The sequence below is a fragment of the Streptomyces sp. NPDC048353 genome, assembly GCF_055587165.1.
Genome location: NZ_JBVJGU010000003.1, coordinates 1 through 115,343, shown reverse-complemented (window position 1 = coordinate 115,343; position 115,343 = coordinate 1). Strand labels below are relative to the sequence as shown.

Genomic DNA, 115,343 nt, shown 5'->3' with positions numbered 1-115,343 from the left:
CGCTGATCGGGGCGGACGACGACCTCCTCAAGCCGCTGCGGCAACTCGCCGAGATGGGCGTGGACATCGCCCTCGACGACTTCGGCACGGGCTACTCCAACCTGGCCAATCTGCGCCGCCTCCCGGTGAGCGTCCTCAAGCTCGACCGCTCCTTCACCCGGGGCATGCAGCAGCACCCCGCCGATCCGGTCGACCTCAAGATCGTGGAGGGCATCGTCTCGCTGGCCCACAGCCTCGAACTGGCCGTCACCGTCGAGGGCGTGGAGACGGGCGCACAGGCCCAGCAACTGCGCGAACTCGGCTGCGACACCGCCCAGGGCTGGTACTACGCCCGCCCCGGCGCCCCCGACCGCATCCACGCCCTGCTCCTCGCGGACGCGGTGTAGCGACCCCCGGGGAGCGGGGGCCTCACCCGGTGCAGGGCCCCTCGGGGCGGGGCTCACGGCGGGGCCGGGCCTCACGCGGTCCTCAGGTGGGCCTCACTGAGCGCGGGCGCACGCGGGGCGCGGACTCATGTGATGCGCGGCCTCACGCCGAGCGGAGGAGGAACCGCTGCAGCTCCCGGGCTGCCCGGGGCGGGGCCACGTCGCTCCGGTGCGCCAGCGCGATCGTCCGGCGCAGACCGGGGCGGGCCAGGGGCGTGACCAGCAGGTCGCCACCCGCCCGCGCCGCGACCATCGCCGGCACCACCGCGACCCCCAGGCCCGCCCGTACGAAACCGAGCACCGCGTCCATCTCGCCGCCCTCCACCGTGAACGAGGGCTCGAAACCCTCCGCCCGGCACGCCGCCACCGTCAGCTCCCGCAGGTCGTAGCCGTGCCGGAACATCACCATCGGGCGATCGCGCAGATCCGCGATCCGCACCGGTCGCCGCGGCGCCGGCGCGCCCGCCGAGGAGACCACCACCAGATCCTCGCGGAGCAGCTCCACCGTCGTCAGCGCCGGCGACGGACTCGGCAGCGGCAGCACCACCAGCGCCAGGTCGAGCGCGCCGCGCGCCAGCTCCCGTACGAGATCGTGCGAGCCGCCCTCCTCGATCAGGAGCCGGATCCCCGGGTGGGCGTCGTGGAAGGCCCGCAGCACGTCCGGCAGCAGCCCCGTGCACAGGCTCGGCGTCGCCCCGAGCCGCACCCGCCCGCGCCGTAGCTGCGCCAGCTCCTGCACCTCGTGCCGGGCCGTGTCGGTGTCGGCGAGGATTCGCCGGGCCAGCGGCAGCAGCGCCTCGCCGGCGTCGGTCAGCGTGATGTTCCCGCGCGCCCGGCTGAACAGCTCCGCTCCCAGCTCCTGCTCCAGCGCCTTGATCTGCTGGGACAGCGAGGGCTGGGAGACGTGCACCCGCTCCGCGGCGCGGGTGAAGTGACGGGTCTCGGCCACGGCCACGAAGTAGAGGAGCTGCTGGAACTGCATAGGCCCAGCCTATCGAGATGAGCCGAACCATGTCTTGGACCTCTCGGGCTCTTCGCCCCTAGCGTCGACTCCATGGCTCTGGCAACGAAGACGAAGGACCGGGGGACCGGCCGTCCCCCCTCCCCGACGCGCTCGACCGGCTTCTGGGCGTCGACCCTCGGCAAGAAGACGGTCATGGCCGTCAGCGGCCTGCTCATGCTCGGCTACCTCGTCGCCCACGTCATGGGCAACCTGAAAGTCTTCTTCGGCCCCGAGGAGTTCAACGCGTACGGCCACTGGCTGCGCACCATGGGCGCCCCCGTCCTGCACCACTCCTGGGCCCTGTGGCTCGTGCGGATCGTGCTCCTGGCCGCCGTCGTCGCCCACGCCGTCTCCGCATACCAGCTCAGCAGGCGTGACATCCGGGCCCGCCCCACCGCCTACGTCCACCGGCGCAAGCGCTCCTCCTACGCCACCCGGACCATGCGCTGGGGCGGCGTGATCGTCGCCCTCTTCATCGTCTGGCACATCCTGGACCTGACCACCGGCACCGCGCACCCGGGCGGCTTCCAGGAAGGACACCCGTACCAGAACGTCGTGGACACCTTCTCCACCTGGTACGGCAACACCATCTACATCGTCGCCATGCTCGCCGTCGGACTCCACGTCCGCCACGGCTTCTGGAGCGCGGCCCAGACCCTCGGCGTCGGCAACGCACGCCGCGAACGGGGCCTGAAGGCCGCCGCCAACGGGCTCGCCCTCGCCCTCACCCTGGGCTTCGTCTCCGTCCCCGTCGCCGTCATGACCGGAGTGGTGAGCTGACATGAGCTTCCTCGACTACACGGTGGGCGCGCCCGCCGTCGACCACAAGGCCCCCGCGGGGCCCGTCGCCGAGCGCTGGGACACCCGGCGCTTCCAGGCCAGGCTGGTCAACCCCGCCAACCGGCGCAAGCACACCGTCATCGTCGTCGGCACCGGCCTCGCCGGCGGCTCCGCCGGTGCCACCCTCGCCGAACAGGGCTACCACGTCGTCCAGTTCTGCTACCAGGACTCCCCGCGCCGCGCCCACTCCATCGCCGCCCAGGGCGGCATCAACGCCGCCAAGAACTACCGCAACGACGGCGACTCCGTGCACCGCCTCTTCTACGACACCGTGAAGGGCGGCGACTTCCGGGCCCGCGAGTCCAACGTCCACCGCCTCGCCCAGATCTCCGTCGAGATCATCGACCAGTGCGTCGCCCAGGGCGTCCCCTTCGCCCGCGAGTACGGCGGACTCCTCGACACCCGCTCCTTCGGCGGCGTCCAGGTCTCCCGTACGTTCTACGCCCGCGGGCAGACGGGCCAGCAGCTCCTCCTCGGCGCGTACCAGGCGCTCTCCCGGCAGATCGCCGCGGGCAACGTCGAACTGCACGCCCGTACCGAGATGCTGGACCTGATCGTGGTCGACGGACGGGCGCGCGGCATCGTCGCCCGCGACCTGGTCACCGGCCGGATCTCCACCCACTACGCCGACGCGGTGGTCCTGGCCAGCGGCGGCTACGGCAACGTCTTCTACCTCTCGACCAACGCGATGAACTCCAACGCCACCGCCATCTGGCGGGCCCACCGGCGCGGAGCCCACTTCGCCAACCCCTGCTTCACCCAGATCCACCCCACCTGCATCCCGCGCACCGGCGACCACCAGTCCAAGCTGACGCTGATGAGCGAGTCGCTGCGCAACGACGGCCGCATCTGGGTCCCCAAGGCGCAGGGCGACACCCGCCCGGCCGCCGAGATCCCCGAGGACGAGCGCGACTACTACCTGGAGCGGATCTACCCCTCCTTCGGCAACCTCGTGCCGCGGGACATCGCCTCCCGCGCCGCCAAGAACGTCTGCGACGAGGGCCGAGGTGTCGGCCCCGGCGGACAGGGCGTCTACCTCGACTTCGCCGACGCCATCCGGCGGATGGGGCGCAAGGCCGTCGAGGAGAAGTACGGCAACCTCTTCGACATGTACGCGCGGATCACCGCCGAGAACCCCTACGAGGTGCCGATGCGGATCTACCCCGCCGTGCACTACACGATGGGCGGCCTCTGGGTCGACTACGACCTCCAGACCACCGTCCCCGGCCTCTTCGCCATCGGCGAGGCCAACTTCTCCGACCACGGCGCCAACCGGCTCGGCGCCTCCGCGCTCATGCAGGGCCTCGCCGACGGATACTTCGTCCTGCCCTCCACGATCAACGACTACCTCGCCCGCCACCCGTCGGCCGCGCCGCTCGACGACGCGCATCCGGTGGTGCGCGAGGTGCTCGCCGAGACCGAGGACCGGCTGAACCTGCTGCTGGCCGTGGACGGCGACCGGACCCCCGACTCCTTCCACCGCGAACTGGGCGAACTGATGTGGGAGTTCTGCGGCATGGCCCGCACGGACGAGGGCCTGCGCACCGCGCTCGACCGCATCCCCGGCATCCGCGAGGAGTTCTGGCGCCGCATCAAGGTCCCGGGCACCGGCGAGGAGTTCAACCAGTCGCTGGAGAAGGCCAACCGGATCGTCGACTATCTGGAACTCGCCGAGCTGATGTGCCTCGACGCGCTGCACCGCGCCGAGTCCTGCGGCGGGCACTTCCGCGAGGAGTCCCAGACGCCGGAGGGCGAGGCCGCCCGGCGCGACGAGGCGTTCTCGTACGCCGCGGCCTGGGAGTTCACCGGAACCGGCGACGCCCCCGTCCTGCACAAGGAAGACCTCGTCTTCGAGTACGTCCACCCCACCCAGCGGAGCTACGCATGAAGCTCACCCTGCGCATCTGGCGCCAGAAGAACGCCGACGCCGACGGCGCCATGTCCACCTACGAGGTGGACGGCATCTCCTCGGACATGTCCTTCCTGGAAATGCTCGACACCCTCAACGAACAGCTCATCCTGGGCGGCGAGGACCCCGTCGCCTTCGACCACGACTGCCGCGAGGGCATCTGCGGCGCGTGCAGCCTCGTCATCAACGGCGACGCGCACGGTCCCGAGCGCACCACCGCATGCCAGCTCCACATGCGGTCCTTCCGCGACGGCGACACCATCGACATCGAGCCCTGGCGCGCCGCCGCCTTCCCGGTCGTCAAGGACCTGGTGGTCGACCGGTCCGCCTTCGACCGCGTCATCCAGGCCGGCGGTTATGTCAGCGTCCCCACCGGCGCGGCGCCCGAGGCCCACGCGACGCCGGTCCCCAAGGCCGACGCCGACTTCGCCTTCGAGCACGCCGAGTGCATCGGCTGCGGCGCGTGCGTGGCGGCCTGCCCCAACGGCTCGGCGATGCTCTTCACCTCGGCCAAGGTCAACCACCTGAACGTCCTGCCGCAGGGCGCTCCCGAGCGCGAGACACGGGTCCTCGACATGGTGGCCCAGATGGACGCGGAGGGCTTCGGCGGTTGCACGCTGACGGGGGAGTGCGCGACGGCCTGCCCCAAGGGCATCCCGCTGCCGTCCATCGCGGCGATGAACAAGGAGTGGCTGCGGGCGCGGCGCAAGGCCGCCCGCCGGTAGACCCCGGCGGCGGACGCGGGGGCGGCCCGCCCGGGGACGGGGTGTCAGTCGCGGGGGAGCAGGTGCCCCAGCGGCCCGAGGTCGAGGTTCAGGTCCTCCAGCGTGAAGCCGTGCTCCTCGCACAGCTCGGCCAGCCGGTCGTGCAGCGCCATGAGAGTGGCGCCCAGCTCCTCCTCCTGCTCGTCGGTGAGGTCCCCGGCGTCGACACGGCGCAGCGCCTGGCGCTCGATCAGCTGACGCAGCAGCTCCACGAGGGTCAGGACGAGTTTCAGGAGGTCCTCCTCCACGGTCTCCCGGTCGGTGGTGAGCCGGTGCGCGGGGCGCGACCGCCCGCCGTGTGCCGGAGGAGGGGCCTGGACGAGCCGGAACGCCTGGGACATGGCGTCGCCGACGGCGCGCAGGCGCGGGGGCGCGTCCGCCTCGGGCGGCACCCGCGGGCGGCCCCGCTCCGAGGGCTCGCCGCTCATGGCGGTCCTCCGTCCTGCGAAGGCGCGGCGATCCCCGTCTCGGAATCGACGGAGACGATGAGCGCCCGCAGCGAGATCCGTACGAGGTCGATGTCCGCGATCGACAGGACGATGTCGCCGGTGACGACCACCCCGCCGCTGAGCAGCCGGTCGAGGAGGTCGATGAGGGCGACCTGACGCTCGGGAAGCGGGTCGCCGCGCTCGGTGAGGCTCATGGCGCCGTCCGGCGGATGTCGGGCCGCGCCGGGGGCTCGGCGGGTCCCGCCGGCCCGGGGGCGGTCGGGCCGGTGGGGGTGTCCGGGGCGTCGCGCTCGTCCGGGGCCTCTTCCGCCTCGTCGGGCGGGGTGACGAACGAGTAGGGGGCCCACGGCCCCGTGACGTCGACGCGGACCCCCGTGAAGTCCCGGGCCGCGTCGGTGACGGCGGCGCGGAACGTCTCGGCCAGGTCGTCGGGTACGAGATAGGCGTCGTTCAGGACGTTCTCCTCGGGGCCGGTCAGCGCCCCGCTCTGGGCGGCGTGGCGCACCCGCTGGGAGGCGTGGCGCGCCGCCGCGGCCTCGATCGCCTCGGCCGCGAGCCGTGCCTGCGCGTGGACGGCCTCCTGCGCGTGGCGATGGGCCTTGCGGCGCTGCAGGTACGCCTTGCCCGGGGAGAGGGCCGCCTCCGGGGCCGGTTCCGCCCCGGGCCCGGCCGGGTCGGACCGTACGAGGTACATCTTCACGCCGAACTCCGTCTGCGCCTCAAGCCGGGCCAGCCGTTCGGCGAAGGCGGCGCGCCGGCGGACGAGCGCCTCGCGGGCCCGCGCGTCATCCTCGTAGACGGTGGCCAGGCGCAGGGGCAGGACGGTGGCGTGACCGGCGAGTGTCTGTACGACGTCGTGGTGAGCCCGTGCGACGCTCTCCAGCCAGTCCAGATCCTCGAAGTGGTCCTTCAGCGCGGCCTCGTCGAAGTCGCGGCGGGGTACGGCGCTGACGACGAACGCGAGACCCGGCGGGCCGTCCCCCGCTCCGGCGTCGGCGGACGGTTCCGGCTCGTCGAGGTACCGGACGGGGGAGCCGAGGACCCCGGCGATGCCGGCGAGGGCCTCGTGCGGCGCCTGGGCCCGCGGGACGACGGCGTACACGTAGGTGAGGACGTCCTCGGCGGCGCTGGTCATGAGCGGCCCCGCCGTCCGGTGGAACCGCCCGTCTCACCGTCCGGACGGTCGTTCGGCAGGTCGTGCAGCGCGCCGCCGATCGCGCGGCCGCCGGGTTCGGCCTCGTCGACGGGGCGGTCGCGCCGGAGCGCGTCCAGCTCGGCGCGGAGACGGCGGTTCTCCTGCTCCAGCGGGCTGCCGGTGTGGCGGCTGGAGAGCGACGGGTCGTGTTCCCACCAGTCGATGCCCATCTCCTTCGCCTTGTCCACGGAGGCGATCAGGATCCGGAGTTTGATCGTGAGGAGTTCGATGTCGAGCAGGTTGATGCGGATGTCGCCGGCGATCACGATGCCCTTGTCCAGCACCCGCTCCAGGATGTCGGCGAGGCTGGACGAGGTGTTCTGGCCGTACGGCGCGGCGGCACGGGACGGGGCGGAGCCCAGTCGGCTCGGCAGGGGATCGGTCACGGTGGCCACTCACTTCCCGGTCAAGGCAGTCGCTGCCGGAACTCTTCGATCTCCGCCAGACGGTCCAGCAGCTCGTCCTCCCGGCGGTCGAACGTCTCCTCGTCGATCTCCCCTTCCACCAGCATGCGTTCCAGCTCCGCGAGTTCGCGCCAGATCGGAGCGGGGTCGTAGTACTGGTCCTCGGCCTCGTCGACCACCCGCTGCGCGGCCCACATGACGGCGCGCACCGGCTCGACGGGCAGGGTCAACAAGCGGCCCAGAAGTCCCATGGCGGTCCTTCCTCCTTCCGGAAGCGGCTCGGATGCGGTCCCGGTCCCGGTCTGCGGCTCGGTCCGTGGTCTCGGTGGGTGGTCTCGGTCCGTGGTCACGTCACGAAGCTGTAGGGGGGCAGGGGACCGCTGAAGCGGAGGTCCACCCCGCCGTCGATCTCGCGGGCCAGGTTCGACTCGGCCTTCAGCAGGTCGTCCTTGCGCTCGTCGGGAACCAGCAGCGACAGATTGAGGAAGGCGCTCGCCGACGGCGGGCGGGAGACGTGCTCGCGGGCGAACGGGAGCAACGCCTGGACCAGCCCGTCGGCCAGGGTCTGCTGGCGCACCTCGACCTCGCGGGCGACGAGCTCTCCCAGGGTCATCGGCAGGTGCGGATCCGGATCACCGGAGCGGATCCGGTCGTTGAGATCCCGGGCCTCCGGCGAGTCCTCGAGGATCTGGCGCAGGAGGGGCTCCTCATCCGCCTGAGACGCCCTCACATGGTGCTCGGCACAGCCCTCGACCCGGGCGAGCGCGTCGAGGTAGGCGCCGGTGTTCTCCTCCAGGGCCCGGAGCACGGCATCCTCGTCCGGCGCGATGTATCCGAACTGCAACGGCAGGATGGCGCCGTCCGCCATCAGACGCTCCTGGACCTCCTGGTGCGCGGACAGGTCACGCCGCTTGGGGCGGATGTCCTCGGAGATCTCCCCGACGATCGCGCTGAGTTCACCATAGGTGACGCTCCGCAGCGGCGAGGGTTCGGCGCCCACTCCGGTGAGACCGTCCAGGCGCAGGGAGTGGCCCTTGCCGGCGATCGAGTACACGTACAGCGCCATCGGTCACTCCTTCTCTCGTCGTACCGGCCGCCTCGCCGGGCGCCGCTTGCGGGGAGGGGCCGACTCCTCGGCCTCTTCCTCCTCGTCGGGCTCCCGCGCCTTGGACGACCCTCCGGTCAGGGAGTCGCTGACGGCTTCGACGGCTCCGCTGAGCGCGCCCTTGGACTTGCCCTTGGCGCCGCCTTCCATCATGTTGCCGACGACCTCGGGCAGTTGGGCCGGTGCCTTGCGTCCGGCTTCGAGGTCGAGCCGGTTGCAGGCCTCGGCGAAGCGCAGATAGGTGTCGACGCTCGCGACGACGATCCGTATGTCGATCTTGAGGATCTCGATGCCCACGAGCGAGACGCGGATGAAGACGTCGATGACCAGACCGCGGTCGAGAATGAGTTCCAGGACGTCGTAGAGGCTGCTGGAGCCGCCTCCGCCCCTGGATACGGTGTTGCCGCTCTGCGGCACCATGGTCATGGCGCCTCCTTCCGCGGCCGAACCCTGGCTCAGGCCGGCCGGTCGATCGTTCCTCGGCTGTAGCGGCGGGTGCGTTCGTAGGAGATCAGTTCGCCCTCTTCGTCCAGGGCGACCCGGTAGCTGGCCATGACGCTGGTGCTGTCCGGGACGCGCTCCAGCTCCATCACCTCCACCTGCGCCTCCCACCCCTGGTCGGTCGGCTTGAGCGAGGAGACCGAGTCGGGGGGCCGGCCGAGCAGCTCCGAGAGCTGCACGGCCGCCGAGCGCATGGCCGAAGCGGCGTTCGGGACGCCCGAGCGGCGTCCTGGGGAAGCGCGCCGCGGTGGCTTCCTGCGCTGCTCGTCGGTGTCGTCGTCGCCGCGCGGGGGGACCCGCCGGGAGCGACCCGGTTCTGCTGCGGCCATATGCCCTCCCATGGGGAGACAGCCCGTTACGTCCTAGAATGTCACCTATTGGGGGCATAAGTCTTGTAGGGGGGGTAGCCGCTGAGAGACGGCAGCCCGAGCGGGACCGCTTCGTCGCTCCTGCGCGAAACACCCCCGGTCCGCCGGTTCGGACGCTCCGGCAGGCGGAGCGAGAATGCCCGCCGACGCCCTGGTGAAGGGGATGAGCTCATGCAGGACATGAACAAGATCGCGCTCGCGGCCGCGGTGGCTGGGGGTTACCTCCTCGGGAGGACCAAGAAAGGCAAGCTGGCCTTCTCCGCGGCGACGTACCTCGCCGGCCGCCGCTTCGGACTGGATCCGAGCCAGCTGATGAAGGAGGGCCTCTCCAGGGTCAAGGAGATGCCGCAGTTCGCCGACCTCGGCGACCAGCTGCGCGGCGAAGCACTCGAAGCGGGCAAGAAGGCGCTGACCGCCGCGGCCAACCGCAAGCTCACCGACCTTGCCGACTCGCTGCACGAGCGCACCCTCGAACTGTCCCAGGGCGGCGGGGGCCGTGAAGAGGACGAGGAGGAGGAAGAGCCGTACGAGGACGAGGAGGCGGAGGAGGAGTACGCCGACGAGGACGAGGACGAGGGTGGAAACGCGCCCCCGGAGAACGAAGAAGACGAGGAAGAGGACGAAGAGGAAGAGGACGAAGAGGAGGGGGAGCCGGAAGCCGAGGAGGAAGAGCCCGAAGAGGAAGAGGAAGAGCCGGAAGAGGAAGAGGAAGAGCCGGAGGAAGAAGAGGAAGAGGCTCCTCCGCCTCGTCGGCGCACCCCTTCGTCCTCACGTGGCGGTACGGGCAAGTCGGCCGCGGGCTCGTCTCGTTCGGCGGGCCGAGGCTCCGGTCCCTCCCGCGAGTCGGCCGCCAAGAAGGCGCCGGCGAAGAAGACGGCGGCGAAGAAGGCACCGGCCAAGAAGGCGCCCGCCAGGTCCGCCCCGTCGAAGCCCGCCGCGAAGAAGGCACCCGCCAAGAAGGCCCCGGCGAAGAAGACGGCGGCGAAGAAGGCCCCCGCCAAGAAGGCGCCGGCGAAGCAGACGGCGGCGAAGAAGGCCCCCGCGAAGAAGGCGCCCGCGAAGAAGGCGCCGGCCAAGAAGACCACGGGCCGGGCTCCGGCTCGCAAGACCGCCGCCAAGAAGTCGGCGGCCCGCAAGCCGTCCGGACGGAGGTAGGCCATGGCTACGTCAGACCGTGACGGCGGCAAGGGATCGTCGGGCCTGGATCAGCTGCTCGGCGAACTGACCGGCTTTCTCTCCGCCCAGGCGGACCAGTTGGCCGGCAAGGCGACCGACAAACTCGGGGATCTCACGGACCAGCTCACCGACGTGGCCGAGAACGGAGGGAAGCTCTCGGACGTCGCCGGAATCGGCGGCCGCATCCTGAAGGGCGACTCACCGCTGAAGGCCATGGCGGGCCAGAAGCTCGGCAGCCTGAAGGACAGCGTGACCGGGCTCTTCGGCAAGGACGGCGGGAAGGGCAAGGGTAAGAGCCGCAAGAGCGGCGGCAAGGCCATGAACATCATCGAGGTGCTCGACATCGGCCTGCCGCTGCGGACGGTGTACGACTTCTGGACGGAGTACGAGAAGTTCAGCAGCTTCGCCAAGGGTGTCCGCGACGCCTCGCGCGACGACGACACCGCCAGCTCGTGGAAGGTGAAGGTCGGTCCTTCCACCCGAAGCTGGAAGGCGACCACGCAGGAGCAGATTCCCGACGACCGCATCGTGTGGACCTCCGAGGGGGCCAAGGGGACCACGCGCGGTTGCGTCTCGTTCCACGAACTCGCGCCGTCGCTGACCCGCGTCGTCCTCGTCGTCGAGTACCTCCCCTCCGGCTTCTTCGAGAAGACCGGCAACATCTGGCGCGCGCAGGGCCGCCGCCTTCGTCTGGACTTCAAGAACTTCCAGCGGTTCGTCTCCCTGACCACCGACGAGCCCGAGGGCTGGCGCGGCGAGATCCGGGACGGCGAGGTCGTCCGGAGTCACGAGGACGCGATCGAGGAGGAGGAACAGGAACAGGGCGAGGAGGAAGAGGGCGAGGAAGACGAGTACCCGGACGAAGAGGCCGACGGGTACGAGGACGCCGACGAGGATGCGGAGGAGTACGACGAGGAGGGCGAGGAGGACGAAGAGCCCGAGGAGGGCGAGGAGGACGAGGAAGGCGGGTACGAGGACGAGGACGAGGAGGAGGAGTACGACGAGGAGGAGCCCGAGGAGGACGAAGAGCCCGAGGAGGAGCCCGCCCCGCGGCGCCGCAGGCGCACGTGAGGGCACCCGGCCGCCGACCGGCGGTGCGCGACGGAGGGCCGGCAGTGGATGCCGGCCCTCCGTCGCGCCCTGAACGCCGAAACAGCCTTACGCGTCGTGATGTCGGCCGCGTCGTGATCGTCGCCCGGGCTCCCCGCGCCCGGTGGACGGGCGCGGTCCTTCAGTGCTTGAGCGTGTCCTTGGCCTTGGAAGCGGCCTGCTTGGCGTCGCCGGCCATCTGCTCGCGGCGGCCCTTCATCTCCAGGGTCTCGTTCCCGACCGCCTTGCCCGTCGCCTCCTTCGCCTTGCCCTTGGTGGTCTTCGCGGCGTTCTTCGCCTTCTTGCCTGCGCCCATCTCTCTCACCTCTCCACCACGTCACCCCGTGCGTGTCCTACCGCGCCCCTACCCCGAGCGGCTATAAGCATGCCTTTCAGGCGAAACGGTCAAAAGGTCGCCACGGGTGGGGTCGGTCGCCGGGGCCCGCCCCGCTTCAGGGGGCGAGTCGGGCCGCCAGATAGCGGGCGGTCCGGCTCGCGTCGGCCCGCGCCACCTCGGCGGGCGGCCCCTCCGCCACGATCCGGCCGCCCTCGTCGCCGCCACCCGGCCCCATGTCGATCACCCAGTCCGCCGTGGCCACCACGTCCATGTCGTGCTCCACCACCACGACCGTGTGGCCGGCGTCGACGAGGCCGTGGAGCTGACGCATCAGGACCTCGACGTCGGCCGGATGGAGGCCGGTCGTCGGCTCGTCCAGGACGTAGAGGGTGTGACCCCGGCGGGGGCGCTGCAGCTCCGCCGCGAGTTTGATGCGCTGCGCCTCGCCACCGGACAGCTCGGTCGCGGGCTGGCCGAGTCGCAGATAGCCGAGGCCGACGTCGAGCAGGGTCCGCAGGCTCCGCTCCGCTGCGGGGGCCCCCGCGAAGAACCCGGCGGCGGACTCGACCGTCAGGTCGAGCACCTCCGCGATGGTGAGCCCGCGCAGCCGGACCTCCAGGGTCTCCGGGCGGTAGCGCGCCCCTTGGCAGTCAGGACAGGGCGCGTACGTACTCGGCAGGAACAGCAGCTCGACCGAGACGAAGCCCTCGCCCTGGCAGGTCTCGCACCGCCCCCCGGGCACGTTGAAGGAGAACCTGCCCACCTTGTACCCCCGTCGGCGGGCTTCCTCGGTGTCGGCGAAGAGCTTGCGTACGACGTCGAACAGGCCCGTGTAGGTGGCGAGGTTCGAGCGGGGCGTCCGGCCGATCGGCTTCTGATCGACCGTCACCATGCGGCCCACGCCGGGGATGTCCTCCGACAGCGCGCCCACCAGCGTCGACTTCCCCGATCCCGAGACCCCCGTGACCGCCGTCAGCGCGCCGACCGGGAAGGCCGCCTCCAGGCCGGTGAGGTTGTGCCGGGTGACCGGCCCCGTCCGCAGCGTCCCGCGCGGCTCCCGGACCGCCCGCTCGGGCACCGGGGCGCGGTCGAACAGGAAGCGGCGCGTCATCGACTCCTCCACCCGCGCCAGCTCCCGCGGGGGCCCGCAGTGCAGGACCCTGCCGCCGTGGACACCGGCCCCCGGGCCGACGTCCACGAGCCAGTCGGCATGCCGTACGACGTCGAGATGGTGCTCGACCACGAAGACGGAGTTGCCGGCCGCCTTGAGCCGGTCGAGGACCACGAGCAGCGCTTCGGTGTCGGCGGGGTGGAGGCCCGCCGAAGGCTCGTCGAGGACGTACACCACGCCGAAGAGACCGGAGCGCAACTGTGTGGCGAGGCGCAGCCGTTGGAGTTCGCCGTTGGAGAGGGAGGGGGCGGTGCGGTCCAGGCTCAGATAGCCCAGGCCCAGCTCGGTCACCGTACGGATCCGCGCACGCAGGTCCGCGACGAGAACCCGCGCGGCCCCGCCTCCGACGTCCGGCCGGTGCGCGTCCGCCGCGCCGGGTCCGGTCCCGTGTGCGGGGTCGGGTCCGGTTTCGTGTTCGGGGTCGGCTCCGGTCTCGGGGTCCGTCGGGTCGGCCAGGAGCGCCGCCAGGGCGGTGAGCGGCAGGGAGGCCAGCTCGGCGATCGTCCGGCCCGCGAAGGTCACCGCGAGCGCCTCCGGCCGCAGCCTGCTCCCTCCGCACACCGGACAGGGCGCGGCGCTCAGGAACCGCTCCGCCTTGGCCCGCAGCGTGGGACTCTTCGAGTCGGCGAAGGTGTGCATCACATAGCGCCGCGCACTCATGTACGTCCCCTGGTACGGACGTTGGATGCGCCCCGCCTCCCGTACCGGATGGACCGTGACGACCGGCTGCTCGTCCGTGAAGAGGATCCACTCCCGGTCCTCGGCGGGCAGCTCCCGCCACGGCCGGTCGATGTCGTGGCCAAGGGCGTCCAGCACGTCGCGCAGGTTCTTGCCCTGCCAGGCCCCCGGCCAGGCGGCGATCGCCCCCTCCCGGATCGACAGCCCGGGGTCGGGCACCAGCAGCTCCTCGCCGGTGCGGTGGATCAGACCGAGCCCGTGGCACTCGGGGCACGCCCCGACGGCGGTGTTCGGCGAGAACGCGTCGGAGTCCAGGCGCGCGGCCCCCGGCGGGTAGCTGCCCGCCCGGGAGAACAGCATCCGCAGCGAGTTCGACAGGGTGGTGACCGTGCCGACGGAGGACCGGGCGTTCGGCGAGGAACGGCGCTGCTCCAGCGAGACGGCGGGCGGAAGACCGGTGATCTCGCCCACCTTCGGCGCGCCCACCTGGTGGATCAGCCGCCGGGCGTAGGGGGCGACCGACTCGAAGTAGCGGCGCTGGGCCTCGGCGTAGATCGTCCCGAACGCGAGCGAGGACTTGCCGGAGCCGGACACACCCGTGAAGACCGCGATCGCGTCACGCGGGATGTCGACATCGACCCCGGCGAGGTTGTGCTCCCGAGCCCCTCGGACACGGACGTACGGATCGGGCGCGGAGCCGGTCGCGGCTTCGGACGGGTCGGACATCCTTCGATCCTAAAGCGTGTCCCGCGAGTCCCGCCTGAGGTGCGGCACCCCGCGCACGGCGGTGACCTCAAGCGTCCGTCCTGGTCAGACCCGCCAGCCGGGCCAGTCGGCGGTACGAGTCGTGCAGCGCCCCGCGGTCGTACGTACTGGTCGTCACCAGCACCTCCTGAGCGCCGCTCTCCTTCACCGCCCGCTCCAGCTCCTCCCGGACCTGCTCCTCCGTGCCGTGGACGTGCCCCGCGAGCCCGGACTCGAAGAAACCGCGCTGCTTCTCGGTCATCGCCAGCTCCTCGATCCGCTCCACCGGCGCGAGCGGGGGGAAGGCGCCCCGGGTCCGGGAGTACGCCCCCGACCAGGCCTCGGGGACCAGCAGCCGCCGGGCCTCCTCCTCGGTCCCCGCCACCGCGACCGTACCCGCGACGACCACGTACGGTTCGTCGGCCCACGGCGAGGGGCGGAAGGCGGCCCGGTAGGCGTCGATCGCTGTCAACAGCCGCTCCCGGCCGCGCAGGTCGCCGATGACCAGGGGCAACCCCGCGGCGGCGGCGATCGAGGCGCCCTCACCGGTCGCCAGGACGTACGGCGGGACCCTCAGGCCCTCGGCGGGCCGGGCGTGCACCTGGGGGTGCGCGGTCTGGGCCCCCGTGAACCAGCCGAGGAGTTCCTCCAGCTGCGCGGCGAACCGGTCGGCGTCCTCCTTGTCCCGGCCAAGCGCCCGCCGGATCCCGTCCGTGAAACCGACCGAACGGCCGAGCCCCATGTCGATCCGGCCCGGGAAGAGCGCCTCCAGGACGCCGAACTGCTCCGCGACGACCATCGGCTGGTGGTTGGGGAGCATCACCCCGCCGGTCCCGACCCGGATGGCCGAGGTCGCACCGGCCACGGCGGCGGCCAGCACGGTCGGCGCCGAGCCCGCCACACCCGGCACGCTGTGGTGCTCCGACACCCAGAAGCGGTGGTAGCCGAGCGCTTCCGCCTCCCGCGCGAGGCGCACGGTGGCGCGCAGCGCCTCGGCGCCGTCCTCGCCCTCCCTGGTCCGAGAGCGGTCGAGAACGGAGAAGCGCACACCGTCGAGCGAAGAGGTCACGCCCCCTTCAACGCATCGGCGCCCCGGGGATTCCCACGGCCGCCTTCCGTCGCCCCCCGCGGGACTTTCCGTACTCGGCCTAGGGTGGTGCCGTGACAGGTAACACCAGGCCCCTGGCCGTCTTCGACCTCGACAACACGCTTGCGGGCACGGCTCACCGCCAGCACTTCCTCGAGCGCCGGCCCCGCGACTGGGCGGGCTTCTTCGCGGCCGCGCCCGAGGACCCGCCGCTGGCGGAGGGCGTGGCGCTGTGCCGTGAGGCCGCGGAGGAGTGCGAGATCGTCTATCTCACCGGGCGCCCCGAGCGCTGCCGCAAGGACACCGTCGCCTGGCTGGCCGCGCAGGAGCTGCCGGAGGGCCGGATCCACATGCGTCGCGACCAGGACCGGCGCCCGGCACGCCTCACCAAGCTGGAGATCCTGCGCCGGCTTGGCCGCGACCGCGAGGTCCGCATGCTCGTGGACGACGACGAACTGGTCTGCGAGGCGGCCGAACGGGCCGGTTTCCGCGTCGTACGCGCCCGCTGGGCGGACCCGTCCACGGCCCTGAAGGACGCCCAGGAGAGGGAAGGCCGTACCTGAGCCCCCGGGGCGCCCGTACGGGCGCGGGCCCGGGCCCGGGAGGGACCCATGCGCCGTCACACGGGGGCCGGGTACGCGACGGGACCGCCCCCGTCACACCCGGCCCGCCCTCTCGCGCTCCGCGCCGTCAGGCGCTCTCGCCCTCCTCCAGGCGGAAGCCGACCTTCAGGCCGACCTGGTAGTGCTCGATCGCGCCGTCCACGATGTGGCCGCGGACCTGCGTCACCTCGAACCAGTCGAGGGCCCGCAGCGTCTGCGAGGCGCGCTCGATGCCGTTGCGGATGGCCTGGTCGACCCCCTCCGGGGAGGTGCCGACGATCTCGGTGACGCGGTAGGTGTGGTTCGACATGGGGGCCGAACTCCTCTCGGTGGGCTCACTCCACCGTGCCCCACCACGCCCCGGTCCGCGACACGTCGCCGGGGCCCGGGTGATCGGCCGTGCCCTCGCCGAGGGCGAGGCGGGTGACGATGCGGTAGCGGTCGCCCCGGTAGAGCGAGCGGACGTACTCCACGGGCCGGCCGTCCGCCCCCGACGTGACGCGGTCGAAGAGCAGCGCGGGGGAGAGGACGGGGACGTCGAGGAGGCCGGCCTCCTCCTCGCTCAGCACCGTCGGCTCGATGGACTGCACCGCGTGCGCCGGCCGGATGCCCCGCGCCTCCCGCAGATGGGTGTAGAAACCGCCCTCCATGTCGGCGGCGGTCAGGCCGGGGACCAGTTCGGCCGGGATGTGCAGGTGCTCCAGGGCGATCGGGGCGCCGTCGGCGTGCCGCACCCGGGTCACGCACACCAGCTCGGCGGCGGGGGAGACCTTCAGCTTCCGGCCGATGCGCGCCCCCGCCCGTACCGTACGCAGGGAGAGGACCGTGCTCGTCCAGGCGCCGCGGCTCGGCGGCGCGCCCGCCCGGTGGTCTCCCGCGACCAGCTCCTGGGTGATCTTCGCGGGGGCGACGAACATGCCGCGGCCGTGCTCCCGTACCAGCGCTCCGGTGGCCACGAGTTCGTCGACCGCTGCGCGCAGGGTGGGGCGCGAGACGCCGAGGGTGGCGCACAGGGTGCGTTCGGAGGGGATGGCGTCGCCCGGGCGGCGGCCGTCGATCACGGTGAGCAGATGCTCCCGTACCCGTTCCCGTTTGAGCTCCATCGCCCGCCTCCCCGCGTACCCGGCCCCGCCGCCGTCCGGCTGCCGGTCAGTATGCCGGTCCGTACGCGTCCCCTTGCGTGGAGGAGGTCACGAGGCCGTCGCGGGTGAAGTCGAGCCGGGAGACGAAGCGGTAGCGGTCGCCGCGGTACACGGAGTGGACGTACTCGACGGGGCGGCCCGCGGTGTCGAGGGTGAGGCGCTCGATCAGCAGCGCGGGGGAGAGGACGGGCACGTCCAGGACGGCCGCCTCGGCCTCGCTGACGACGGTGGGCTCGATGGACTGCGTCGCCTCCTGGACGTGGATGCGGTGGTGCTCCCGCAGATGGTCGTAGAGGTCCCCCGACTCCAGCTCCTCCGGGGTGAGCGCGGCCCCGACCAGGTCGGCCGGGATGTGCAGGTGCTCGATCGCCATGGGGGAGCCGTCGACCAGACGGAGACGGGCGATGTAGAGCAGCGCGGCGGCGGGGGAGAGGCGGAGCCTGCGGCCGATGCGCGCGCCGGCCTGGATGGTCGCCGATTCCAGGATGGTGCTCGACCAGGTGCCCGAGGCGCGGGGGACGGCGAAAGCCGCGTCATCCGGGGCCAGTTGCTGGGTGATCTTCGCGGGGGCGACGAACATGCCGCGGCCGTGTTCCCGTACCAGCGCTCCGGTGGCCACGAGTTCGTCGACCGCCGCGCGCAGGGTGGGGCGCGAGACGCCGAGCGTGGCGCACAGGGTGCGTTCGGAGGGGATCGGGTCGCCGGGGCCGCCCGCCTCGATCAGGCCCAGCAGGTGTTCCCGTACCCGCTCCCTCTTCAGCACCCCGCTGGAGGAGCCGTCCTTCATGCCACTCTCCCTGACTGGTCAACTGGTAAGTCACATACTACGCGGCTCTGATGACCCGCGTCTCGGTGAATACCGCATGTTTTCACGGGGGTTGACGGCTCCATTGGTCCATGCCACCTTCGGGTCACGCAGCTGACCACTTGACCAATTGGTCAACCATTCATCGAGGTGCCCGTGACAACTCGTTCCCTCGCCGGTCGCGTCTCCCTCGCGGTGACCCTTGCTCTCGCCGTCACCGCCACGGCCGCGGGCTGTGGCTCGACGGACGGCCCGGCGGCCTCCGGAGGGCCGGAGAAGGTCACCGTGTGGATCATGAAGGACAGCGTCACCGACGCCTTCCTCGACCGGTTCCGCACCGACTTCGAAGCCCGGAACAAGGACATCGACCTGGACGTCCAGATCCAGGAGTGGGACGGCATCGGCGAGAGGGTCACCGCCGCCCTCGCCAGCAAGGACGCCCCCGACGTCATCGAGGTCGGCAACACCCAGGTCGCGCAGTACGCGGCGAGCGGCGGCGTGCGCGACCTCGGCGACAGGACCGGCGAACTGCACGGCGCCGACTGGCTGCCCGGCCTCGCCGAGCCCGGCAAGGTCGACGGCAGGCAGTACGGCATCCCCTGGTACGCCGCCAACCGGGTCGTGATCTACAACAAGGACCTCTTCGCGAAAGCCGGCGTCACCACCCCGCCCCGGACCCAGGACGAGTGGCTCGCCGTCACCGCCAGGCTCGACCGGGGCACCACCCAGGGCATCTACCTCCCCGGCCAGAACTGGTACGCCCTCTCCGGCTTCGTCTGGGAGGCCGGCGGCGACCTCGCCGTCCGGGACGGCGAGGTCTGGAAGGGCGCGCTCGACACCCCCGAGGCGCTCGCCGGCATGGACTTCTACCGGCGGCTCCAGGCCCTCGGCGAAGGCCCCAAGGACTCCGACGAGGCCAAGCCCCCGCAGGCCGACGTCTTCGCCAAGGGCGACGTCGCCCAGATCATCGCCGTACCCGGCGGCGCCAAGATCGTCGAGGAGGCCAACCCGGCGCTCAAGGGCAGACTCGGCTTCTTCCCGATCCCCGGCCGGACGGCCGGCAAGCCGGGCGCCGTCTTCACCGGCGGCTCCGACCTCATCATCCCCGAGGCCTCCACCCACCCCGACGCCGCCTACGAGGTCGTCAAGGCCCTCGCCGGCGAGAAGTGGCAGACGGACCTGGCCCGGACGATGAGCTACGTCCCCAACCGCACCTCGCTCGCCCGCGTCATCCAGGACGACGAGGGCACCGCGGCCATGGCCGCCGGAGCCGCCCAGGGCCGGGCCACCCCCAACTCGCCCCACTGGGCCGCCGTCGAGGCCACCAACCCCGTCAAGCAGTACATGACCGCCGTCCTCACCGGCGCCGACCCGGCAGGGGCCGCCCGGGCCGCGTCGGAGAGCATCACCAAGACCCTCGGCTCGTGAGACCGCAGCGCGGGCGGACCCTCTGGCCCTACCTCCTCGTCGCGCCCACCGTCGTCGGCGGCGTCCTGCTCCTGGGCTACCCCCTCGCCCGCAACCTGCTGATCTCCTTCCAGCACTACGGCATGGGCGAACTCATCCGCGGCGACGCCCCCTTCGTGGGTCTCGACAACTACCGCACGGTGCTCACCGACCCCGAGTTCTGGGAGGTCGTCCGGCGCACCCTCGGATGGACCCTGGTCAACGCCGTCCTCATCATGGTGATCGCCACGCTGGTCGCCCTGATGACCCAGCGCCTCGGCCGGCCGATGCGGATCCTGGTGACGAGCGGGCTCGTCCTCGCCTGGGCCAGCCCCGTCATCGCCACCACCACCGTCTTCCAGTGGCTCTTCGCCTCCCGCCTCGGCCTGGTCAACTGGGCGCTCGTCCGCCTCGGGTTCACCTCCTTCGAGGACTACTCCTGGCTCGCCGACGGCACCTCCGCGTTCACCGTCCTCGTCCTGCTCGTCGTCTGGCAGTCGGTGCCCTTCGCCGCCATCACCCTCCACTCCGCCCTGCTGACCGTCCCCGACGAGCTCTACGAATCGGCCCGCCTCGACGGCGCCGGCGCCTGGCGCACCTTCCGCTCGGTCACCCTGCCCCTCCTGCGGCCGATCTTCGCCCTGGTGCTCTGCCTGGAGGTGATCTGGGTCTTCCGGTGCTTCGCCCAGATCTGGGCCGTCACCAAGGGCGGCCCCGGCGACGCCACCACCACCCTGCCCGTCTACGCCTACCGGGTCGCCCAGTCCCTCCACCGCTACGACCTCGGCTCGGCCGTCTCCACCCTGACCGTGCTCCTGCTGGTCACCGTCCTCATCGCCTACTTCCGCCGCATGCTCCGACAGGAGGCCGACCGATGACCCCGCGAGCACTGCGCCGGCTCCCCCTCAACACCGCCGCGTCGATCGTCTTCGTCGTGGCCGTCTTCCCCGTCTACTGGATGGTCCTCACCGCCTTCAAGCCCACCCCCGACATCCAGGCCGAGACCCCCGTCCTGCTGCCCACCTCCCTCACCCTCGACCACTTCTCCCACGCCGTACGGGCCGACGGCTTCTGGCTCTTCTGGCGCAACAGCCTCCTCGTCACCGCCGGCTGCGTCCTGCTCGCCCTCGTGGTGGCCCTCGGCGCCGCGTTCGCCGTCGCCCGGATGCGCTGGCGCGGCAGGCGCGCCTTCCTCCTCATGGTCTTCATCGCCCAAGTTGCGCCCTGGGAAGCGCTGTTGATCCCGATGTACGTCATCGCCCGCGACGCCGACCTGCTCGACCGGCTGGTGACCCTGACCCTGATCTACTTCATGGTCACCCTGCCGTTCACCGTCGTGACCCTCCGCTCCTTCCTGGCCGGCATCCCCGCCGAACTCGAAGAGGCCGCGCAGGTCGACGGCTGCACCCGCGCCGCGGCCTTCCGGCGCGTCACCTTCCCGCTCCTCGCCCCCGGACTGCTCGCCACCTCGCTCTTCGGATTCATCACCGCCTGGAACGAGTTCGCCTTCGCCAACATGCTCATCATCAAGAACCAGGACGACCGCACCCTCCCCGTCTGGCTCTCCTCCTTCTCCAACGTCTTCGGCACCGACTGGGGCGCCACCATGGCCGCCTCCACCCTCTTCGCCCTGCCCGTCCTCGTCCTCTTCCTGGTCCTGCAGGGTCGGGTCGCCGCCGGTATGACCGGCGGAGCCGTGAAGGGATAGCGAGCCCCATGCCCCTGCCCCGACTGATCCCCCAGCCCTCCCGGCTCAGCCCGCTGCCCGGCCGGTTCGCCTTCGGACCGGACACCGCCGTGAGACCCGTCCCCGGCGCCGAAGCGGCCGCCGCGCTGCTGCGCGACCTGCTCCGCCCCGCCACCGGACTGCCCCTGCCGGACCGGCCGGACGGCACGGTCGTCCTCGCCCTCGACCCCGCCCTCACCGGACTCGGCGAGGAGGGCTACGGCCTCACCGTCGGCACCGAGGGCATCCTGCTCCGCGCCGCCCGCCTGCCGGGCCTGCTCGCCGGCGTCCAGACCCTCCGTCAGCTCCTGCCGGTGGAGGCCCTCTCCGCCGCACCCGTGACCGGCGTCGCCTGGTCCGTACCCTGCGTACAGATCACCGACCGCCCCCGCTTCCCCTGGCGCGGAGCCATGCTCGACGTCTCCCGCCACTTCCACCCGGTGTCCTTCCTACGCCGCTACGTCGACCTCCTCGCCCTCCACAAGCTCAACGTCCTCCACCTCCACCTCACCGACGACCAGGGCTGGCGCATGCCCGTCGCGGCCTACCCCCGGCTCACCGAGACCGGTGGCCTGCCCCACGGCGGCGCCTACACCCGCGGCGAACTCGCCGACCTGGTCCGGCACGCGGCCGCCCGGGGCGTGACCGTCGTCCCCGAGATCGAGATGCCCGGCCATGTGCGGGCCGCCCTCGCCGCCTACCCCCGCCTCGGCAACCGCCCGGACCGGACCCTCGACGTCTGGGACCGGTGGGGCGTGTGCGACACCGTCCTCGGCGTCCACGACGAGGTCCTCGACTTCTGCCGCACCGTCCTCGACGAGGTCATGGACGTCTTCCCCTCGCCCCACGTCCACCTCGGCGGCGAGGAGTGCCCCACCGCCGAATGGCACGCCTCCCCGGCGGCCCGCCGCCGCGCCGCCGAGGAAGGACTCACGGGCCCGGACGCCCTGCACGGCTGGTTCATGGACAGCATCGGCCGCCACCTCGTGGACGCGGGACGCCACCCGGTCGGCTGGACGGAGACCGGGGCCGACCTCCCCCCGTACTTCACCGTCATGCCCTGGCGCGACACCGCGCACGGACGCACCGCCGCCCGCCGCGGCCACCGGGTCGTCATGGCGCCCCACCGCACCACCTACCTCGACTACCCCCAGTCGGCCGGCCCCGACGAGCCGCCCGGCCAGCCCGGCGCGGTGGTCGACCTGCGCGCCGTCCACGGCACCGACCCCGCGCCCCGGGACTGGAGCCCCGAGGAGACCGGCCGGGTCCTCGGCACCCAGGCGCAGCTGTGGACCGAATACGTCCCCACCGCCGCGCACGCCGAGTACCTCACCTTCCCCCGGCTCTGCGCGCTCGCGGAGACCGCCTGGACCGGCCGCCACGACTGGCCCGGCTTCCGGGACCGCCTGCACCACCACCTGACCCGGCTCGACACCCTCGGGGTGCCGCGCCGCCTTTCCCCCACCCCCACCGTCCCAGGAAAGGAACTCCCATGAGCCACCCGACGAACCCCAGGACCGGCCGGAGCACGCGCCTGCGCGCCGCCCTCGCCGCCGCCACCGTCACCGGCCTCGGCGCCACCGTCCTGACCGCACTCCCGGCGGCCGCGGCCGGCGAGCCCGTCACCGTCCAGTACCGCCAGAGCGCCGGCGGCGGCGACCAGGCCGAGCCCTGGTTCAAGGTGGTCAACACCGGCTCCTCCGCCGTGACTTTGAGCCAGGTGAAGGTGCGCTACTACTTCAAGGCCGAGGCGGGCGCGTCGTACACCTACGCCTGCTCCTGGGCCGTGAAGGGCTGCGCGAACCTCACCGGCACCTTCGGCACCCTGGCCCGCCCCACCGCCACCGCCGACCGCTATCTGGAGGTCGGCTTCACCGCGGGCGCCGGCACCCTCGCACCCGGCGCCGACACCGGCGACATGCAACTGCGCTTCCACCGCTCCAACTGGCAGCCGCTGAACCAGAGCGACGACTACTCCTTCGGCCCCGGCCAGACCTCGTACGCGAACTGGTCGAAGGTCACCGCCACCGTCAACGGGGTCCAGGTCTGGGGCACGGCCCCGGCCGGCAACGAACCCACCCCGGACCCGACGGACCCCACCCCCGACCCGACCACGCCCCCGCCCACCGGAGCCACGCTCTTCGACGACTTCGACTACACCAGCCACACCGACCCCGCGATCGCCGCCCACGGCTGGAGCGTGCGCTCCAACTCCGGGGGACCCGGCGTGCCCGGAGCGACCTGGGCCCCGGAGAACGTCACCTTCGCCAAGGAGGGCGGCAACTCCCTCATGAACCTCAGGACCTCGACGGCGGGCACCGGCGAGTCCACCCGCCACACCGAGATCCTCACCCGCTCCTCGAAGTTCAAGAACGGCACCTACGCCGCACGCGTCCGCTTCTCCGACGCCCCGCTCTCCGGCCCGGACGGCGACCGCGTCGTCCAGACCTTCTTCACCATCAACGACCTCAAGGCGCCGATGGCCGACGACTACGCCGAGTACGACTTCGAGTACCTCCCCAACGGCGGCTGGGGCGAGCCCGCCAACATCCTCTACACGACCTCCTGGGAGACCTACCGGCCCGACCCCTGGGAGGCCGTCAACCAGCACTCCGAGGTCCGGGCGAGTTACGCCGGCTGGCACGACCTGGTGGTGACCATCGACGACCGGTCGATCGTCTACTACGTCGACGGCCAGGAGTTCGGCCGCCACGACGCCCGCTACCTCCCCGAACGCCCGATGTCCATCAACTTCAACCAGTGGCTGATCGACCTCGCGGGCCAGACGTCGACGACCCCGCGCGCCTACGACCAGAAGGTCGACTACGTCCTGCACGTCAAGGACCAGGTGCTGACCCCGGCGCAGGTCGCCGCCAAGATCGCCGCCTACCGCTCGGCGGGCACCGCCTTCCAGGACTCCGTACCGGCCGTCCCGTAAACGCGACACCGGGCGGGCGCACGACGGTGCGCCCGCCCGGAGCGGGAGCGAGCAGGACTTGACCAGTCTGGTTGGTCCAGACCAGAATCCAGGCCACCTACCCGCGCGAACACCGCGTTCGTCCCCCCACGTCGGGTCAGCTCCCCATGCCGCACTCCATGTCATGGAACGCAGAAGGTGACCTACGTGATGAACCGCCCTCTCGCCTGCCCTCTGGCCGTCGCGACCGCCCTCGCGCTCGCGGGTTGCGGCCTGCTGCCGGGCGGTGGTGACCAGGACCGCACGGTGAGCGTCTGGCTGATGCGGGACAGCGTCAGCGAGGACTTCCTCGAGCGCTTCACCACCGCGTACGAGGCCGAGCACCCGGGCGTGCGGCTGAGGTTCACGATCCAGGAGTGGACCGGCATCGGCAAGAAGGTCACCGAGGCGATCCAGGGCCGAGGCGGCCCGGACGTCGTCGAGGTCGGCAACACCCAGGTCGCCCAGTACGCGGACACCGACAAGCTCTTCGACCTCACCCTGGAGTCCGTGCGCGACCTCGGCGGCGAGGACTGGCTGCCCGGCCTCGCCGAGCCCGGCCGGATCGGCGGATCGCAGTACGGCATTCCCTGGTACGCCGCCAACCGGGTCGTGATCTACCACAAGGACCTCTTCCAGGCGGCCGGGGTCACCCGGCCACCGGCCACCCGCGCGCAGTGGCTCGACGACACGGAGAAGCTCGCGAAGAGCGGCTCCCAGGGCATCTACCTCGCCGGACAGGACTGGTACACCCTCTCCGGGTTCGTCTGGGACGAGGGCGGCGAACTCGCCGTCGACAAGGGCGGCGAGTGGACCGGCGCCCTGGACAGCCCGGCGGCGCTGCGCGGGATGGACTTCTACAAGAGACTGCAGGCCCTCGGCTCCGGCCCCAAGAACGCGGACGAGCAGACCCCGCCCCAGGCCGACGTCTTCGCCCGGGGCGACGTCGCCCAGATCATCGCCACCCCCAGCGCCGTCCCGGCCATCACCAAGGCCAATCCGGCACTGAAGGACAAGCTCGGCTTCTTCCCGATACCCGGCAAGAAGGCCGGACAGCCCTGCGCGGTCTTCACCGGCGGCTCCGACCTGATCATCCCCGAGAACGCGCCCGAACGCACCGCCGCCATCGACGTCGTCAAGGCCCTCGCCGGCGAGAAGTGGCAGGCCGAACTCGCCCGCGCGATGAACTACGTCCCCAACAAGACCACGCTCTCCTCCGTCGTCCAGGGCCAGGAGGCCACGGCCGTCATGGCCGTCGGCGCGGCCCGCGGCCGGGCCACGCCCAACTCCCCGCAGTGGGCCGACGTCGAGGGCGCCAACCCCATCAAGCCGTACATGACGGCGGTCCTCCTCGGCGAGGACCCGAAGCAGGCGGCGGAGCACGCCTCCGAGCAGATCACCCAGGCGCTCGCCGAATAGCATTCAGCGCCTCCACACCCGCGAGCCCCCGAACGGTCACGTCGAATCCAGCCGGTCACGGAAGAAGTAAGGAGCCGGACCACCGCCCCGCGCGGCCCGGCCCTCACCGTCCCCTTCCGTGCCACCGGAGGAGCCCGACATGCCCGCACCGTCGCCCGCAGCAGCCGTCGCCGTCGCACCAGCGGTCGACGGTGCCACCGCCCCGGCCCCCGCCGTGCCCGTCCCCGCCGGCCTGCCGGCGCCCGCCCGCATGCCCGCGCCCGGGGGTGCGCCCGCCCGCGTGCCCGCCCAGGCCACCGGTCCCGCGGCGGCCGGGACGGCCGGGGCCGCTCCCGTCGACCAGCCGCGCTACGTCGTCCGCCTCGCCCGCGACGAGGACGAGGTCCGCGCCGCCCAGCGGCTGCGCCACCAGGTCTTCGCCGGTGAGCTGGGCGCCCACCTCGACGGCCCGGAGCCCGGCCTGGACATCGACGCCTTCGACGCGTACTGCGACCACCTGCTGGTCCGCGAGGAGACCACCGGCGAGGTCGTCGGCACCTACCGGGTCCTGCCGCCCGAGCGCGCCCGGATCGCCGGACGCCTCTACTCCGAGAGCGAGTTCGACCTCGGCCGGCTCGCCCCCCTCCGCGACGACCTCGTCGAGGTCGGCCGCTCCTGCGTCCACCCCGCCCACCGCAACGGCGCCGTCATCGCCCTCGTCTGGGCCGGGCTCGCCCGCTACATGACCCGCACCGGACACAACTGGCTGGCCGGCTGCTGCTCCCTCCCGCTCGCCGACGGCGGCGCCCTCGCCGCCGCCACCTGGGACACCGTCAAGGCCAAGCACCTCGCCCCCGAGGAGCACTGGGTCACCCCGCACCGGCTCTGGAGCCCCGACGGCATCGCCCGCCCGCGCGGCCGCACCGAACTCCCCCCGCTGCTGCGCGGCTACCTCCGCCTCGGCGCCCGGGTCTGCGGTGCCCCCGCCCACGACCCCGCCTTCGGCGTCGCCGACCTCTACGTCCTGCTCTCGCTGCGCGACACCAACCCCCGCTACCTGCGCCACTTCCTCTCCCTCGCCCCCGCGCCGTGACCACGGCCCCGTCCGCCTGGCTGCCCACGGCCCCCTGCACCCCGGGCCGGTGCACCGCCCACCACGGCCCCGGCTGCGCCACCGTGGGCCTCGCCCGGGCCGTCCTGCGACTGGCCACGGCCCTCGCCGTGATCCTCACCGGCGTGCTGCTCGCCCCCCTCGCCGGGCCGCTGCCGCCCCCGGCCCGGCGCCGGCTCACCCGCCGGTGGTGCCGGACGGTCGTACGGGCCTTCGGCGTACGCGTACGGATCACCGGGAACCCGGACGCGCCCGCCGGGCCGGCGCTTGTGGTCGCCAACCACATCTCCTGGCTGGACATCCCGCTCGTCGCCGCCGTCCTCCCCGGACGCATGCTCGCCAAGCGAGAGGTCAGGACCTGGCCCCTCCTCGGGCCGCTCGCGGCGCTCGGCGGCACCCTCTTCATCGACCGCGACCGACTCCGGGCCCTGCCCGGCGCCGTGCGCGAGCTGACCGGGGTCCTCGCCGGCGGCGGCCGGGTGGTCGTCTTCCCCGAAGGCTCCACCTGGTGCGGGCGGGCGGAAGGGGCGTTCCGCCCGGCCGCCTTCCAGGCCGCGCTCGACGCGGGAGCCGACGTACGGCCGGTCCGGCTGGACTACCGCCCCGCGGGACCGGCCGCCTTCGTGGGCGAGGATCCGCTGGCCGCCTCGCTGTGGCGGATCGCGAGGGCCCGGGGACTCACCGCGGACATACGGATATCGGATCCAATATCCAGCCTCCAGTATCCGAACCGGCGCGCCCTCGCGCGCGCGGCTCAGCGCGCCGTCGCCAACGACAGCGCGAACCGCCCCTCCGCATCCGTCCACCACCGGGCCGGCTCCAGACCCGCCGCCCGCAGCTCCTCGCGCACACCCGCCTGACGGAACTTCGCCGACACCTCCGTCCGTACCTCCTCACCCGCCTCGAACGGCACCACCAGGTCCAGCTCCGGGATCTTCACCGTGACCGCCTGCCGCGCCCGCAGCCGCATCTCGATCCACTCCTGCTCCGCGTTCCAGAGCGCCACGTGGTCGAAGTCCTCCGGACGGACGTCCGCGTCCAGCTCGCGGGCGATCACGGACAGGACGTTCTTGTTGAACGCCGCCGTCACCCCCGCGGCGTCGTCGTAGGCGGCGACCAGGGTCGCCTCGTCCTTCACCAGGTCCGTGCCGAGCAGCAGGGCATCGCCCGGCGCCATCATCGCCCGTACCGAACGCAGGAACACCGTCCGCTCGGCCGGCAGGAGGTTCCCGATCGTGCCGCCCAGGAACGCGACGAGGCGCGGCCCCGGCGTCCCCGGCAGGGCGAGGCCCCGGGTGAAATCGGCGACCAAGGCGTGGATGTGGAGCCCGGGCCGCTCCGCGAGCAGCGCCTCTGCGGCGCCCGTCAGCGCCGACTCGCTCACGTCCACCGGCACGTAGCTCTCCAGAGCGGGCAGCAGCGCGTCGATCAGGAACCGGGTCTTCTCCGAGGAGCCGGACCCCAGCTCCACCAGGGTCCGGGCCCCGGTCGCCGCCGCGATCTCGGGCGCCCGGGTGGCCAGGATCTCCCGCTCCGCGCGGGTCGGGTAGTACTCGGGGAGCCGGGTGATCTCCTCGAACAGCTCGCTGCCCCGGGCGTCGTAGAACCACTTCGGCGGCAGCTGCTTGGGGGTACGGGTCAGACCGTGCAGCACGTCGGCGCGCAGATCGGCCTCGGTGGCGTCCTCGGGCAGGGTGCGGGTCAGCTGGAACGGGCTCACGCGGAGGGCTCCTTGAGCGGGGTCAGGGTGACGTCGGTGCGGGTGGCGGTCAGCAGCGTGCGGTCCGGCACCTCGCGCCAGAGGGGGTCGTCGTCGTAGGGCTCCGAGGCGACGACCGTGCGCGGCGAACCGCTCCGGTCGGGGCCCGTGAGGGAGAAGAGCGTGTTCCCCCAGGTGGTCGCGGTGATGGTCGAACCGTCGGTGAGCAGCAGGTTCAGCCGGGAACCGGGCGCGGCGCCGGCCGCCTCCCGGACGGTGTCGGTGAGGGCCTGCTCGGGCGGGTCGCCGGCCCGCAGCCGGTGCAGCACCAGCCCCCACACCAGCGCCGAATCGCTCCGCGCCTCGAGCCGCAGCCACTCCTCGGGCGAGAGCGCGGCGGCCGGGCCGGACAGCGCGTCGGGCCAGCCCTCCACCGCTCCGTTGTGGCTGAACAGCCACGGCCCGGCGCCGAACGGCGCCGCCGCGGCCTCGCCGTCCGCCCCCGGCAGGGTGGCGCCCCGGACAGCGGCCAGGAAGGCACCGGCGCGCACCACGCGCGCGAGATCGACGAAGGAGGCGTCGGCCCAGACGGGTACGGCCCGGCGGTAGCGCGCCGGGACCGGGTCGCCCTCGGCGTACCAGCCCACCCCGAACCCGTCGGCGTTCACCACACCGCTGACCTGCGTCCGCGGCTCCCACGCCTGCCGGGACAGCGAGTGCTCCGGCGCGAGCACCAGCTCGCCGATGGCCACGGGGGGACCGAGATAGGCGACATGGCGGCACATCAGCGGACCTCCGCGTCCCGGGCGGTGCGGAAGCCGGCGAAGATCTGGCGCCGCACCGGCAGGTCCCAGTTGCGGAACGTCCCCCGGCAGGCCACCGCGTCGACGGCGAACGAACCACCCCGCAGCACCTTGTGCTCCGGACCGAAGAAGACCTCCGAGTACTCCTTGTACGGGAAGGCCGTGAACCCCGGATAGGGCAGGAAGTCGCTGTCCGTCCACTCCCACACGTCGCCGATCAGCTGCCGTACACCGAGCGGCGACGCGCCCTCCGGGTAGCTGCCGGCCGGAGCGGGCCGCAGGTGCCGCTGACCCAGGTTGGCGTGGGCCGGCTCCGGGTCCGCGTCGCCCCAGGGATAGCGGCGCGAGCGCCCGCTCGCCGGGTCGTGGCGGGCGGCCTTCTCCCACTCGGCCTCCGTCGGAAGCCTGCGCCCGGCCCAGCGCGCGTAGGCGTCCGCCTCGTACCAGCTGACGTGCACCACGGGCTCGTCCTCCGGTACGGGCTCGGTCACCCCGAACCGGCGGCGCAGCCACTGCCCGCCGGAGCGGCGCCAGAACAGCGGGGCCGCGATGTCGTGCTGCCGGATCTGTGCCCAGCCCTCCGCCCGCCACCACCGTTCGTCGGTGTAGCCGCCGTCCGCGATGAACGCCATGAAGGCGCCGTTGGTGACCGGGACGGTGTCGATGTAGTACGCCGGGAGGACCCGGGGGTGCGCCGGGCGCTCGTTGTCCAGCGCCCAGGGTTCGTCGGAGGTCCCCATCGTGAACGTCCCGCCGGGGACCAGGACCTCGACGGGCAGCGGGCCGTGCGGTGAGGCCGGCGGGGGAGGGGCGGTCAGCGCGGCCGGCCCGGTGCGCAACTGATGCGTGATCAGCATCGTCTCGTCGTGCTGCTGCTCGTGCTGGGCGATCATCCCGAACGCGAACGCGGCCTCCACCAGTGGGCGGCCTTCCAAGGGGGTCCGCGCCAGGACGTCCAGCACCCGGCTCCGTACGTCCGAGGCATACGCGCGGGCCTCACCGGGCGGCAGCAGCGGCAGCGTCGGCCGGCTGGCGCGCGGATGCTCGAAGGCGTCGTAGATCGAGTCGATCTCCGGCCGCAGTGCGTCGCGGCCGGCGACCGCCCGCCACAACCACTGCTCCTCCTGGTTGCCGATGTGCGCCAGGTCCCACACCAGCGGGGACATCAACGGCGAGTGCTGAGCGGTCAGTTCGTCGTCCTCGACGCAGGAGGTGAGCAGCGCGGTGCGCTCGCGCGCCGTGGTCAGCGCGTCGAGCGCCCGCTGTCGCAGGGCCGTCGGGTCGTCGGTCACGGTCATGACGCCACCTTCCGCAGGTCGTCGGCCGGGCAGCCTCCGGGGATCACATAGCGCTCGTGGAACGCGGCCACCGCCCGCTGGACGGACTCGCTCGCCCCGAGCCGGGGAAGCGCCTCCAGCGCGGTGGGGAACGCCACCAGCGCGGCGGCGTGCAGATCCGGGTCGGCCAAGCCGTCGCGGGCCGCCGCCAGCCACAGCGGGTTGCGCGGCGGCGCCTGGCAGCCGGCGTATTCCGCCAGCGGCTTGACCGCGCGGTAGACGGTCTCGGCGGCCTCCGGGTCGTCGAAGAGCGCGGTGGCCACGGCCACCGGCACGATCCAGCCGTCCTCGCCCGGCTGTGCGTCGATCATCCGCAGCTCCAGGTGGCCCCGCGGCCGTACGGGCGGGAAGAGCGTGGTCATGTGGTAGCGCAGGTCCTCCTCGGTCGGCGGCCGGGGCCGGCCGGTGCGCAGCCACTCCCGGAACGTCAGTCCCCGCGGCACGTGCCACGGCCCCTCGTCGGCACGGACGCACATCACCGGGGTGTCCAGCACGTGCGCGGCCCAGGCCGCACGCGGCTCGCCGTCCGCCGGGACGGGGGCGAGGGCGCGCGCCGGGTCGAGGTCGGTCCACAGCGCCTGCCGGGCGGAGCGCCATCCGGTGTGGCGCCCGCCGTGCACGGCGGAGTTGGCGAACGCGGCGACCAGCACCGCGCCGAGCAGGTGGGCCAGCCGCCACCGCCGGTGGTAGCCGAGGGGGCCCGGCTCCTGGTGACCGGCGTCCAGACAGACCTGGACCGACGCCGAGTCGCACATCATGGCCCGGCCGGCCGGGCCCGTACGGTCGAGGGCGGCCTCCATCGCGTCGTAACGGGGCTCGCGCAGCACCCGCTCGCGCGGCGTCTGCCACGGATCGACGCCGTAGCCGCTGAGGGAGAGTCCGAGAGGGCCGAGCGTGGCACGCACCGCGTCCAGGTCGGCCGAGAGGGTGTCGACGCACTCCATGAGGGAGGCGGCGGGCGGGGAGCTGAGTTCCAGCTGCCCGCCGGGTTCGAAGGTGAGGGCCGACGCGAGGGGTACGGCCCGCACGGAGTCGACGGCCGCGGCCAGCCGCCGGGGCGGGACGGGGAGCCGCGGATCACGCAGCTCGTGGACGAGCCATTCCACCTCCACCCCGACCGTGCGAGGCGGGCCCGTCTTGAAGCAGATACATCGCAGCAGATCCTCCGCCTCGTCCTCGGTCAGAAGCGGACCGTCCGGCGGTATGCCGCTCGACGACATTCGGTTCCTCCTGTCTTGGAAGCCGCTGATTCCACCTAAAGCCACCTCCGGCGGGCGTGCAAGACCGCCCCCTCGGCCCCCACGGGGAAATCCCCTTGCTCCCGCGCCACGGAGTCGATCAAGCTGACGCCATGAGCGCACGACTGCGGGGGATCGCGAAAGAGACCGAGGAGATCGTCGAGGCGGGCCACTACCGTGCCCCCGACGGCCGTCGGGTCTCGATGGAGGCGGCGCTGAGCGCGGCGGTGGACGGCACCCGCCTGTACGGCCCCGATCCCGTCCCCGTCACCCCCTGCGGCGAGCGCCCCACCTCCGTCGAGGTCACCGACGAGAGCAGCCTCGTCGCCGCCCGCCGTCTGACCGCCGCCGGCCCCGACCCGGTCGCCGTCCTCAACTTCGCCTCCGCCCGGAACCCTGGCGGCGGCTATCTCAACGGCGCCCAGGCCCAGGAGGAGGCCGTCTGCCGGGCCTCCGCCCTCTACACCACCCTCCTGCGCGCCCCCGAGTACTACGCCCACCACCGCGCCGAGCGGGACGCCTTCTACACCGACCGGGTCATCCACTCGCCCGGCGTGCCCGTCTTCCGCGACGACCGGGGCACGCTCCTGAACGAGCCGTTCACGGTCGGTTTCCTCACCTCGCCCGCCCCGAACGCCGGCGTCATCCGCCGCCGGTCCCCGCGGCTCGCCGACCGGATCCCGGCCGCGCTCGCCGCCCGCGCCGAACGAGTCCTGGAGACGGCCGTCGCGGCCGGCTACCGCCGGCTCGTCCTCGGCGCCTGGGGCTGCGGCGTCTTCCAGAACGACCCGGCCGAGGTGGCGGGCGCCTTCCGCGCACTGCTCACGGGCGACGGCCGCTTCGCCGGCCACTTCGACGAGATCGTCTTCGCGATCCTGGACCGTACGGCCGACAGGACGACGCTGAGCGCGTTCCAGCGGGTCTTCGCGGAGGCCTGACCAGGGCCGGGTCGTCGCGCAGGCCTGATCCAGGGCCGGGTCCGCGGCCGGTCCGACGAAGGCCGGTCCGACGAGGGCCGGTCGGACGACGCCGGTCGAACGGAGCGGGGCCGGCCGGCGGTCGGGTCGGACCGCGGTCGGGCCGACGGGGCCGCGCGAAGGCGCCGCCGGCGCGCCCGGATGGGCCACCCGTGGGGCGGGGCCCGGACGGCGGCCCGAGGCTCGGACCATGGCCTTCGCGACCTCCCCCCGTAGACGACGCGCCCGGTCCGCCGCCCTGGTGACCGGCCTGTTCGCGTGCGTCCTCGCCGTCCTCCCGGCCGGCCCGCCGCGCCCCGCGCGGGCGGCGACCGCCCCGGGCCCGTCGCCGTCGCTTTCCCAGGGCACGGCCGCCGCCGAGGAACCGCCGCCGCGCACGGTCTCCGCCTGGCTGCCTTACTGGGACCAGGAGGCCGCCTACCTCGCCGCCCTGCGTCACGCGGACCAGCTGCACACCGTCAGCCCGTTCTGGTACGAGGCGAAGGCCGCCGACCGGATCGACCCCCACCCGGGGGCGGGCGAGCGGCTCGTCGTGGACGGCCTGCACCGCGCCGGCGTCAAGGTCGTCCCCACCGTCATGGAGACCCTGCCCTCCGGCGTCCTCGCCGACATCGTCACCGACCCCGCCCTGCGCGCCGCGCACGTGGACGCCCTCGTCGCCGTCGCCGTCAGCCGCGACTACGACGGGCTCGATCTGGACTACGAGTCCATCGCCACCACCGGCGACGCCGCCTACCCGGCCGTACGGAAGGGGTACGCCACCCTGGTCACGGACGTGTGCGCCCGGCTGCACGCCCTTGCCCTGGAATGCGTGGTCACGGTGAGCCCGCAGACCGCCACGACGGGCCGCATCTGGGACTACACCGCCCTGGGCAAGGCCGCCGACCGGGTGCGCATCATGGCGTACAACCTGCACTACGCGGGCGGCTCCCCCGGCCCGCTGGCGAGCACCGCCTGGTACGACGACCTGCTGCGCATCGCCACCTCACTCGTGCCGCGCGAGCGGATCGAGCTCGCCCTGCCCGCCTACGGCTGGGACTGGGTCACGGCGGGGGAGGGGAAGACCGCACACGTGACCTGGAAGGAGGCCGAGGCGCTGCGCCGCGCCCAGCAGGCGCCCTACCGGCTCGACCCCGTCTCCGGCACTCCCCACTTCACCTATACGTCGGGGGCTCTGACCCGCGAGGTCTGGTACCAGGACGCCAAGGGCGTCGCCGGGCACCTGCCCGTCCTGCGCCGCCACGGCGTCGTGAACACGGCCCTCTGGGCGCTGAACTTCGAGGACCCCGACCTGTGGGCGGTCCTCGCGAAGGGCGCCGCCACACCCTGACATGCGCCGTGGGTACCCGCGTGCGAGTCTGAGAACGTCCCCCAGCGTCCCGCATTCCGCTCCAGGAATCACAGGAGGCACGATCGTGGGCAAGAAACAGACCCGGGTGAACCACGGAGCCCGTACGGGCGGACACGAACAGAAGACGACCGCGGCGGTGCAGGAGCAGCCCGGCTCGTCCGCGGCGAGCCGGCCCTCGCGCCCGCTCATCGAGCAGGTGTCCCACAAGAAGGAACGGAAGTTCGGCCACAACTGACCCGTGCGGTCACCACGGCCCTTCCTTCCGTACGACGATCGCGACCGCTCCCGCGCGCCGAACGCGGGACGCGGACGCGACCGGGGCCCGGCGCCGTCAGAGCGCCGGGCCCCGGCCCGTCCTGTCGGCCCCTTTCCCTGAGCCCCACCGCCGGACCGGCCGTCGAACGCCCGGTCTACGGCCGGTCGGCGTCGGTGACCTCGATCGCCTCCCCCCGCGGCGTCGGCGGAGCCCCCGCGGCAGCCGATGCCGGGGAGTCGGAGGACCCGTTCGCGCCCGCGCCGGGGCTCATCGTGGACAGCAACTGACGGGCCACACCGAGCCCCGTCCCGCCCATGGCCAGCGCCTTGGCGAACACCTCCGCCATCCCGTCGGCGCCGTTCAGGAGCACCATCTGGTCCACGTTCCCGAAGGCGGACGCCCCCGCCCGGACGATCTCCGGCCAGTTCTCGGCCAGCTGCTGGGCGACCACCGCCTCCTGGTTCTCCGCGAGCGCCGCCGCCCGCGCCTTGATCGACTCCGCCTCGGCCAGACCCTGCGCGCGTGCCGCCTCGGCGACCGCGAGACCCCGCGCGTGCTGCGCCGCCGCCTCGGCCTCGCCGGTCAGCCGGGTCGCCGTGGCCCGCGCGGCGCTCGCCAGCTCGGTCTCCTTCGCCTCCGCCTGCGCCGCCGAGATACGGGCGTCCCGCTCGGCCTCGGCCAGCGTCCGGGTCTCGTACGCCAGGGCGTCGGCCGGCTTGCGGACCTCCGCCTGGAGCTGCTGTTCCTTGCGGTGGCCCTCCAGCTCCGCCACCCGGGTCTCCTGGACGACGACCTCCTGCCGTGACGCCGCCTCGGCCAGCGGACCGGCCTGCCGCGCCTTGGCCGACGCCTGGTCCCGCTCGGCCTGATAGCCGGCCTGCAGGATCTCGCTGTCCCGGGTGGCCTCCGACATCCGCGCCGCGGCCTGCTGCTCGGCCTCCGTCGCCCGCCGGTTGGCCTCCGCCTGCGCGATCCGGGCGTCGCGCTGGACGGCGGCCGCGTGCGGGGCGGCCAGGTTCTTGATGTAACCGGTCGGGTCCTCGATCTCGTGGATCTGCAGCGAGTCGACGATCAGACCGAGCTTCTCCATCTCCGTGCCACACGCCGAACGGGCCTGCCCGGTCAGCTTCTCGCGGTCCCGGATCATGTCCTCCACCGTCAACCCGCCGACGATGGCGCGGAGATGACCGGCGAAGACGATGTGGACCCGCTCCGACATCAGCTTCTGCTGATCGAGGAAGCGGCGGGCCGCGTTGGCGATCGACACGAAGTCGTCACCGACCTTGAAGATCACCACGCCGCGGACCTTGAGCGGAATGCCCTGGTGCGTCACGCACTCCACGGACAGCTGGGTCTCGTTGAGGTCGAGCGACAGCTTGCGAACCGCCTGGACGCCCGGCACGACGAGGGTGCCGCGCCCCGTGACGATCCGGAACCCCATGCCCTCGCCGAGCCCCTCCATCTTGTGGTTGGAGCCGGAGATGATCAGTGCTTCGTTGGGTTCCGCGACGCGCCACATCATTTTGAACAGCACGATGAGGACGATGACGGCGCCGCACGCGACGCCCGCCAGGATGCCGATGCCCATGGGCAGCTCCCCCTTCACCGGAGCCGCTCGGTTCCGGTGAAGGGAGTGTGCGCCCGTGCGGCCCGGCACTCAATGGATCGGTCAACCGCCGTACGCGGCTGTGACATAGACGGTGCGTGGAGGGAGATGTTCCACGACAGTCACGACCGTTCCGGTCTCGATCCGGGCCTCGCCCACGGCCGGATAGGCGAGGAAGTGCTCGGCCCCGCCCCGGATCCGGACGATCACCTCACCGACGAGACCGGGCCCGACGGTGCCGGTGACCCGGCCGAGCATTCCCACCATCGAGACGTCGTCCATGACCAAAAGGTACGTCAGATCCAGCCCTCCAGAGCGGTCATGAACCCCTCGAAGTCGTCCCGGTGGATGGTGTGTCCGGCGCCGGCGACCGTACGGAGTTCGAAGCCGCGCTCCTTCAGGAGCCGGGCGTTCCCGGGGGACACCAGCCCGCTCGGGTCGGCCAGTGTGATCAGCGAGGGCACCGCCGGGCGCAGCGGCCAGGCGTCCCGCCCGGCGAAGTCCACGAGACCGTGCGCCGTCCGCTCGTCCCACAGCCGGACGGTCTCCGCCTCGACGGCGACGTCCTCCTCCGCCCAGTGGGGGTTGAACTGCCGGATGTGGTCCGCCGTGAAGGCCTTGGCCCGGGTGAACAGCTCGGGGCGGTAGCCGCCGACCCCCGCCGGCAGGTGCCAGGCCGGGTCGGAGTACACCGCCCGGCGCGGTGCCAGCCGCTCCACGGCCAGGGCCAGCGCGAGCGCGCCGAGCGAATGCCCGAGGGCCAGCTCGGCCCCCCGCGGAAGGTTCTCGACCAGGTCGTCGGCGTAGTGCGCCGGGGTGTACTCCGCGGGGCCCGCGGCCCGGTCGCTGAGCCCGTGCCCGCGCAGGTCCACGGCGGTCACGCGGTACCCGCGGCCGGCGAGCGCGGGACCGACCCGGCGCCAGGTGCGATGGTCGCTCAGGATGCCGTGGACGAGCAGCGCGTCCCGGTCGCCGGATCCCCAGGTGGTCGTGTGCAGCCGCACGCTCGTGCCTCTCGCTCCAGGCGCCGGTGCTCCCGGCGCGCGCGGTACGGATCGGACGCACGGCCGGTGCGCCGAGTACGACCGTACGACCGCGTCGCGGGTCGGCGGCGGGTATGCGCCACTCCCCGGGCCGGTGGGGTGGACGGCGGCCAGCCCGGGGGCGGCCGCTCCTGCGTTCTCCCGCGGGCCGGGGGAGACGGGCGGCGGGCGGTGACACGTGCCGGTGACGCGTGTGAGCACGGCCCGGCCCCGAATCCGGCCATCCGGCAGAGCCCGGTCCGGAGGTGTCTGGAAAGATGCCGGAGCGATGAGCCAGTCACCGAGACAGTCCGCCGAGCGTCCCGTACCGACCAGCGCCGATGTCGCGCGGCTCGCGGGCGTGTCCAGAGCCACCGTGTCGTACGTACTGAACAACACCGCGGCCGTACGGATCAGCGAACCGACCCGCCGCCGGGTACGGGAGGCGGCCGAGGAGCTGGGCTACGTACCGCACGCGGCGGCCCGCAGCCTGCGCGCCGGCCACAGCCGGATGGTCCTGCTGCCCACCGCGCACGTGCCCGTGGGCCCGCTGTACAACCGGTTCTTCAACGAGCTCCAGTGGGCGCTGCGCCGCCTCGACTACACCGTGGTGCAGTACGGAAGCCTCGGGCTCGACGGCGACGAGGCCGCCCGCGCCTGGGCCGAGCTCCGCCCCGTGGCCGTCGTCTCCCTCGGCGAGGTCCAGCTCACCCCGCAGGGCGTCGAAGTCCTCAAGCGCTCCGGCGCCAAGGCGGTGATCACCGTCGGGTCGCAGCGGATCGCAGGGGCGCACGCGCTGGTCATGGACCAGGCGCGGGTGGGACGGGTCGCGGGGGAGCACCTGGTCGAGCGCGGCAGCCGCCGGATCGGCGTCGTGGTCCCCGAGGAGCCCGGCCTGGAGATGTTCTCCGGCCCGCGGCTCGACGGCGTCCGCCAGGCGGCCGCGCGGGGCGGCGCCACCGTCATCCCCCTGCCGCTGCGGTACGACGAGGAGTCGGCGGACGCCCTCGCGGCGGGCTGGCGGGAGCGGGGCCTGGACGGTGTCTTCGCGTACAACGACGAGTACGCGATGCTGCTGATGCGGGCGCTCCAGGACGCGGGCGTCGAGATCCCGGGCGATACGGCGCTCGTCGGCTCGGACGACCTCCTCCTCGGGCGGCTGCTGCGGCCCCGGCTGAGCACCGTCCAGATCGACATGGTGATCGGCAGGCACCTGGCCGAGCTGGTCGACCGCGCGGTCCGCGACCCGGAGGCGGTGCCGGAGGCGCACGATCTGATGGCCTCCCGGCTGGTCCGCCGGGAGTCGAGCTGACCCGCCGTCCGGCCTGAGGGCATCCGAGAGCCACGGGTCCCCCTGCGCGGGCCTCCCGCGCGCCGGTTTCCGCGCCCGGTTCCCGGTCGTCCGGCGGGAGCCGCGTCGAGCGCTTAGCGTCGGACACATGAGCAAAGTTCCACAGCGTTTCGAGATCCTGCTCGTTCCCCAGCACGTGCTGGACCGTGGCGGCGCCTCCGTGGACGACAGCGCGGTCCGCTCCGCCGTGGTCGAGGCCACTGGCCGGCAGGGGGCCTCCGGCTATCCGCGCTACGAAGGCCACGGCCTGACCGCCGAGATCGACCCGGAGACCCGTACCGTCGAGGCCCTGCTGGTGGACGGCCGCGAACTCGACTACGGCCTGACGGCGCTCATCCGGACCGCCCCGGCCCCCTGAGACCGGCCCCCTGAGACCGACCCCTGAGACAGGCCGCGCGCCCCCGGCCGGCGCCCTTCCCCTGACTCCCGTACGGCGGATGTAGACGCCATGCATCGGGCTCGGGGCCGTTGACAGGACGAGCGGTCCGGCAGAGACTCGGGCCACGATCACGAAGGAAAGTTCACCAGGCGAACCGATCCTGTCGAAGGTCCCCGTGGGAGAGAACCGATGACCATCCGCGACGTCTTCATCGTCGACGCCGTCCGCACCCCGATCGGCAAGTTCGGAGGCGCCCTCTCCTCCGTGCGCCCCGACGACCTCGCCGCCTATGTCGTCCGGGAGCTGGTCGGCCGCGCCCCCGACCTCGACCCCGCCAGGATCGACGACGTCTACTTCGGCGACGCCAACGGCGCCGGCGAGGACAACCGCGACGTGGCCCGCATGGCCGCCCTCCTCGCCGGCCTCCCCGCCTCCGTGCCCGGTGTCACCGTCAACCGGCTCTGCGGTTCCGGCCTGGAGGCCGTGATCCAGGCCGCCCGCGCGATCGCGCTCGGCGACGCCTCCGTGGTCGTCGCGGGCGGTGTCGAGTCGATGTCCCGCGCGCCCTGGGTCCTGCAGAAGCCCGAGCGCGCCTTCCCGGCCGGGCACCAGCAGCTGCACTCCACGACCCTGGGCTGGCGCATGACCAACCCCCGGATGCCCGCGGAGTGGACCGTCTCCCTCGGCGAGGGCGCCGAACTGATCGCCGACAAGCACGGCATCACCCGTGCGCGGCAGGACGCGTTCGCGCTGGCCAGCCACGAGAAGGCGGCCGCGGCGTGGGCGAAGGGACTGTACGACGGCGAGGTCGTCCCCTACCCGGGCGCGGAGCTCGCCCGGGACGAGTGCATCCGGGACACCACCTCGCTCGAGGCCCTCGGCCGGCTGAAGCCCTCGTTCCGCCCGGACGGGGGCACGGTCACGGCGGGCAACGCCTCGCCCCTCAACGACGGCGCCGCCGCCCTCCTCCTCGTCGACGAGGAGGGGCTCCGGGAGACCGGCCGCGAGCCGCTCGCCCGGATCCGCGCCTCGGCCGTCACCGGCATCGAGCCGCAGCTCTTCGGGCTCGGCCCGGTCGAGGCGGTCCGGCGGGCGCTCGGCAAGGCCGGCCGCTCCTTCGCGGACCTCACCACCTTCGAGCTGAACGAGGCCTTCGCCGCCCAGTCCCTCGGCTGCCTCGCCGAGTGGCCGGAACTCGACCCCGGCATCGTCAACCCGCGCGGCGGCGCCATCGCGATCGGCCACCCGCTGGGCGCCTCGGGCGCGCGGCTCGCCGGCTCGGTGGCCCACCAGCTCGCGGCGGCCGGCTCGGGCACCGGCCTCGCCGCGCTCTGCATCGGGGTCGGCCAGGGTCTCGCGCTGGTCCTGGAGCGCTGAACCCGCCGTCTGCGGCGCGGCAGCACGAAGGGGCGGTACGGATCTCTCCCGTACCGCCCCTCCGTCCGTCCCTGCCGGCCGGGCCTACTGCTTCGCTTCCTCGATCGACTTGCGCACCTCATCCATGTCGAGCTTGCGCGCCTGGCCGATCACGTCCTCCAGGGCGGCCTCCGGCAGCGCGCCGGGCTGCGCGAACACGGCCACGTTGTCGCGGACGATCATCAGCGTCGGAATCGAGCGGATCTCGAAGGCGGCGGCCAGCTCCTGCTGGGCCTCGGTGTCGACCTTGGCGAACACCAAATCCTCGTGGCGCTCGGACGCCGCCTCGAAGACCGGCGCGAACTGACGGCACGGACCACACCAGGAAGCCCAGAAGTCGATCAGAACGAAGTCGTTGTCACTCACGATCTGGTCGAAGTTTTCCTTGGTGAGCTCAACAGTGCTCATACTTCCTGCCTCTCCGGTCTCCTGGCGGTGTCCTTACGGTCCCCTGGGGACTCGCCCCGCACAACGGCGCGTCGAGCCTCGCTATTCCGGGACCGCAGGGCGGCGCCTTCCCCTGTGGCCACCGCGCACACCTGCCACCAGACTGGGGCCATGACTCAAGCGGTGAAGCAGGCGTACGACGTGGTGGTGCTGGGAGCGGGACCGGTGGGCGAGAACGTGGTCGACCGGGCCCGGGCGGCCGGACTGAGCGTGGCGGTGGTGGAGAGCGAACTGGTCGGCGGCGAGTGCTCCTACTGGGCGTGCATGCCCAGCAAAGCGCTGCTCCGCCCGGCGATCGCCCGTTCCGACGCCCGTGCGGTCCCCGGTCTCCGCCACCTGGTCCAGGGCCCGCTGGACGCCCGGGCCGTGCTCGCCCACCGCGACTACTACGTCTCGGACTGGAAGGACGACGGCGCCGTCGGCTGGCTCGACTCGACAGGCGCGCGCCTGGTCCGCGGACACGGTCGCCTGACCGGAGTCCGCGAGGTCGCCGTCGAAGGCCCCGAGGGCGAGCGCCACCTCCTCACCGCCCGGCACGCCGTCGCCGTGTGCACGGGCAGCCGCGCCGCCCTGCCCGACCTGCCGGGCCTGTCCGGCGCCCGGCCCTGGACCAGCCGCGAGGCCACCAGCGCGCACCACGTCCCGGACCGCCTCGTCGTGGTGGGCGGGGGAGTGGTGGCCGCGGAGATGGCCACCGCCTGGCAGGCGCTCGGCTCGCACGTCACGATGCTGGTACGCGGCGGGGGCCTGCTGGAGCGGATGGAACCGTTCGTCGGTGAGCACGTCGCCGACGCCCTGACCGAGCGCGGGGCCGACATCCGTACCGGAGTCTCCGTGTCCGCCGTGGTCCGCGACGGGGGTACGGGACCGGTCACCGTGGTCCTGGAGGGCGGCGACCACGTCGAGGGCGACGAGGTCCTCTTCGCGACCGGCCGCGCTCCGCGCACCGACGACATCGGCCTGGAGACCGTCGGCCTGGAGCCCGGCTCCTGGCTCACCGTCGACGACAGCCTCCGGGTCACCGGCCACGACTGGCTCTACGCCGTCGGCGACGTCAACCACCGGGCCCTCATGACCCACCAGGGGAAGTACCAGGCCCGGATCGCGGGCGCCGCCATCGCCGCGCGCGCGGCCGGGGACGCTCTGTCCGGCAGCGATCCCTGGGGCGCCCATGAGGCCACCGCCGACCACGCGGCCGTACCCCAGGTCGTCTTCACCGACCCGGAGGCCGCGGCGGTGGGCCTCTCGCTCGACGAGGCCCGGCGCGCCGGGCACCGCGTCCGCGCCGTCGACCTGGACCTCTCGGGCGTCGCGGGCGCCGGGCTCTATGCCGACGGCTATCGCGGCCACGCCCGCATGGTCGTGGACCTGGAACGCGAGATCGTCCTCGGCGTCACCCTCGTCGGGCCCGGGATCGGCGAACTCCTGCACTCGGCGACGATCGCCGTCGCCGGCGAGGTCCCGATCGCCCGCCTCTGGCACGCCGTCCCCGCCTACCCGACGCTGAGCGAGGCGTGGCTGCGGCTCCTGGAGGCGTACCGCGACGGCGCGGGCACGTCATGAGCGGTACGGCAGCGTCATGAGCGGGACGGGCACGTGCGGGACGGGCGGGACGGGCGGGACGGGCACGTGCGGGACGTACGAGGCGTGCGCCACGTACGGCACGTGCGGGACGGGCGCCCGCGAGGGTCGGCGCGCGAGGGGAGGCGTGATGCCGTGAACGGCGTCCCGCAGGCCCCGAGGGATGGTTCCTCGGGAGAGCTCGCCAACGACTACGACGGCCCGTGCGCGGTGTGCGGGGCGGTGGTCGCCGCGGGTGCGGGCGTGCTCCGGCACGGCCGCACCGGCGGCTGGAAGGTCTACCACCCCGAGCACGTACGGGAACCCACACCCCCGGCCCGCCTGGACCACTCCGGCTGGCACCGCCGGCCCCTCCTGGCCCTGGACATCGCGACCACCGGGAACCGGGCGGCCGTCGACCGGATCCTCACCGCCTCCGTCCGGACGAGCGACGGCGTGGTCCGAGATTGGATCGTGGATCCTGGATCCAATCTCCTGTCGGTGGCGCCCGGCAAGGCACATGGCATGACCATCGAACGGGCCCGGCGGGAAGGCGTTCCGGCCGCGGACGCCCTCGGCGAGGTGGCCGACCTGCTCGCCGGACACCTGGCCGCGGGGGAGCTTCTGGTCGTGTGGTTCGCCCCGCACGTCCTCTCCCTCCTCCACGCCGAACTGCTGCGCCACGGCGTGGAGGTGCTGACGGCGCGACTGCCGGGCGGCGTTGCCCCGGTCTGCGACCCCCTCGTCCTGGACCGTCACGCGGACCGCTACCGCCCGGGGCGCCGTTCCCTGGAGGCGGTCACCCGGTGGTACGGCATCCCGCACACCCGCCCCGGCGACGCGGCCTCCGACGCCGAGGCCACCCTCGCCCTCGCCCAGGTCGTCGGCGCCTGTTATCCCGCGATCGCCCGGCTGTCCCGGCCCGTGCTCCACGCCGAACAGATCATCTGGAACGCGGAGTCGTCCCGTCACCGCCCCGGCGCCCCGGACTGGCCCATGACCCCGGTGGAGCCCCTGCCGTGGGAGGATCCGCCAGCACGCTGACCCCGGCCCCGGCCCCTGACCCCGGCCCCTGACCCCGGCCCCGGCATCCGGCCGCCGGGGCCGTCGGCGTCAGGCTTCCGGAGTCTTCGGAGCCCGCTCCTGAGCCCGTACCGGCACCAGGCGGGCCGCCGCCGCCCGCGCCGCCTCCAGAGCCGGGCGGGGATCGCGCCCCTGCTCCTGGCCGAGGACCACCCGGGTGCTCAACCCGTCCAGGAGGGCCAGGAGTTCGGAGGCGCGCGCGGTCACCTCGGCCGCGTCCATCGGGGCGAAGCGGCGCTGGGCCACCCCCTTGGCGAGCAGCGCTTCCAGGTCCTCCTGCCAGCCGCGGTCCAGCTCCCGCTGCGCCTCGCCCAGGGACTCGTTGGCGGGCGTGCGGGCCCAGAGCTCGATCCACAGCGTCCAGCGCGGGTCACGCGGGCCGCGGGGGAGGTAGAGCCTGAGGAAGAGGTCGAGCTTTCGCTCCGCCGTCAGTCGGCGGGACAGCAGCGACCGGCGCTCGTCGGCGAGCGCCGACTCGCTCCACCGCAGTGCGGCCAGCAGGAGCAGGTCCTTGCTGCCGAAGTAGTACAGGATGTGGCCGCCGCTCGTGCCCAGCCGTTCGGCCAGCGCCGACATCGTGAGCGCCGTCAGCCCGTCCTCGGCGATCGCCGCCATGGCCTCTTCGAGCATCCGCTCCTGGGTGATGTGCCCGTCGCGCCGTCGTGCCCCTGCCACCCGCTCCGCCTCCGCCGCGCCGCTCTGACGATGGTCACGACTCTAACCGCAGGTCCTCGAGGTCTTGACGCAGTGGGCCCCCGTCGCACATCTTGAATGTCGTTCTAAGTTCTAGAACAGCATTCAAGGTCTGCGGAGTGGTGGGAGCCGGAGTGGACACAGCACGACAGGCACAGGCGCGACAGGACAGAGCGGCCGCCGACGGCCGCGACGAGGTGTTCCAGGTCGAGGGCCACGGCATCGACCCCATCCCCGACGCCGAGCGCCACGGCGGCGCCAAGGACCTCTTCTGGCTCTGGTTCGGCTCGAACCTCACCTTCACCTACGTGATCAACGGCGCCCTCGCCGTCGCCTTCGGCCTCTCCTTCTGGCAGGCCACCGCCGTCGTCGTCATCGGCGGGCTCTCGTTCTTCGCCATCAGCGCCGCCGGACTCAGCGGCGTCCGCACCGGCACCGCCACGCTCGTCATCTCCCGCGCGGCGTTCGGCGTGCGCGGCAACTGGCCCGCCGGCCTGCTCAACTGGATCGTCAGCATCGGCTACACCATCGTCAACACGGTCGTCGGCACCCTCGCCCTCGAAGCGCTGTTCGCCCACCTCGGCTGGGCCGCCGGCGGCACCACCCGCGCCCTCGCGCTCGCCCTCACGCTGACCATGACCTTCGCCGTCGCCCTCTGGGGCCACGCCACCGTCCAGTTCGCCGAACGCTGGATGGCCTACGCCCTCGCCGTCGGCTTCGCGGCCCTGCTGGTCTTCGTCCTGCCCGGCGCCGACACGGCCGCCCCGGCCACCGGTCCCGGCGCGGCCGGCTGGAGCCTCGCTTTCGTGGTCATGCTCGCCGGCCCCTTCTCGTACCTCCCCATGCCCGCCGACTACACCCGCTACCTCCCCCGCACCACCTCCCTCAAGGCCCTCACCTGGAGCGGCGCCCTCGGCGGCTTCCTCTCCTCCGTGGCCCTCGGCGTCGCCGGTGTCGCGGCCGCCACCCAGACCGACATGACGGACGCGGTCGCCGGCGCGGAGGGACTGCTCCCGGGCTGGTTCCGGCCGCTCTTCCTCGCGCTCGTCCTCGGCGGCTCGGTCACCAACTCGATCATCACCCTCTACTCCTCCAGCCTGAACCTCCAGGTCCTCGGCATCCCGTGGAGCCGCGCCCGCGCCATCGTCATCAGCGCCGCCGTCACCGCCCTCGGTTCGCTCGGCGCGCTCTTCCTCACCGACTTCACCACCTCCCTCCTCGCCTTCCTCTCCCTCCTGATCATCGTCTTCGCCCCCTGGGGCGGCGTCTTCCTCGCCGACATGGTGCTGCGCCGCTGCCGCTACGACTCCGCGTCGCTGCACGCCGGCGAGCGGGGGGCGTACTGGTACCGCGCCGGCTGGCACCCCGCGGGGATGACCGCGCTGCTCACGGGCATGGTCTTCGCGGCGCTCACCTGCGACTCGGAGCTGTGGACGGGCCCGCTCGTGGCCCCGCTCGGCGGAGCCGACCTCACCCTGCTCGGCGCGGCGGTCTCGGCGCTGGTCTATCTCCTCCTCGCACGCCGTACCGTCACGCCCACCCCCGTCCCCGTGCCCGCCTCGCACCCATAACCCCGCCGCTCCCCACGCGGCCACACACCACGCGCGCGCCCGTCCCGCCCACGGACCGGCCCGCGTCTCGCACACGGACCAACACCCCTACGCGGCCGGCCCGCGTCCCGCACACGGACCAACACCCCTACGCGACACCACGCACCCGACCCCGCACCCCTCACCCGGAGTTCACGCGCATGCTCACCCCCACCCCCACCCCCGCCGACCTCGTCCTCACCCGCGCCCGGATCCACACCGTCGACCCCGAACTGCCGGAGGCCGAGGCGATGGCCGTACGCGACGGGCGGATCGTCTGGCTCGGTGCCGACGCCGAGGCCGCCGCCTGGGTCGGACCCGACACCCGGATCATGGACGCGGGCGGCCGTCTGGTCCTGCCCGGCTTCATCGACGCCCACAACCACGTGCGCCTCGGCTCCGACGACGCCTGCGTCCAGCTCGCCGGGGCCCGTACCCTCGACGCGATCCACGAGCGGATCACCGCCTGGCGCCAGGACCACCCCGACGCCGAGTGGATCGAGGCCGAGGCCTTCGACTACTCCGCGATCCCCGGCGGCCGGATGCCCACGGCCGCCGACCTCGACCCGGTCACCGGCGACACCCCCGCCCTCGTCCTCAGCTACGACGTGCACACCGCCTGGCTCAACACCGCGGCCCTGCGCCGGCTCGGTGTCACTCGGGACCGTACGAGCCTGCCGTTCGGAGAAGCCGCCACCGACCCGGCCACCGGTGAACCCACCGGATTCGTCAAGGACTTCGCCGTCAAGGGCCTCTCGCGCGACGGTCACCGCGCGCTGCGCGACCTCGGTGTGCCGTGGGCGGCTCCCGACCGGCAGTACGGCCGGCTCGCCAAGAGCCTCGACGACGCCATCGGCTACGGCATCACGACGGTGGTCGAACCCCAGAACTCCCTTGACGACCTCGCCCTCTTCGAGCGGGCCCGCGCCGAGGGCCGGCTCCGCTCCCGGATCGTCGCCGCCCTCTTCCACCCGCGCGGCACCACCGACGCCGACCTGGACGCCTTCGCCGCCGCGGCCCGGACCCACGCCGACGACCGGCTGCGGGTGGGCCCGCTGAAGCTCTACATCGACGACGTCGTCGAGCCTCGTACGGCCGCGCTCCTGGAGCCGTACGCCGGGTGCGGTCACCACCGCGGCGACACGTTCTATCCGGCGGAGGAGTTCGCCGACCTGCTGACCCGGCTCGACGCCCGCGGCTTCCAGTGCTTCGTCCACGCCACCGGTGACCGGGGCATCCGTACGGTCCTCGACGCCGTCGCCCGCGCCCGGGAGGTGAACGGGCCGCGCGACGCCCGGCACCAGGTCGTCCACGTGGAGTGCCTCGACCCGGCCGACACGCCGCGCTTCGCCGCGCTCGGCGTCGTCGCCTGCATGCAGCCGCGCCACGCCGCTCCGGACATCGCGGGCCCGGGCCAGGACTGGGCCGAGAACATCGGCCCCGATCGCTGGCACAAGGCCTGGCCCCTCCGGAGCCTGCACGCCGCCGGGGCGGTGCTGGCGCTCTCCAGCGACTGGAACGTCGCGGAGATGGACCCCATGGTCGGCATCTACACCGCCGCCACCCGCCGCCCGCTGCGGGGCGGCGGGGAGCCCTGGACGCCCGAGGAGACGATCGACGTCACCACCGCCGTCGAGGGCTACACGATGGGCTCGGCCTACGCCAACTTCCTGGAGGACGAGCGCGGTTCGCTGACGGTCGGCAAGCTCGCCGACTTCGTGGTCCTGTCCCGCGACATCCTCCGCGTGGACCCGGAGGACATCCCCGGCACGGTGGCCGAGACGGTCGTGGTGGGCGGCGAGGTGGTCCGTACCGCGGCACGCGCCTGACGCCGGTCGCGCACCGGGCACGCCGCGGCGTGCCCGGTGCGGCGCCGATCAGAGCCGGGCGAGGATCTTCCGCAGCCGGTCCACCTCGGCGGTCTGGGTGCGGACGACGTCGTCGGCGAGCTTCCGGGCCGTGGCGTTACGGCCGTCCTTCCGCTCGGCCTGCGCCATCGCGACGGCTCCGTCGTGGTGGGCGATCATCAGCTCGGCGAACCTGCGGTCGAACGCCGTGCCCTTCGTGGCGGCCAGCCCCTTCATGTCCCGCGCGGACATCATCCCGGCCATCTCGTGCCCGCCCCGGCCGTCGTGGGCGGCGGACTCCGGCTTGCCCCACCCGGCGAGCCAGGACCTCATCTTCCGGATCTCGGGGCCCTGGGCCTTCTCGATCTCGGCGACGAGCTTCCTGATCCCGGGGTCCTCGGCCCGCCCCTCGGCCAGCGCGGCCATCTCCAGCGCCTGCTCGTGGTGGGGGATCATCATCTGCGCGAACATCACGTCGGCGTCGTTGAACGCGCCGGGCGCGGTGTCGCCGCCGGAACCGGAGACGGATGCGGACGCGGAGGGGGCCGTGTGCGTCGTGGACGCGGAGTGCTCGGCGCCGTGGGCCGGGCCGTTCGCCGACGTGTCGGCGGAGCCGCAGGCGGAGAGCAGGAGACAGGCGGTGGCCAGGCCGCCGGCGGCGGTGAGCTTCCGGGAGATGGGGTTCGTGAAGGCACGCATGTGTGTCACACCTCGTGTGCTGTCGGTGCGGCGTACGCCCGTGCGTACGCGCGAAAAGGCTGAACGAACGCGGAGGCGGGCAGCGCGAGGCGGCCCGCGGTGGCGATCGGCCTAGATCCGCAGGATCGACAGCTCGGCGAGGTCGGGTGTTCGGGGCGGCGGGGCGTTGGGGCCCAGCGCGGGCAGGAGGCGGGCGAGGAGCCGGGCCGGCCAGTCGGGGCGACGGGCAAGCGCCGCGCGTACCAGCCCCGCGATCAGCCAGACGCCGAGGACGGCCACACAGAGCGTGGTCATGTCCATCGCCATGCCGGAGTCGTGGGACGGGGCGGGCGCCCCGCTCTCGGGGGCGTGCCCGGGTCCGGCGCCGCTCTGGTGCGCGGGTGCGGCTTCGGCGGGGGAGAGAGGGGCGGTGCCGGTGGTGTCGTGCCCGGAGGAGCCCTCGGGGTGGCCCACCGCGTGCATCACGAAGACGCCGAGCGCGAGCACGACGACGAGCAGCAGGTGCGCCAGGGCGCCACCCGCTCGCCAGTCGTGCCGTCCCGGCCGTCGCGCGTCCACGGCCCGCACCTCCCGCCCCGACCCTACCGAAGCCCCCGCCGCTCCCAGGTGGGGGCTCACCCTGACTCGTGGCCGAGGGTCACTCCGGAGATTCCCCGGACATCGCGGCCGCCAGCCGGAGATGGGGCGCGGCCTCCGCGGGCCGCCCCTGCCGCTCCAGGGTGCGGCCGAGCATGAGGCGGGCGTAGTGCTCCACCGGGTCGCGGTCGAGGACGGCGCGCAGCTCGGTCTCGGCGCGCGAGAGCTGCGCCGAGTGGTAGTAGGCACGGGCGAGGAGCAGGCGCTGGGCCGTCTGCTCGGGGTGCTCGGCGACCAGACCGCGCAGGATGCGCGCGGCGGACTGGTACTCCTTCGCCTCGAAGAAGAACCGCGCGCGATCCCAGCGCTCGCCGGCGGTCCCGAACTCGTAGTACGTCTCGTTCATTTCGTTCTCCTTCGCCGTGCCCCCGTTCTGCCACCCTGGGGGAGGTGTCCGCCTCAACGCCCTCGTTTGGTTGAACATTCCACTAACATGGTCGCGTGGGCGCCCCCACCCCGTGCCGGACAGGAATAGGTTGAGCGTCATGAGCAATCTTGATCGACAGGCCGCCCTCAACGTCTGCGGCGGCCGCGGCTTCGTCGTCGCCGAGCCGGTACGGGAACTCCTCAGCCCCCGACGTGTCCAGCTCGGAGAGTCCACCGAAGTCCGCCGTCTGCTCCCCAACCTCGGCCGCCGGATGGTGGGAGCCTGGGCCTTCGTCGACCACTACGGCCCCGACGACATCGCGGACGAGCCCGGCATGCAGGTGCCGCCGCACCCGCACATGGGGCTCCAGACGGTGAGCTGGCTGCACGAGGGGGAGGTGCTGCACCGCGACAGCACGGGCAGCCTCCAGACGATCCGACCCCGCGAGCTGGGCCTGATGACCTCGGGCCGGGCCATCTCCCACTCGGAGGAGAGCCCCCGGCCTCACGCGCGCCTCCTCCACGGCGCCCAGCTCTGGGTCGCCCTCCCGGACGCCCACCGGAACGTCGAGCCGCACTTCCAGCACCACGCCACGCTGCCGCAGGTCACCGCCCCCGGTCTCACGGCCACGGTGATCCTCGGCGCACTCGACGGAGCCGAGTCCCCGGGCACCGCCTACACCCCCCTTGTCGGCGCGGACCTGGCCCTGACGGCGGGCGCGGAGGCCGCTCTCCCCCTCGAACCGGACTTCGAGTACGCGGTCCTCTCCATGTCGGGCGAGGCCCACGTCGACGGCGTACCGCTCCTGCCCGGCTCCATGCTCTACCTCGGCTGCGGCCGCACCGAACTGCCCCTGCGCGCCGTCTCCGACGCCGGGCTGATGCTCCTGGGCGGTGAGCCGTTCGAGGAGGAGATCGTCATGTGGTGGAACTTCATCGGACGGTCCCACGAGGAGATCGCACAGGCCCGCGAGGAGTGGGCGAAGGGCTCCCGGTTCGGGCACGTGGAGGGTTATGCCGGGGGGCGGTTGCCTGCTCCCGAACTCCCGCCCGTAGCGCTGAAGCCGCGGGGAAGGGTCCGCTGACCTGCACTGCCATGCTGCGAACAGGCCGAGCACGGGTACGCCGATATCGAGTAGGCGGCCCCCGTCGCATCAGCCGGTACGTGCCACGTCAAGGGCGCGTGTGAGGGCAGGTGCAGGGCCCATGTGCTGCGGGAGCAGTCGAACGCGCGTGGTGAGCCGGGAACCGTCGGCTCCGCGTGCTTCCTGGGGCGTCGTGCCGGACACTGCTGTATAAGGGTCGGCGCACTTCGCGCGGCTCATGACGAGACATTCAGGCGTGCTCGTGGTCCCGCTCTGGTTGTGGATGGCGTTCGCCGCGACGGTGGTGGTGTCGCTGGCGGTGGATCTGCTGGCCCACCGCACCGCGCACGTGATCGGCTTCAAGGAGGCAGCCGCCTGGAGCGGACTATGGGTGAGTCTTGCCCTGATCTTCGGTGGCGTCGTCTTCCTCGTCCTGGGTACGACCGCCGGCACCGAGTACACGACGGCCTGGCTGCTGGAGAAGAGCCTGTCGGTCGACAACCTGTTCGTCTTCGCCGTGATCTTCGCGTACTTCAAAGTGCCCCGCGCCTACCAGCACCGAGTGCTGTTCTTCGGCGTCATGGGCGCCCTCGTCTTCCGCGGAATCTTCCTCTCTCTCGGCGTGGCCGTGGTCAGCCGGTTCACCGCGGTGCTGTTCGCCTTCGCGGCGGTGCTTTTCTACAGCACCTACAAACTCCTCAAGGACGAGGAGGAGAGCTTCGACCCGGGCCAGAGCTTCGCCGTACGGATGCTGCGCAAGGTCATTCCGGTGCGGGACGAATACGCCGGGGCGAAGTTCTTCGTCAAGGAAGCCGGCAAGCGCGTGGGCACCCCGCTGCTGGCCGTGGTCGCCGCCATCGAGGCGGCCGACCTGATCTTCGCCGTCGACAGCGTGCCCGCCGTCCTCGCGGTCAGCGACGACGCGTTCATCGTCTATACCAGCAACGCCTTCGCCATTCTCGGTCTGCGGGCCCTCTATTTCATGCTCGCGGGGCTCCTGGACCGCTTCCATTATCTGAGCAAGGGCCTGGCGATCATCCTTTCCTTCATCGGCGTCAAGCTCATCCTCCAGGCGTCCCACAAGATGATCAGCCCCGGCATCCCGGAGATCCCTTCACCGATCAGCCTCGCTGTGATCGTCGTCGTACTGGCGGGCTCCGTCGTACTGAGCATCAGACGACCGGCCCCTGGAGGCTCCCCGGGGCATGCCGACGCGCAAGGGGACGTCACCGCGGTTGCCGAGCCCCGCGAGGCGCGTGATGCCCTGCCTCCGGCGGATGAACCCCTGCCCCTCGCCGGTTCACCGGCCGAGGACCATGAAGCCCGTCGCCGCGGGGGACGGCAGGGCAGTCAAAGCCTTCCCAACGCGCAAAAACGGGCATATCGTAAAGATATGGTCAAGAGCAAGCATAAGATTGACATGTATGAGTGTCCGACCTGCCGGCAGTCCGTGCCGTCCGCGGTGCATCGCCACAAGACCCTCGGTGTCTTCGTTCCCGTCCGGGGGCCGGGCGCGTGCGAGAACCGAGACTGTCCCGACTACCGCCTGGATCCCAGGAACAAACCTCCGTCCGGTGCCGCGTAGCCACTCGAACCGAACGTCGCGTTCCGTGGTGCGGATGCTCCGCGTCCGCCACGAACCGCCGACCCGGCTCAAGGCCCAAGACCGGCCCCCGTGGACGTATGGCCGGTCAACTCCCGTCCCACAGGCGGTCCCTGCGTCTCCTCGGTGATTCGGCGTGTGCCTCCCGCGGCTGGTTAGATCGGTCGGGGTGACCGGGGATGAGGACGTGACGGTCGCCCGGGTGTGGCAGAGGGAGGCACGGATGAGCAGGGTCGCGTGGACGGATACGGTGCCGGGCGCGCCGCGTTGTACCGCTGACGGCAACGACAGGATCCGCGTGCGGGGCGCGCGGGTGAACAACCTCAAGGACATCAGCGTCGAGATCCCGAAGCGGCGGCTGACGGTGCTGACCGGTGTCTCCGGATCCGGCAAGAGTTCGCTGGTGTTCGACACGATCGCCGCGGAGTCGCAGCGGTTGATCAACGAGACGTACAGCGCCTTCCTGCAGACCTTCATGCCCACGCTGGCGCGGCCCGAGGTCGACGTCCTGGAAGGGCTGACGACGGCGATCATCGTCGACCAGGAGCGGATGGGGGTCAACATCCGCTCCACCGTCGGCACCGCGACCGACGCCCACGCCATGCTGCGCGTCGTCTTCAGCCGACTCGGCGAGCCGAGTGCCGGGCCTCCGTTCCACTACAGCTTCAACCAGCCCGCCGGCGCGTGCCCCCGCTGCGAGGGGACGGGCCGGGTGACCGATCTCGACCTGACGCAGTTCTACGACGAGAGCAAGTCGATCAACGAGGGCGCGATCACCGTTCCCGGTTACAAGGTCGGCAGCTGGTTCGTGCGGATCTTCGCCGGGTCGGGTTTCGTCGACCCCGACAAGGCGGTCCGCGACTACACCGAGACGGAACGGCACGACTTCCTGCACCGCGAGCCCACCAAGGTGAAGGTCGACGGCATCAACGTCACCTACGAGGGGCTGGTCCCCAAGGTGCGCAGGTCGGTGCTGTCCAAGGACGAGGACGGGCTGCAGCCGCACGTCCGGGCGTTCGTGGAGCGGGCGGTCACCTTCGTCACGTGCCCCGACTGCGAGGGGGCCCGGCTGGGCGAGGCGGCCCGGGCGTCCAGGATCAAGGGGATCAACATCGCCGACGCGTGTGCGATGGAGGTCCGGGACCTGACCGCGTGGGTACGCGGGCTGGACGAGCCGTCGGTCGCACCCCTGTTGGCGACCTTAGGGCAGACCCTCGACTCGTTGGTCGAGATCGGGCTCGGGTATCTGTCGCTGGAGCGGCCCGCGGGCACGCTGTCGGGCGGTGAGGCGCAGCGCGTGAAGATGGTCCGCCATCTCGGCTCCCCGCTCAGTGACATCACCTACGTCTTCGACGAGCCCAGCACGGGTCTGCACCCGCACGACATCCAGCGGATGAACGGCCTGCTGCTCCTGCTGCGGGACAAGGGCAACACGGTGCTCGTGGTCGAGCACAAGCCCGAGGTCATCGCCATCGCCGACCATGTGATCGATCTCGGGCCCGGCGCCGGGACGGCCGGCGGCACCGTCTGTTTCGAGGGCGGCGTCGAAGGGCTCCGAAGCAGCGGCACATTGACCGGTCGTCACTTCGACGACCGGGCGTCGCTGAAGAAGACGGTCCGGAAGCCGGTCGGTGCGCTGGAGATCCGCGGGGCGCGGGCGAACAATCTGCGGGACGTCGACGTCGACCTTCCGCTCGGGGTGCTGACGGTGGTGACCGGGGTCGCCGGATCCGGGAAGAGCTCGCTGCTGCACGGGTCGATCCCGGCGGGCGCCGGGGTGGTGTCGGTCGACCAGGCGCCCATCCGCGGCTCGCGGCGCAGCAACCCGGCCACCTACACCGGTCTGCTGGAGCCGATCCGTAAGGCCTTCGCCAAGGCCAACGGCGTCAAGCCCGCCCTGTTCAGCGCCAACTCCGAAGGCGCCTGCCCCACCTGCAACGGCGCCGGGGTGATCTTCACCGACCTGGCGATGATGGCCGGAGTCGCCACCACCTGCGAGGAGTGCGGCGGCAAGCGGTTCCAGGCAGCGGTGCTGGAATACCGGCTCGGCGGGCGGGACATCAGCGAGGTGCTGGCGATGCCGGTGGCGGAAGCGGACGAGTTCTTCCGTACCGGCGAGGCGCGCGTCCCCGCCGCCCAGGCCGTCCTCGGCCGGCTGGCGGACGTCGGGCTCGGCTACCTGACCCTGGGCCAGCCGCTGACCACGCTCTCCGGCGGTGAGCGGCAGCGGCTGAAGCTGGCCACGCACATGGCGGACAAGGGCGGGATCTACGTCCTGGACGAGCCGACCACGGGTCTGCACCTCGCCGACGTGGAGCAGTTGCTCGGGCTGCTGGACCGGCTGGTCGACTCGGGCAAGTCGGTCGTCGTCATCGAACACCACCAGGCGGTGATGGCGCACGCGGACTGGATCGTCGACCTCGGCCCCGGCGCCGGACACGACGGCGGCCGCATCGTCTTCGAAGGGACCCCGGCGGAGCTCGTCGCCGCCCGCTCCACCCTCACCGGCGAGCACCTGGCCGCTTACGTCGGCCTCTGATCCGCCCGGCCCGTGCGTGCCGCCGCCCGCGTCAGCGCCCTGCCGCCGAGGAGGAGGGGGCGAGGTGCCCGCGCAGGATCTCGCACACGTGGTCACGCCGGGCGTCCAGGAAGAAGTGGTCGCCGGGCAGTTCGTGGAACGCGAAGGCCCGGCGGGTGAGGCGGGCCCAGGCGGCCGCTTCCGAGGGCCGTACGTACGGGTCGGCGGTACCGGTGAGGGCCACGATCGGGCAGTCGAGGGCCGGCTCGTCGCTCCGGCGGTAGGTCTCGATGGCCCGGTAGTCGGCGCGGATGGCGGGCAGCAGGACGCCGAGCAGTTCACTGTCGGCGAGGACGGCCGGGTCCGTCGCGCCCAGGCGCTCCAGCTCCGCCGCCAGCAGGCCGTCGGGCAGGGCGTGGATCCCGCGGTCGCGGCGGGCCGATGGCGTGCTCTGGCCGGAGACGAAGAGGGTCCGCGGACCGTCGCCCCGCGCCTGGGCCCGCAGCGCCACCTCGTAGGCCACGGCGGCCCCCATGCTGTGCCCGAAGAAGGACAGGGGGCGGCTCAGGAGCGGACGTACCGCGTCGGCCACGTGGTCGGCCAGCTCGCCGACACTGTCGACGAGCCGCTCCCGGAAGCGATCCTGTCGGCCCGGGTACTGGACGGCGAGGAGCTCGACGTCCGGAGCGAGCGCCACCGCCATCGGACGGTAGTAGGCGGCGGTGCCGCCGGCGTGGGGGAAGCACAGGAGCCGCACGGACGCGGCAGGCGCCAGACCGAAGCTGCGGATCCAGGGACCGATCGGGAAGGGCACGTGTTCTCCGAGGTGTTTCGGGGCAAGGTGGGCACCGCATTTCCATGATTGGGACCGGGGCGACGCGTGTCCCGCCGGCGGGACACCCGCCGCATTTCCGCTCGCCCGGTCGTGGCATGCCCGGTCACGCTTCCCTTGATGCGTATTTCTGGACGTCGATATGGTTTTGCGAGCCAATAAGTCGGTGCAGGGCACGTCGGTAAAGCGCCTGCGCCTTTTTCTTGATGGTGCCGCCGGAGGGGAAATCGACAGTAATGTCAATCGATGTGTTGGCAGTCGACGTCGGGAAGGCCCTCGACAGCGTCGACGAATGGCTGAATTCCTATATCACCCAACCCCATGAGCAGCTCGGCCGGTCGGGCGCGGTGTGTCCGTTCGTGGCACCCGCCAGGAGGGTGCACGCGGTCGAGACGGCGGTGCGGCTCGTGGGGCCCGCCGCCAGTCTGCCGTTGATCAGAGAGATCATCCGCTGCGGTCTCGACGAGTTCGAGCACCTCGACTGGCGGGCGTCGAACCCGACCCTGCGGTCGCTGCTCATCGTGCTGCCGGACCTGGCGCCCGAGGCGTTCGCGCTGCTCGACGAGGCGCACGCGCAGGTCAAGACCGAGAGCGTGGGACGCGGCCTGATGATCGGCCAGTTCCATCCGCAGTGCGCGGAACCGGCCGCCCACAACCCGACCTTCAAGGTCAGCCGGTCACCTGTGCCGCTGGTCGCGGTGCGGGCGATGGCGGTGCACGACATCCTCTTCCTCGGTGAGCGGGCGGACTGGTTCGCCGAGTATCACCGTCGCTTCGGCGCGCGGTACCGGTCCCGGCCGGACGGGATCGGGCCGCTGCTGACGACGCTGTACCACAAGGCCCTGAGTCTGCACGGACCTGGAGGGACACCGGATGACCGCCGCGCGACCGGGTGAACAGCGGAACGACGCGGTGGTGACGCGCTGCCCCTACGGCGGGGCGGCGGGCGCGCCCCCGACCGAGTACGCCGAGTACGCCGAGATGGACGCTCTCCTCGCGTTGCAGCATCCCCGCACCGCGGCGGCCACCGAACCCGGCTTCATCATCATGAGCCAGGTCATGGAACTCCTCTTCAAGCTGCTGCACATCGAATTCACGGCGGTCCGCGACCGGGTGGACGACGACGATGTGGACGCCGCGCTGTGGGCGTTGCGCCGGGCCGCTCGGGTGCAGCAGGTGGCATTGTCGTCGTGGGACTTCTTCAGCGCGATGACACCCGGAGAATTCGCCGAGTTCCGCGAGGTGCTGGGTGGCGCCTCCGGTTTCCAGTCCGCCTCGTACCGGCGGCTGGAATTTCTGCTCGGGAACAAGAATCCGCGGATGGTGCTTCCGCACCGTGACGCGTCGAGCCATGAGGCGGTGTCCCGGCAGTTGCACGAGCCGAGCCTCTACGACGCCGTGCTGGCCCTGCTGCGTCGCCGCGGCCTTCCGGTCGCGGACGCCGTGCTGGCGCGCCCGTGCGAGGCGCCGTACGAACCTCACGACAGTGTGGAGCGGGCCTGGCACGAGGTGTACGGGAACAGTGAGGCGCACCGCCCGCTGTTCCTCCTCGGAGAGGCGCTGACCGATGCCGCCGACGCCTTCGCCCGGTGGCGCTACACGCATCTGACGGTGGTGCAACGGGTGCTCGGGGGCAAACCCGGCACGGGCGGCACCGAGGGCGTGGCGTGGCTGGAGAGCATCAGCGGCCACCGCTTCTTCCCGGAGCTGTGGTCCGCGCGGTCGTCCCTGTAGGGCGCGTCCCCGAAGTCCCGTCCGGCCGTGCACGCCTGGCACGCCCCGCGGGTCCCGCTGTCACCTCATCGATCACCGACCACACGAGGGAGCTCATCATGGCCAAGGCCGGTCCCGTCGACCACGAAGACCTCACCCGGATCCTCTTCGGCGCCTCCGCCTTCCACCTGCTGCACGCCGGCTGTGAACTCGGTCTGTTCACCCGGCTGCACGAGGAGGGGCCGCTCACCACCGAGCAGGTGTGCGCCACGTTGAAGCTGGAACCCCGGGCGGCGCAGATCCTGTTGCTGGGCACGACCTCGCTGGGCCTCACCGCCCGCAGGAGCGGCCGCTACCTCAACGCCGAGCTGATCGACGCGATGCTGTCCGACGGCACCTGGAGCATCATCGAGGACCTCGTGGAGTTTCAGGACCGGATCACGATGCCGGCCGCGGCCGACCTGGTGGAGGCGCTGAGGCAGAACACCAACGTCGGGCTGCGCAGCATCCCCGGCGAGGGCGACGACCTGTACCACCGGCTGGCCTCCCAACCGCAACTGGAGGCGCTCTTCTACCGCTGCATGCGCTCGTGGTCGCGCCTGTCCAACCCGGTCCTCGTCGACCGGGCCGATCTGAGCGGGGTGTCCCGGGTGCTGGACATCGGTGGTGGCGACGGGGTGAACGCGATCGCGCTGGCGGAGGCGAACCCGGGGACGTCCTTCACGGTGGTCGACATGCCCGGCGCACTCGACATCGCGAGCGGCCGGATCACCGAGCGCGGACTGGACGACCGGATCTCCGTACGGGCCGGGGACATCTTCGCCGACGACTACCCGGCGGGCCACGACTGCGTGCTGTTCGCCAACCAGCTCGTCATCTGGTCGCCCGAGCAGAACACGGCGCTGCTGCGCAAGGCGTTCGACTGCCTGCCGCCGGGCGGCCAGGTGCTCATCTTCAACGCGTTCTCGGACGACACGGGCGACGGGCCGTTGTACGCCGCGCTCGACAACGTCTACTTCGCCACGCTGCCGGCCCCGGACAGCACCCTCTACCACTGGGGGGAGTACGAGGAGTGGCTGCGAGCCGCCGGGTTCCAGCGGGTCGAACGGCTGCCGGGCGGGACGTGGACGCCGCACGGGGTGCTGCGCGCCTGGAAGTAGGGGGGAACAAGGGAGGGTGGGACGGGCGGTGCGCCCGTCCCACCCTCCCTTGCGGGCGTCACCCGGGAAGGCTGGCCAGCGCCGCCTCGTCGAGAGTCCTGAGCACCCACTGCTCGAACTCGTCCCCGGAGAGCTCGGCGGCCTTGCGCCACCGCTGCACCCGCTCGGCCGGGGCGCTGAGCTTGGGCAGGTAGTCCTTCGGCGGCTCGCCCTTGCCGTCGCCCTGTCGGTGGGAGCGGATGTTGCGGCGCAGTTCGTTGCGTGACCAGTTGAACTCGTCGGCCATGTCCAGCCACTTGTCCTGCTCGCAGGGCGGCAGCGAACTCACCTCGGCGTGGTGCTGGAAGCTCAGCGTCTCGCGGCGGCGGCTGAGCTCGAACTTGCGGACCACCCACGCGTAGTTGCGCAGGGTCTGGTAGTCGAGGCCGCAGGCCTCGATGGCCCTTAAGTACCGGTCCGAGAACTCCTCCTGTCCGTACACCAGCCAGTCGCCGAGGCACCAGGACGAGGAGTCGACGATGCGGGAGATCTGCGAACCGACGTTCTGCCATCGTTCGAAGGTGAGGGCCGCGGGAATTCTCAGTCCGACGCGTGTCGTGAGGATGTCCTTGCCTTCGCGCCCGCCTTCGGTTCCTCCTCTCCGGAGGGGCGTTCTGGCAGACGGGCGGTTTCGCTGAGCCTGGTCCACGGAGTGCTGCATACGAACCTCTCTTCCGGCGGTGCTCGTGCCTCTGGGCATGCAGAGGCCGCATGGTTGAGGTGATTCGGGCGACGTACGCGACGAAGTGCCGGCCGGGGGGCCGGACGCCGACCAAGGCCGTGGCTGAAGCGGCCGTGCGCTGAAGAAGGGTGGTCGGCGCGGAGGGGGGATGTCGTGACGACAGCTGCCGGGGGGCATGGAAAAGGAGAAGCCCGCCCGGTGTGAAAGAGGCGCTAGAGCGCGCGATATCTCGCGTGGGGCTGGTTGCCCGCAACGATCATTGCCAAAGGAAACACCCCCGTGGGAATTCCGGCGAGACGAAGCAGAGAAGCCGCGTCGTCGACCGGGCGACGACGCCACTGTCATATTATCCGATCAGTGCGGCGATCCAAGGGAGCGTAGCAATGAATTCCACTCTCCCGCATGCGGCCGTGATCGGTTGGCTTGATATGGATCCGCGACCTTGACGGTGCCGGATAACGAACGACCGGGACGTGCTCGTGGCGGCACGTCCCGGTCTCGCCGTGGGGTCAGGAGGCCTGGGCCTGCGCCTCCGCGAGGCGTTCCTGCGCCTCGGCGAGATCCTCCTCGGTGGGGGCGTCGTCCTGGGTGAGCTTCAGGCGCCAGTAGCCGGAGAACTCGATCCGGCTCTTCGGCAGGCCGCGGTCGTCCACCAGGTGCCGCCGCATCCGCCGTACGAGGCCGGCCTCGCCGGCGAGCCAGGCGAAACCGTCGCCGTCCGGCAGCACGGCCTCCCGCAGCGCGTCGGCCAGCGCCTCGCTCTGCCCCGGCTCGGTCGCGCCGCGGTACAGCCATGTCGTGGTCAGATCGGCCTCGGTACGCAGCGGCTGCTCGTCGCCCGCGTCCTGGACCTCGATGAACGCCATCGCCCGGGCGCCGGACGGCAGGCTCTCGACGATCGACGCCATCCCGGGAACGGCCGCGTCGTCACCGGCCAGCAGCACCCAGTCGGCCTCCGCGAGCGACGTGGACAGCGGCTTGGGGCGCGCGAAGTAGTCGCTGGGACCGAACACGCCCAGGAAGTCGCCCTCCTCGGCGTCCATCGCCCACCGTGTGGCCGGTCCGGCGTGCCGGTGCAGGACGAAGTCGAAGGTGAGGGAGTTCGTGGCCGGGTCGTGCGCGCGGATCGTGTAGCTGCGCATCCAGGGCCGCTCGTCCTCCGGGATGGCCCCGAACGCCTGGTACCACGTCATGAGGTCGGTGGTCTCGGTGACCTCGGGCAGGACCGGTCGGGGCTGCCCCGGGCGCGGAAAGTAGAGCTTGACCTGTTGGTCGGGTTCCGTGAGGGAAAAGCCCCGAAGGTCGTCGCCGGTGACGGTGACGCGGGCCATGTGAGGGGTGATCCGCTCGGTCCGGGTGACCTGCAGGAGCCAGATCGGCAAGCTGTTCATGGATTCCTTCGCACGATGGGGGCGGATGGCGCGGGGGGCGTCGTCCGGCCGGTGTCGACGTTTCGGCCGTGACATCTCCCGTAACCCTCTTGCCCGCAACACTTTACGGCATAAGGAGCTATCGGTGCAGAGCTGCGCGGCGGCACCGGTCACCCCTTGCCGCCGCCGTACGCGGCGAGTTTCTCCCGGACCAGCCGGCCGATCGCCTCGAGCGACGCCTCCCGGTTCAGCAGCGTGCCGTGCTCGCCCGGCAGGGCGTGCCGCTCGATGCGCCCCGCCACGTACGGCGTCCACGCGCGCTGCGTCAGCGACGGCTCCTGCTGGTCGTCCGCGGTCAGCAGCAGCAGATCGGCCGCCAGCCGCTCGGGGCGGTAGTCGATGAGCAGCCGGGTGTTGTTGGCGGAGATCTCCATGATCATCCGCAACTGCTCCTCCCCGAGGTTCGCCAGCGCGCTGCCCCGCCGCCGCAGGATCTCCTTGGTGCGCTCGAACGTCAGCCGTTCCCCCTCGCCCGGTACGAACGACTCGTCGACCAGACCGACGAGATAGGTGAGGTGCTCGTGCAGATCGTCCTCGTCCAGCTCAGGGACGTCGTCATGGGTCAGCCCCTTCCAGCCCGGGCAGGCGTCCACGACGGCGAGCACCCCCACCCGCTCCCCGCGGCGCCGCAGTTCCACGGCCACCGCGTAGGCGGCGACCCCGCCGAACGACCAGCCGAGCAGGTGGTAGGGGCCCGCGGGCTGGACCCGCTGGATCTCGTCGGCGTAGTCGGCCGCCATCGCCTCCAGCGTGTCCGGGCGGGGTTCCGGTTCGCCCAGACCGCGCGCCTGGATCCCGTACACCGGCCGCTCGGTGTCGAGGTGCTTCAGCAGACCGGCGTACGACCAGCCGATGCCACCGCCGGGGTGCACACAGAACAGCGCCTCGCGCTCACCCCGCGGGCGCAGCGGCAGCATCACCTCGTACCCGTCGCCCGTGTCGGCGGTCCGCAGCCGCCCGGTCATGTCGGACGGGGTCGGCGTCTCGAACAACGCGCGCAGCCCCACGTCCACGCCGAACGCCGCGCGGATCCGGGCCTTGAGCCGGGCCGCCAGCAGCGAGTGGCCGCCCAGCTGGAAGAAGTCGTCGTCGACCCGGACCCGGGGCAGGCCCAGCACCTCGGCGAACAGCTCGCACATCAGCTCTTCCTGCGGCAGCCGGGGAGCACGGCCGTCCGCGCCGGAGTCGAGATCGGGGGCGGGCAGCGCCGACCGGTCCAGTTTGCCGTTGGGAGTCAGCGGCAGCCGGCTGAGCGGCACCACCGAGGCGGGCACCATGTACTCCGGCAGCTGCCGCCTGGCGTGCTCCAGCAGGTCGCCCACCAGCGCGCCCGCCGCCCGTGCGGTCAGCGGCGCCCGCACCCAGCGGACCAGCGGCGTGGCGGTGCCCAGGGGGGCCCGCGGCCGGTACAGGTCGACCACCCGGGCCGCCGGATCCGGCGCGGTGAACACCACGTCCAGGCGGCAGGGGTCGGACGACCAGGTCACGTGCGCGGCGAGGCCGAGCCGGGCGGCGAGCTCCTCCACCGCAGCGAGCGGCGGAGCGTCCCCCGGCACCTCCGGGTCGTGCCCGTGGATCGCCGCTTCGACGGCCGCGTCCTCGGCCAGGCGCCGGTTCGGCACCCCCGCGACCCGCAGCGGCGGCCGGACCCGGCGGAGCGTCTCCTCCAGACCGGCCGGCCCGGTCGCGTCGTCCCACTCGACCACGGGCAGCTCGCCCGCCGAGGTGAGCGGGGTGCCGCCGTCCTTGAAGAGCGTGACGTCGTAGCGGTACCGCGTCAGTTCGTTGGCGAAGGCGCCCCGCTTCACCTCGACCCGGGCCCCCGCGAGGCCCTCGACGTGTTCGCCCAGCACAGTGAACAGCTCGGGTGCGACCAGCAGTTCCTTCTCCATCACCAGGGCGCGTTCGACGGCCCGCCGCAGACTCGCGCGGTCGTGCCGGTCGTGCACCTTGTGGGCCAGCGCCGCGGAGGTGAGCATGCGGTGCAGTCGCAGATCGCGTACGTCGCCGAGGAACAGGGCGCCGCCCGGAGCCAGCAGCCTCATGGCGGACCTGATGACCCGCAGGAGATACGCGGAGCTCGGGAAGTACTGCACGATCGAGTTGAGGACCACGGTGTCGAAGTGGCCCTCCGGGAGGTCCCCGGTCTCGTGGGCGGCCAGGGTCCGCAGCCTCACCCGCTCGCTCAGCCGCGGATCGCCCGCCACATGTCCGCGCAGCGTCTCGACGACCGCCGGCGAGAAGTCCGTGGCCCAGTACTCCGCCGTGTCCCGGGCGAGCCGCGACAGCAGCAGGCCGGTGCCGGCGCCGATCTCCAGCACCCGGCGCGGTCGCAGCCGCCGGATGCGGGCCACCGTCTCACGGCGCCACTCGCGCATCTCCTCCACGGGGATGGGCGCGGAGTCGTAGCTGCTGTTCCAGCCGGAGAAGTCCTCGCCGAACGCGGCGGTCGGCGCGGCGTACAACGACTCGTAGATCCCCTGCCAGGCCTGGACCTGGTCCTGTTCTGCGGTGTGGTCCAAGCCCCCGGCCTCCGGGTCGGTGACCACGTACGCCACCAGGCGCGGATCGCCCGGCCGGTCCTCGCGGACCAGCACCGCCGCCTGCCCCACGGCCGGATGGCGCAGCAGCACGCTCTCCACCTCTCCCGGCTCGATGCGGAAGCCGCGCAGCTTGACCTGGTCGTCGCCGCGCCCCACGTAGTCCAGCGCGCCGTCCGCCGTCCACCGCACCAGGTCCCCGGTCCGGTACATGCGCGCGCCCGGCTTGTCGAAGGGGTCGGCCACGAACCGCCGTGCGGTCAGACCGGCCCTGCCCAGGTAGCCCCGGGCGAGACCGGTGCCGGCGATGTACAGCTCGCCGACCACTCCGGGCGGGACGGGGCGCAGGTCCGGATCCAGCACGTACAGCCGGGTGTTGGCCATCGGGAGCCCGATGGGCACCGAGGTGGCGTCGGCGGCCAGGGCGTCGACCGTCCAGCTCGCGGCGAAGGTGGTCGTCTCGGTCGGTCCGTATCCGTTGACGACCGCCAGACCGGGGCAGGCCGCGAGCACCGTGCGCACCGCGTGCGGAGACACCGCCTCACCGCCCGTCCACACCTCCCGGACGCCGGCGAGGCACGCGGGGTCGCTCTCGGCGACCAGCGTGAACAGCGAACTGGTCAGCCACAGACCGGTGACCCGCTGCCGCACGATCGTGCCGGCGAGCGCGTGCAGGTCGAGATCCCCGTCCGGGCCGATCACCAGGGTGCCGCCGGTGAGCAGCGGCACCCACACCTCGTACGTCGACGCGTCGAACGCCGGTGACGAGTGCAGCAGCACCCGGCGCTGGGCGTCGGTGCGCCAGCGCGGGTCGGTCGCGAGTTCGGCCACGTTGCGGTGGGTGACCCCGATGCCCTTGGGCCTGCCGGTGGAGCCGGAGGTGTACATGATGTACGCCAGATCGTCCGGACCCGGCTGTCCGGCCGGCGCGGCTCCGGGCGCGCCGTCCTCAGGGAGGAAGCCGTCACCGGCGTCCTCAGGGAGGAAGCCGTCACCGAGGGCGGTGCCGAGGAGGACGACCGTCGTGCCGTCCGGGAGCGACTCCGGCGCCGGTGTTCGGTCGGTGATGAGCACCCGGGCTCCCGTCTCCGCCAGCGCCGTCCGCGTCCGAGCCGCCGGGGAGCGCGGGTCCAGCGGCACGTAGGCGGCGCCCGCCTTGAGGATGCCGAGGACCGCGGCGACCATGCCGGGGGAGCGCGGCATGAGCAGCGCCACCGTCCCCGCCCGGCGCACCCCGCGGCGCGCCAGCAACGCCGCCACGCCGTCGGCGGCCTCGCGCAGCACCCGGTAGCCGATCTCCCGGTCGCCGTGCACCAGGGCCGGAGCCTCGGGACGGCCGGCCGCCTGGGCGTCGAACAGTGCCGGGAGACCTGCCTCGGCCGCGGGCCGTTCGGTGTCGTTGCGCCGTTCCAGCTGCAGGCTCTCCCGGGTGGTGAGCAGGTCGGCCGAGCCGATCGGCCGGTGCGGCTCCGCCACCAGGGACGCCAGCAGCCGCACCCAGCGGTCGAACAGGTCGCTGACCGTGTCGGCGTCGTACAGGTCGCTCGCGTACTCGACCACACCGGTGATGCCCTGCGCGCCGCCCGTGTCGTCGAGGTGCTCCGACAGGCTGAAGAACAGGTCGAACTTGGCCGAGCCGGTCCGGCCCGGCTCGATGTCGACGCGCAGCCCGGGCAGCTGGAAGGAGCCGGCCGGCGCGTTCTGGAGCGCCAGCATCGTCTGGAACAGCGGGTGCCGGCCGAGCGAACGCGGCGGATTGAGCTTCTCCACCAGGTACTCGAACGGCACGTCCTGCTGGGCGTACGCGCCCAGCGCGGTGTCGCGCACCCGGGCGATCAGCTCCCGGAAGCTGGGCCGCCCCGAGGTGTCCGTGCGCAGCACCAGGGTGTTGACGAAGAAGCCGACCAGGTCGTCGAGTTCCTGGTCGGTGCGCCCGGCGATCGGGCTGCCGACGGGGATGTCCGAGCTGCCGCTCAGCCGGGACAGCAGCGCCGCCAGTCCGGCCTGCAGCACCATGAACACCGTCGCGCCGGACTCCCGGGCCAGCTCCGCGATCCGCCGGTGCAGCTCCGCGTCGATGCCGGTCCTGACGTAGTCACCCCGGTAGGAGGCCACGGCCGGACGCGGACGGTCGGTGGGCAGCCGCAGCTCCTCGGGCAGGTCGCGCAACTGCCGTACCCAGTAGTCGAGCTGGGTGGCGAAGAGGCTGTCCGCCGCGCTCTGATCGCCCAGGAGGTCGTTCTGCCACAGCGTGTAGTCGGCGTACTGCACCGGCAGCGCCGCCCAGGACGGGGCCTCGCCCCGGCACCGCGCCTCGTACGCCCGGGCCAGATCGCGGGCGAGCGGGTTCAACGACCAGCCGTCACCGGCGATGTGGTGCACCACCAGCAGCAGGACGTGCTCCTCGGCCGACAGTGCGAACAGACGCACCCGCAGCGGTGGTTCCGCGGCCAGGTCGAAGCCCTGGCGGGCGGCGGAGTCCAGCCTCGCGGCCAGGTCCTCCGGGCGGGTCGCTTCCCCGTCCACCGCCGGGGCCGCCGCCGCGGGATCCAGTACCCGCTGCCACGGGACCCCGTCCCGCTCCGGGAACACCGTGCGCAGGCTCTCGTGGCGCGTCACCACGTCGGCGAGGGCCGCCCGCAGCGCCTCTCGGTCCAAGGAGCCGGTCAGGCGCAGCGCGAGCGGGATGTTGTACGTCGGGCTCGGTCCCTCCATCGTGTGGATGAACCACAGCCTGCGCTGGGCGAACGACAAGGGCGGCGCCTCGGGCCGGTCCCGGCGGGCGAGCCGCAGCCGGCGCGGCGCGGCGGTGTCGAGCCTCGCGGCCACCGCCGTCGGGGTGGCGTCCTCGAACAGCGCCCGCAGCGCCAGCTCGACGCCGAAGGTGGCTCGGATCGCGGCGATCAGCCGGGTGGCGAGGAGCGAGTGTCCGCCCAGCTCGAAGAAGTCGTCATCGGCGCCCACCCGGGGCAGCCCCAGGACCTGCGCGAACAGATCGCACACGATCTGCTCCTGCGGGGTGCGCGGGTCGCGTCCGGTGCCGCCCGCGGTCAGCATCGGCGCGGGCAGCGCGGCCCGGTCCAGCTTGCCGTTGGCGGTCAGCGGCAGGGCGCTGACGGGAACGAAGGCGCTGGGCACCATGGAGGCCGGCAGGGTCTGCTCCACGTGCTGGCGCAGCCGTGCCATCAGCGTTCCGGCGGCGTGGGGCACCAGCGGATCGCTGGTGAGGGCCGACAGCGCGGTGCCCGGTCCGGGTGCGGACACCGGCGGGCAGGTGCCGGTGAGCGGGGCGTCCCCGTCGGCCAGGACGAAGTCGACCAGGTGGGGACGGGGCGACCAGGCCGCCACCGTGCGGTACCCCAGCTCCGCACCCAGCCGGTGCAGGTCGGCCAGGTCCACGGTGGGCGCGGGCGCCACGGGGCCGTCCCCGGTGCGGATCGCCTCGGCCAGCGCCAGTTCGGCCGCGACCCGGTCGTTCGGTACACCGGTCAGCCGCAGCCGCCGTGGACGCCGCTCGGTCAGATGGGCGCGGACGGCCGCCAGGTCGCCGAGGTCGTCCCAGGGCACCGCGGGGGCGTCCCGGACGTCGGTCGTGCGCGCGCCCCGGTGGTGCAGCGTCACGTCGTAGCGGTAGCGGCTCAACTCGTTGTCGTAGGAGGCCTCCTTCAGCGACACCCCCACCGCGCCGATGTCCGGCAGGCGCTCGGCGAGCGCGGTGAAGTAGTCCGGGTCGACGAGGAGTTCCTTCTCCGTCATCAGGTCGTGCTCGACCTCTCGGCGGAGCGCGGCGAGGTCCGGCCCCGCGGACATCCGGTGCGCGTGGACACCGGCCTTCAGCGCCCGCAGCAGCCGTACGTTGCGCACGTCGCCGACGAACAGCGTGCCGCCGGGGGTCAGCAGACGGCTCGCGGCGGCGAGGACCTCGGTCAGGTAGTCGGCGCTGGGGAAGTACTGGACGACGGAGTTCAGGACGATCGTGTCGAAGTGTCCGGCGGGCAGCCCGCTCGGGTCGTGCGCCGCCTGCACCCGCAGGGTGACCCGCTCGCGCAGCGCCGCGTCGGCCGCCACGTGCCCGCCCAGTTCCCCGATGACGTGCTCGGAGAAGTCGGTGCCCCAGTACTCCGCGCAGTGCGGCGCGACTCCGGACAGCAGCAGCCCCGTGCCCACACCGAGCTCCAGGACGCGGCGCGGCCGCAGGTCCAGGATCCGCCGGACCGTGTGGGCCCGCCACTCCCGCATCTCGGCAGGAGGGATGGGCTCGCCGGTGTAGCTGCTGTTCCAACTGGCGAAGTCCTCGCCGAAGGGTGCCTGCGCGGCTCCCGCGTAGACCGAGTCGTAGAGCAGCCGCCAGTCCTCCAACTGGTGCCGCTCCGCGCCCTCCTCCCGCGCCTCCGGTACGGCGCCGGGCACCACGTACGCCACCAGCCGCGGGTCGCCGGGCCGGTCCTCGCGTACGGTCACGGCGGCCTGCCGCACCCCCGGCTGCCCGTCGAGGATCCGCTCGATCTCGCCGGGCTCGATGCGGAAGCCGCGCAGCTTGACCTGGTCGTCGGCGCGGCCGGCGAACTCCAGCCGCCCGTCGCCGGTCCAGCGGGCCAGGTCGCCGGTGCGGTACATGCGCTCACCGGGCGCTCCGTGGCGGCAGGCCACGAAACGGGAGGCCGTCAGGCCCGGCCGGCGCAGGTAGCCGTGGGCCAGGCCGGTCCCGGCGAGATACAGGTCCCCGACGACACCCGGCGGCACCGGCCGCAGGCGGGCGTCGAGGACGTACGCCCGGGTGTTGTCGACCGGTGTCCCGATCAGCGGGGGCCGCGTCCCCGTCTCCCGGCTCGCGGTCGACCAGATCGTCGTCTCGGTCGGTCCGTACAGGTTCAGCACCTCGCCAAGCCCGGCCAGGTCCGCCGCCAGCCGCTCCGGCAGCGCCTCGCCGCCGGTCAGCAGCCGCAGTCCGCGCAGCGGCGCCGGGTCGTGCGCCACCAGCGTCTGCCACAGCGACGGGGTCGCCTGCATGACCGTCACGTCCTGCGCGGACACCCACTCCAGCAGCGCCGACGGCTGCCGCACCACGTCCCGGGGGGCGAGGACGACCCGGGCGCCCCGCAGCAGCGGCAGCCAGATCTCCAGCGCGGCGATGTCGAAGGAGACCGTGGTGACGGCCAGCAGCCGGTCCTCCGGGGTGAGCGGTACCAGCCTCCCCATCGCGTGCAGGAAGTTCGCCAGCGCCTCGTGCGGGACGACCACGCCCTTGGGGGTGCCGGTCGAACCCGAGGTGTAGAGGACGTACGCCGGCTGCCGCGGCGCGATCCGGACCCGCGGCGGGGTGTCCGGGCGGGCCCGCAGCGCCTCGACCGTCCCCGGGTCGTCCAGCGTGATCCGCGTCAGCCCCTCGGCGTCGGGCACCTGCTTGCCGGTGGCCCGGGTGGTCAGCAGCACCGCGGGCCGGGCGTCACGCACCATGAAGTCCAGCCGGGACGCCGGGTACTCGGTGTCGAGCGGCAGATAGGCCGCGCCGGCGCGCAGCACCGCCAGCATCGCGACGGGCAGCACCTCCGTGCGGGGCAGCGCCAGGGCGACCAGCGTGCCGGGCCCGCCGCCGTGCGCCAGGATCTCCGCGGCCAGCCCGTTCGCCCGCCGGTCCAGCTCGCGGTAGGTCAGCGTGGCCCCCTCGGCGACCACGGCGACGGCGTCGGGTGTCGCCGCCGCCCGCTCCGCCAGCAGAGCGGGCAGCGGCTGCGGCGCGACCGGCACCGAGGTGTCGTTCCACGCGCGCAGGACCTGCTCGCGCTCGGCGGCGGTCAGCACGTCGACGTCCGCGATCGGCCGGTCCGGGGCGTCCACGACGGCGGCCAGCAGCCGCTGCCAGCGGGTGAACAGGGCTCGGACCGTGTCCGGTTCGTACAGGTCGCCGGAGTACTCCACCGCGCCCTCGATGCCACCCGGCGCCCCGTCGTCCGCCTTGCGCTCCACCAGGCTGAAGAACAGGTCGAACTTGGCGGTGCCGGTGCGCGCCTGGGAGACGGCGACGTCCAGGCCGGGCAGCTCGAACCGGCCCTCCGGGGCGTTCTGCAACGCCAGCATCACCTGGAACAGGGGGTGATGGGCCAGCGAGCGGGCCGGATTGAGCGCCTCCACCAGATACTCGAACGGCACGTCCTGATGGGCGTACGCGTTCAGCGCCGTGTCCCGCACCCGCCGCAGCAACTGGGTGAACGTCGGGTCGCCGGAGGTGTCGGTGCGCAGCACCAGCGTGTTGACGAAGAACCCGATCAGCTCGTCCATGGCCTGGTCGGTGCGCCCGGCGATCGGGCTGCCGATCGGGATGTCCGTGCCGCAGCCCATCCGCGTCATCAGCGCGGCCAGACCGGCCTGGAGCACCATGAACACCGTGGTGCCGTTGCGCCGGGCCAGGGCGGCGAGGGCGCGGTGCAGCTCCGCGTCCAGCTCCACCTCGATGTAGTCGCCGGCGTACGAGGCGGCGGCCGGGCGCGGGCGGTCGCCCGGCAGCGTCACCTGCTCGGGGAGGCCCTCCAGAGCGGTCCGCCAGTAGGCGACCTGCCGGGCGAGCAGGCTGTCGTCGTCGTCGTGCTCGCCGAGCAGGTCGTTCTGCCACAGCGTGTAGTCGGCGTACTGCACCGGCAGGGCCGGCCAGGAGGGCTCGGCTCCCTCGGCGCGCGCGGCGTAGGCGCGGGTGAGGTCGGCCGCCAGCGGGCTCAGCGACCAGCCGTCGCCGGCGATGTGGTGCAGGACCAGGAGCAGGACGTGCTCGTCGGGCGCGAGGGTGAACAGTTCGGCCCGCACCGGTCCTTCGGAGTCCAGCAGGAACGTGTGCCGGGCCGCCGCGGTGAGGAGCTCCGGCAGGGTCTCCGCGGTGGCCCGGGTGACGGGCAGCGGCGGGACGGCCCGCTCCGGATCGAGGACGCGCTGGACGGGGACGCCGCCGCTCTGCGGGAAGACGGTGCGCAGGCTCTCGTGGCGGGCGACGACGTCGCCGAGGGCGGCCCGGAGCGCGTCCTGGTCGAGGGTGCCGGTGAAGCGCAGCGCGAGCGGGATGTTGTACGTCGCGCTCGGCCCCTCCAACTGGTGCAGGAACCACAGCCGCCGCTGGGCGAACGACAGCGGCAGCACCTCCGGGCGGTCCCGCCCGGTCAGCGCCGGGCGGGCCGGGCCGCTGTCGTCGAGCCGCCGCGCCAGCGCGGCCGGGGTGCGGGCCTCGAAGACGGCGCGCACCCCGGTCTCGGCGCCGAAGGTGGCGCGGATCCGGGAGGCGAGCCGGGTGGCGAGCAGGGAGTGGCCGCCCAGGTCGAAGAAGTCGTCGTCCACCCGGACCTGCGGCAGGCCCAGGACCTGTCCGAACAGATCGCACAGGATCTGCTCCTGCGGGGTGTGCGGGTCCCGGCCGGTGCCGCCCCGGGTGAGGTCGGGTGCGGGCAGGGCGGCGCGGTCGAGCTTGCCGTTGGGGGTGAGCGGCAGGACGGGGAGGGGCACGACGGCCGCGGGGACCATGTAGTCGGGCAGCCGGTCCTGCAGGAAGCGGCGCAGGTCCCGGGGGTCCGGGACGCGGTCCGCGACGGGTACCGCGTAGGCCACCAGCCGCCGGCCGCCGGGTCCGTCCTGTCGTACGAGGACGGCGGCCTGGGCCACGTCGGGGTGCTCGGTCAGCGCCGCCTCGATCTCGCCGGGCTCGATGCGGAAGCCGCGGACCTTGAGCTGGTCGTCGGCGCGGCCGAGGAACTCCAGGTGCCCGTCCGGCGTCCAGCGGGCGAGGTCGCCGGTGCGGTACATGCGGTCGCCGGGCCGTCCGTAGGGGTCGGCGAGGAACCGCTGGGCCGTCAGCCCGGGCCGGTTGAGATAGCCGCGGGCCAGGCCGGCCGTGTGGGTGTACAGCTCGCCGGTCGCACCGGGCGGCACCGGCCGCAGGGCGTCGTCCAGGAGGTAGACGCGCACGTTGTCGACGGGCTTGCCCAGGGGGGCGACGGCGGGCCATGCGGCGGGGTCGGCGGGCAGGCTGTGGGCGGTGAGGACCTGGGCCTCGGTGGGCCCGTAGTGGTTGTGCAGCCGGCGCGGCGTGTGCTCGTGGAAGGCGCGCAGCTGCCGGCTGAGCGTGAGCGCCTCGCCTGCCTGGGCGATCTGCCCGAGCGACGGGACGCGCAGGCCCGCCTCGGTCGCCGCCTCGGCGAGGGACTCCAGGACGGTGCTGGGGGCGAAGATCTCGTCCACCCGGTGCTCGGTGAGCCAGGCGGCGAAGCGGCGCGGATCGCGGCGGGTGTCCTCGTCGGGCACCACCAGCGTCTTGCCGAACAGCAGCGCGGAGAGGACCTCCTGCACGGACACGTCGAAGCTGATCGCGGTGAACTGCGCGGTGCGGGTACCGGGGCCGCCGCCGAGCTGGTCGTGGTGCCAGCGCAGCATGTTCGCCACGCCGAGCCCCGTCATCTGCACCGCCTTCGGCCGGCCTGTCGAGCCCGAGGTGTAGATGACGTACGCCGGGCTCGCGAGCGTCAGCGGCCGTGGCCGCTCGGCGGGGGAGGGGTCGGTGTCCGGGCAGTCGCCGATCCGGGCGGCGGTGGGCGGATCGTCCAGGACCAGCACGGGCGTCGCGTCGTCGTCCGGTATCGCGGACCGGGTCCCGACGGCGGTGAGCAGCACGGCCGGGCGGGCGTCCGCGAGCATGTACCGGGTCCGCGCGGCCGGTTGGTCCGGGTCGAGCGGCAGGTGCGCGGCGCCGGCCTTGACGACGGCCAGCAGGGCGACGATGTGCGCGGACGAGCGGGGCAGGGCGAGCGCGACGATGCTCTCCGGTCCGATCCCGCGCCGGATGAGGGTGTGCGCGAGCCGGTTGGCGCGCCGGTTCAGCTCCGCGTACGAGAGGACCTCGTCGTCGAAGTGGACGGCGGGCGCGTCCGGAACGGCGGCGACCTGTGTCCGGAACCAGTCCGGCAGCAGCGGCAGTTCCCCCTCCCGCCGGGTGTCGTTCCAGGTCTCCAGTACCAGACGGCGCTCCTCGGCGCTGGTCACGTCGACCCGTCCGGTGAGGGTGCCGGGGTCCTCGGCCACGGCGGTGAGCACCCGGAGCAGCCGGTCCAGCAGCGCCTGCGCGGTCGCCCGGTCGAAGAGGTCGTCGCGGTGGTCGAGCCGCAGGTACAGCCGCCGGCCCGGGGCGGCGACCAGGGTCAGCGGATAGTGGGTGGCGTCCCGGCCCCGCTCCAGGACCGGGGCCACCCGCACCTCCGTGCCCAGACCGTCGGCGACGTCCTGGCCGGGCCCGTCCCACGGGTAGTTCTCGAACACCATCATCGTGTCGAAGAGCTCCGGCACGCCCGCCGCCCGCTGGATGTCCGACAGCCCCAGGCCGTGGTGCGCGGTCAGCGCGGACTGGCCGCGCTGCACCTCGCCGATCAGCTCCGACAGCGACCTCTCCGGCGCGACCCGCACCCGCACCGGGACGATGTTGATGAACAGGCCCACCATCGACTCGACGCCGGGCAGCTGTGGGGTACGACCCGAGACGATCGCTCCGAACACCACGTCCCGCCGGCCGGTCTCACGGCTCAGCACCAGCCCCCACGCCGCCTGGAGCAGGGTGTTCACCGTCACCCCGAGCCCCTGCGCCCGCGCCCGCAGCGCCGCGGTCAGCTCCTCCGACGCCTCGGTCACCACCCGCGCGGGCAGCCGGGGCACGCGCGACGGATCGGCCGGGGCCAGCCGGGTCCCCTGGTCCACGCCGGCCAGCTCACGCCGCCACGCCTCCTCGGCCGCCTCCCGGTCCTGCCGGCCCAGCCAGGCCAGATAGTCCCGGAACGGCGTCACCCTCGGCAGGGAGGCGGCGTCCCCGTCACGGGCGTACAGGGTGAACAGCTCCCGTACGACGATCGGCGTCGACCAGCCGTCCAGCAGGATGTGATGACTGGTCAGCAGCAGACGGTGCCGCTCCGCGGCGAGCCGCACCAGCGTGAACCGCAGCAGCGGGGGCCGCGCCAGGTCGAAGCGGCGCCCGTACTCCTCCCGGCCCAGCCGGTCCAGTTCCTCGTGTGCCTCGGCCTCCCGCAGTCCGCTCAGGTCCACCTCGGTCCACGGCACGGTCACCTCGGCGGGGATCACCTGTACCGGCTGACCGTCCGTCACCTGTGGGAAGGCGGCGCGCAGGTTGGGGTGCCGGGCCACCAGGGCCTGCGCCGCTTCCCGCAGCAGCGCCGGGTCCAGCGGACCCGTGAGGTCGAAGACCTGCTGCACCGCGTACACGTCGGGGCCGTCGACGTCGTACAGCGAGTGGAAGAGCATGCCCTCCTGCATGGGGGTCAGCGGGAGGATGTCGACCAGATTGCCGCGGGTCATTACCGAGTCCTCCACATGTCCTCGAGCTGTTCGACATCGTGCTGGGCGAGTCCGACGAGCGGGAAGTCGGACGGGGTGGAGCCGCCGTCTCCCGGCCCCGAGCCGTGGCGTGCCAGGCCCCGCAGAGCCTGGAACCAGTACTCCGAAACGTTCCGTGCGTCCGTCTCGGGCCACATCCCGGACGCCCACCGCCATGTGGCCGTCAGGCGCGGCCCGTCCGGGTGGTCGCGCACCACCGCGTCGACCTCCAGGCCGTGCGCCAGAGGGAGGGCCGGGTCGACGCCGCCGACCAGCCCGATCTCGTCCGCCACCCGCCACGCGGGGTGCTGCGGGTCGATCGCGGTCCCGGGCGCGGGGAACCGGCCCAGGTAGTTGAAACCGACCTGCGGGACGACCGCCGCGGCCAGTTCGGCCGCGGTGTCGGGGTTCAGGTAGCGCAGCAGGCCGAAGCCCCGGCCGTGCGCGGGGACGGCGCGCAGCTGCTCCTTGACCCGCTTGACGGCGGCCGCAGTGCCGGGCGCGCCTGCGGTCACGTCCTCCCAGGCGTGCGCGCCGGGGTCGAGACGGACCGGGTACAGGCTGGTGAACCAGCCCACTGTGCGGGAGAGTTCGCTTCCGTCGCCGTCCTCGTCGCGGCCGTGTCCCTCCAGATCGATCAGCGCGGCGCTGCCCTCGCCGCGGCCCCGCTCGCGGCGGAAGTGGCCGAGCGCCAGGGACAGGGCGGTCAGCAGCACGTCCTGGACCCCGGCGCGGAACGCGGCCGGCACGGTCGTGAGCAGGGGTTCGGTGACGTCGGGCGGCAGCGTGGTGGTGAACCGGGCGGCGGTGCCCGTGAGGTCCCGGTCCCGGTCCAGCGCGCGTGCGGTCAGCAGGGGGTCCGGCCCCCTCACCGTCCGCGTCCACCACGCCAGTTCGCCGACCGTCTCCGGCCGGCGGGCCCGCGCGTGCAGGGTGCGCGACCAGGTGCGCAGCGAGGTGCCGACCGGGGGCGGCGGCGTCCCGTCCAGCGCGGCCAGCAGATCGGGCACGAGGACGCGCCAGGAGACCCCGTCGACCGCGAGGTGGTGGATCACCGTCAGCAGTCGGCCCTCCCGGCCGGGCCCGGCGTCCAGCCAGACGAACTGGGCCATCCGCCCGTCACGGGGGGAGAGGCGGTCCGTCGCCGCCTCGGCCTCCCGCTCGACGGCGGCCCGCAGCGCGGCCGCGGACCGCTCCGGCGCCTCGCCCGCGTCGCCGGGGGACGGCAGCGGCGCCACATGGACCAGGTCGGCCGGGTCGACGCCGTTCGCGGCGCGGATGTCCAGGGCCCAGCGGTCCCCGTCCGGCTCCCGCGTCAGACAGGCGCGCAGCGCGGCGTGACGGCCGATCAGGGCGCCCACGGCCGCCGTGAGCCGGTCCCGGTCGAGACCCTGGGGCGCCCGCAGCAGCAGGGACTGGGAGAACCGGTCGATCGGGCCGCCGCGGTCCTGCAGCCAGCACATGATCGGGCTGGGCGGCACCAGCCCGTCGCCCGCTCCGGGGTCCTCGGCCGGTGCCGGCTCCGTCAGGTCGTCGACGGCCTCGGCCAGACGGGCGGCCGTACGGTGCTCGAAGACGTCCCGCACCCCGGCGTCCAGGCCGGCGGCGCGGGCCTGGGAGACCAGCCGGATCGAGAGGATGCTGTCGCCGCCGAGGGCGAAGAAGTCGTCGTCGGCACCGACCGGGTCCTGGCCGAGCACCTGGGAGAACAGCTCGCACAGCAGCTTCTCCCGGGCGGTGCGCGGTTCCCGGTGGTCCCTTTCGGGCAGGGCCGGTTCCGGCAGGGCGGCCCGGTCGACCTTGCCGTTCGGGGTCAGGGGGAGCGCGGGCAGCGGGACGAAGGCGGCGGGGACCATGTAGTCGGGCAGCCGCTCGGCGGCGTACGCCCGCAGCGCGGTGGGGTCGGTCGCCGTCACCAGGTAGGCGACGAGCCGTACGCCGCCGGAGCGGTCCGGGCGGGCGAGCACGGCGGCGCGGGCCACGTCCGGGTGGCGGGTGAGTACCGCCTCGATCTCCCCCGGCTCGATCCGGAAGCCGCGGATCTTGACCTGGTCGTCCGAGCGCCCCGCGAACTCCAGCACCGCCGCGCCGTCCCGGCGCACCAGGTCACCGGTGCGGTACATACGGGCACCGGGCGGGCCGAACGGGTCGGCGACGAACCGCCCGGCGGTCAGCGAGGGCTGTCCGACATAGCCGCGGGCCGGCCCCGAACCGGCGATGTACAGCTCGCCCACGACTCCGTCGGGCACCAGGTGCAGACCGCCGTCCAGGACGTAGGTCCGGGTCCCGGCCAGCGGTCGGCCGATCGGTACGGCCGCGGCGTCGGGCGCCAGGTCGCGTACGGCGTGGCTGGTGGCGAAGGTGGTGGTCTCCGTGGGGCCGTAGCCGTTGACCACCACCGTCCCGGGGCAGGCGGCCAGCACCCGGCCGACCGCGGCCGGGGACAGCGCCTCGCCGCCCGCCCACACCTGCCGGACGGCGGCGAAGCAGTCCGGCGCGTGCTCGGCCATCACGTCGAACAGCGCCGCGGTCAGCCACAGTCCGGTGACCCGCGACCCCGTGATCAGCCCGGCCAGCGTGGGCACGTCCAGGTCGCCGGGCGGTGCCACCACCACCTGGCCGCCGCGCAGCAGCGGCACCCACAGTTCGTAGGTGGACGCGTCGAACGCCAGCGGCGAGTGGAGCAGCACCCGCTCGTGCGCGGCGTCCGACCAGCAGGGGTCCGAGGCGAGTGCGGCGACGTTCGCGTGGGTGACGGCGATCCCCTTCGGCCGGCCCGTGGAACCCGAGGTGTACATCACGTAGGCGGCGTCGGCGGGCGACGCCGGGAGGCGGAGGTCCGCCGACGGCTCGGCCGCCGCCGCCGGGCCGTCGACGTCGAGGCGCGGGACGCCGTCGAGCCGGGGGGCGCCCCGGGTGGTGAGGAGCAGGGCGGGCCGGGCGTCGCGCAGGATCGGTTCGATCCGCGCGGCGGGCTGCCGGGGGTCGAGGGGCACATAGGTGCCGCCCGCCTTCAGCACGGCCAGGATCGCCACCACCGCCTCGGTGGACCGCTCCAGCCGCAGGAGGACCGTGTCACCCCGCCGGACGCCGCGGGCCCGCAGCGCGTGGGCCAGCCGGTCGGCCCGGTCGTTCACCTCGGAGCGGGTCAGCCGGGTGTCCCCGTCGACCAGGGCGACCGCGTCGGGATCGGCGGCGACACGCGCCTCGAACAGCGCGGGAAGGGGGAGGTCCGGGTCCGCTTGGCCGGGCCCGGTGCCGTGGCGGAGGATTCCTTCCCGCTGCGCCGGGGTCAGCAGGTCGATCCCGGCGACCCGGGCGCCGGGGTCGGTGACCGCGGCGTCGAGCAGCCGTACCCAGCGGTCCCACAGCGTCGGCACCGACTCCGGGTCGAACAGGTCGTCGGCGTACTCGACGAGCCCGTGGATCCCGGCGGGCCGCCCGTCACCGTCGTACTCCTCGGTGAGGCTGAGGAACAGGTCGAACTTGGCGGTGCCGGTGCGGCCCAGCTCCGAGCGCACCTGGAGGCCGGGCAGGTCGAAGGAGGCGTCCGTGGCGTTCTGGAGGGCCAGAACGACCTGGAAGAGCGGATGGTGGGCCAGGGAGCGCGACGGGCTGAGGACGTCGACCAGATGCTCGAACGGCACGTCCTGGTGGGCGTGGGCGGCCAGCGCCGCCTCCCGCACCCTGGCGACCAGCTCGGTGAAGGACGGGTCGCCGGAGGTGTCGGTGCGGATCACCTGGGTGTTGACGAAGAGGCCCACCAGGTCGTCGAGCGCCTGGTCGGTGCGTCCGGCGATCGGCGTGCCGACGGGGATGTCGGTGCCGGCGCCGAGCCGGGTCAGCAGAGCGGCGAGGCCCGCCATCAGCACCATGAACAGGCTGGCGTTCGCGGCCCGCGCCGTCTCCAGCAGCCGCCGGTGCAGGTCCGCGTCGATCTCCGCGGCGAGGTAGTCGCCGCGGTGCGAGGCGACGGCGGGCCGCGGGCGGTCGGTGGGCAGGTCCAGGCACTCCGGCAGCCCGGTCAACTGCCCGCGCCAGTAGGCCACCTGATCGGCGAACACACTGCCCGCGTCCTCCGGGTCGCCGAGCAGGTCGCGCTGCCACAGGGTGTAGTCGGCGTACTGGACCGGCAGCGGGGGCAGGCCGGGCGGCCGGCCCCGCCGGCGGGCGTCGTAGGCGGCCGCCAGATCGCGGGAGAGCGGCCCGATCGACCAGCCGTCCGCGGCGATGTGGTGCAGGACGAGCAGCAGGACGTGTTCGTCGGGCGAGAGGCTGATCAGCTCGGCCCGCAGCGGCGGCTCGGCGGCGAGGTCGAAACGGCGCCGCGCCGCCTCGGCCACCCGGCCGGACAGCTCCGCCGGGCTGCCGTCCCGCGCGGTGAACGGCGTCTCCACGCCGGGAAGCACCACCTGGTACGGGACGCCGTCCCGCTCACGGATCACGGTGCGCAGGCTCTCGTGCCGGGCCATCACGTCGCCGAGCGCGGCGCGGAGCGCGGCGCGGTCCACCGCGCCGGACAGCCGCAGCACGAACGGGGTGTTGTAGGTGGCGTCCGGCCCGTCCAGCCGGTCGAGGAACCACAGCCGCTTCTGTGCGAACGACAGCGGCAGCACCTGGGGGCGCTCCTGCCGGGTGAGCGCCGGGCGGGCCGGAGCCGCGTCCTCCAGCACCCGGGCCAGCGCGGCCGGTGTCGCCGCCTCGAACAGGGCACGCAGGCTCAGTTCGACGCCGTACGCCGTGCGCAGCCGCGCGGTCAGCCGGGTCGCCAGCACCGAGTGACCGCCCAGGTCGAAGAAGTTGTCGTCGGCCCCGACCCGGTCCGTGCCGAGGACCTCGGCGAACAGATCGCACACGACTTGCTCGCGCGGGGTCCGGGCGGGCCGGTGCGGACCGCGCGCCGACGCCCGGTCCGGGGCGGGCAGCGCGGACCGGTCGAGTTTGCCGTTGGGGGTGAGGGGGAGCGCGCCGAGCAGGACCACGGCGGCCGGTACCATGTGCTCCGGCAGCCGGGTACGGGCGAACGCGCGCAGCTCCTCGGGCCGTACCCCGGCGTCGGCGGCGGGCACCGCGTACGCCACCAGCCGGTCGTCGTCGAGGCGGTCCCGCCGGACCAGGACGGCGACCTGGGCGACGCCCTCGTGCTCGGCCAAGGCCGCCTCGATCTCCCCGGGTTCGATGCGGAACCCGCGTACCTTCACCTGGTCGTCGGACCGGCCCAGGTACTCCAGCCGTCCGTCGGCGGTCCAGCGGGCCACGTCGCCGGTGCGGTACATCCGCGTACCGGGCGGCCCGTAGGGGTCGGCGACGAACCGCCGCGCGGTCAGCTCCGGACGGCCCAGATAGCCGCGGGCGAGTCCGGCACCGGCGACGTGCAGTTCGCCGGGGACGCCGGGGGGCACGGGACGCAGGGCCCGGTCCAGGACGTAGGTGCGCAGGTCGCTCAGGCCGGTGCCGATCACGCTGGTCTCGCCGGCGGCCACCGTGTCGCGGTCCAGGTCGAGCCGGGTGACGTGCACGGTGGTCTCGGTGATGCCGTACATGTTGACCAGGGCCGGCGCGGTGTCCGGGTGGCGTTCGTACCAGGGGCGCAGCCGGTCGGGGCGCAGCGCCTCACCGCCGAACACGACCGTGCGCAGCGCGAGGCGGTCGCCGAGCGCGGGCTCCTCGCGGTCGGCCTGCATCAGCTGGTAGAAGGCGGACGGCGTCTGGTTGAGCACCGTCACGCCCTCGTCGGCCAGCAGCCGCAGCAGCCGCGCGGGGGTACGGCTGACGTCGTACGGGACGACGACCAGGCGGCCCCCGTGCAGCAGCGCACCCCAGATCTCCCAGGTGGAGAAGTCGAACGCGGCGGAGTGGAAGAGGGTCCACACGTCCCGCTCGTCGAAGGCGAACCGCTCCCGGGTGGCGTCGAACAGGCGGACCACGTTGTGGTGGGTGACGAGGACGCCCTTGGGCCGGCCGGTGGAGCCGGAGGTGTAGATGACGTACGCGGGATGCTCCGGCGTCAGCGGATGGGTCCGGTCGCCGTCGGCGGGATCGGCCGCCGGCTGCGCGCCGAGCAGGCCGGTGGTGGCGCTGTCGTCCAGGACGAGCGAGGGTGCGCCGGAGGGCAGTGACGGCGCGGTGCCGCGGTCGGTGACCACCAGCACCGGTGCGGCGTCCGACACCATGAACGCCAGCCGGGAGGGCGGGTAGGCCGGGTCAAGAGGCAGATAGGCCGCGCCCGTCTTGGTGACGGCGAGCAGCGCGACGACGAGGTCGACGGACCGGGGCAGGGCCACCGCGACGATCTTCTCCGGTCCTGCGCCGCGGGCGATCAGCAGCCGTGCGAGCCGGTTGGCCCGGGTGTTCAGCTCCGCGTAGGTCAGCCGGGTGCCGCCGAGGGAGACGGCGGGCGCGTCCGGGGCGGCCTGCGCCCGCGCCTGGAACAGCTCCGGCAGGGTGGCGCGGCGGGCGGTGGCCGCGGCGACCGGGGGCGGCAGGAGAACGCGGCGTTCCGCCGCGGTCAGCAGGTCGATCCGGTCGACGGGGGAGTCCGGGTCAGCCTCGGTGATCGCGTTCAGCAGGGCGACGAAACGGTTCCGGTGGTCCGTCAGGGCCGACTGGTCGCAGACCTCGGGGTGGGCGGTGAGGTCGATCTGGAGGCCGGACCCGTCCCGCCGGTCCCACACGGCGATGGCCAGGTCTCCGACCAGGCCGGAGGAGAGGTTGTGCACGGTCGCGGGGTGCTCGCCGAACCGCAGGTCGTAGTCGAACGATATGACGTTGACCAGCGGCGCGTACCGGGCGGCGGCCGTGTCCGGCAGTGCGACGTCGCGGTGCAGGTCCTCGCCGCGGTACCGCTGGTGGGCCACCACGTCACGGACCCGGTCGCTCACCTCGCGCAGCAGCCCGGCGACGCTCAGGCCCGGCCGCACCGGCACCCGCAGCGGCAGCACGTTGGAGGTCATGCCCGGGGTCTGGCGCACCACGACGTCCGTGCGCGCCGCGACGGGCAGGCCGATCACCACGTCGTCGGCGCCCGTCATCCGGTGCACGTACGCCGTCGCCGCCGCGATCGCCAGCTGCGACCAGGGCACGCGGGCCCGCCGGGTGATCTCGCGGACGCGCTCCAGGCGGTCCTGGCCGAGCCGGGTGGTGGCGCGCAGCAGCTCCGCCGGGGTGCCCCGCGACGGCGCCACGAGCCGGGGCGTCGGCGGCCGGTCGGCGAACAGGCCGGTCCAGAACGCCCTGTCCCGGGCGAACTGTTCGGAGGACCGGTAGACGGTGTCGCTGTGGACGAGCCGGCGCAGGGATCCGAACGGCGACGCCTGACACGGCCGTCCCTCGGCGAGCGCGGTGTACACCGCCGCCACCCGCCGGGCCATGAGCTGGGCGCCGAACGCGTCCATGACGATGTGGTGGTAACTGTGGTACCAGATATGGCCGTCGTTCCCCAGGCCGATCAGCGCGTGCCGGAACAGCGGCCCTCGGGCGAGGTCCATCGGCCTGCGGATGTCCCGCTCCATCCACGCCGTCGCTGCGGCGGACGGGTCCGGCCGGTCGCCGAGGTCCAGGTACGGCAGTGGCCAGTCGGCCACCTCCCGTATGGACTGCCGCGCGTCGTCGCCGGACGCGGTGAACCGGACGTGCAGTGCGTCGGCCTCCGCGACCGTCTGCCGCAGCGCCCGCTCGAACAGGGCGGGGTCGATCGGACCGCCGATCCGCACGTACTCTCCGACCCGGTAGACGCTGTTCGCCGATTCCAGGAGCTGTTCGGCGAACCAGATCTCACGTTGTGCGGCCGACAGGGGAAGAAACACACCCTCGGGCTCATGACGAGACAATCTTCAGCCTCCGGTTGCGTAGCGCCGCCTGTTTTCGATACATCGGCGGGAAGAATGCAAACGGTTGTCGTGCGATCCGGTTTTCCGTTGTCCGGGCGCCGCCCGAACCTAACACGGGGGTTCGCAGAGTCAATGGCGTGAGCAGGCCTGCGGGAACCGTCGGTTGTCCCGCCGGCGGGACAGTGAATTTCCGTGCGGTGCGCCCATAATCACCCTGTTGACTTCCCGATCATTCCAGCCGATGAGGGAGAGGTATGGCAATCGCGTCCTGGTGGGGTGAATCATTGCTGGATACCGGTGCGGACCGGCAGCCCTGGGCGATTTCACGCACGGAGGAATCCAGATCCGAACTGCGTTCCGCGGTGGCGGAACTCGGTCTCGCCTTCCGCCGGCAGGGAATAGGCGAGAACAGTACCGTTCTGCTCCGCATGCGGCCGAGCCTCACCTACGTGCGGGTGCTGCTCGCCCTGTGGAGCCGGGGCGCGCAGGTCCTCCTCGTCGACTTCCGGGCGACACCGGCCGAGTACGAGCCACTGGCCGAGCTGCTCCGGCCCCAGTACGTGATCGACTCCGACGGTCATCAGGGACCGGCGACCGGCTTCGAGGAGGAGGTCGGCTTCCGCGTCGGCGCCCGGCCGTCGGGGCGCCCCGCCGCGTCCGACCACTGCCTCGTCCAGTTCAGCTCGGGCTCGACCGGCCGGCCCAAGGTGATCGGCCGTACCCCCGCCTCCTTGCTCGCCGAACTCGACCGGCACGCCGCCCTGCCGGAACTGCCCGGCGCCGGCGACCACTTCGTGCTGCTCAACTCTCTGGTGCACACGATGGGCCTGATCACCGGCGTGCTGCACGCCCTCGGGCAGGGCGCGACGGTGGTGCTGCCGGCCCTGCCGACGCCGGCCGAGATCCTGCGGACGGCCCAGGAGACCGGGGCGGTGGCGATCTACGGAGTGCCGGCCCACTTCGAACTCCTGACCAGGACCTCGTCGGTGCCCCCCTTGCCCGCGCTCCGGCTGGCCGTCACCGGTGGCGAACCGCTGCCCGTGGAGGTGTACGAGGGGTTCCACCGCAGGTACGGGATCCGGGTGAGCCAGGTGTACGGCGTGACCGAGACCGGCCTGCTCGCCGCAGGTCTGCACGGCCCGCGGCCGCCGGTGCTGGGCGGCCTGGTGCCCGGGGTCGAGGCGAAGATCGTCCGACAGGAGCTCTACGTACGCCTGGACCGGTCGCCGTACCCGCTCGACGACCAGCCGGACCGCTACGCCGACGGGTGGCTGCGCACCTTCGACCGCTTCGCCGCGGACGACACCACCGGCGAGCTCAGCATCCTCGGCCGGCTGGACTCGCTCGTCACCATCGGCGGCCTCAAGGTCGACCTCGCCGAGGTCGAGGCCGTGCTGCGGGCGCATCCCGCGGTCGCCGAGGCGGTGGTCCTCCACCACGAGGTGATCGAGGCGTACGTGGGGGGCGAGGCGACGCCGGAGGCGGGCGAGCTGATCGCCTGGTGCAAGGAGCGGCTGAGCGCCGTCAAGGTCCCCAAGCGGTTCTTCGTCCTCCGCGCGCTGCCCCGGAACAAGACCGGAAAGCTCGTCCGCGACCGGAACGCGATCCGCACCGGCCTGTGACCCGTCCGAAGGGAAACGTCAGTGATCAGCAAGGATGAGATCAGGGAGATCCTCTCCTGGAGCCGCTCGTTGGCGCTGTCCGACGACATCGGCGACGACGCGGAGTTCGTCATGGACTCCTTCACGATGGTGACCCTCCAAGCGGCCCTGGAGGACCGGCACGGCATCCGTCTCGACCCCCGGTTCGAAGAGCTCCAGACGCTGAACTCGGTCAACGACATCCACGCGTACCTGCTCGACCGCTTCCCCGGGACGGTGGCCGGCTGAGGCGGCCGTCCGCCCTTCCGCCCCCCTCCCCGGTTCCCGCGCGCCGCCGGTGCCGGGGAGGGGCGCGTGCTAACGTTTTACGCTGTAATGAGATAGCGGAAGGAGGGGACTGACGTGACTGCGGACACGGCGGCACAGCCCGCCATCGAGGTCGTCGACCTGCGTATGAACTACGGATCCACGACCGTCCTGCACGGGGTGGACTTCCGGGTCGCCCGAGGCGAGGTCGTCGCCCTGCTCGGCCCCAACGGCGCCGGGAAGACGACGACGATCGAGATCCTCGAGGGCTTCCGGCTGCGCTCCGCCGGAGAGGTGCGGGTGCTCGGCGCCGATCCGGCGCACGGCGACGAGAGTTGGCGGGCCCGCCTCGGCGTGGTCCTCCAGTCCTGGCGGGACCACGCGAAGTGGCCCGTCCGCGAGTTCCTCGCCCACTACGGCTCGCTGTACGCGCCGTACTCCACCGAGCGGATCACCCGTCCGCGTGACGTGGACGAACTCCTGGAGGCCGTCGGCCTCACCGAGCAGGCCGGCCGGCGTGTCGGGCAGCTCTCCGGTGGCCAGCGGCGGCGCCTCGACGTGGCGATCGGCATCGTCGGCCGCCCCGAGGTGCTCTTCCTCGACGAGCCGACCGTGGGCTTCGACCCGGAGGCGCGGCAGGAGTTCCACGCGCTGGTGCGCCGGCTCGCCGAGGTCGAGGGCACCACGATCCTGCTGACCACCCACGACCTGGACGAGGCCGAGAAGCTGGCCGACCGCATCGTGATCCTGGCCCGGGGGCGGATCGTGGCCGATGCCACCCCCGAGGAGCTGGCCCGGCAGGTGGAGACCGGCGCCGAGGTGCGCTGGGTCCGCGACGGCGAACGGTGCACCGCCTCGACCACGACCCCGAGCCGGTTCGTCCGCGAGCTGTTCGCCGCGCACGGCGCCGGAGTCGACAAACTGGAGGTCCGCCGGGCCACCCTGGAGGACACCTACCTGGCCATGGTGCATGCCGCCGAGTCCGGCCGGGACGACGCCGGACTTCCGGGTCTGGGCGCGCCCCGGGCGGCCGCCGAGCGGGTGGCGGAGGTGTCGTCATGAGCGTGAGCGCGACCGCGACCGCCGTCCGCAGCGGACTGGCGGCGGGGCGGATCGAGACCCGCCAGTCCCTCGCCAACGTCCAGGACGTCCTCGGCATGCTGTTCATCCCGGTCGTCCTGCTCGTCGTCGCCCTGCTGCGGCGCGGCTCCGACATCGGGGGCACCGGCTTCTCGGTCGGTTCGACGACCCTGGCCGGCCTGCTGGGTCTGACCCTCGCCTTCAACGGCTTCCAGGCCGTGGCTTTCAACCTGCTCATGGAGCGCGAGGACGGCACCCTGCTGCGGGCGAAGGCCGCCCCGAACGGCATGGTCGCCTATCTCGTCGGCAAGATCGTCCACTCCGCGGCGACGACCCTGATCACCACCGCCCTGCTGCTGGTGCCCGGTGTCCTCCTCTTCGACGGGGTGAGCCTGGACAGCGCCGGCGCCTGGTTCACCCTGGGCGCGGTCCTGGTGCTCGGGATGCTCGCGACGATGCCCTTCGGAGCCGTCCTGGGGTCGGTGCTCGCCAGCCCGCGCAACATCGGTGTCGTCATGTTCCCGCTGCTGGCGCTCTTCGGTGTCTCGGGCATTTTCTTCCCGGTCACCGAGGCGCCGGAATGGCTCCAGTGGGTCGCCCAGGTCTTCCCCGTCTACTGGCTCGGTCTCGGAATGCGCGCCGCCCTGCTGCCGGACGAGTTCGCCGCCGTGGAGATCGGAAATTCCTGGCGGTATGTCGAAACGTTCTGCGTGCTCGGCGCCTGGGCCGCCCTCGGTCTTCTCCTGGCGCCTGTGGTATTGCGCCGAATGGCACGCAAGGAATCCGGCTCCGCCGTCGAAGAGCGCCGGAAAGCAGCCATGCAGTGAAAACCGCCGCGGGGCCGTCACGCGTTTCGGCGGCCCCGCACGAAGGGCGGCCGGAGAGTGGCCGTGCGGTAAGGTAATGACCGTCCAGTCCGGCATCAGTCAAGGGGATATGGTGGTGGTTTTCGCCGGCCAAGGGGATTTCCGTCGTTCCTTGGCCCTGTTGTGGCGCACCCCCGGCGAAGCGGTCACCCGGAGCGGTCCCGGACCCCGGCCGGGACTGACCGTGGACGCGATCGTGGACGCCGGCATCGCCATCGCCGACGCCTCGGGGATCTCCGCGGTGTCCATGCGGGAGGTGGGCAGGCGCGTCGGGCGGACCGGAATGGCGCTCTACACCTATGTGCCCAGCAAGGACGAGCTGCTCGAGCTCATGTACGACCGCGCCCTGGCCGAACTGCCCACCGGGTACGACCTCGCGGACGGCTGGCGCGCCGCGCTCTCCGCCTGGACGCACGACTACTGGGCGTTCTGCCTGCGTCACCCCTGGACCCTCCAGATCTCCCAGGCGCGCCCCGTCCTCGGGCCGAACGAGAACGCCCTGCTGGAGACGGTCCTGCGCATCCTCTTCGCGACCGGGCTCGGCGCGCCCGTGCTGCGGCGGGTCGTCGGCACACTGATCAACCACGTCCGGGGCGCCGCGCAGACGGTGGTCGACTCCCGGCAGGCAGCCACCGCGACCGGTGTCTCCGACGAGGACTGGTGGGCCGCCCGTTCCGCGGCCTTCGAGGAGGTCGTGCCCGACTTCGCCGCGCGCTTCCCGACGGTGGTCCGGCTCGCCGCGGAAGCCGTCGCGAATCCGCCCGACCCGGAACGGCCGTACCTGGAAAGGGAGGCGACCGAGACCTTCGACGCGGGACTCGCGATCCTGCTCGACGGGATCGAGGCCATCGTCCGCCGGAGCGGGCAGGACGACCGGGACACCCGGGTGGCGGAGGGCGCGTAGGGTCCGCCGTCCGGACCGTGCCCGCACGACGGACCCCGACACGGGTGCCCCGCCCCTTCGGGGGTCAGCCCGGCGTCTGCGCCGTTCCGGCCTCGGCCAGGATGGAGGTCGTGTGGTACCACGGGTTGCCGGCCGACTCCGAGATCAGGTCGCGGGACTTGGTGTCGTAGAGGCGGCCGAGGTGCAGCGCCGTGTGCTGGACGAACTCGAGCGCGGTGAAGTACTTCCGCATGAACGTCGGTTGGTCGAGCGTGAACTCGGTCACCGAGATGTTCCGGTTCTGCGGGATGTCGCGGGTGAGCAGACGGACGAGGTTGTCCATCTTCTGCCGCGTGTAGGCGTCGTCGTCGCCGTCCCGGAACAGCAGGACGCTGTGCCGGCGGTCGGGGTCGGAGAGCGTGGCGACCTCGCTGTGGCAGAACTCGTGGAAGAAGTTCCGGGTCGCCGGTGCCATCGCCATCTCGTTGAAGTGCATCTTGGCCAGCTTCAGCAGGCTCTTGTACCACTTCGGCGACGCCAGCATGATGATGTTCGCGTCCTGCGCGCTCAGCGCGGTGGCGCGGGCCAGCTCCTCCAGCGCCGGTGTGAAGTCCTCGGCCAGATGGCCCGCCAGCGCGGCGACCTCCGCCCGGTGGTCGGCCTTGATCAGACCCAGCCGCGGGAACATGTCGAGCAGGATCGCGAAGTACTGGCCGACGTGGAAGAGCGGGTACTCCCGGTCCGGCTCGCCCAGTTCCCACCGGGCCACCGACACCCCGGCCTGCCGGCCCAGCTCGGCCAGCCGGCCGCCGGAGGTCAGCAGCAGGGTGCGGTGGTAACGCCCCGCGAGCTGGTGGAAGACCCGGACGGGTTCCTCGGAATGGCCGCTGTAGGAGCTGATGACGAACAGCGTCCCCTCGTCCTCGACCACCGACCGCGGGACGAGGTAGGGGAAGTCGTAGTCGTTGAAGACCAGGACCTCCACTCCCGCACCCGAGGCGTTGAGGAACGTCCCGATCACATCGGAGACGATGGCGGAGCAGCCCATCCCGGAGAAGACGATGCGGTGGAACTGCCCGCTCTCGATGCGCTCGCGCAATTCGGGAGTGACCTCGGCGAGGGAGTACTCGCCGGACTTGAGGAAGTCGGAGCGGTACCTGATCTTGAGGAAATCGGCGTACCGGTCGAGGCGTGCGAACATGAAGGCCCTTCTCTTTCGGACGGGGCGGTGACCGCTACCACATGAATTGGCCACCGTCGACGATGAGTTTCTGGCCGGTGATGTAGCGGGCCCCGTCACCGACCAGGAACTCCAGGGCGTCCGCCATTTCCTCCGGCGTGCCGATCCGCCGCTGCGGGATCTCGGCGAGCAAATCGGCGCGTGCCGTCGGATCGGCGACCCGGTACCGGGTGCGCATCTCGTCTGTGTCGATCATTCCGGGGATCAGGCAGTTGACCCGGACGGCGGGGGCCAGCTCCATGGCGAGGCATTTGGTCAGGTGCAGCAGTCCGGCTTTGCTCGCGCAGTAGTTGACGCCGTTCAGGCGGGGCCGGATCGCGGTCGTCGCCCCGATGTTGACGACATTGGCGCCGCCCCCCAGGCCGAGCATGGCGGGGGCGAACGCCTTGGTCAGATAGAACGGCCCGGACAGATTGGCGTCCAGCACCTGCCGCCAGTCGTCGTCCGTCATCTCCAGGAACGGCCCGTCGATGTTGCGGCCGGCGTTGTTGACCAGGACCCGGGGCGCGCCGTGCGCGGAGAGCACCCGCTCGGCGAAGGCGGTCACCGCCGCCGGGTCGGCGACGTCGAGCCGGACCGTCTCGACGCGGTCGCCGAGCTCCTTGCCCAGCAGATCCGCGGCGGCCTCGTCGGCGCGGTACACCGCGACGACGTGATAGCCGAGCGAGGCGAGGCGGCGGCTGAGCGCGACCCCGATCCCCTTGGTTCCTCCGGTGACGACAGCGGTGCGGTCGGGCATGGTCCTCTCCTCGGCGCGTCGGTGGACAGTCGGGCGTACGGACGTCCCGCCCCGGTCAGCCGAGGGTGACCGGAAGTTCGCGGAAGCGGGTCCACAGGGGCATGGGCTCCAGGGCCAGCTCGTCACGGCCGACGGCCAGCGACAGCTCCGGGTGTCGCGCGAACAGGACCTGGAGCGCCACCCGGGCCTCCATCCGGGCCAGGTTGGCACCGAGACAGAAGTGCACGCCGTGGCCGAAACCGAGGTGGGGGTTGGGGGAGCGGGTGATGTCGAAGCGTTCCGGCTCCTCGAACACCTCCGGGTCGCGGTTGGCGGCCGCGAGCAGCGGCAGCACCGACGCCCCGGCGGGCACGGTCTGTCCGTGCCACTCGATGTCCTCGACCGCGGTGGCCGGCCGGGTGCCGGTGATCGGCGGCAGATAGCGAGCCACCTCGTCGACCGCCGACCGCCACAGCGTCTCGTCGCCCGGCGCCGCACGCAGCAGGGCGAGCTGGCCGGGGTGGTCCAGGAGGGCGGCCACCGCGTTCGTGATCAGGTTGTACGTCGTCTCGTAGCCCGCCGTCACCAGGCTGAACACCATGGCCACCAGCTCGGTGTCGTCCAAGCGGTCGCCCGCCTCCTCGGCCTCGATCAGACCGGTCACGACGTCGTCCCCGGGCTCGGCCCGCTTGCGGGCGACCAGGTCACGGGTGACGTCCACGAGGTCGCGTACGTGCGCCTCCCAGTCCTCCCGGGAGCCGCTGAACCCGCTCATCAGCGCCGTGACGCCCTGCTGGAAGCGGACGCGGTCCTGCTCGCCGACCCCGACGAGGTCGGCGATGACGGTGTAGGTCACGGGCAGCGCGAAGTCCTGGCGCAGGTCGATCGGACCGTCGGCGCCGGCGAGCGCGTCCAGCCGGCGTTCGGCGAGCACCCGGACCTGCTCGCCGAGATGCTCGATGCGCTTCGGCGTGAAGGGAGCGGCCACCAGGGAGCGCAGCCTGCGGTGCTCGTCCCCGTCCTTCATGTCCAGGGTGGAGCTGACCAGGCGGATGTGCTCGGGGATCTCGACCCCCGGCGGAGGCCCGTACGGGGACCGCAGCAGGCGGGGATCGGTGAGCATCGCCTTGCAGTCGGCGTAGCGCGAGACCACCCAGACGTCCTGGGCGAACGCTCCGAAGTCCAGCCGGACCTGCCCGAGCGGGGCGTTCTCCCGCAGCCAGGTGTAGTGGGCGGGCGGGTCGGCGGCGAACTCCGCGCCCCCCATGACGATCGGCAGGGTGACGGGGCGTGGGATGACGGTCATGCGGATGCCCTCCTCCGGGCGGGGATGCGCGGCACGGGCCGGTCGGAGGCGCGTCCGCGAGGGGCGCGCCACCAGCCGGCCGGCGGTGCGGTCAGCTGAGGAACGTGGAGATCGGGGTGCCGCGCAGGGACTCGCGCAGGATCTTGTTGTGGCCGGTGCCGTCCTCACCGCTGACGAGGACCGCACCCCACTTGTCGAGCGGGATGCTCCCGCCGTACTCCTCGACGCGGTCGGTGCCCGGGTAGACGCGCACGCTCGTCGGGACGTAGCGGGTGGCGAAGCCCATCCGGTGGCTCTTCTTCGTGATGTTGGGCAGCGAGGCGTGCATCAGGGTGGACCAGAAGATCACGCACTGGCCGCGCCGCATCACCAGGTCGAAGGCGTCCTCCTCGGACGGCCTCCAGTCCGGGTCGATCTGGAGCTCGCGGTAGTCGTAGCCGAAGAAGCCACGCGGAACGCCTTCCTTGACCTTGGAGTTGATCTGCCCGGTGTCGTAGTGCATGCGCTTGGACTCGTCGTAGTTCATCCGGTGGTGCGAGCCGGGGATGACCTGGAGACAGCCGTTGTCCCGGGTGGCGTCGGTGAACGCCGTCCACACCGTGATGGTCCCCTTGCCGAACTGGGTGTCGGTCTCGCCGGGCCACAGGATCTGCGGTGAGCCGCTGGCGTTGGCGAAGGTGTCCGCCTGGTGCCAGTCGGTGCCCTCGTCGCCCGGGTACTTGGGGAAGAACTCGGTGCGCCAGCAGAGGACGTCGGGTCCCAGGATGGACGCCACCCGTTCGGTGATCCGCCGGTTGCACACGTGCTGCATGAGCAGGTCGACGTCGAGGTGACGGTCGTAGTTCGCGATGTTGGTCGCGCCGGACATCGCCTCGTCGACCGGGTAGGCGGCGTGCGAGCGGTCCAGGACCTCCCGACGGGCCTGGCGCCACAGCGCGTCCATCTCTTCCGGGGTGTATATCGTCAGCGGCCCGATATAGCCGTTCTCCCGGAAGAAGTCGAGCTCGGTTTCCGAGAGCCGCCATTGCTGAGTGTCAAGTGTCATGCTGATTCTCTCCGGGTGCGTCCTCGAATTTCTGACGGAAGCGTGATCGGAACCTAGTTGAGCACCCGAGGAGTTGTCGACGCGCCGACGGACCGGCAAGAGCGCGGTGATGTCCCGCCGGCGGGACACCGAAGCCCTTCGCGCGCACCCCGTATGACCTGCCCCTCGTGGTCCGGTGGGGTCGGCCGTATCCCCTTCGCCGCACTTGTTGCCGGGCCCGGAGCGCCATTACGTTCGGCCGGAGCGAATTCGCCGTTTCGATTGTTCATTCCCCGGCCCGCCCGTACCGGCTCTACGCGCCGGCTGATTCGGTTACCGGGTGGTTCCGCGCTTCCAGTAGGAAATCTCGGAGGTCGTCGATCTTGTTGAACGCCGACACACAGCTGCCCCTGCTGGCAGCGCAGCGTGAGATCTGGTTTGCCGAACAGCGGCTGAGCGACGGCAATTCGGTGTATCAGGTCGGCGAGTACGTCGATGTGCAGGGCGAGTTCGACACGGAGATCTTCGAGCGCGCCCTGCGATCGGTCGTCGCCGACCTGGACACCGTGCACACCCGTTTCCGCCAGGACCGCGGCCGGGTCACCCAGACCATCGACCCGGACCGGCCGTGGGAGCTGCGCGCCGTCGAGCTGTCCGGTGCCGGGGATCCGCAGGCCGAGGCCGACGCGTGGATGCGACGGGAGCTCTCCCGGCCGACCGATCTCACCGACGGGCCGCTGTTCCGGTTCGCGCTGCTCCGCCTCGGACCCGAGCGGCACCTGTGGTACCAGAACTACCACCACATCGCCATGGACGCCTACGGCTCCTCCCTGGTCTCCCGCCGGGTCGCCGAGGTGTACACGGCGCTCACCGAGGGCCGCGATCCCGGCCCGAACCCGTTCGGCTCGCTGCGCGCCCTCGCCGACGAGGACACTGCGTACCGCTCCGCGCCGGAGTTCCGGCAGGACCGTGACTTCTGGCTCGGGCAGTTGGGCGGCCGGCCGGCGCGCTCCGCGCTCCTCAGCGGGTCCCGCGGTGCGGCCGCCGAGTTCCGCGGTGAGACCCACTGGCTGCCCGAGGACCGGTTCGACGCCGTGCGCGATACCGCCCGCAGCGTCCGGGTGCCCTGGCCGGTGGTCGTCACGGCCGCCGTGGCCCTGCACGTCCAGCGCCGGACCGGGGACGAGAACGTCCTCCTCGCCTTCCCGCTCTCCGCCCGCGCGAGCCAGCTCGCCCGGCAGACCCCGGCGAACCTCGCCAACGTCCTGCCGCTGCCGCTGACCGTCCGCCCGGACATGACCGTCTCCGCCCTGCTGGAGCACGTGGCCGAGCAGATGGCCTCGGCCGTGGCGCACCAGCGCTACCGCGGCGTGGACCTCCAGCGGGACCTCGGCATGGCCCACCCCACGTCCCTGCTGCCGGTCGTCAACGTCATCTCGCACCCGTACGACCTGCGGTTCGGCACGGCCCGCGGCATGATGCGCAACCTGTCCTCCGGTCTGGTGGGCAACCTGCTGTTCATGATCTGGGACCGCCAGGACGGGCAGGGCCTCCAGGTCGACGTCAACGGCCGTGCGGACCTGGGACTGGCCGACCACCGCGACGCGTTCACCGCGACGCTGGAGGCGCTCGCCGTCACCGACCCGTCCCGGCCGCTGAGCGACGTCGGCGGCCCGGCCCGTACTCCTGCGCCCACGCACCCCGCTCCCGCGACCGCGACGGCCGCCGCCCCCGGTGCGGACACCGTTCCCGAGCTGTTCGCCGCCCAGGCCGCCGCCACCCCGGACGCCCCCGCGCTCACGGCGGACGGCGCCACCTGGACGTACCGGGAACTGGACGAGCGGTCGAACCGGCTGGCCCGCGCCCTCATCGCCCGCGGCATCGGCCCGGAGGACGTCGTCGCCGTGGCCCTGCCCCGCTCCGCGGACCTCGTCCTCGCCCTCCTCGGCGTCCTCAAGTCCGGTGCCGCCTATGTCGCCGTCGACCCCGACTACCCGCCCGCCCGGATCGCCTCCATGCTCCAGGACGCGGCGCCCGGGCTGCTGATCACCTCCTCGGCCGCCGGGATCGACACCGACCGGGACCGGCTGCTCCTCGACACCCCGGAGTTCCGCGCCGACACCGACGGCCGCGACTCCGGGCCCGTCGCCGCCGACGAACGGGCGCGGCGGCTGCGGCCCGGCTGCCCCGCCTACCTGACGTACACCTCCGGGTCCACGGGCCACCCGAAGGGCGTGATCACCACCCACGAGAACGTCGTCCGCCTCTTCACCACCACCCGCGCCGCCCTCGGCTACGGCCCGGACGACGTGTGGACGCTCTTCCACTCGGCAGCCTTCGACTTCTCCGTCTGGGAGCTCTGGGGCGCCCTGCTGCACGGCGGCCGGCTGGTCGTCGTCCCCTTCGAGGTGAGCCGCGCGCCGCAGCAATTCCTGCGCCTGCTCGCCGACGAACGGGTGACCGTCCTCAGCCAGACGCCCTCGGCGTTCTACCAGCTCATGGCCGCCGACCGGGAACTGCCCGAGGTGAGCCGCCTGTTGCGGCTGCGCACCGTGGTCTTCGGCGGCGAGGCGCTCCGGCCCGCCCGCCTCGCCGACTGGCGACGCCGCCACGGCGGCACCGGACCGGCGCTGGTGAACATGTACGGCATCACCGAGACCACGGTCCACGTCACCCATGTCGAACTGGGCCCCGAGCAGGGACCCGACAGTGTGATCGGCGTCCCGCTCGCCGATCTGACGGCCCATCTGCTCGACGAATGGCTGCGGCCCGTGCCGGCCGGCGCGATCGGCGAGCTGTACGTCTCCGGACCCGGTCTGGCCCGCGGCTACGCCGGCCGCCCCGGCCTCACCGTCCAGCGGTTCGTCGCCGACCCGCACGGGCGGCCCGGCGAGCGCATGTACCGCACCGGCGACCTGGCCCGGCGCGACCCGGCCGGCCGGCTCACCTTCGTCGGCCGCGCGGACGACCAGCTGAAGGTCCGCGGTTTCCGGATCGAGCCCGGCGAGATCGAGGCGGCGCTCGCCCGGTGCCCGGGCGTGGCCCTCGCCGCGGTCGTCCTGACCGAGGAGCGGGAGGACGACGGGCGCCTGGTCGCCTTCGTCGTCGCCGAGGACGGTGCCGACCCCGCGCCGGAGGAGCTCAGAGAGGCGGTCCGAGCCCGGCTGCCCGAGTACATGGTCCCCGGCCGGATCGTCCGTACCGACGTGCTGCCGCTCACCGCCAACGGCAAGCTCGACCGCGCCGCCCTGACCCGGGCCACGGCCCCCGCGCAGACGACCGCGGACATCGCGGAGACGGTCACCGCCCCCGCGCAGACGGCCGCCGACGGGCTCTCCTCCCGGCTCGACATCATGTGCGCGCTCTTCGCGCTCGTGCTCGACGAGCCCGAGGTCGGCCCCGACGACGACTTCTTCGACCTCGGCGGCCACTCCGTGCTCGCCACCACGCTGATCACCCGCATCCGGTCGACGTTCTCCGTCGAGGTGGACCTGCGCGTCCTGTTCGACGAGCCCACCCCGCGTGCGGTGACCGCCGCCCTGGACGACGCCGGACTGGCCCGCCCGCCCCTGCGGCGGCGGGAGCGGCCCGCCGACCTCGAGGCCTCCTACGCCCAGCGCCGGATGTGGGTCCTCCAGCAGATGGACGCACCCGGCGGCGCCTACAACATCCCCTCGGTCCTGCGCATCGACGGCCCCCTGGACCCGGCCGCTCTCGGCGCCGCCCTCGGGGACGTCCTCACCCGCCACGAGAGCCTGCGCACCGTCCTCCCGTACGTCGACGGCCGCCTCCTCCAGCAGGTGCTGCCGCCCGCCGCACCCACCCTGGACGGGGCCCCCGTCACCGGGGCCGAGCTCGACGAACGCCTCACCGCCGAGGCCCGCCGCCCCTTCGACCTCGCCGTCGAACCGCCGCTGCGCGCCGCACTGTTCCGCACCGGCACCGACGCCCACGTCCTGCTGCTCGTCCTGCACCACTGCGCCTGCGACGCGCTGTCGATGCGGCTGATCACCCGCGACCTCGCACGCGCCTACGCCGCCCGCGCCGCCGGCCGGGCCCCCCGGCTCGACCCGGCACCGGTGCGCTACAGCGACTACACGCTCTGGCAGAACGAACTGCTCGCCCCGGACGGCACCGGCGCGGGACTGCTGGAGACGCAGGTGGCGTACTGGCGCGAGCAACTGGCCGGACTGCCCGAGCAGATCGAGCTGCCGACGGACCGGCCCAGGCCCGCCGTCGCCTCGTACACCGGCGACCACATCAGCGTCTCCCTCGACGCCGCACTGCACCGCCGCCTCGTTGCCCTGGGGCGGGCCTCGGGCACCAGCCTGTTCATGGTGCTGCACGCCGGCCTCGCGGCCCTGCTGTCCCGCCTCGGAGCCGGTGACGACATCGCCGTCGGCAGCCCCGTCGCGGGCCGGCTCGACCAGGCACTGGACGACGTGGTCGGCGCCTTCGTGAACACCCTCGTGCTGCGCACCGACCTGTCGGGCCGCCCGGACTTCGGCGAACTGCTCCAGCGGGTCCGCGAGACGGCGCTGGCCGCCTACGCCCACCAGGACGTGCCCTTCGAGTACCTCACGGACGTCCTGGCGCCCGAACGGTCCCTCGCCCGCCACCCCCTCTTCCAGGTGATGCTGGGCCTCCAGGACACCGCTCCGGCCGGTGAGTTCACCCTGCCCGGCCTCACCGTCTCCACCGAGCTGGGCCGCACCGGTACGGCCAAGTTCGACCTCTTCCTCAGCCTGGTGGAACGGCGCACGGCCGACGGCGCCCCGGCCGGCCTCGACGGCTACGTCGAGTACGCCTCCGATCTGTTCGAACCGGAGACCGTGCGCGCCCTCTTCGACCGGTTCGCGCGCCTGCTGGCCGAGGCCGCGGCCGGCCCCGGCCGACCCGTCGACCGGATCGACCTGCTCACGGCCGAGGAACGCGCCCGGCTGCTCGGCGCGGCGACCCCCGGCACGCCGGACCTGTCCGCGGCGACGGTCACCGGCCTCTTCGCCCGGCAGGCCGCGGCCACCCCGGCCGCGATCGCCGTATCGGCGGAGGGCCGCGACCTCACCTACGCCGACCTGGACGCGCGCGCCGACCGATGGGCCCGCGCCCTGGCCGGGCACGGAGTCCGCGCCGGGGACACGGTCGCGGTGGCGCTGCCGCGTTCACCGGAGTTCGTGGTGGCGCTGCTCGCCGTGCTGAAGGCCGGCGCCGCCTACGTACCGATCGATCCCCGCTATCCGGCCGCCCAGGTCGCGTCGATGCTCGGCGAGACCCGGCCGAGGGTTGTGCTCGTCCCGTCCGAAACCGAAACCTTCATCGGCACCGGCATCGACATCGCCACCGGCATCGGAACCGACTCCGACACAGACTTCGGCACCGGCACCGGCACCGGCACCGGTGACCGCCGGCTGCCGGACACCGTGGCGCCCCGCCTGTCGCCGGACGACCTGGACGCGGCGCCGGAGCCGGCCGTGGGGGACGTGGCATCGCCGCACCCCCTTTCCGCCGCCTACGTCATGTACACCTCCGGCTCCACGGGGCAGCCCAAGGGCATCGTGGTGACCCACCGCGACATCGCCGCCCTGGCCACCGACCCGTGCTTCGGCGAGGGTGTCTCCTCCGGCGTCCTCGTGCACTCGCCCGCCGCCTTCGACGCGTCGACCTTCGAGATCTGGGCGCCCCTGCTCCGGGGCGGCCGGCTGATCCTCGCCCCCGCGTACGACCTGGACGCCGAGGAGTACGCGGAGCTGATCACCCGTCACCGGCCGAGCGCCCTGTGGCTGACCGCCGCGCTGTTCGCCGTCGTCGCCGAGTACCGGCCCGACTGCTTCGCGGGCGTCCGCCAGGTGTGGGCGGGGGGCGAGGAGATCGCGCCGTCGACGGTCCGGCGGGTGCTGGCCGCCTGCCCGGACACCGTCGTGGTCAACGGCTACGGCCCGACGGAGACCACCACCTTCGCCACCAGCCACGCCGTGCGCGACCTCGCGCCCGAGGCCCGCTGCGTGCCCATCGGCCGCCCGCTGGCCGGCATGCGCGCCTACGTCCTGGACGCAGGTCTGCAACCGCTGCCGCCGGGCGCCACGGGCGAGCTGTACCTGGCCGGTGCCGGGGTCGCCCGCGGCTACCTCGACCGGCCCGCGCAGACCGCCGAGCGGTTCGTCGCCGACCCGTTCGGTCCGGCGGGGGAGCGCATGTACCGCACCGGTGACCTGGCCCGCCGGACCCCGGACGGCGTCCTGGAGTACCGGGGGCGCACCGACCGGCAGGTCAAGCTCCGCGGCTTCCGCGTCGAACCCGGCCAGGTCGAGGCGGTCCTCCGGGAGCATCCCGCGGTCGCCCAGGCCGTGGCCGAGGTCCGCCGCGAGGGCGGCGGCGAGGCGCGGCTGGTCGCCTACGTCGTCCCGGCGGAGGGAGGCCGGCCCACCCGGGACGCGCTGCGCGCCTTCGCCGGGCGCCGCGTGCCGCCGTACCTGGTGCCGCACGAGATCGTCGTCCTCGACGCCCTGCCGGTGACCGCGCACGGCAAGCTGGACCGCGCGGCCCTGCCCGCCGCCGTCGCCCGGCCGAGCGGACGTGCCCCGGCCGGCCGGGCCGAAGGCCTGCTGTGCACGCTCATGGCCCGGGTGCTGGGGCGCGACACGGTCGGAACGGACGACGACTTCTTCGGTCTCGGCGGCGACAGCATCTGCGCCATCCGGCTGGTGAGCGCCGCCCGTGCCGAAGGGCTCGCCTTCACCGTGCGGGACGTCTTCGCGCACCGGACCGCGGCGGAGCTGAGCCGGAGCGCCGGCACCCCCGAAGCCCCCGCGGACGGCGGACCCGGCGACTCCGGCACCGGCCCGGTCCCCGCCACCCCCATCGTCCACTGGCTGCGCGAACGCGGCGCCACCGTGCACCGCTTCGCCCAGTCCCTGCTGCTGTCCTGCCCGCCCGGACTGTCCGAGGAAGCGCTCCGGGCCGCCGTCGGAGCGGTGACCGACACCCACGACGCGCTCCGCCTGACCCTGGTCGACCAGGACGACTCCTGGGCCCTGGAGATCCGGCCGCCCGGACGGACGTCCGACACCGACCTCGTGCGCCGCGTCGACGCGACCGGCCTCGACGAGGGAACCCTCGCCGACCGGGCCCGCGCCGAGGTCACGGCCGCGGCCGACCGGCTCGACCCGTACGCCGGACGGATCGCGCGGCTCGTCTGGTTCGACCGGGGGCCGGACGAGCCCGGCCGGCTCCTCCTCGTCGTCCACCACCTGGCCGTCGACGGCGTCTCCTGGCGCATCCTCACCGACGACCTGATCTCGGCGTACACCCAGGCGGCCACCGGCAGCGCACCGGACCTGCCGCCGGTCGGCACCTCGCTGCGCCACTGGGCGCGGCGCCTCACCGCGCAGGCCACCCGACCCGAACGGCTCGCCGAACTGCCCCGGTGGATGGACCTCCTCGACGCCCCCGACCCGCTCCTGACACCGAAGCCGGCCGACCCCCGGCTCGACCTCGCCGCCGACACCGCCGACACCGTCACCACGCTCCCCGAGGACGTCGTCGGCCCCCTGCTGACGACCGTCCCGGCCGCCTACCACTGCGGCGTCGAGGACGTGCTGCTGACGGCGCTCGGACTGGCCGTGACCGCGTGGCGCCGCGACCGGGGCGACGACACGGCCGACGGCGTGCTCGTGGACGTAGAGGGCCACGGCCGCGAGGAGGTGGTCCCGGGCGCCGACGTGTCGCGGACGCTCGGCTGGTTCACCACCCTGCACCCGGTCAGGATCGACCCCGGCCGGATCTCCTGGGCCGACGTGACCTCGGGCGCACCGCGCCTGGGCGACGCCGTCAAGCGGGTCAAGGAACAGGCGGGCGAGGCTCCGGACGGCGGCATCGGCTTCGGCCTGCTGCGCCACCTCGCCCCCGGCTGCCGCGAGGTGCTCGCACGTCTCGGCACCCCGCAGATCGGCTTCAACTACCTCGGGCGGTTCGCCGCCCCGGGCGCCCCGCTGGGCGGCGAACCGGGCTGGGGCATGGCTCCCGAGGCGGTCATGGTGACGACCACCGACCCCAAGCTGCCCGTCGCCCACGGCCTGGAGGTGCACGCCGTCGTGTACGACGCCGCCGGCGGCCCCCGGTTGACGGTCACGTGGACCGGGGCGCGGCGGCTGTGGTCCGACGCCGACCTCACCGACCTCGGCGAGCGGTGGACGACGGCCCTCCGAGGCATCGTCCGGCACGCCCTCGCCCCGGACGCGGGCGGCCACAGTCCGTCCGACTTCCCGCTGGCCGGCCTGACCCAGAACGACATCGACGACGTCGAAGCCGGGTGGTGACCATGGTGAAACCGTCCCGCCTGGAGGACATCCTGCCGCTCAGCCCGATGCAGGAAGGGCTGCTGTTCCAGACCGAGTACGACCGGTCAGGCCCCGACGTGTACGCCGTGCAGCACACGATCGAGGTCGACGGCCCCCTCGACGCCTCGCTGCTGCGCGGTTGCGCCGGGGTCCTGATCGACCGGCACGCCGTCTTGCGCACCGGCTTCCGCCGGGCCCGCTCGGGCCGCTCGCTCCAGGTGGTGGCGCGGGCCGTGCCGGTGCCGTGGACCGAGACCGACCTCGGCGGACTGCCGGCCGCGCGGGCGGAGGCGGAGGACGAGCGCCTGGCGGCGGCGGACCACGCCGAGCGGTTCGACCTGTCGCGGCCGCCGCTGATCCGCTTCCACCTGATGCGCCACGGCCCGACGCGCCACCGCCTCGTCGTGACCGGCCACCACATCGTCCTCGACGGCTGGTCCACCCCGGTCCTGCTCCGCGAACTGTTCACGCTGTACGGCGACGGCGCCGACCCCCGTGGCCTGCCGCCGGTCACGCCGTACAAGGAGTACCTCGACTGGCTCGGCCGTCAGGACCGGAACGCCGCCGCGCGGGCGTGGCGGGCGGCGCTCACCGGGATCGACACGGCGACCCGGATCTCCGCGGCCGATCCCCGCGCGCCGCTGCTCCCGGACCGGCTCGTCCAGCCCGCCGACGCCCGGCTCACCGCCGCCCTGGAGGACACCGCTCGCGGCCTCGGTGTCACCCTGAACACCGTCGTGCAGGCCGCCTGGGGCCTGGTGCTGGCCCGGGCGACCGGCCGTCAGGACGTCGTCTTCGGCGCGATCGCCTCCGGCCGCCCCCCGCACCTGCCCGGGGTCGAGTCGATGGTCGGTCTGTTCATCGCGATGGTCCCGGTACGGGTGCGGTGGGCTCCGGCCGAGTCGCTGCGCGACCTCCTGACCCGGTTGCAGGCCGAGCAGGCCGAGCTCGCCGACCACCACCACCTCGGCCTGACCGGCATCCAGCGGGAGGCACCGGTCGCCGACCTCTTCGACACCGCCGTGGTGTTCGAGAACTACCCCTTCGCCGACCGGGCCGTCGACGCCGGCGGCGTCCGCTTCCGGCTGGCCCTCGGCGCGAGCCGCGACGCCACCCACTACCCGCTGACCCTGCTCGCCGCCCCGGGCGAACGCCTGTACCTGCGGCTCGACCACCGCGCCGACGCGGTCGACCGGGTGGCCGCCCAGACCCTGATGGACCGGCTGCACCAGGTGCTGGGCACCCTGGCCGACCACCCCGACCGCCCGGTCCGCGCGGTCGACGGGCTGCTCGGCCCCGAGCGGCGACTCGTCCTCGACCGGTGGAACGCGCCGGACGAGACGGAGGCGGGCGGGATGGAGGCGGGCGCCCCGGACGGCGCCGAGGAGCCGGAAGCCCTCGCGCGGCACCTCCCCGAGCTGTTCGAGCGGCAGGCCGCCGCACACCCGGACGCCGTGGCGGTGATCGGCGACGGAGAACAGCTCGCATACGCCGAGCTGAACGCCTCGGCCAACCGCCTGGCCCGGGAACTCGTCGCCCACGGCGTCGGCCCGGAGACCGTCGTCGCGCTCGTCCTGGACCGCTCGCCGGAGCTGGTGACCGCCCTGCTCGCCGTGCTCAAGGCGGGCGCCGCCTACCTGCCGGTCGACCCCGAACTCCCCGCCCGACGGCGTGAGTCCGTCCTGAGTGACGCCACCCCCCACCTGGTCCTCACCCACACCCGCCTCGCCGGCGACCTGCCCGCGAGCCTCCCGCGGCTCCACCTCGACGCCCCCGGCACCCGGACCCGCGTCGCCGGCCGGGCGCCCGGCGACCTGTCCGACGACGACCGCACCGCCCCGCTGACCGCGGATCACCCGGTCTACGTGATGTACACCTCGGGGTCCACCGGGACGCCGAAGGCCGTCGTCATGCCCGGCACGCCCCTGATGAACCTGATGCGCTGGCACCACCGCCGCATTGGGGGAGGAGTGGGCACCCGGGTCGCGCAGTTCACCGCGATCGGCTTCGACGTGTCCGCCCAGGAGATCCTGTCGGCGCTGCTCGCGGGGAAGACGCTGGTGGTGCCGGACGACGGGACGCGGCGGGACGCCGCGCGTCTGGCCGCCTGGCTCGACGCCATGGAGATCACCGAGCTGTACGCGCCGAACCTCGTCCTCGACGCGGTCGCCCAAGCCGCCCTGGAGCGGGGTTCGGACCTGCCGTGGCTGCGCCACGTGGCCCAGGCCGGTGAGGCGCTGACCCCGTCGGACGCCCTCCGCGCGTTCTTCGCCCGCGTCCCCGGCCGCCGCCTGCACAACCACTACGGGCCCACCGAGACCCATGTCGTCACCGGTACGACGCTGCCCGCCGAGCCCGCCGACTGGCCCGCCGCGCCCCCGCTCGGCCGCCCGGTCACGCACACCCGGTGCTATGTCCTCACCGCCGACCTGCGGCCGGTGCCGCCCGGCGTGCCGGGCGAGCTGTACCTCGGCGGCGCGGCCCCGGCCCGCGGCTATCTGCGCCGGCCGGGCATGACGTCCGGGCGGTTCGTCGCCGACCCCTTCGGCACGCCGGGCGCCCGCATGTACCGCACGGGTGACCTCGCCCGGTGGACCGGGAACGGCGAACTGGAGTACCTGGGCCGCGCGGACCAGCAGGTCAAGATCCGCGGCTTCCGGGTCGAGCCGGGCGAGATCGAAGCGGTCCTCGCCCGCCACCCCGGCGTCGGCGCGGTGGCCGTCGTACCCCGCTCGGACGGTGGCCACCCGCGCCTCGTCGGCTATGTCGTACCGGCCCCCGGCACGGCCGTGCCGGTCGAGGAACTGCGCCGCCTCACGCAGGACCAGCTCCCGGAGTACATGGTTCCGTCGGCGTTCGTGCTGCTGGACGCGCTGCCGCTGACCCCGAACGGCAAGCTCGACCGCGCCGCCCTGCCCGCACCCGAGCGGACAGCCGCCCTGAACCGGTCCGGGCGCACCCCGCAGGAGCAGATCGTCTGCGAGCTGTTCGCCGAGGTCATCGGGCTGCCCCGGGTCGGCGTCACCGAGAGCTTCTTCGACCTCGGCGGGCACTCGCTCACCGCCACCCGGCTCGCCGCCCGCCTGCGCCACACCTTCGGCGTCGAACTGGGCCTGCGCGACCTGTTCGAGTCGTCCACCCCCGAGGCGGTCGCCGCCCTGCTCGGCACGGCGGGCCCGGCCCGCCCCGCACTGGCGCGCCGCCCGCGCCCCGAGGTGCTGCCGCTGTCCTACGCCCAGCGCCGGCTGTGGTTCCTCCACAAGATGGAGGGGCCCAGCCCCACCTACAACATCCCGATGCAGCTGCGGCTGCGAGGGGAGCTCGACCGGACGGCCCTGGAGCAGGCGCTCGGCGACCTGGTGGCCCGGCACGAGGGCCTGCGGACCGTCTTCCCGGAGACGGGCGGCGTCCCCTGCCAGCGGATCCTGCCGCCGCACGAGGCGTCGCCCCGGCTGGTCACGACGGACGTCCACGAGGACGAACTGCCCGAGGCGCTGCGCCACGGCGCCCGCTGCGCCATCGACCTGATGACCGAACCACCGCTGCGGGCCCACCTGTTCCGCACCGGAGCGCGCGACCACGTGCTCCAGCTGGTGCTCCACCACATCGCCGCCGACGGCTGGTCGCTCGCCCCGGTCGCCACCGACCTCGCCCGCGCCTACGCCGCCCGCACCACGGGAGCGGCACCCGACGGGGACGACCTGCCGGTCCAGTACGCCGACTACACGCTCTGGCAGAACGAGATCCTCGGCGAGCATCAGGACCCCGGCAGCCTCCTCGCCCGGCAGGTCTCCCACTGGACGGGCCGGCTGGCGGGGCTGCCCGACGAGTTGGCGCTGCCCACCGACCGCCCGCGCCCCGACATCGCTACCTACCGCGGCGACTACCTGACGGTGGAGTGGGACGCCGACCTGCACCGCGCGCTGGACGCCCTGGCCCGGCGCTGCGGCGCCACCCTCTTCATGGTGCTCCAGGCGGGCCTGGCGGCCCTGCTCTCCCGGCTCGGCGCGGGCCACGACATCCCGATCGGCAGTCCGATCGCCGGCCGCGCCGACCAGGCGCTCGACGACCTCGCGGGCTTCTTCGTCAACACCCTGGTGCTGCGCACCGACACCTCCGGCGAGCCGACCTTCGAGGACCTGGTCCGCCGGGTCCGTGACACCGCCCTGGACGCCTACGCCCACCAGGACGTGCCGTTCGAGTACCTGGTGGAGGTGCTGAACCCGGCCCGCTCCCTGGGCCGCCACCCGCTGTTCCAGGTGATGTTCGCCCTCCAGAATGCGCCCGAGGCCCACTTCCGGCTGCCCGGACTCGAGGTCGAGGTGTCGTCCGGCCGGACCGGCACCGCCAAGTTCGACCTGTTCTTCTCCATGGCCGAGCACCGCGACGCCACCGGCGCGCCGTCCGGCATCGAGGGCGCCGTCGAGTACGCCACCGACCTGTACGACCCGGACACCGTGCGCGGCCTGTTCCGCCGCTGGACCCGGCTCCTCGCCCAGGTCACCGCCGACCCCTCACAGCGGCTCGGCGAGATCGACGTGCTCGACGCGGCCGAGCGGCGCACGCTGCTCCACGACCGCAACGCGACCCGCGCCGAGGGCGAACTCCCGCCGTACACCGAACTGTTCGTACGCCAGGCCGAGCGGACGCCGCACGCCGTGGCGGTCGTCGCCGACGACGCAGAACTGACCTACGGCGCACTGCACGAGCGGTCGGACCGGCTGGCCCGGGTGTTCGCCCGGCACGGCGCCGGACCGGGCCGGCTGGTCGCCGTCGCGCTGCCGCGCTCCACCGACCTGGTCGTCGCGCTGCTGGCGATCGCCAAGACGGGCGCCGCCCACGTCCCCCTCGACCCGGCCCACCCGGCCGCACGGACCGGGCTGATCCTGCGGGAGGCGCGTCCCGCGCTGGTCGTGGGCACGGAGGCGACGCTGGCGGAGCTGCCCGACGAGGGCGGCTCCTCGCTGGCCCTCGACGATCCCCTGGTGCGGGCCGCCGTCGCCGAGGCACCCGGCGGGGCCCCGGACGCACGGCCCGGCCCCCGGGACGCGGCGTACGTCATCTTCACCTCCGGGTCCACCGGCCGCCCCAAGGGCGTCGTCGTGGAGCACGGCGCGCTGACCAACCTCCTGCTCGGCATGGGCGACCTGGTGCCGACGGGCCCCGAGGACGCGCTGCTCGCGGTGACGACGATCGCCTTCGACATCGCCGCCCTGGAGATCTTCCTGCCGCTGACCCGCGGCGCACGGGTGGTGCTCGCGACCGAGGCCACGGTCGCCCGGCCCGCCGCCCTCGTCGAGCTGATCCGGCGGACCGGGGTGACCGTCGTCCAGGCGACCCCGTCCTGGTGGCAGATGATCGCCTCGCACGACCTCGACGCCCTGCGCGGACTGCGCATGCTGGTCGGCGGCGAGGCGCTGCCGGCTCCGCTGGCCGCCCGCCTGCGCGAGACCGGCCGTGAGGTGCTCAACGTCTACGGCCCGACCGAGACGACGATCTGGTCCACCGCCGCCGCCCTGTCCGGCCGCACCGACACCGTCATCGGCCGCCCGATCCGCAACACCCGCGTCTACGTGCTGGACGCGTCGCTGCGCCCGGTGCCCCCGGGCACCCTCGGCGAGCTGTACCTCGCCGGCGACGGACTGGCCCGCGGCTATCTCGGCAGGCCGTCCCTGACCGCCGGACGCTTCACCGCGGACCCCTACGGCCCCGCCGGAACCCGCATGTACCGCACCGGCGACCTGGTCCGCTGGACCGCCGACGGCCACCTGGACTTCGCCGGCCGGGTCGACCACCAGGTCAAGCTCCGCGGCTTCCGCATCGAGCTCGGCGAGGTCGAGTCCGCGCTCGCCGCCCACCCGGAGGTCGCCGAGGCGGCGGCGATCGTCCGCGAGGACCGGCCGGGCGACCGGCGCCTGGTGGCCTACGTCGTGCCGGACGCCGGCGGCGCCTCGCCGCACACCGGCCGCGACCGCGAACGCGACCAGCTCGACGCCTGGCGGGACCTCTACGACACGGTCTACGCCACCTCCGAGCCGGTGCCCTTCGGCGAGGACTTCGCCAGCTGGAACAGCAGCTACGACGGCCGGCCGCTGCCGCTCGACGAGATGCGCGAGTGGCGCGACCGCACGGTGGAACGGATCCGCGAACTCCGGCCCCGGCGCGTGCTGGAGATCGGCGTCGGCACCGGCCTGCTGCTGTCCCGGCTCGCCGCCGACTGCGAGGCCTACTGGGGCACGGACATCTCCCCGTCGGTGATCGAGACCCTGCGGGGCCATGTCGCCGCCGACCCGGAACTCGCCGCACGCGTCCGCCTGCTGACGCGGCCCGCCCACGACGTCGAGGACCTCCCCGAGGAGCACTTCGACGTCGTCGTCCTCAACTCGGTGATCCAGTACTTCCCGCACGCCGACTACCTCGAACGGGTGATCAGCGGTGCCCTGCGGCTGCTCGCCCCGGGCGGCGCCGTCTTCCTCGGGGACGTACGCGACCTGCGCCTGCAGCGCACCTTCGTCACGGGCGTGCAGGCCGCCCGCGGGCGCACCGGCGACCATCCCGACGAACTGCGGCGGGCGGTCGAGCACGCTGTGATCATGGAGAAGGAACTCCTGGTCGACCCCGACTTCTTCACCGCGCTCCAGCAGCGGCTGCCCGCCCTGACGGCCCACACCGTCCAGGTCAAGCGGGGCCGCGAGCACAACGAGATGACCCGCTACCGCTACGACGTCGTCCTGCGCAAGCGAGGCGCCACGGTCCACCGGATCACCGAGACCGCCGAGGCGCCCTGGCCCGCCGACGGCACGGCCGGACTGGCCGCGCTGCTCGCCGGCGTACACCCGGCCGCCCTGCGCGTCACCGGCATCCCGAACGGCCGGGTCGCCGCCGAGGCGGCCCTCGCGCGGGCCGTGCGGGCCGGCCTCCGGCTGCCCGCCGCACCAACCGGCGACGGCGCCGAACCGGAGGACCTGTACGACCTGGCGGCAGCCCACGGCTACCGGGTGTGGGTCACCTGGTCGGCGCCCGACCCGAACGCCCTGGAGGCCGTCTTCGCCGACCCCGCGGCCCTCCCGGCCGCGCACCCGGACTCCGGACCGCCGGCCGGCCTCTACCGGCCGACCGTGTCCCCGTCCTCCCGGGCCGACCTGTCGTCGTTCACCAACAACCCGCTGACCGCACGCGACACCGGTGCGCTCATCGCCCGGCTGCGCGAACACCTGCGTGATCGCCTCCCCGACTACATGGTGCCGTCGGCGTTCGTCCCGCTGAACGCCCTCCCGCTGACCCCCCACCGCAAGCTGGACCGCACGGCGCTGCCCGCGCCGGACGTCGTCGTCAGCGGTTCCTCCCGGGAGGCGCGCACCCCGCAGGAGCACATCGTGTGCGACCTGTTCGCCCAGGTCCTCGGCCTCGCGCGGGTCGGGGTGCACGACGGCTTCTTCGACCTCGGCGGCCACTCCCTGCTCGCCACCCGGCTCATCGCCCGGCTGCGCGCCATGTTCGGCGTCGAACTGCCGCTGCGGACGCTGTTCGAGGCCTCCACCCCGGCCGGGGTGGCCGCCCGGCTCGACGAGGGCGGCGCGGCCCGCCCGGCCCTCGAACGCCGCCCGCGCCCGGACGTGCTGCCCCTGTCGTACGCCCAGCGCCGCCTGTGGTTCCTCCACCAGATGGAAGGCCTGGGCGGGATGTACAACATCCCCCTCGGCCTCAGGCTGACCGGGACACTGGACCGCCAGGCCCTCCAGGCCGCGCTGGCCGACGTCGTCGCCCGCCACGAGAGCCTGCGCACGGTCTTCCCGGACGACGGGGGAGTACCCCGTCAGGTGATCCTGGCCCCCGAGTCGGCGAAGCTGGTCCTGCACGAGCGGCCGGTGAACGAGCAGGAGCTGCCGGCCACTCTGGAGCACGCCGCGCGCTACCTGTTCGACCTCGCGACGGAGCCCCCGGTCCGCGCCGAACTCTTCCGCCTGGCCCCCGACGACCACGTCCTGCTGCTGGTGGTGCACCACATCGCCGGGGACGGCTGGTCCCTCCGCCCCCTCGCCGGCGACCTGGCCCGCGCCTACGCCGCCCGGACCGCCGGCGCGGAACCCGACTGGGCGCGGCTGCCGGTCCAGTACGCCGACTACACGCTGTGGCAGAACGAGCTGCTCGGCGACCAGGACGACGCCGAGAGCCTCCTCGCCCGCCAGCTCGCCTACTGGACACGCCAGCTGACCGGCGCCCCCTCGGCGCTGGAGCTGCCCACCGACCGTCCCAGGCCGCCGGTGGCCTCCTACCGGGGCGACCACGTCCCCGTACGGATCCCGGCCGCACTCCACGAGCGGCTGTCCGACCTGGCCCGGCAGACCGGCGCGACCCTGTTCATGGTGCTCCAGGCGGGCCTGTCCGCCCTGCTGCACCGACTCGGCGCGGGCACCGACATCGTCACCGGCAGCCCGATCGCCGGACGCACCGACCAGACCCTGGACGAGCTGATCGGGTTCTTCGTCAACACGCTGGTGCTGCGCACCGACCTGTCCGACGACCCCACCTTCGAGGAGCTGGTGGCCAGGGTCCGCGACACCGCCCTGGCCGCGTACGCGCACCAGGACGTGCCGTTCGAATACCTGGTGGAGAAGCTGAACCCGCCGCGCTCGCTGGGCCGGCACCCGTTCTTCGGCGTGATGTTCGCCCTCCAGAACGCCTCCGAGGGCGCCTTCCGACTACCCGGCCTGAACGTGGAGATCGCCCCAGGACGCACCGGCACCGCCAAGTTCGACCTGTTCTTCAGCCTCGCCGAGCAGCGCGACGCGCAGGGCGCCGCCGACGGGATCGCCGGTGTCGTCGAATTCGCGAGCGACCTCTACGACGCCGCGACCGTACGCGACCTGTTCGCCCGCTGGGTGCGGCTCCTGGAGTCGGCGGTGGCCGGGCCGGGCAGGCCGGTCGGCGGGCTGGACCTGCTGGCCGCGCACGAACGCCAGGAGATGCTCGCCGCCGCCTCCGGGCCCGCCCTGCCGACCCGCTCGGCCGGCCTGGCCGAGCTCTTCGCGGCCCAGGTCGCGGCCACCCCGGACGCCGTCGCGGTGGCCGACGACGACTGCGCCCTCACCTACGCCGAACTCGACGCCTGGTCCGCCCGGCTCGCCGCCACCCTGGCCGAACGCGGCGTCGCCCGCGGCGGCGCGGTCGCCCTGCTCATGCAGCGCTCACCCGCCCTGGTCGCCGCCGTCCTCGCGGTGCTGCGCGCCGGCGCGGCCTACGTCCCGCTCGACTCCCGCTATCCCGCCTCCCGGCAGCGACTCGTCCTGGCGGAGACCGGCAGCCTGCTGCTGGTGACGGACCCCGCCTCCCGCGAGGGCCTGGACGACTTCGGGACCCCGCTGCTCGTGCTCGACCCCCGGCCGGACCGCGGCACGCCGCCCGCGGCCGCCCCGGTACGGACCGAGGGCGACGACGCGGCGTACATCATGTACACCTCCGGATCGACGGGCCGCCCGAAGGGCGTGGTCGTCACCCACCGCAACATCGCCGACTTCGTCGCCGACCCCTGCTGGCACGGCGGCGCGCAGCGCCGGGTGCTCCTGCACTCGCCGCTCGCCTTCGACCTGTCGACGTACGAACTGTGGGCGCCGCTGCTCACCGGCGGCCGCATCGAGCTGGCGCCGCCCGGCGAACTCGACGCCCACACCCTCGCCGACGTCATCACACGGCGGGGGATCACCTCGCTGTGGCTGACCAGCTCCCTGTTCAACCTGATGGCCGACCTCGAACCGGGCTGCTTCGCCGACGTGGAGCAGGTGTGGGCCGGCGGCGAGCCTGTCTCCGTCCCCGCCGTCCGGCGCCTGCTGGAGGCCCATCCCCGGCTGCTGGTGGTCGACGGCTACGGCCCCACCGAGGCGACCACCTTCGCCAGCTACCATCCGGTGCCCGCCGCGGAGGCGCCCGCGCTCGGCACGTCGGTGCCCATCGGACGGCCGATGGCGAACATGGGCACCTACGTCCTCGACGCGGCGCTGCGGCCCGTCCCCCCGGGAGTGGTCGGCGAGCTGTACCTGGCCGGCACGGGCATCGCCCGCGGCTACCTCGGGCGCGCCGCGCTGTCCGCCGAACGGTTCGTCGCCTGCCCCTTCGGGCCGCCCGGCCTGCGCATGTACCGCACCGGCGACCTCGCCCGGTGGACCTCCGGCCACCTCCTGGAGTACGCCGGCCGCGTCGACCAGCAGGTCAAGCTCCGCGGTTTCCGCATCGAGCCCGGTGAGGTCGAGGCCGTCCTGCTCGACCACCCCGGTGTCACGCGGGCCGCGGCGGTGCTGCGCCGCGACCTCGCCGAGGAGGCGCAGCTGGTCGCCTACGTCGTACCCGGCACCGCCGCACGGGACCGGCAGGCGGAGGCCGAACAGGTCGGCGAGTGGCTCCAGGTCCACGATTCCCTGTACGGAGCCGAGCGGGACGAGCCGGACACGCCGCTCGGTGAGGACTTCACCGGCTGGGTCAGCAGCTATGACGGGCAGCCCATCGCCGGCCACGCCATGCGCGAGTGGCGCGAGCGCACCGTCGAGCGCATCCGCGAGCTGAAGCCCGCCCGGGTCCTGGAGATCGGGGTCGGCACCGGTCTGCTGCTCACCCGCCTCGCCCCCGACGTCCGGGAGTACGTGGCCACCGACTTCTCGCCGACGGTCGTGGAGACGCTGCGGCGCCGGGTGGCGGCCGATCCCGCCCTGGCCGGCCGCGTCCACCTGCGGACCCAGGCCGCGCACGAACTCGCCGGCCTGCCCGAGGAGCACTTCGACACGGTGATCGTCAACTCGGTGGTGCAGTACTTCCCGAACGCCGACTACCTGACCGACGTCCTCGCCACCGCCCTGCGGCTGCTCGCCCCCGGCGGCTCCGTCTTCGTCGGCGACGTGCGCAACCTGCGCCTGCTGGACGCCTTCACCACCGGGGTCCAGGCCGCCCGGACGGGCACCCACGACCTGGCCGCACTGCGCGACGCCGTCACCCAGACCATCCGGCTGGAGAACGAACTCCTCGTCGACCCCGCCTACTTCACGGCCCTGCGGGACCGCCTGCCGGACCTGGACGCTGTGTCCGTACGTCTCAAGCGCGGCCGGCACGACACCGAACTGACCCGCTTCCGCTACGACGTGGTCCTGCGCAAGCGGGGCGAAGGAGCCGGCTCGGCCCTCGCCCCGGAGACCGTGGAGTGGACGGCGTCGGCGGGGCGGTCCGCGGTGGCCGACCGGCTCGCGTCCGCCAGGCCCGCCGCCCTGGTCGTCAAGGACGTACCCAACCCCCGGGTCGCCGCCGACGTGGCCCTCGCGGGCGCGTTGCGCACCGGTGAACCGTCCCCCGTTCCCGACGCCGACGCCGACGTCGACGACTGGTACGAACTGGGGGAGCGGCTGTCGTACCGGGTCGCCGTCACCTGGTCGGACACCGCACGGGACCGGGTCGACGTGGTCTTCGCCGATGCCGACGCCCTGCCCGGCGCCCCGGACCCGCTCCCCGCCGTCCTCGCCTCCGCGCCGGCCGTGCCCGGCGCACCGGAGCCCGCGGCGCGGTACACCAACGACCCGACCGCGGCCCGCGGCGACGCCGCCCTGGTCACGTCCCTGCGCGAGTTCGCGCGGGAGCGGCTGCCCGCCTTCATGGTGCCGTCCCTGTTCGTCCCCCTGGAGGCGCTGCCGCTGACCCCGAACGGGAAGCTCGACCGGGCCGCCCTGCCCCGGCACGACCCGCGCGTCGCCGCCGCCGCCCGCGCCCCGCGCACCCCGCACGAGCAGGTGGTGTGCGAACTCTTCGCCGAACTCCTCGGCGTCCCCTCGGTCGGGCTCGACGACAACTTCTTCGACCTCGGCGGCCATTCCCTGCTCGCCACCCGGCTCATCGCCCGGATCACGTCCGCCTTCGGCGTGGACGTCGGCCTGCGCGCCCTGTTCGAGTCGCCGACCCCGTCCGGCATCGCCGCCCGACTGGACCTGGACGACGCCGACAGCGGCTACGACGTGATCCTGCCGCTGCGCGCGACAGGCAACGAACCGCCCCTCTTCTGCGTGCACCCCGGCGGCGGCATCGGCTGGTCGTACACCGGCCTGATCCGCCATCTCGACCCCGACGTGCCCGTCTACGCGGTGCAGGCCCGGGGCCTGGCCCGGCCCGAGGACGCACTCCCCGCCGACATGGAGCAGATGGCCGCCGACTACGCGGACCACCTGGAGGCCACCTTCCCCGAGGGGCCGTACCGCGTCCTCGGCTGGTCGTTCGGCGGACTCGCCGCGCACGCCCTCGCCACCGAACTGCAGCGGCGCGGGCGGACGGTGCAGGCGCTGGCCGTCATCGACGTCCACCCCGGCTGGCTGGGTCTCACCCACGACGACGTGCCACCGCTCGACGACCGGAACATGCGCCCCCACCTGGAGTACCTGATGCGGCTGGTCGGTCTCGAACCGGATTTGTTCGACGCGGAGGTGTTCGTCTTCGACGAGGTCATGAAACTGCTGCGCGAACGCGGCAGCGCCCTCGGCGCCCTGGACGAGGACAGGCTGCGCTCGATCACCGCCATCTCCGCCAACAACAACCACCTGATGATCGACTACCGGCCCGCCGTCTTCGACGGGGACATCCTGCTCCTCGCCGCCACCGACCAGCAGAAGCCCGAGGCCACCGCCGCCGCCTGGCAGCCGTACCTCACCGGAGAGGTCCGCACCCACGTCGTCCCCGGCGACCACGGCACCCTCCTCTCCCGCCCCGGCTCGCTCACCGAGGTCGGCGCCCTTCTCTCCGCGGCCCTGCGCGGGACGGACGTCTCATGAGCGCGCCCGCCTCCCTGACCGGGGCCCGGCTGGACCGCGCGTACTCGCCGAGCCACCTGGTGCCCAGCCTGCGGCACTATCTCGACGAGTACGCCGAACTCAGCACGCGGGCCCGCAGCGCCCCCGGCGTACGCACCGGGCTGCGCTACGGCCCGGGCTCCGCCGAGAGGCTCGACCTCTGGACCGCGCGACCGGCGCCCGCCCCGGTCCAGATCTTCGTCCACGGCGGCAACTGGCAGGCACTCACCGAGCGCAGCTCGGCGTTCGCGGCGCTCGCCTTCCGCCGTGCCGGCGCCGCGTTCGCCGCCGTCGGCTACGGGCTCGCCCCGGCGACCCCGCTGGACGAGATCGTCGCCTCCGTACGCCGCTGCGTCCGCTGGATCCACGAGAACGCCGACGACCTCGGCGTCGACCGGGACCGGATGCATCTCAGCGGCACCTCGGCCGGCGCCCACCTCGCCGCGATGGCCCTCGTCCCGGCCGGGCCGGGGGAACCCGCGGCGGCCGGGCTGCTCGCCGGCGCCACCCTGCTCAGCGGGATCTACGACCTCGAACCGGTCAGCCGCTCCTACGTCAACGAGGCGTTGCGACTCGACGCCGACGCGGTCCGTCGCAACAGCCCGCCCGACCTGCTGCCGGACGACCTGCCCCCGGTGGTCCTGGCCCGCGGCGGCGTCGAGACCGAGGAGTACGTGCGCCAGCACGCCCTGATGGCCGAGGCACTGCACCGCCGCGGCGCGCTCGCGGAGAACGTCGTGGCGGCGCGTCGCAACCACTTCGACCTGCCGTACGACCTCGCCGACCGGTCGACACCGCTCGGCCGCGCCGTCCTGGCGCAGATGCGGCTCCCCCACGACCAGCCCGCCCCTACCTCGGAGGAGACCGGATGACGACCGAGGTCCCCGCCTCGCGGCTGAGCCGCTTCGACGGCTCCCGCGAAGAGGCCGAACGGTACGACCGGTCCGACCCGCTCGGCTTCCTGCGCGACCGGTTCGTGCACACCGAACCCGACCTGCTCTACCTGGACGGCAACTCCCTCGGCAGGCTGCCCGTCGACACCCCCGGCTTCGTCGCCGACGTGATCCGGGACGGCTGGGGCCGCGGCCTGATCCGCTCCTGGAACGACTGGATCGACTGGAACAGGCGGATCGGCGACCGGCTCGCCGAGCACGTCCTCGGCGCCCGGCCCGGCGAGGTGGTGCTCTCCGACTCGACCACCGTCAACCTGTACAAGCTCGCCTGGGCCGCGCTCGACCACGCCCCCGGCCGGCGCGCCCTCGTGGTGGACGCCGACGACTTCCCCACCAACCGGTACGTCGTCCAGGGCCTGGCCCGCGAACGCGGTCTCGACCTGCGCCTCCTGCGCTCGGACCCGGACCGGGGCCTGGACCCGGAGCGGCTGCGGGCCGTACTCGACGACCAGGTGGCGCTGGTCGTCCTGTCCCACGTGGCCTACCGCAGCGGGGCGCTGGCCGACATGGCCGCGGTCGGCGCCCTGGCCCGCGAGGCCGGGGCACTGGTGCTCTGGGACCTGTCCCACGCCGCCGGTGCGGTCCCGGTACGGCTCACCGAGGACGGCGCGGACCTCGCCGTCGGCTGCACCTACAAGTACCTCAACGGCGGCCCCGGCTCGCCCGCCTTCCTCTATGTGCGCCGCTCGCTCCAGCGGCGGCTGCGGCAGCCGGTCCAGGGCTGGTTCGGGCAGCGCGACCAGTTCGCCATGGCGGCCGACTTCGACCCCGTCGACACGGTCGACCGGTTCCTGACGGGCACCCCGGCGATGCTCTCCACCGCCGCGCTCGTGCCCGCGCTCGACCTGGTCGAGGAGGCGGGGGTCGACCGGCTGCGGACCAAGGGGCGGCTGCTCGGCGAACTGGCCGTCGACCTCGCGACCCGCTGGCTCGTACCGCTCGGCTTCCTGCTGGCATCACCCGAGGACCCGGACCGGCGCGGCTCGCACATCACCCTGCGGCACCCCGAGGCCTGGCGGATCTGCCGGGCCCTGGCCCAGGACGCGGACGTCGTCTGCGACTACCGGGAACCCGATCGGCTGCGCATCGGACCGTCCCCCGCCTACACCCGCTTCGTCGACGTGTGGGACGCCCTGGACCGCACGAGGCGCCTGGTGGAGAGCGGCCGGCACACCCGGCTGCCGCGGGAGAAGGAACGAATCACCTGACGCCGCGTCCCCCGTGCGTGTGCGTGAGCACGGAGGCCACCCCCCCTCACGCACCGCGCCATCGACCGACACCGCGTCATCGGGAGCAAACGGCTGTGAGTACCCATCAGGTCACCATGCTCTTCCTCGCCCTGGCCGCGATCACACTCCTGGCCTTCGCCGCGGGCGCCCTGGCCCGGCGGCTACGGCAGCCTCCCGTCATCGGCGAAGTCCTCCTCGGGGTGCTGCTGGGCCCGACGCTGCTGAACGGCGCCGTCTCCGACGCGCTGTTCCCCGAGGACATCCGGCCCTCCCTCGCCGCCCTCGCCAACATCGGTGTGGCCCTGTTCATGTTCACCGTCGGCGCCGAGCTGGACGCGGGCCTCATGCGCGGGCGACGGTTCGTGGCGGGCTCCGTCGCCGTCGGCTCCATCATCCTGCCGTTCCTGCTCGGTGCGCTGCTCGCCCTGTACCTCTTCGCCCGCCACCCGACCGACGACCGGACGGGGTTCGTGCTGTTCATGGGGGCGGCGATGTCGGTGACGGCGTTCCCGGTGCTTGCCCGGATCCTCACCGACCGCGGCATGCAGCGCACCTGGCTGGGCATGGTCGCGCTGGCCTGCGCGGCGATCGACGACGTCCTGGCGTGGACCCTGCTGGCGGTCGTGGTGGCGATGAGCGGGGCGGGCACCGGCTCCCAGTGGCTCCTGCTGCTGTTCGTGCCGTACGTCGTGCTGATGCTCACCGTCGTGCGGCCCGCGCTGCACCGCCTCCTGGAGCACCGGTGGCTCACCGGCCCCGGCAACCCGGCCGCCATGGTCCTCACCCTCGGCGGCCTGCTGCTGTCGGCCGCCTTCACCGAGTGGATCGGCCTGCACTTCATCTTCGGCGCCTTCGTCTTCGGCACGGTCATGCCGCGGCGCACCACGCGCGGCGAGCCGTCGGACGTCACCGGCCAGGTGCGGGAGCGCCTCTCCTCCCTCAACGACTTCCTGCTGCTGCCGATGTTCTTCGTCGTCGCCGGCCTCAAGGTGGACCTGTCCGGCATGACCGGCACGGACCTGATGGAGCTGGGCCTCATCCTGGCCACCGCGGTGGGCGGCAAGTTCGTCGGCGCCTTCGTCGCGGCCCGCGCCACCGGAATGCAGAACCGTCCGGCGACCGCGCTCGCCGTACTGATCAACACACGGGGCCTGACGGAACTGATCATCCTCACGGTCGGTCTGCAACTCGGGGCCCTCGACGCCGAGCTGTACTCCGTCATGGTCGTGATGGCCCTCGTCACCACGGCGATGACCGGCCCCCTGCTCCAACTGCTGTACCCCGTCCGCCCGGCGCCCCCCGGCACCGGGCCGGCTGTCCCGCCGGCGGGACGGACAGGTGAGGACAAGAGCCCTTCCTCACCGGCCCGGCGCCGGATAATGTGAATTCCGAGAATGCGCCGGTCAGGGAATGACCGGCGCCCTGCGAACACCACTTCCAGCGCTTCGGAATTCCGCGAGAGAAAACGCATGTGCCCGCCGCCCTACTGAGGGAGCAGAGAATGTCCAATCCTTTCGACGACCCCGATGGAACGTTCCTCGTGCTCGTCAACGAGGAAGGCCAGCATTCGTTGTGGCCGGCCTTCGCCGAGGTGCCGGCGGGCTGGCTCGTGGCCCTCCCGGAAACCGACCGGCAAGCGTGCCTTGACTACGTCGAGGAGAACTGGACCGATATGCGCCCGCTCAGCCTCGTACGTCAGATGGGAGACGCGTGATGGGTGACACCGTGGAGCGGTTCCTGCTGACCGAGGACGATCTCGAGGAGTCGTTCTTCGGGGAGGAACCCAGCGTCGCGTACGACCCCGTCTTCGTCTCCGGTGACGAGTCCGGCCGGGTCCTGATCGGCCTGATCAACACGCTCACGCACGGCTCCCACCCGGAAGCGGTCGACCACACCGCCGGGCTCTACACCAACGTCGCCGGCTCGGTGGTCTTCCACCACGTCGCCCGGTTCCGCGGCGACGCCGCCCGGCGCATCCTCCGGCAGTTCGTGGAAGCCCTGGACAAGTGCGACAGCTATCGCATGCGGTTGAACGACGGCATGGAGTTCGACGTCACCAAGGCAGCCGTCGAGCCGCTCGACGGCAGCGCCGACGACGGCGTCGTCACCCGATGGGTGACGACCTCCGACGGCTATCGGATCGAGGGCTCCTGGGCCGTCGCCGTCAGCGGCGACATCCTCTCGTTCGTCAACGTGCGCCTTCCCGACCCGGCCGGGATCCACCGGCTGGCCCGTACCGCCCTGGAGCGCATCGCGACCGGCGTCGCCTCCGGCTGAACCGGCGCACCACACGAGGCGGGGGGGGCCCGCCCGGGGCCCCCCCCCCGGGCCATGCGCCCAAGGCGGGCGGGCCCCAAGCCGGCGAGCCCGTCGCCCCGGCCCCCCCCCCGGCGGTGGCCCCCCCGACCCGGGGCACCGGCTC

General features: G+C 73.1%; 78 protein-coding genes and 1 pseudogene (1 of these 79 running past the window's edge). 43 read left to right on the top strand and 36 right to left on the bottom strand.

Annotation, left to right across the window (positions count from 1 at the left end; translation table 11 throughout):
- On the top strand, nt 1-386 hold the final stretch of the coding sequence (locus ACZ6RC_RS10985; protein WP_391134249.1) for a putative bifunctional diguanylate cyclase/phosphodiesterase. 1,780 nt of this gene lie to the left of the window's left edge; the window shows 386 of its 2,166 coding nt (coding positions 1,781-2,166); its start codon lies beyond the left edge, outside the window; its stop codon occupies nt 384-386.
- 142 nt (nt 387-528) lie between these two features.
- Here the strand turns inward: ACZ6RC_RS10985 and ACZ6RC_RS10980 are convergent, their stop codons facing one another.
- On the bottom strand, nt 529-1,407 hold the full coding sequence (locus tag ACZ6RC_RS10980; protein ID WP_469581030.1) for a LysR family transcriptional regulator: 879 nt from the start codon (nt 1,405-1,407) through the stop codon (nt 529-531).
- Nucleotides 1,408-1,479: 72 nt separating this feature from the next.
- Here ACZ6RC_RS10980 and ACZ6RC_RS10975 point away from each other — a divergent pair, with 72 nt between their 5' ends.
- Genes ACZ6RC_RS10975 through ACZ6RC_RS10965 form a run of 3 tightly spaced genes read left to right on the top strand, consistent with a single transcriptional unit; the run spans nt 1,480 to nt 4,902 of the window.
- Nucleotides 1,480-2,208: a succinate dehydrogenase gene (locus ACZ6RC_RS10975; protein ID WP_391134243.1), complete on the top strand. Its 729-nt coding sequence runs from the start codon at nt 1,480-1,482 to the stop codon at nt 2,206-2,208.
- Between the two features lies 1 nt (nt 2,209).
- Nucleotides 2,210-4,156, top strand: a complete 1,947-nt coding sequence (locus ACZ6RC_RS10970) for a fumarate reductase/succinate dehydrogenase flavoprotein subunit (protein ID WP_391134240.1) — start codon at nt 2,210-2,212, stop codon at nt 4,154-4,156.
- A complete protein-coding gene (locus ACZ6RC_RS10965; RefSeq protein ID WP_469581025.1) occupies nt 4,153-4,902 on the top strand; it encodes a succinate dehydrogenase/fumarate reductase iron-sulfur subunit in 750 nt (249 codons plus the stop codon). Before ACZ6RC_RS10970 ends, ACZ6RC_RS10965 begins: the two co-directional genes overlap by 4 nt.
- Before the next feature lie 44 nt (nt 4,903-4,946).
- Here the strand turns inward: ACZ6RC_RS10965 and ACZ6RC_RS10960 are convergent, their stop codons facing one another.
- The 8 genes from ACZ6RC_RS10960 to ACZ6RC_RS10925 form a co-directional block, all read right to left on the bottom strand.
- Nucleotides 4,947-5,369, bottom strand: a complete 423-nt coding sequence (locus ACZ6RC_RS10960) for a gas vesicle protein K (protein ID WP_469581022.1) — start codon at nt 5,367-5,369, stop codon at nt 4,947-4,949.
- Nucleotides 5,366-5,584, bottom strand: coding sequence for a gas vesicle protein (locus ACZ6RC_RS10955; RefSeq protein ID WP_391134231.1), 219 nt, complete (start codon nt 5,582-5,584; stop codon nt 5,366-5,368). The genes ACZ6RC_RS10960 and ACZ6RC_RS10955 overlap by 4 nt, the downstream gene beginning before the upstream one ends.
- The gene (locus tag ACZ6RC_RS10950; protein ID WP_469581019.1) at nt 5,581-6,525 is read right to left on the bottom strand and encodes a GvpL/GvpF family gas vesicle protein; all 945 of its coding nucleotides are present in this window, start codon (nt 6,523-6,525) and stop codon (nt 5,581-5,583) included. The genes ACZ6RC_RS10955 and ACZ6RC_RS10950 overlap by 4 nt, the downstream gene beginning before the upstream one ends.
- Nucleotides 6,522-6,971 carry a gas vesicle protein gene (locus ACZ6RC_RS10945; RefSeq protein ID WP_391134225.1) on the bottom strand — a complete coding sequence of 150 codons (450 nt, stop codon included), beginning with the start codon at nt 6,969-6,971 and terminating at the stop codon, nt 6,522-6,524. The genes ACZ6RC_RS10950 and ACZ6RC_RS10945 overlap by 4 nt, the downstream gene beginning before the upstream one ends.
- Nucleotides 6,972-6,991: 20 nt before the next feature.
- Entirely contained in the window at nt 6,992-7,240 is a 249-nt protein-coding gene (locus tag ACZ6RC_RS10940; RefSeq protein ID WP_391134222.1) for a gas vesicle protein GvpG, read from the bottom strand.
- A gap of 95 nt (nt 7,241-7,335) precedes the next feature.
- The gene (locus ACZ6RC_RS10935; protein WP_469581014.1) at nt 7,336-8,055 is read right to left on the bottom strand and encodes a GvpL/GvpF family gas vesicle protein; all 720 of its coding nucleotides are present in this window, start codon (nt 8,053-8,055) and stop codon (nt 7,336-7,338) included.
- Nucleotides 8,056-8,058: 3 nt separating this feature from the next.
- Nucleotides 8,059-8,520, bottom strand: a complete 462-nt coding sequence (locus ACZ6RC_RS10930; RefSeq protein WP_391134216.1) for a gas vesicle structural protein GvpA — start codon at nt 8,518-8,520, stop codon at nt 8,059-8,061.
- Between the two features lie 29 nt (nt 8,521-8,549).
- A complete protein-coding gene (locus tag ACZ6RC_RS10925) occupies nt 8,550-8,924 on the bottom strand; it encodes a gas vesicle protein GvpO (RefSeq protein WP_391134213.1) in 375 nt (124 codons plus the stop codon).
- 210 nt (nt 8,925-9,134) lie between these two features.
- On the opposite strand from ACZ6RC_RS10925, the gene ACZ6RC_RS10920 reads away from it, so the two are divergent.
- Together ACZ6RC_RS10920 and ACZ6RC_RS10915 are read left to right on the top strand one after the other, a co-directional pair.
- A complete protein-coding gene (locus ACZ6RC_RS10920) occupies nt 9,135-10,118 on the top strand; it encodes a histone H1-like repetitive region-containing protein (RefSeq protein WP_453610730.1) in 984 nt (327 codons plus the stop codon).
- Nucleotides 10,119-10,121: 3 nt separating this feature from the next.
- The gene (locus ACZ6RC_RS10915) at nt 10,122-11,210 is read left to right on the top strand and encodes an SRPBCC family protein (protein WP_453610728.1); all 1,089 of its coding nucleotides are present in this window, start codon (nt 10,122-10,124) and stop codon (nt 11,208-11,210) included.
- A 160-nt stretch (nt 11,211-11,370) separates the two neighbouring features.
- Here the strand turns inward: ACZ6RC_RS10915 and ACZ6RC_RS10910 are convergent, their stop codons facing one another.
- The 3 genes from ACZ6RC_RS10910 to ACZ6RC_RS10900 all read right to left on the bottom strand — a co-directional run bounded on the left by ACZ6RC_RS10910 (nt 11,371) and on the right by ACZ6RC_RS10900 (nt 15,227).
- Nucleotides 11,371-11,544 carry a CsbD family protein gene (locus tag ACZ6RC_RS10910; RefSeq protein WP_453610727.1) on the bottom strand — a complete coding sequence of 58 codons (174 nt, stop codon included), beginning with the start codon at nt 11,542-11,544 and terminating at the stop codon, nt 11,371-11,373.
- A 136-nt stretch (nt 11,545-11,680) separates the two neighbouring features.
- Complete coding sequence (locus tag ACZ6RC_RS10905) at nt 11,681-14,140, bottom strand: ATP-binding cassette domain-containing protein (protein ID WP_469581007.1); 2,460 nt, start codon at nt 14,138-14,140, stop codon at nt 11,681-11,683.
- 67 nt (nt 14,141-14,207) lie between these two features.
- Nucleotides 14,208-15,227 carry an LLM class flavin-dependent oxidoreductase gene (locus tag ACZ6RC_RS10900; RefSeq protein ID WP_469581002.1) on the bottom strand — a complete coding sequence of 340 codons (1,020 nt, stop codon included), beginning with the start codon at nt 15,225-15,227 and terminating at the stop codon, nt 14,208-14,210.
- Between the two features lie 92 nt (nt 15,228-15,319).
- Here ACZ6RC_RS10900 and ACZ6RC_RS10895 point away from each other — a divergent pair, with 92 nt between their 5' ends.
- Nucleotides 15,320-15,808, top strand: coding sequence for a phosphatase domain-containing protein (locus ACZ6RC_RS10895; RefSeq protein ID WP_391134194.1), 489 nt, complete (start codon nt 15,320-15,322; stop codon nt 15,806-15,808).
- A gap of 127 nt (nt 15,809-15,935) precedes the next feature.
- On the opposite strand, the gene ACZ6RC_RS10890 is transcribed toward ACZ6RC_RS10895, so the two are convergent.
- Genes ACZ6RC_RS10890 through ACZ6RC_RS10880 form a run of 3 tightly spaced genes read right to left on the bottom strand, consistent with a single transcriptional unit; the run spans nt 15,936 to nt 17,776 of the window.
- Nucleotides 15,936-16,157 carry a dodecin gene (locus ACZ6RC_RS10890; RefSeq protein WP_391134191.1) on the bottom strand — a complete coding sequence of 74 codons (222 nt, stop codon included), beginning with the start codon at nt 16,155-16,157 and terminating at the stop codon, nt 15,936-15,938.
- Nucleotides 16,158-16,182: 25 nt separating this feature from the next.
- Nucleotides 16,183-16,950: a GntR family transcriptional regulator gene (locus tag ACZ6RC_RS10885; protein ID WP_469580999.1), complete on the bottom strand. Its 768-nt coding sequence runs from the start codon at nt 16,948-16,950 to the stop codon at nt 16,183-16,185.
- 46 nt (nt 16,951-16,996) lie between these two features.
- The gene (locus tag ACZ6RC_RS10880) at nt 16,997-17,776 is read right to left on the bottom strand and encodes a GntR family transcriptional regulator (RefSeq protein WP_391134185.1); all 780 of its coding nucleotides are present in this window, start codon (nt 17,774-17,776) and stop codon (nt 16,997-16,999) included.
- Nucleotides 17,777-17,950: 174 nt separating this feature from the next.
- On the opposite strand from ACZ6RC_RS10880, the gene ACZ6RC_RS10875 reads away from it, so the two are divergent.
- The 8 genes from ACZ6RC_RS10875 (at nt 17,951) to ACZ6RC_RS10840 (ending at nt 27,291) form a co-directional block, all read left to right on the top strand.
- Nucleotides 17,951-19,222, top strand: coding sequence for an extracellular solute-binding protein (locus ACZ6RC_RS10875; protein WP_469580994.1), 1,272 nt, complete (start codon nt 17,951-17,953; stop codon nt 19,220-19,222).
- A complete protein-coding gene (locus tag ACZ6RC_RS10870) occupies nt 19,219-20,118 on the top strand; it encodes a carbohydrate ABC transporter permease (protein ID WP_469580991.1) in 900 nt (299 codons plus the stop codon). The genes ACZ6RC_RS10875 and ACZ6RC_RS10870 overlap by 4 nt, the downstream gene beginning before the upstream one ends.
- Nucleotides 20,115-20,948, top strand: coding sequence for a carbohydrate ABC transporter permease (locus tag ACZ6RC_RS10865; protein WP_391134176.1), 834 nt, complete (start codon nt 20,115-20,117; stop codon nt 20,946-20,948). The genes ACZ6RC_RS10870 and ACZ6RC_RS10865 overlap by 4 nt, the downstream gene beginning before the upstream one ends.
- 8 nt (nt 20,949-20,956) lie before the next feature.
- Nucleotides 20,957-22,462, top strand: coding sequence for a beta-N-acetylhexosaminidase (locus ACZ6RC_RS10860; RefSeq protein ID WP_469580988.1), 1,506 nt, complete (start codon nt 20,957-20,959; stop codon nt 22,460-22,462).
- The gene (locus tag ACZ6RC_RS10855) at nt 22,459-23,904 is read left to right on the top strand and encodes a cellulose binding domain-containing protein (RefSeq protein ID WP_469580985.1); all 1,446 of its coding nucleotides are present in this window, start codon (nt 22,459-22,461) and stop codon (nt 23,902-23,904) included. Before ACZ6RC_RS10860 ends, ACZ6RC_RS10855 begins: the two co-directional genes overlap by 4 nt.
- A gap of 186 nt (nt 23,905-24,090) precedes the next feature.
- Nucleotides 24,091-25,341 (top strand): extracellular solute-binding protein, encoded by a 1,251-nt coding sequence (locus ACZ6RC_RS10850; RefSeq protein ID WP_469580982.1) that lies wholly within the window; start codon nt 24,091-24,093, stop codon nt 25,339-25,341.
- Nucleotides 25,342-25,591: 250 nt separating this feature from the next.
- Nucleotides 25,592-26,413 carry a GNAT family N-acetyltransferase gene (locus ACZ6RC_RS10845; protein ID WP_469582795.1) on the top strand — a complete coding sequence of 274 codons (822 nt, stop codon included), beginning with the start codon at nt 25,592-25,594 and terminating at the stop codon, nt 26,411-26,413.
- The gene (locus ACZ6RC_RS10840; RefSeq protein WP_469580979.1) at nt 26,410-27,291 is read left to right on the top strand and encodes a lysophospholipid acyltransferase family protein; all 882 of its coding nucleotides are present in this window, start codon (nt 26,410-26,412) and stop codon (nt 27,289-27,291) included. The genes ACZ6RC_RS10845 and ACZ6RC_RS10840 overlap by 4 nt, the downstream gene beginning before the upstream one ends.
- Here ACZ6RC_RS10840 and egtD read toward each other — a convergent pair.
- From egtD to egtA, 4 genes are read right to left on the bottom strand one after another with little or no spacing between them, the layout of a single operon-like run.
- Nucleotides 27,186-28,151, bottom strand: coding sequence for an L-histidine N(alpha)-methyltransferase (gene egtD / locus ACZ6RC_RS10835; RefSeq protein ID WP_391134161.1), 966 nt, complete (start codon nt 28,149-28,151; stop codon nt 27,186-27,188). The genes ACZ6RC_RS10840 and egtD overlap by 106 nt on opposite strands.
- Entirely contained in the window at nt 28,148-28,915 is a 768-nt protein-coding gene (gene egtC / locus ACZ6RC_RS10830; protein ID WP_469580974.1) for an ergothioneine biosynthesis protein EgtC, read from the bottom strand. Before egtC ends, egtD begins: the two co-directional genes overlap by 4 nt.
- The gene (egtB, locus tag ACZ6RC_RS10825) at nt 28,915-30,231 is read right to left on the bottom strand and encodes an ergothioneine biosynthesis protein EgtB (RefSeq protein WP_469580971.1); all 1,317 of its coding nucleotides are present in this window, start codon (nt 30,229-30,231) and stop codon (nt 28,915-28,917) included. The genes egtC and egtB overlap by 1 nt, the downstream gene beginning before the upstream one ends.
- Nucleotides 30,228-31,490: an ergothioneine biosynthesis glutamate--cysteine ligase EgtA gene (egtA, locus tag ACZ6RC_RS10820; RefSeq protein ID WP_469580968.1), complete on the bottom strand. Its 1,263-nt coding sequence runs from the start codon at nt 31,488-31,490 to the stop codon at nt 30,228-30,230. The genes egtB and egtA overlap by 4 nt, the downstream gene beginning before the upstream one ends.
- 131 nt (nt 31,491-31,621) lie before the next feature.
- On the opposite strand from egtA, the gene ACZ6RC_RS10815 reads away from it, so the two are divergent.
- The 3 genes from ACZ6RC_RS10815 to ACZ6RC_RS10805 all read left to right on the top strand — a co-directional run bounded on the left by ACZ6RC_RS10815 (nt 31,622) and on the right by ACZ6RC_RS10805 (nt 34,071).
- Nucleotides 31,622-32,446 (top strand): TIGR02452 family protein, encoded by an 825-nt coding sequence (locus tag ACZ6RC_RS10815; protein ID WP_391134149.1) that lies wholly within the window; start codon nt 31,622-31,624, stop codon nt 32,444-32,446.
- A 229-nt stretch (nt 32,447-32,675) separates the two neighbouring features.
- A complete protein-coding gene (locus ACZ6RC_RS10810) occupies nt 32,676-33,815 on the top strand; it encodes a glycosyl hydrolase family 18 protein (protein WP_469580965.1) in 1,140 nt (379 codons plus the stop codon).
- 85 nt (nt 33,816-33,900) lie between these two features.
- Entirely contained in the window at nt 33,901-34,071 is a 171-nt protein-coding gene (locus ACZ6RC_RS10805) for a hypothetical protein (RefSeq protein WP_453610704.1), read from the top strand.
- Between the two features lie 175 nt (nt 34,072-34,246).
- Here the strand turns inward: ACZ6RC_RS10805 and ACZ6RC_RS10800 are convergent, their stop codons facing one another.
- The 3 genes from ACZ6RC_RS10800 to ACZ6RC_RS10790 all read right to left on the bottom strand — a co-directional run bounded on the left by ACZ6RC_RS10800 (nt 34,247) and on the right by ACZ6RC_RS10790 (nt 36,702).
- Entirely contained in the window at nt 34,247-35,680 is a 1,434-nt protein-coding gene (locus ACZ6RC_RS10800) for a flotillin family protein (RefSeq protein WP_391134141.1), read from the bottom strand.
- Between the two features lie 81 nt (nt 35,681-35,761).
- Nucleotides 35,762-35,980 carry a hypothetical protein gene (locus ACZ6RC_RS10795; protein ID WP_365716109.1) on the bottom strand — a complete coding sequence of 73 codons (219 nt, stop codon included), beginning with the start codon at nt 35,978-35,980 and terminating at the stop codon, nt 35,762-35,764.
- 14 nt (nt 35,981-35,994) lie between these two features.
- On the bottom strand, nt 35,995-36,702 hold the full coding sequence (locus ACZ6RC_RS10790) for an alpha/beta fold hydrolase (RefSeq protein ID WP_469580961.1): 708 nt from the start codon (nt 36,700-36,702) through the stop codon (nt 35,995-35,997).
- Between the two features lie 307 nt (nt 36,703-37,009).
- Between ACZ6RC_RS10790 and ACZ6RC_RS10785 the strand changes: the two genes are divergently transcribed.
- The 3 genes from ACZ6RC_RS10785 to ACZ6RC_RS10775 all read left to right on the top strand — a co-directional run bounded on the left by ACZ6RC_RS10785 (nt 37,010) and on the right by ACZ6RC_RS10775 (nt 39,827).
- Nucleotides 37,010-38,032: a LacI family DNA-binding transcriptional regulator gene (locus ACZ6RC_RS10785; RefSeq protein ID WP_469580958.1), complete on the top strand. Its 1,023-nt coding sequence runs from the start codon at nt 37,010-37,012 to the stop codon at nt 38,030-38,032.
- 127 nt (nt 38,033-38,159) lie between these two features.
- Complete coding sequence (locus tag ACZ6RC_RS10780) at nt 38,160-38,429, top strand: hypothetical protein (protein WP_453610700.1); 270 nt, start codon at nt 38,160-38,162, stop codon at nt 38,427-38,429.
- A 210-nt stretch (nt 38,430-38,639) separates the two neighbouring features.
- Nucleotides 38,640-39,827, top strand: a complete 1,188-nt coding sequence (locus tag ACZ6RC_RS10775; RefSeq protein WP_469580955.1) for a thiolase family protein — start codon at nt 38,640-38,642, stop codon at nt 39,825-39,827.
- An 84-nt stretch (nt 39,828-39,911) separates the two neighbouring features.
- Here the strand turns inward: ACZ6RC_RS10775 and trxA are convergent, their stop codons facing one another.
- The gene (gene trxA / locus ACZ6RC_RS10770) at nt 39,912-40,274 is read right to left on the bottom strand and encodes a thioredoxin (protein ID WP_391134125.1); all 363 of its coding nucleotides are present in this window, start codon (nt 40,272-40,274) and stop codon (nt 39,912-39,914) included.
- 150 nt (nt 40,275-40,424) lie between these two features.
- Here trxA and ACZ6RC_RS10765 point away from each other — a divergent pair, with 150 nt between their 5' ends.
- Nucleotides 40,425-41,876 carry a dihydrolipoyl dehydrogenase family protein gene (locus ACZ6RC_RS10765; RefSeq protein WP_453610697.1) on the top strand — a complete coding sequence of 484 codons (1,452 nt, stop codon included), beginning with the start codon at nt 40,425-40,427 and terminating at the stop codon, nt 41,874-41,876.
- A gap of 153 nt (nt 41,877-42,029) precedes the next feature.
- The gene (locus tag ACZ6RC_RS10760) at nt 42,030-42,917 is read left to right on the top strand and encodes a 3'-5' exonuclease family protein (RefSeq protein ID WP_469580950.1); all 888 of its coding nucleotides are present in this window, start codon (nt 42,030-42,032) and stop codon (nt 42,915-42,917) included.
- A gap of 69 nt (nt 42,918-42,986) precedes the next feature.
- Here ACZ6RC_RS10760 and ACZ6RC_RS10755 read toward each other — a convergent pair whose 3' ends face one another.
- Nucleotides 42,987-43,631, bottom strand: a complete 645-nt coding sequence (locus ACZ6RC_RS10755) for a TetR/AcrR family transcriptional regulator (protein WP_391134117.1) — start codon at nt 43,629-43,631, stop codon at nt 42,987-42,989.
- A gap of 152 nt (nt 43,632-43,783) precedes the next feature.
- Between ACZ6RC_RS10755 and ACZ6RC_RS10750 the strand changes: the two genes are divergently transcribed.
- Both ACZ6RC_RS10750 and ACZ6RC_RS10745 read left to right on the top strand, forming a co-directional pair.
- Nucleotides 43,784-45,220, top strand: coding sequence for a purine-cytosine permease family protein (locus ACZ6RC_RS10750; protein WP_469580947.1), 1,437 nt, complete (start codon nt 43,784-43,786; stop codon nt 45,218-45,220).
- A 179-nt stretch (nt 45,221-45,399) separates the two neighbouring features.
- Entirely contained in the window at nt 45,400-47,067 is a 1,668-nt protein-coding gene (locus ACZ6RC_RS10745) for an amidohydrolase (RefSeq protein ID WP_469580944.1), read from the top strand.
- A 48-nt stretch (nt 47,068-47,115) separates the two neighbouring features.
- Here the strand turns inward: ACZ6RC_RS10745 and ACZ6RC_RS10740 are convergent, their stop codons facing one another.
- From ACZ6RC_RS10740 to ACZ6RC_RS10730, 3 genes are all read right to left on the bottom strand, one after another.
- A complete protein-coding gene (locus ACZ6RC_RS10740; RefSeq protein WP_469580941.1) occupies nt 47,116-47,784 on the bottom strand; it encodes a DUF305 domain-containing protein in 669 nt (222 codons plus the stop codon).
- Nucleotides 47,785-47,895: 111 nt separating this feature from the next.
- Entirely contained in the window at nt 47,896-48,342 is a 447-nt protein-coding gene (locus ACZ6RC_RS10735; protein ID WP_469580938.1) for a DUF6153 family protein, read from the bottom strand.
- Between the two features lie 79 nt (nt 48,343-48,421).
- On the bottom strand, nt 48,422-48,766 hold the full coding sequence (locus ACZ6RC_RS10730) for a tetratricopeptide repeat protein (RefSeq protein ID WP_469580935.1): 345 nt from the start codon (nt 48,764-48,766) through the stop codon (nt 48,422-48,424).
- Nucleotides 48,767-48,905: 139 nt separating this feature from the next.
- Between ACZ6RC_RS10730 and ACZ6RC_RS10725 the strand changes: the two genes are divergently transcribed.
- The 3 genes and pseudogenes from ACZ6RC_RS10725 (at nt 48,906) to ACZ6RC_RS10715 (ending at nt 54,013) form a co-directional block, all read left to right on the top strand.
- On the top strand, nt 48,906-49,871 hold the full coding sequence (locus ACZ6RC_RS10725) for a pirin family protein (protein ID WP_469580932.1): 966 nt from the start codon (nt 48,906-48,908) through the stop codon (nt 49,869-49,871).
- Nucleotides 49,872-50,127: 256 nt separating this feature from the next.
- Nucleotides 50,128-51,060 (top strand): annotated as a pseudogene (locus ACZ6RC_RS10720) (TerC family protein); the annotation flags it as partial.
- A gap of 637 nt (nt 51,061-51,697) precedes the next feature.
- The gene (locus ACZ6RC_RS10715) at nt 51,698-54,013 is read left to right on the top strand and encodes an ATP-binding cassette domain-containing protein (RefSeq protein WP_469580929.1); all 2,316 of its coding nucleotides are present in this window, start codon (nt 51,698-51,700) and stop codon (nt 54,011-54,013) included.
- A 31-nt stretch (nt 54,014-54,044) separates the two neighbouring features.
- Here ACZ6RC_RS10715 and ACZ6RC_RS10710 read toward each other — a convergent pair whose 3' ends face one another.
- Nucleotides 54,045-54,806 (bottom strand): thioesterase II family protein, encoded by a 762-nt coding sequence (locus tag ACZ6RC_RS10710; protein WP_469580926.1) that lies wholly within the window; start codon nt 54,804-54,806, stop codon nt 54,045-54,047.
- Nucleotides 54,807-55,060: 254 nt separating this feature from the next.
- On the opposite strand from ACZ6RC_RS10710, the gene ACZ6RC_RS10705 reads away from it, so the two are divergent.
- The 3 genes from ACZ6RC_RS10705 to ACZ6RC_RS10695 all read left to right on the top strand — a co-directional run bounded on the left by ACZ6RC_RS10705 (nt 55,061) and on the right by ACZ6RC_RS10695 (nt 57,697).
- The gene (locus ACZ6RC_RS10705; RefSeq protein ID WP_469580923.1) at nt 55,061-55,720 is read left to right on the top strand and encodes a DUF6875 domain-containing protein; all 660 of its coding nucleotides are present in this window, start codon (nt 55,061-55,063) and stop codon (nt 55,718-55,720) included.
- Nucleotides 55,698-56,558: a tryptophan 2,3-dioxygenase gene (locus ACZ6RC_RS10700; RefSeq protein ID WP_469580919.1), complete on the top strand. Its 861-nt coding sequence runs from the start codon at nt 55,698-55,700 to the stop codon at nt 56,556-56,558. The genes ACZ6RC_RS10705 and ACZ6RC_RS10700 overlap by 23 nt, the downstream gene beginning before the upstream one ends.
- A 98-nt stretch (nt 56,559-56,656) precedes the next feature.
- Entirely contained in the window at nt 56,657-57,697 is a 1,041-nt protein-coding gene (locus ACZ6RC_RS10695) for a methyltransferase (RefSeq protein WP_469580916.1), read from the top strand.
- 58 nt (nt 57,698-57,755) lie between these two features.
- Here the strand turns inward: ACZ6RC_RS10695 and ACZ6RC_RS10690 are convergent, their stop codons facing one another.
- From ACZ6RC_RS10690 to ACZ6RC_RS10675, 4 genes are all read right to left on the bottom strand, one after another.
- A complete protein-coding gene (locus tag ACZ6RC_RS10690) occupies nt 57,756-58,397 on the bottom strand; it encodes an LmbU family transcriptional regulator (protein WP_391134085.1) in 642 nt (213 codons plus the stop codon).
- 530 nt (nt 58,398-58,927) lie between these two features.
- The gene (locus tag ACZ6RC_RS10685; RefSeq protein ID WP_469580910.1) at nt 58,928-59,809 is read right to left on the bottom strand and encodes a siderophore-interacting protein; all 882 of its coding nucleotides are present in this window, start codon (nt 59,807-59,809) and stop codon (nt 58,928-58,930) included.
- A gap of 149 nt (nt 59,810-59,958) precedes the next feature.
- Nucleotides 59,959-72,720: an amino acid adenylation domain-containing protein gene (locus tag ACZ6RC_RS10680; protein ID WP_469580907.1), complete on the bottom strand. Its 12,762-nt coding sequence runs from the start codon at nt 72,718-72,720 to the stop codon at nt 59,959-59,961.
- The gene (locus tag ACZ6RC_RS10675; protein WP_469580904.1) at nt 72,720-80,543 is read right to left on the bottom strand and encodes an amino acid adenylation domain-containing protein; all 7,824 of its coding nucleotides are present in this window, start codon (nt 80,541-80,543) and stop codon (nt 72,720-72,722) included. The genes ACZ6RC_RS10680 and ACZ6RC_RS10675 overlap by 1 nt, the downstream gene beginning before the upstream one ends.
- A 278-nt stretch (nt 80,544-80,821) precedes the next feature.
- Here ACZ6RC_RS10675 and ACZ6RC_RS10670 point away from each other — a divergent pair, with 278 nt between their 5' ends.
- The 5 genes from ACZ6RC_RS10670 (at nt 80,822) to ACZ6RC_RS10650 (ending at nt 85,324) form a co-directional block, all read left to right on the top strand.
- Nucleotides 80,822-82,189 (top strand): class I adenylate-forming enzyme family protein, encoded by a 1,368-nt coding sequence (locus ACZ6RC_RS10670; protein ID WP_469580901.1) that lies wholly within the window; start codon nt 80,822-80,824, stop codon nt 82,187-82,189.
- Between the two features lie 21 nt (nt 82,190-82,210).
- Nucleotides 82,211-82,456, top strand: coding sequence for an acyl carrier protein (locus tag ACZ6RC_RS10665; protein WP_391134069.1), 246 nt, complete (start codon nt 82,211-82,213; stop codon nt 82,454-82,456).
- 165 nt (nt 82,457-82,621) lie between these two features.
- Nucleotides 82,622-83,536, top strand: coding sequence for an ABC transporter ATP-binding protein (locus tag ACZ6RC_RS10660; RefSeq protein WP_453612268.1), 915 nt, complete (start codon nt 82,622-82,624; stop codon nt 83,534-83,536).
- Nucleotides 83,533-84,381: an ABC transporter permease gene (locus ACZ6RC_RS10655; RefSeq protein WP_469580898.1), complete on the top strand. Its 849-nt coding sequence runs from the start codon at nt 83,533-83,535 to the stop codon at nt 84,379-84,381. Before ACZ6RC_RS10660 ends, ACZ6RC_RS10655 begins: the two co-directional genes overlap by 4 nt.
- Before the next feature lie 112 nt (nt 84,382-84,493).
- A complete protein-coding gene (locus ACZ6RC_RS10650; protein ID WP_453610666.1) occupies nt 84,494-85,324 on the top strand; it encodes a TetR/AcrR family transcriptional regulator in 831 nt (276 codons plus the stop codon).
- Nucleotides 85,325-85,388: 64 nt separating this feature from the next.
- Here the strand turns inward: ACZ6RC_RS10650 and ACZ6RC_RS10645 are convergent, their stop codons facing one another.
- The 4 genes from ACZ6RC_RS10645 to ACZ6RC_RS10630 form a co-directional block, all read right to left on the bottom strand.
- Nucleotides 85,389-86,504: an SIS domain-containing protein gene (locus ACZ6RC_RS10645; RefSeq protein ID WP_453610664.1), complete on the bottom strand. Its 1,116-nt coding sequence runs from the start codon at nt 86,502-86,504 to the stop codon at nt 85,389-85,391.
- A gap of 34 nt (nt 86,505-86,538) precedes the next feature.
- Nucleotides 86,539-87,282, bottom strand: a complete 744-nt coding sequence (locus ACZ6RC_RS10640) for an SDR family NAD(P)-dependent oxidoreductase (RefSeq protein ID WP_391134058.1) — start codon at nt 87,280-87,282, stop codon at nt 86,539-86,541.
- 55 nt (nt 87,283-87,337) lie between these two features.
- The gene (locus ACZ6RC_RS10635; protein WP_469580893.1) at nt 87,338-88,567 is read right to left on the bottom strand and encodes a cytochrome P450 family protein; all 1,230 of its coding nucleotides are present in this window, start codon (nt 88,565-88,567) and stop codon (nt 87,338-87,340) included.
- Between the two features lie 91 nt (nt 88,568-88,658).
- Nucleotides 88,659-89,612, bottom strand: coding sequence for a chlorinating enzyme (locus tag ACZ6RC_RS10630; protein WP_469580890.1), 954 nt, complete (start codon nt 89,610-89,612; stop codon nt 88,659-88,661).
- A gap of 365 nt (nt 89,613-89,977) precedes the next feature.
- Between ACZ6RC_RS10630 and ACZ6RC_RS10625 the strand changes: the two genes are divergently transcribed.
- The 7 genes from ACZ6RC_RS10625 (at nt 89,978) to ACZ6RC_RS10595 (ending at nt 115,198) form a co-directional block, all read left to right on the top strand.
- On the top strand, nt 89,978-97,906 hold the full coding sequence (locus tag ACZ6RC_RS10625; RefSeq protein WP_469580887.1) for an amino acid adenylation domain-containing protein: 7,929 nt from the start codon (nt 89,978-89,980) through the stop codon (nt 97,904-97,906).
- Nucleotides 97,907-97,908: 2 nt separating this feature from the next.
- Complete coding sequence (locus tag ACZ6RC_RS10620) at nt 97,909-110,721, top strand: amino acid adenylation domain-containing protein (RefSeq protein ID WP_469580884.1); 12,813 nt, start codon at nt 97,909-97,911, stop codon at nt 110,719-110,721.
- Nucleotides 110,718-111,611: an alpha/beta hydrolase gene (locus ACZ6RC_RS10615; RefSeq protein WP_469580881.1), complete on the top strand. Its 894-nt coding sequence runs from the start codon at nt 110,718-110,720 to the stop codon at nt 111,609-111,611. The genes ACZ6RC_RS10620 and ACZ6RC_RS10615 overlap by 4 nt, the downstream gene beginning before the upstream one ends.
- Nucleotides 111,608-112,900: a kynureninase gene (kynU, locus tag ACZ6RC_RS10610; protein ID WP_469580879.1), complete on the top strand. Its 1,293-nt coding sequence runs from the start codon at nt 111,608-111,610 to the stop codon at nt 112,898-112,900. The genes ACZ6RC_RS10615 and kynU overlap by 4 nt, the downstream gene beginning before the upstream one ends.
- 95 nt (nt 112,901-112,995) lie before the next feature.
- Complete coding sequence (locus tag ACZ6RC_RS10605; RefSeq protein WP_469580877.1) at nt 112,996-114,306, top strand: cation:proton antiporter; 1,311 nt, start codon at nt 112,996-112,998, stop codon at nt 114,304-114,306.
- A gap of 116 nt (nt 114,307-114,422) precedes the next feature.
- A complete protein-coding gene (locus ACZ6RC_RS10600; RefSeq protein ID WP_391134031.1) occupies nt 114,423-114,635 on the top strand; it encodes an MbtH family protein in 213 nt (70 codons plus the stop codon).
- Entirely contained in the window at nt 114,635-115,198 is a 564-nt protein-coding gene (locus ACZ6RC_RS10595; RefSeq protein ID WP_453610651.1) for a hypothetical protein, read from the top strand. Before ACZ6RC_RS10600 ends, ACZ6RC_RS10595 begins: the two co-directional genes overlap by 1 nt.
- The last annotated feature ends 145 nt before the right edge of the window (nt 115,199-115,343 follow it).

Excerpts from the sequence above, each read along its gene's own strand:
- ACZ6RC_RS10885 (WP_469580999.1), bottom strand. The coding sequence starts at position 16,950 with ATGGAGCTCAAACGGGAACGGGTACGGGAGCATCTGCTCACCGTGATC.
- trxA (WP_391134125.1), bottom strand. The coding sequence starts at position 40,274 with ATGAGCACTGTTGAGCTCACCAAGGAAAACTTCGACCAGATCGTGAGT.
- ACZ6RC_RS10620 (WP_469580884.1), top strand. The coding sequence starts at position 97,909 with ATGGTGAAACCGTCCCGCCTGGAGGACATCCTGCCGCTCAGCCCGATG.
- ACZ6RC_RS10695 (WP_469580916.1), top strand. The coding sequence starts at position 56,657 with ATGGCCAAGGCCGGTCCCGTCGACCACGAAGACCTCACCCGGATCCTC.
- ACZ6RC_RS10960 (WP_469581022.1), bottom strand. The coding sequence starts at position 5,369 with ATGAGCGGCGAGCCCTCGGAGCGGGGCCGCCCGCGGGTGCCGCCCGAG.
- ACZ6RC_RS10860 (WP_469580988.1), top strand. The coding sequence starts at position 20,957 with ATGCCCCTGCCCCGACTGATCCCCCAGCCCTCCCGGCTCAGCCCGCTG.
- ACZ6RC_RS10845 (WP_469582795.1), top strand. The coding sequence starts at position 25,592 with ATGCCCGCGCCCGGGGGTGCGCCCGCCCGCGTGCCCGCCCAGGCCACC.
- ACZ6RC_RS10775 (WP_469580955.1), top strand. The coding sequence starts at position 38,640 with ATGACCATCCGCGACGTCTTCATCGTCGACGCCGTCCGCACCCCGATC.
- ACZ6RC_RS10880 (WP_391134185.1), bottom strand. The coding sequence starts at position 17,776 with ATGAAGGACGGCTCCTCCAGCGGGGTGCTGAAGAGGGAGCGGGTACGG.
- ACZ6RC_RS10780 (WP_453610700.1), top strand. The coding sequence starts at position 38,160 with ATGAGCAAAGTTCCACAGCGTTTCGAGATCCTGCTCGTTCCCCAGCAC.
- ACZ6RC_RS10865 (WP_391134176.1), top strand. The coding sequence starts at position 20,115 with ATGACCCCGCGAGCACTGCGCCGGCTCCCCCTCAACACCGCCGCGTCG.
- ACZ6RC_RS10645 (WP_453610664.1), bottom strand. The coding sequence starts at position 86,504 with ATGTTCGCACGCCTCGACCGGTACGCCGATTTCCTCAAGATCAGGTAC.
- ACZ6RC_RS10970 (WP_391134240.1), top strand. The coding sequence starts at position 2,210 with ATGAGCTTCCTCGACTACACGGTGGGCGCGCCCGCCGTCGACCACAAG.
- ACZ6RC_RS10680 (WP_469580907.1), bottom strand. The coding sequence starts at position 72,720 with ATGACCCGCGGCAATCTGGTCGACATCCTCCCGCTGACCCCCATGCAG.
- kynU (WP_469580879.1), top strand. The coding sequence starts at position 111,608 with ATGACGACCGAGGTCCCCGCCTCGCGGCTGAGCCGCTTCGACGGCTCC.
- ACZ6RC_RS10915 (WP_453610728.1), top strand. The coding sequence starts at position 10,122 with ATGGCTACGTCAGACCGTGACGGCGGCAAGGGATCGTCGGGCCTGGAT.
- ACZ6RC_RS10615 (WP_469580881.1), top strand. The coding sequence starts at position 110,718 with ATGAGCGCGCCCGCCTCCCTGACCGGGGCCCGGCTGGACCGCGCGTAC.
- ACZ6RC_RS10785 (WP_469580958.1), top strand. The coding sequence starts at position 37,010 with ATGAGCCAGTCACCGAGACAGTCCGCCGAGCGTCCCGTACCGACCAGC.
- ACZ6RC_RS10975 (WP_391134243.1), top strand. The coding sequence starts at position 1,480 with ATGGCTCTGGCAACGAAGACGAAGGACCGGGGGACCGGCCGTCCCCCC.
- ACZ6RC_RS10745 (WP_469580944.1), top strand. The coding sequence starts at position 45,400 with ATGCTCACCCCCACCCCCACCCCCGCCGACCTCGTCCTCACCCGCGCC.
- ACZ6RC_RS10715 (WP_469580929.1), top strand. The coding sequence starts at position 51,698 with ATGAGCAGGGTCGCGTGGACGGATACGGTGCCGGGCGCGCCGCGTTGT.
- ACZ6RC_RS10950 (WP_469581019.1), bottom strand. The coding sequence starts at position 6,525 with ATGACCAGCGCCGCCGAGGACGTCCTCACCTACGTGTACGCCGTCGTC.
- ACZ6RC_RS10765 (WP_453610697.1), top strand. The coding sequence starts at position 40,425 with ATGACTCAAGCGGTGAAGCAGGCGTACGACGTGGTGGTGCTGGGAGCG.
- ACZ6RC_RS10815 (WP_391134149.1), top strand. The coding sequence starts at position 31,622 with ATGAGCGCACGACTGCGGGGGATCGCGAAAGAGACCGAGGAGATCGTC.
- ACZ6RC_RS10700 (WP_469580919.1), top strand. The coding sequence starts at position 55,698 with ATGACCGCCGCGCGACCGGGTGAACAGCGGAACGACGCGGTGGTGACG.
- ACZ6RC_RS10920 (WP_453610730.1), top strand. The coding sequence starts at position 9,135 with ATGCAGGACATGAACAAGATCGCGCTCGCGGCCGCGGTGGCTGGGGGT.
- ACZ6RC_RS10890 (WP_391134191.1), bottom strand. The coding sequence starts at position 16,157 with ATGTCGAACCACACCTACCGCGTCACCGAGATCGTCGGCACCTCCCCG.
- ACZ6RC_RS10670 (WP_469580901.1), top strand. The coding sequence starts at position 80,822 with ATGGCAATCGCGTCCTGGTGGGGTGAATCATTGCTGGATACCGGTGCG.
- ACZ6RC_RS10965 (WP_469581025.1), top strand. The coding sequence starts at position 4,153 with ATGAAGCTCACCCTGCGCATCTGGCGCCAGAAGAACGCCGACGCCGAC.
- ACZ6RC_RS10955 (WP_391134231.1), bottom strand. The coding sequence starts at position 5,584 with ATGAGCCTCACCGAGCGCGGCGACCCGCTTCCCGAGCGTCAGGTCGCC.
- egtB (WP_469580971.1), bottom strand. The coding sequence starts at position 30,231 with ATGACCGTGACCGACGACCCGACGGCCCTGCGACAGCGGGCGCTCGAC.
- ACZ6RC_RS10630 (WP_469580890.1), bottom strand. The coding sequence starts at position 89,612 with ATGACACTTGACACTCAGCAATGGCGGCTCTCGGAAACCGAGCTCGAC.
- ACZ6RC_RS10980 (WP_469581030.1), bottom strand. The coding sequence starts at position 1,407 with ATGCAGTTCCAGCAGCTCCTCTACTTCGTGGCCGTGGCCGAGACCCGT.
- ACZ6RC_RS10725 (WP_469580932.1), top strand. The coding sequence starts at position 48,906 with ATGAGCAATCTTGATCGACAGGCCGCCCTCAACGTCTGCGGCGGCCGC.
- ACZ6RC_RS10935 (WP_469581014.1), bottom strand. The coding sequence starts at position 8,055 with ATGGCGCTGTACGTGTACTCGATCGCCGGCAAGGGCCACTCCCTGCGC.
- ACZ6RC_RS10595 (WP_453610651.1), top strand. The coding sequence starts at position 114,635 with ATGGGTGACACCGTGGAGCGGTTCCTGCTGACCGAGGACGATCTCGAG.
- ACZ6RC_RS10925 (WP_391134213.1), bottom strand. The coding sequence starts at position 8,924 with ATGGCCGCAGCAGAACCGGGTCGCTCCCGGCGGGTCCCCCCGCGCGGC.
- ACZ6RC_RS10660 (WP_453612268.1), top strand. The coding sequence starts at position 82,622 with ATGAACTACGGATCCACGACCGTCCTGCACGGGGTGGACTTCCGGGTC.
- egtC (WP_469580974.1), bottom strand. The coding sequence starts at position 28,915 with ATGTGCCGCCATGTCGCCTATCTCGGTCCCCCCGTGGCCATCGGCGAG.
- ACZ6RC_RS10930 (WP_391134216.1), bottom strand. The coding sequence starts at position 8,520 with ATGACCATGGTGCCGCAGAGCGGCAACACCGTATCCAGGGGCGGAGGC.
- egtA (WP_469580968.1), bottom strand. The coding sequence starts at position 31,490 with ATGTCGTCGAGCGGCATACCGCCGGACGGTCCGCTTCTGACCGAGGAC.
- ACZ6RC_RS10640 (WP_391134058.1), bottom strand. The coding sequence starts at position 87,282 with ATGCCCGACCGCACCGCTGTCGTCACCGGAGGAACCAAGGGGATCGGG.
- ACZ6RC_RS10910 (WP_453610727.1), bottom strand. The coding sequence starts at position 11,544 with ATGGGCGCAGGCAAGAAGGCGAAGAACGCCGCGAAGACCACCAAGGGC.
- ACZ6RC_RS10600 (WP_391134031.1), top strand. The coding sequence starts at position 114,423 with ATGTCCAATCCTTTCGACGACCCCGATGGAACGTTCCTCGTGCTCGTC.
- ACZ6RC_RS10690 (WP_391134085.1), bottom strand. The coding sequence starts at position 58,397 with ATGCAGCACTCCGTGGACCAGGCTCAGCGAAACCGCCCGTCTGCCAGA.
- ACZ6RC_RS10655 (WP_469580898.1), top strand. The coding sequence starts at position 83,533 with ATGAGCGTGAGCGCGACCGCGACCGCCGTCCGCAGCGGACTGGCGGCG.
- ACZ6RC_RS10635 (WP_469580893.1), bottom strand. The coding sequence starts at position 88,567 with ATGACCGTCATCCCACGCCCCGTCACCCTGCCGATCGTCATGGGGGGC.
- ACZ6RC_RS10940 (WP_391134222.1), bottom strand. The coding sequence starts at position 7,240 with ATGGGACTTCTGGGCCGCTTGTTGACCCTGCCCGTCGAGCCGGTGCGC.
- ACZ6RC_RS10855 (WP_469580985.1), top strand. The coding sequence starts at position 22,459 with ATGAGCCACCCGACGAACCCCAGGACCGGCCGGAGCACGCGCCTGCGC.
- ACZ6RC_RS10740 (WP_469580941.1), bottom strand. The coding sequence starts at position 47,784 with ATGCGTGCCTTCACGAACCCCATCTCCCGGAAGCTCACCGCCGCCGGC.
- ACZ6RC_RS10730 (WP_469580935.1), bottom strand. The coding sequence starts at position 48,766 with ATGAACGAGACGTACTACGAGTTCGGGACCGCCGGCGAGCGCTGGGAT.
- ACZ6RC_RS10810 (WP_469580965.1), top strand. The coding sequence starts at position 32,676 with ATGGCCTTCGCGACCTCCCCCCGTAGACGACGCGCCCGGTCCGCCGCC.
- ACZ6RC_RS10685 (WP_469580910.1), bottom strand. The coding sequence starts at position 59,809 with ATGAACAGCTTGCCGATCTGGCTCCTGCAGGTCACCCGGACCGAGCGG.
- ACZ6RC_RS10800 (WP_391134141.1), bottom strand. The coding sequence starts at position 35,680 with ATGGGCATCGGCATCCTGGCGGGCGTCGCGTGCGGCGCCGTCATCGTC.
- ACZ6RC_RS10905 (WP_469581007.1), bottom strand. The coding sequence starts at position 14,140 with ATGTCCGACCCGTCCGAAGCCGCGACCGGCTCCGCGCCCGATCCGTAC.
- ACZ6RC_RS10705 (WP_469580923.1), top strand. The coding sequence starts at position 55,061 with ATGTCAATCGATGTGTTGGCAGTCGACGTCGGGAAGGCCCTCGACAGC.
- ACZ6RC_RS10795 (WP_365716109.1), bottom strand. The coding sequence starts at position 35,980 with ATGGACGACGTCTCGATGGTGGGAATGCTCGGCCGGGTCACCGGCACC.